101 protein-coding genes, 4 tRNA genes and 1 riboswitch (2 of these 106 running past the window's edge) are annotated in these 115,343 nt (G+C 72.1%); of the genes, 62 read left to right on the forward strand and 43 right to left on the reverse strand.

The annotated features are described in order from the left end of the window. Positions 1-454, forward strand: partial view of a spermidine/putrescine ABC transporter substrate-binding protein gene (locus DEU32_RS01310; RefSeq protein ID WP_114849001.1) — the 3' portion only. The gene continues 197 nt to the left of window position 1, outside the view; only the last 454 of its 651 coding nucleotides appear in the window; the start codon falls outside the window, past its left edge; it ends in the stop codon at positions 452-454. 25 nt (positions 455-479) lie between these two features. Here DEU32_RS01310 and DEU32_RS01315 read toward each other — a convergent pair whose 3' ends face one another. Together DEU32_RS01315 and DEU32_RS01320 are read right to left on the reverse strand one after the other, a co-directional pair. Then, a complete protein-coding gene (locus DEU32_RS01315) occupies positions 480-1,457 on the reverse strand; it encodes a LacI family DNA-binding transcriptional regulator (protein WP_229666744.1) in 978 nt (325 codons plus the stop codon). Positions 1,458-1,519: 62 nt separating this feature from the next. Then, positions 1,520-1,939, reverse strand: coding sequence for a DUF3054 domain-containing protein (locus DEU32_RS01320; RefSeq protein ID WP_114849003.1), 420 nt, complete (start codon positions 1,937-1,939; stop codon positions 1,520-1,522). Between the two features lie 238 nt (positions 1,940-2,177). Between DEU32_RS01320 and DEU32_RS01325 the strand changes: the two genes are divergently transcribed. From DEU32_RS01325 to DEU32_RS01370, 10 genes are all read left to right on the forward strand, one after another. After that, positions 2,178-3,353, forward strand: coding sequence for an extracellular solute-binding protein (locus DEU32_RS01325; protein ID WP_229666742.1), 1,176 nt, complete (start codon positions 2,178-2,180; stop codon positions 3,351-3,353). Continuing rightward, positions 3,350-4,399 carry an ABC transporter permease gene (locus DEU32_RS01330; protein ID WP_229666740.1) on the forward strand — a complete coding sequence of 350 codons (1,050 nt, stop codon included), beginning with the start codon at positions 3,350-3,352 and terminating at the stop codon, positions 4,397-4,399. The genes DEU32_RS01325 and DEU32_RS01330 overlap by 4 nt, the downstream gene beginning before the upstream one ends. Further along, on the forward strand, positions 4,396-5,226 hold the full coding sequence (locus DEU32_RS01335) for an ABC transporter permease (RefSeq protein ID WP_114849005.1): 831 nt from the start codon (positions 4,396-4,398) through the stop codon (positions 5,224-5,226). Before DEU32_RS01330 ends, DEU32_RS01335 begins: the two co-directional genes overlap by 4 nt. After that, entirely contained in the window at positions 5,223-6,338 is a 1,116-nt protein-coding gene (locus tag DEU32_RS01340; RefSeq protein ID WP_114849006.1) for an ABC transporter ATP-binding protein, read from the forward strand. Before DEU32_RS01335 ends, DEU32_RS01340 begins: the two co-directional genes overlap by 4 nt. Continuing rightward, the gene (locus tag DEU32_RS01345) at positions 6,335-8,005 is read left to right on the forward strand and encodes an inositol monophosphatase family protein (RefSeq protein ID WP_114849007.1); all 1,671 of its coding nucleotides are present in this window, start codon (positions 6,335-6,337) and stop codon (positions 8,003-8,005) included. The genes DEU32_RS01340 and DEU32_RS01345 overlap by 4 nt, the downstream gene beginning before the upstream one ends. Positions 8,006-8,125: 120 nt before the next feature. Continuing rightward, positions 8,126-8,881, forward strand: coding sequence for a hypothetical protein (locus DEU32_RS01350; RefSeq protein ID WP_229666738.1), 756 nt, complete (start codon positions 8,126-8,128; stop codon positions 8,879-8,881). Between the two features lie 51 nt (positions 8,882-8,932). Beyond that, positions 8,933-10,000, forward strand: a complete 1,068-nt coding sequence (locus tag DEU32_RS01355; RefSeq protein ID WP_114849008.1) for an ATP-binding cassette domain-containing protein — start codon at positions 8,933-8,935, stop codon at positions 9,998-10,000. Further along, positions 9,997-10,845 carry an ABC transporter permease gene (locus tag DEU32_RS01360; RefSeq protein WP_208738894.1) on the forward strand — a complete coding sequence of 283 codons (849 nt, stop codon included), beginning with the start codon at positions 9,997-9,999 and terminating at the stop codon, positions 10,843-10,845. Before DEU32_RS01355 ends, DEU32_RS01360 begins: the two co-directional genes overlap by 4 nt. A gap of 45 nt (positions 10,846-10,890) precedes the next feature. Continuing rightward, positions 10,891-12,876 carry an amino acid transporter gene (locus DEU32_RS01365; protein WP_114849009.1) on the forward strand — a complete coding sequence of 662 codons (1,986 nt, stop codon included), beginning with the start codon at positions 10,891-10,893 and terminating at the stop codon, positions 12,874-12,876. Beyond that, positions 12,873-13,871 (forward strand): DMT family transporter, encoded by a 999-nt coding sequence (locus DEU32_RS01370; RefSeq protein ID WP_114849010.1) that lies wholly within the window; start codon positions 12,873-12,875, stop codon positions 13,869-13,871. The genes DEU32_RS01365 and DEU32_RS01370 overlap by 4 nt, the downstream gene beginning before the upstream one ends. Here the strand turns inward: DEU32_RS01370 and DEU32_RS01375 are convergent. Then, the gene (locus DEU32_RS01375; protein WP_114849011.1) at positions 13,858-15,540 is read right to left on the reverse strand and encodes a long-chain-fatty-acid--CoA ligase; all 1,683 of its coding nucleotides are present in this window, start codon (positions 15,538-15,540) and stop codon (positions 13,858-13,860) included. The two genes, DEU32_RS01370 and DEU32_RS01375, sit on opposite strands and share 14 nt — an antisense overlap. A 72-nt stretch (positions 15,541-15,612) precedes the next feature. Here DEU32_RS01375 and DEU32_RS01380 point away from each other — a divergent pair, with 72 nt between their 5' ends. Next, on the forward strand, positions 15,613-16,536 hold the full coding sequence (locus DEU32_RS01380) for an oxygenase MpaB family protein (RefSeq protein ID WP_058743199.1): 924 nt from the start codon (positions 15,613-15,615) through the stop codon (positions 16,534-16,536). Positions 16,537-16,592: 56 nt separating this feature from the next. Here DEU32_RS01380 and DEU32_RS01385 read toward each other — a convergent pair whose 3' ends face one another. From DEU32_RS01385 to DEU32_RS01400, 4 genes are all read right to left on the reverse strand, one after another. After that, complete coding sequence (locus tag DEU32_RS01385; protein WP_114849012.1) at positions 16,593-17,576, reverse strand: aldo/keto reductase; 984 nt, start codon at positions 17,574-17,576, stop codon at positions 16,593-16,595. 182 nt (positions 17,577-17,758) lie between these two features. Further along, the gene (locus DEU32_RS01390; protein WP_114849013.1) at positions 17,759-18,325 is read right to left on the reverse strand and encodes a TIGR03086 family metal-binding protein; all 567 of its coding nucleotides are present in this window, start codon (positions 18,323-18,325) and stop codon (positions 17,759-17,761) included. 419 nt (positions 18,326-18,744) lie between these two features. Then, positions 18,745-19,305, reverse strand: a complete 561-nt coding sequence (locus tag DEU32_RS01395; RefSeq protein ID WP_058743086.1) for a YceI family protein — start codon at positions 19,303-19,305, stop codon at positions 18,745-18,747. 119 nt (positions 19,306-19,424) lie between these two features. Continuing rightward, positions 19,425-20,369 (reverse strand): hypothetical protein, encoded by a 945-nt coding sequence (locus DEU32_RS01400; RefSeq protein WP_147281384.1) that lies wholly within the window; start codon positions 20,367-20,369, stop codon positions 19,425-19,427. A gap of 480 nt (positions 20,370-20,849) precedes the next feature. Here DEU32_RS01400 and DEU32_RS01405 point away from each other — a divergent pair, with 480 nt between their 5' ends. The 8 genes from DEU32_RS01405 (at position 20,850) to DEU32_RS01440 (ending at position 30,093) form a co-directional block, all read left to right on the forward strand. Next, positions 20,850-21,854 carry an aldo/keto reductase family protein gene (locus DEU32_RS01405; RefSeq protein WP_114849015.1) on the forward strand — a complete coding sequence of 335 codons (1,005 nt, stop codon included), beginning with the start codon at positions 20,850-20,852 and terminating at the stop codon, positions 21,852-21,854. A 352-nt stretch (positions 21,855-22,206) separates the two neighbouring features. Then, positions 22,207-22,683, forward strand: a complete 477-nt coding sequence (locus DEU32_RS01410; RefSeq protein ID WP_257222131.1) for a GtrA family protein — start codon at positions 22,207-22,209, stop codon at positions 22,681-22,683. Beyond that, positions 22,680-24,170, forward strand: a complete 1,491-nt coding sequence (locus tag DEU32_RS01415; RefSeq protein WP_208738895.1) for a glycosyltransferase — start codon at positions 22,680-22,682, stop codon at positions 24,168-24,170. Before DEU32_RS01410 ends, DEU32_RS01415 begins: the two co-directional genes overlap by 4 nt. Further along, positions 24,167-26,155, forward strand: a complete 1,989-nt coding sequence (locus DEU32_RS01420) for a glycosyltransferase family 39 protein (RefSeq protein ID WP_114849017.1) — start codon at positions 24,167-24,169, stop codon at positions 26,153-26,155. Before DEU32_RS01415 ends, DEU32_RS01420 begins: the two co-directional genes overlap by 4 nt. A gap of 188 nt (positions 26,156-26,343) precedes the next feature. Next, complete coding sequence (locus tag DEU32_RS01425) at positions 26,344-27,267, forward strand: DUF4397 domain-containing protein (RefSeq protein WP_114849018.1); 924 nt, start codon at positions 26,344-26,346, stop codon at positions 27,265-27,267. A 93-nt stretch (positions 27,268-27,360) separates the two neighbouring features. Then, complete coding sequence (locus DEU32_RS01430) at positions 27,361-28,512, forward strand: glycosyl hydrolase family 8 (RefSeq protein WP_114849019.1); 1,152 nt, start codon at positions 27,361-27,363, stop codon at positions 28,510-28,512. After that, complete coding sequence (locus DEU32_RS01435) at positions 28,509-29,252, forward strand: class F sortase (RefSeq protein WP_141860665.1); 744 nt, start codon at positions 28,509-28,511, stop codon at positions 29,250-29,252. The genes DEU32_RS01430 and DEU32_RS01435 overlap by 4 nt, the downstream gene beginning before the upstream one ends. A gap of 46 nt (positions 29,253-29,298) precedes the next feature. Continuing rightward, entirely contained in the window at positions 29,299-30,093 is a 795-nt protein-coding gene (locus DEU32_RS01440; RefSeq protein ID WP_114849020.1) for a polyprenol monophosphomannose synthase, read from the forward strand. Between the two features lie 145 nt (positions 30,094-30,238). On the opposite strand, the gene treZ is transcribed toward DEU32_RS01440, so the two are convergent. From treZ to glgX, 3 genes are read right to left on the reverse strand one after another with little or no spacing between them, the layout of a single operon-like run. Next, the gene (gene treZ, locus DEU32_RS01445) at positions 30,239-31,993 is read right to left on the reverse strand and encodes a malto-oligosyltrehalose trehalohydrolase (protein ID WP_114849021.1); all 1,755 of its coding nucleotides are present in this window, start codon (positions 31,991-31,993) and stop codon (positions 30,239-30,241) included. Continuing rightward, positions 31,990-34,437, reverse strand: coding sequence for a malto-oligosyltrehalose synthase (gene treY, locus DEU32_RS01450; RefSeq protein ID WP_114849022.1), 2,448 nt, complete (start codon positions 34,435-34,437; stop codon positions 31,990-31,992). Before treY ends, treZ begins: the two co-directional genes overlap by 4 nt. Then, on the reverse strand, positions 34,434-36,734 hold the full coding sequence (gene glgX / locus DEU32_RS01455; RefSeq protein WP_258554745.1) for a glycogen debranching protein GlgX: 2,301 nt from the start codon (positions 36,732-36,734) through the stop codon (positions 34,434-34,436). Before glgX ends, treY begins: the two co-directional genes overlap by 4 nt. Positions 36,735-36,863: 129 nt before the next feature. On the opposite strand from glgX, the gene DEU32_RS01460 reads away from it, so the two are divergent. The 4 genes from DEU32_RS01460 to DEU32_RS01475 all read left to right on the forward strand — a co-directional run bounded on the left by DEU32_RS01460 (position 36,864) and on the right by DEU32_RS01475 (position 40,991). Next, on the forward strand, positions 36,864-37,187 hold the full coding sequence (locus DEU32_RS01460) for a hypothetical protein (protein ID WP_058769316.1): 324 nt from the start codon (positions 36,864-36,866) through the stop codon (positions 37,185-37,187). An 80-nt stretch (positions 37,188-37,267) separates the two neighbouring features. After that, positions 37,268-37,379, forward strand: a riboswitch (TPP riboswitch). Continuing rightward, positions 37,374-38,015 (forward strand): ECF transporter S component, encoded by a 642-nt coding sequence (locus tag DEU32_RS01465; protein WP_114849190.1) that lies wholly within the window; start codon positions 37,374-37,376, stop codon positions 38,013-38,015. Its footprint overlaps the riboswitch before it by 6 nt. 5 nt (positions 38,016-38,020) lie before the next feature. Next, positions 38,021-40,438 (forward strand): ATP-binding cassette domain-containing protein, encoded by a 2,418-nt coding sequence (locus DEU32_RS17010; RefSeq protein WP_258554747.1) that lies wholly within the window; start codon positions 38,021-38,023, stop codon positions 40,436-40,438. Beyond that, entirely contained in the window at positions 40,431-40,991 is a 561-nt protein-coding gene (locus DEU32_RS01475) for an ATP-binding protein (protein ID WP_229666733.1), read from the forward strand. The genes DEU32_RS17010 and DEU32_RS01475 overlap by 8 nt, the downstream gene beginning before the upstream one ends. 45 nt (positions 40,992-41,036) lie before the next feature. Here DEU32_RS01475 and DEU32_RS01480 read toward each other — a convergent pair whose 3' ends face one another. From DEU32_RS01480 to DEU32_RS01505, 6 genes are all read right to left on the reverse strand, one after another. Continuing rightward, complete coding sequence (locus DEU32_RS01480; RefSeq protein WP_114849023.1) at positions 41,037-41,381, reverse strand: metallopeptidase family protein; 345 nt, start codon at positions 41,379-41,381, stop codon at positions 41,037-41,039. A 45-nt stretch (positions 41,382-41,426) separates the two neighbouring features. Then, positions 41,427-43,601 carry an acyltransferase family protein gene (locus DEU32_RS01485; RefSeq protein WP_114849024.1) on the reverse strand — a complete coding sequence of 725 codons (2,175 nt, stop codon included), beginning with the start codon at positions 43,599-43,601 and terminating at the stop codon, positions 41,427-41,429. 139 nt (positions 43,602-43,740) lie between these two features. Next, positions 43,741-43,816 (reverse strand) — tRNA-His (locus DEU32_RS01490). 67 nt (positions 43,817-43,883) lie between these two features. Next, the gene (gene orn / locus DEU32_RS01495) at positions 43,884-44,522 is read right to left on the reverse strand and encodes an oligoribonuclease (protein ID WP_114849025.1); all 639 of its coding nucleotides are present in this window, start codon (positions 44,520-44,522) and stop codon (positions 43,884-43,886) included. 643 nt (positions 44,523-45,165) lie between these two features. Beyond that, positions 45,166-46,404, reverse strand: coding sequence for an MFS transporter (locus DEU32_RS01500; protein WP_114849026.1), 1,239 nt, complete (start codon positions 46,402-46,404; stop codon positions 45,166-45,168). Beyond that, positions 46,401-46,925 (reverse strand): MarR family winged helix-turn-helix transcriptional regulator, encoded by a 525-nt coding sequence (locus DEU32_RS01505; protein ID WP_167510024.1) that lies wholly within the window; start codon positions 46,923-46,925, stop codon positions 46,401-46,403. The genes DEU32_RS01500 and DEU32_RS01505 overlap by 4 nt, the downstream gene beginning before the upstream one ends. 61 nt (positions 46,926-46,986) lie before the next feature. Between DEU32_RS01505 and DEU32_RS01510 the strand changes: the two genes are divergently transcribed. Further along, positions 46,987-47,277 (forward strand): oligoribonuclease, encoded by a 291-nt coding sequence (locus DEU32_RS01510; protein WP_114849028.1) that lies wholly within the window; start codon positions 46,987-46,989, stop codon positions 47,275-47,277. An 85-nt stretch (positions 47,278-47,362) separates the two neighbouring features. Then, on the forward strand, positions 47,363-47,623 hold the full coding sequence (locus DEU32_RS01515) for a thioredoxin family protein (RefSeq protein WP_114849192.1): 261 nt from the start codon (positions 47,363-47,365) through the stop codon (positions 47,621-47,623). Between the two features lie 79 nt (positions 47,624-47,702). Here the strand turns inward: DEU32_RS01515 and DEU32_RS01520 are convergent, their stop codons facing one another. The 3 genes from DEU32_RS01520 to DEU32_RS01530 all read right to left on the reverse strand — a co-directional run bounded on the left by DEU32_RS01520 (position 47,703) and on the right by DEU32_RS01530 (position 51,061). Continuing rightward, on the reverse strand, positions 47,703-49,136 hold the full coding sequence (locus tag DEU32_RS01520) for a DUF6716 putative glycosyltransferase (protein WP_114849029.1): 1,434 nt from the start codon (positions 49,134-49,136) through the stop codon (positions 47,703-47,705). A 174-nt stretch (positions 49,137-49,310) separates the two neighbouring features. Further along, positions 49,311-50,183 carry an N-acetylneuraminate synthase family protein gene (locus DEU32_RS01525; protein WP_114849030.1) on the reverse strand — a complete coding sequence of 291 codons (873 nt, stop codon included), beginning with the start codon at positions 50,181-50,183 and terminating at the stop codon, positions 49,311-49,313. Further along, the gene (locus DEU32_RS01530; RefSeq protein WP_114849031.1) at positions 50,180-51,061 is read right to left on the reverse strand and encodes a cytidylyltransferase domain-containing protein; all 882 of its coding nucleotides are present in this window, start codon (positions 51,059-51,061) and stop codon (positions 50,180-50,182) included. The genes DEU32_RS01525 and DEU32_RS01530 overlap by 4 nt, the downstream gene beginning before the upstream one ends. 541 nt (positions 51,062-51,602) lie before the next feature. On the opposite strand from DEU32_RS01530, the gene DEU32_RS01540 reads away from it, so the two are divergent. Together DEU32_RS01540 and DEU32_RS01545 are read left to right on the forward strand one after the other, a co-directional pair. Continuing rightward, on the forward strand, positions 51,603-52,163 hold the full coding sequence (locus DEU32_RS01540; protein ID WP_114849032.1) for an AAA family ATPase: 561 nt from the start codon (positions 51,603-51,605) through the stop codon (positions 52,161-52,163). A gap of 14 nt (positions 52,164-52,177) precedes the next feature. Beyond that, positions 52,178-52,250 (forward strand) — tRNA-Arg (locus DEU32_RS01545). A 63-nt stretch (positions 52,251-52,313) separates the two neighbouring features. Here the strand turns inward: DEU32_RS01545 and DEU32_RS01550 are convergent. Next, positions 52,314-53,522, reverse strand: coding sequence for a hypothetical protein (locus DEU32_RS01550; RefSeq protein ID WP_114849033.1), 1,209 nt, complete (start codon positions 53,520-53,522; stop codon positions 52,314-52,316). A gap of 65 nt (positions 53,523-53,587) precedes the next feature. Beyond that, positions 53,588-53,854 carry a hypothetical protein gene (locus DEU32_RS01555; protein ID WP_058742563.1) on the reverse strand — a complete coding sequence of 89 codons (267 nt, stop codon included), beginning with the start codon at positions 53,852-53,854 and terminating at the stop codon, positions 53,588-53,590. 171 nt (positions 53,855-54,025) lie between these two features. Here DEU32_RS01555 and msrA point away from each other — a divergent pair, with 171 nt between their 5' ends. From msrA to DEU32_RS01580, 5 genes are all read left to right on the forward strand, one after another. Further along, entirely contained in the window at positions 54,026-54,553 is a 528-nt protein-coding gene (gene msrA / locus DEU32_RS01560; protein ID WP_114849034.1) for a peptide-methionine (S)-S-oxide reductase MsrA, read from the forward strand. 37 nt (positions 54,554-54,590) lie between these two features. Next, entirely contained in the window at positions 54,591-54,797 is a 207-nt protein-coding gene (locus DEU32_RS01565) for a methyltransferase (protein ID WP_114849035.1), read from the forward strand. Between the two features lie 153 nt (positions 54,798-54,950). After that, positions 54,951-55,601, forward strand: a complete 651-nt coding sequence (locus DEU32_RS01570; protein WP_114849036.1) for a single-stranded DNA-binding protein — start codon at positions 54,951-54,953, stop codon at positions 55,599-55,601. A 63-nt stretch (positions 55,602-55,664) separates the two neighbouring features. Further along, a complete protein-coding gene (gene ettA / locus DEU32_RS01575; RefSeq protein WP_058742559.1) occupies positions 55,665-57,350 on the forward strand; it encodes an energy-dependent translational throttle protein EttA in 1,686 nt (561 codons plus the stop codon). A gap of 30 nt (positions 57,351-57,380) precedes the next feature. Beyond that, on the forward strand, positions 57,381-57,836 hold the full coding sequence (locus DEU32_RS01580; RefSeq protein ID WP_114849037.1) for a thioesterase family protein: 456 nt from the start codon (positions 57,381-57,383) through the stop codon (positions 57,834-57,836). Positions 57,837-58,109: 273 nt separating this feature from the next. Here DEU32_RS01580 and DEU32_RS01585 read toward each other — a convergent pair whose 3' ends face one another. After that, positions 58,110-58,967, reverse strand: a complete 858-nt coding sequence (locus DEU32_RS01585) for an acyl-CoA thioesterase II (protein WP_114849038.1) — start codon at positions 58,965-58,967, stop codon at positions 58,110-58,112. A gap of 43 nt (positions 58,968-59,010) precedes the next feature. Here DEU32_RS01585 and DEU32_RS01590 point away from each other — a divergent pair, with 43 nt between their 5' ends. Further along, positions 59,011-59,712: a hypothetical protein gene (locus DEU32_RS01590; protein WP_114849039.1), complete on the forward strand. Its 702-nt coding sequence runs from the start codon at positions 59,011-59,013 to the stop codon at positions 59,710-59,712. Between the two features lie 131 nt (positions 59,713-59,843). Next, positions 59,844-60,686, forward strand: a complete 843-nt coding sequence (locus DEU32_RS01595; protein WP_114849040.1) for an NAD-dependent epimerase/dehydratase family protein — start codon at positions 59,844-59,846, stop codon at positions 60,684-60,686. A 109-nt stretch (positions 60,687-60,795) separates the two neighbouring features. Here the strand turns inward: DEU32_RS01595 and DEU32_RS01600 are convergent, their stop codons facing one another. The 3 genes from DEU32_RS01600 to pepN form a co-directional block, all read right to left on the reverse strand. After that, positions 60,796-61,200 (reverse strand): globin, encoded by a 405-nt coding sequence (locus DEU32_RS01600; RefSeq protein ID WP_058740442.1) that lies wholly within the window; start codon positions 61,198-61,200, stop codon positions 60,796-60,798. Positions 61,201-61,259: 59 nt separating this feature from the next. After that, positions 61,260-62,342 carry a mechanosensitive ion channel family protein gene (locus DEU32_RS01605; protein WP_114849041.1) on the reverse strand — a complete coding sequence of 361 codons (1,083 nt, stop codon included), beginning with the start codon at positions 62,340-62,342 and terminating at the stop codon, positions 61,260-61,262. An 84-nt stretch (positions 62,343-62,426) separates the two neighbouring features. Further along, positions 62,427-65,006: an aminopeptidase N gene (pepN, locus tag DEU32_RS01610; RefSeq protein WP_114849042.1), complete on the reverse strand. Its 2,580-nt coding sequence runs from the start codon at positions 65,004-65,006 to the stop codon at positions 62,427-62,429. Between the two features lie 136 nt (positions 65,007-65,142). Here pepN and DEU32_RS01615 point away from each other — a divergent pair, with 136 nt between their 5' ends. After that, positions 65,143-65,772, forward strand: a complete 630-nt coding sequence (locus DEU32_RS01615; protein WP_114849043.1) for a DsbA family protein — start codon at positions 65,143-65,145, stop codon at positions 65,770-65,772. A 174-nt stretch (positions 65,773-65,946) separates the two neighbouring features. On the opposite strand, the gene DEU32_RS01620 is transcribed toward DEU32_RS01615, so the two are convergent. After that, complete coding sequence (locus DEU32_RS01620; RefSeq protein WP_114849044.1) at positions 65,947-66,474, reverse strand: GNAT family N-acetyltransferase; 528 nt, start codon at positions 66,472-66,474, stop codon at positions 65,947-65,949. Here DEU32_RS01620 and DEU32_RS01625 point away from each other — a divergent pair. From DEU32_RS01625 to DEU32_RS01635, 3 genes are read left to right on the forward strand one after another with little or no spacing between them, the layout of a single operon-like run. After that, the gene (locus DEU32_RS01625; protein ID WP_114849045.1) at positions 66,473-67,126 is read left to right on the forward strand and encodes a helix-turn-helix domain-containing protein; all 654 of its coding nucleotides are present in this window, start codon (positions 66,473-66,475) and stop codon (positions 67,124-67,126) included. The genes DEU32_RS01620 and DEU32_RS01625 overlap by 2 nt on opposite strands. Positions 67,127-67,158: 32 nt before the next feature. After that, entirely contained in the window at positions 67,159-67,647 is a 489-nt protein-coding gene (locus tag DEU32_RS01630; protein WP_058740432.1) for a ribose-5-phosphate isomerase, read from the forward strand. A gap of 18 nt (positions 67,648-67,665) precedes the next feature. Continuing rightward, positions 67,666-68,595: an Fpg/Nei family DNA glycosylase gene (locus DEU32_RS01635; protein WP_114849046.1), complete on the forward strand. Its 930-nt coding sequence runs from the start codon at positions 67,666-67,668 to the stop codon at positions 68,593-68,595. A gap of 4 nt (positions 68,596-68,599) precedes the next feature. On the opposite strand, the gene DEU32_RS01640 is transcribed toward DEU32_RS01635, so the two are convergent. Then, complete coding sequence (locus DEU32_RS01640; RefSeq protein ID WP_114849047.1) at positions 68,600-70,081, reverse strand: amidohydrolase; 1,482 nt, start codon at positions 70,079-70,081, stop codon at positions 68,600-68,602. Then, on the reverse strand, positions 70,078-70,731 hold the full coding sequence (locus tag DEU32_RS01645) for an FMN-binding negative transcriptional regulator (protein ID WP_114849048.1): 654 nt from the start codon (positions 70,729-70,731) through the stop codon (positions 70,078-70,080). Before DEU32_RS01645 ends, DEU32_RS01640 begins: the two co-directional genes overlap by 4 nt. 33 nt (positions 70,732-70,764) lie before the next feature. Between DEU32_RS01645 and DEU32_RS01650 the strand changes: the two genes are divergently transcribed. The 4 genes from DEU32_RS01650 (at position 70,765) to DEU32_RS01665 (ending at position 75,344) form a co-directional block, all read left to right on the forward strand. Beyond that, the gene (locus DEU32_RS01650) at positions 70,765-72,171 is read left to right on the forward strand and encodes a serine hydrolase (protein ID WP_114849049.1); all 1,407 of its coding nucleotides are present in this window, start codon (positions 70,765-70,767) and stop codon (positions 72,169-72,171) included. Positions 72,172-72,267: 96 nt separating this feature from the next. Then, a complete protein-coding gene (locus DEU32_RS01655; protein ID WP_114849050.1) occupies positions 72,268-73,791 on the forward strand; it encodes a sensor histidine kinase in 1,524 nt (507 codons plus the stop codon). 39 nt (positions 73,792-73,830) lie between these two features. After that, positions 73,831-74,493 (forward strand): response regulator transcription factor, encoded by a 663-nt coding sequence (locus tag DEU32_RS01660; protein ID WP_058740426.1) that lies wholly within the window; start codon positions 73,831-73,833, stop codon positions 74,491-74,493. Continuing rightward, positions 74,490-75,344: a DMT family transporter gene (locus tag DEU32_RS01665; RefSeq protein WP_114849051.1), complete on the forward strand. Its 855-nt coding sequence runs from the start codon at positions 74,490-74,492 to the stop codon at positions 75,342-75,344. The genes DEU32_RS01660 and DEU32_RS01665 overlap by 4 nt, the downstream gene beginning before the upstream one ends. 92 nt (positions 75,345-75,436) lie before the next feature. Here the strand turns inward: DEU32_RS01665 and DEU32_RS17015 are convergent, their stop codons facing one another. From DEU32_RS17015 to DEU32_RS01675, 3 genes are all read right to left on the reverse strand, one after another. Beyond that, on the reverse strand, positions 75,437-75,589 hold the full coding sequence (locus DEU32_RS17015) for a hypothetical protein (protein ID WP_174778623.1): 153 nt from the start codon (positions 75,587-75,589) through the stop codon (positions 75,437-75,439). A gap of 100 nt (positions 75,590-75,689) precedes the next feature. Further along, the gene (locus DEU32_RS01670) at positions 75,690-76,013 is read right to left on the reverse strand and encodes a hypothetical protein (RefSeq protein ID WP_058740424.1); all 324 of its coding nucleotides are present in this window, start codon (positions 76,011-76,013) and stop codon (positions 75,690-75,692) included. A gap of 165 nt (positions 76,014-76,178) precedes the next feature. After that, positions 76,179-77,210, reverse strand: coding sequence for a LacI family DNA-binding transcriptional regulator (locus tag DEU32_RS01675; protein ID WP_114849052.1), 1,032 nt, complete (start codon positions 77,208-77,210; stop codon positions 76,179-76,181). 102 nt (positions 77,211-77,312) lie between these two features. Between DEU32_RS01675 and DEU32_RS01680 the strand changes: the two genes are divergently transcribed. From DEU32_RS01680 to DEU32_RS01720, 9 genes are all read left to right on the forward strand, one after another. Beyond that, positions 77,313-78,608, forward strand: a complete 1,296-nt coding sequence (locus tag DEU32_RS01680) for a sugar ABC transporter substrate-binding protein (RefSeq protein ID WP_114849193.1) — start codon at positions 77,313-77,315, stop codon at positions 78,606-78,608. After that, positions 78,608-79,486, forward strand: coding sequence for a carbohydrate ABC transporter permease (locus DEU32_RS01685; RefSeq protein ID WP_058740421.1), 879 nt, complete (start codon positions 78,608-78,610; stop codon positions 79,484-79,486). The genes DEU32_RS01680 and DEU32_RS01685 overlap by 1 nt, the downstream gene beginning before the upstream one ends. Next, complete coding sequence (locus DEU32_RS01690) at positions 79,483-80,442, forward strand: carbohydrate ABC transporter permease (RefSeq protein ID WP_114849053.1); 960 nt, start codon at positions 79,483-79,485, stop codon at positions 80,440-80,442. The genes DEU32_RS01685 and DEU32_RS01690 overlap by 4 nt, the downstream gene beginning before the upstream one ends. Next, the gene (locus DEU32_RS01695) at positions 80,442-81,773 is read left to right on the forward strand and encodes a glycosyl hydrolase (protein ID WP_114849054.1); all 1,332 of its coding nucleotides are present in this window, start codon (positions 80,442-80,444) and stop codon (positions 81,771-81,773) included. The genes DEU32_RS01690 and DEU32_RS01695 overlap by 1 nt, the downstream gene beginning before the upstream one ends. 39 nt (positions 81,774-81,812) lie before the next feature. Beyond that, complete coding sequence (locus DEU32_RS01700; protein WP_114849055.1) at positions 81,813-84,812, forward strand: glycoside hydrolase family 38 C-terminal domain-containing protein; 3,000 nt, start codon at positions 81,813-81,815, stop codon at positions 84,810-84,812. 74 nt (positions 84,813-84,886) lie between these two features. Beyond that, complete coding sequence (locus DEU32_RS01705) at positions 84,887-85,846, forward strand: endo-beta-N-acetylglucosaminidase H (protein WP_114849056.1); 960 nt, start codon at positions 84,887-84,889, stop codon at positions 85,844-85,846. A 192-nt stretch (positions 85,847-86,038) separates the two neighbouring features. Beyond that, positions 86,039-87,235 carry a hypothetical protein gene (locus DEU32_RS01710; RefSeq protein ID WP_114849057.1) on the forward strand — a complete coding sequence of 399 codons (1,197 nt, stop codon included), beginning with the start codon at positions 86,039-86,041 and terminating at the stop codon, positions 87,233-87,235. Next, on the forward strand, positions 87,232-88,950 hold the full coding sequence (locus DEU32_RS01715) for a glycosyltransferase (protein ID WP_220152759.1): 1,719 nt from the start codon (positions 87,232-87,234) through the stop codon (positions 88,948-88,950). Before DEU32_RS01710 ends, DEU32_RS01715 begins: the two co-directional genes overlap by 4 nt. A 16-nt stretch (positions 88,951-88,966) precedes the next feature. Further along, positions 88,967-89,257: a DUF1905 domain-containing protein gene (locus tag DEU32_RS01720; protein WP_114849059.1), complete on the forward strand. Its 291-nt coding sequence runs from the start codon at positions 88,967-88,969 to the stop codon at positions 89,255-89,257. 74 nt (positions 89,258-89,331) lie between these two features. On the opposite strand, the gene DEU32_RS01725 is transcribed toward DEU32_RS01720, so the two are convergent. Continuing rightward, positions 89,332-89,402: transfer RNA gene (locus DEU32_RS01725), tRNA-Gly, on the reverse strand. Between the two features lie 56 nt (positions 89,403-89,458). Between DEU32_RS01725 and DEU32_RS01730 the strand changes: the two genes are divergently transcribed. The 5 genes from DEU32_RS01730 to DEU32_RS01750 all read left to right on the forward strand — a co-directional run bounded on the left by DEU32_RS01730 (position 89,459) and on the right by DEU32_RS01750 (position 92,729). Further along, positions 89,459-89,782 (forward strand): hypothetical protein, encoded by a 324-nt coding sequence (locus DEU32_RS01730; protein ID WP_114849060.1) that lies wholly within the window; start codon positions 89,459-89,461, stop codon positions 89,780-89,782. A gap of 54 nt (positions 89,783-89,836) precedes the next feature. After that, positions 89,837-89,913, forward strand: a tRNA-Pro gene (locus DEU32_RS01735). A 36-nt stretch (positions 89,914-89,949) separates the two neighbouring features. Beyond that, positions 89,950-91,257, forward strand: a complete 1,308-nt coding sequence (gene tig / locus DEU32_RS01740; protein WP_058742931.1) for a trigger factor — start codon at positions 89,950-89,952, stop codon at positions 91,255-91,257. Positions 91,258-91,416: 159 nt separating this feature from the next. Further along, positions 91,417-92,043, forward strand: coding sequence for an ATP-dependent Clp protease proteolytic subunit (locus tag DEU32_RS01745; RefSeq protein WP_058742932.1), 627 nt, complete (start codon positions 91,417-91,419; stop codon positions 92,041-92,043). 26 nt (positions 92,044-92,069) lie between these two features. Beyond that, on the forward strand, positions 92,070-92,729 hold the full coding sequence (locus DEU32_RS01750) for an ATP-dependent Clp protease proteolytic subunit (protein ID WP_058728413.1): 660 nt from the start codon (positions 92,070-92,072) through the stop codon (positions 92,727-92,729). 76 nt (positions 92,730-92,805) lie between these two features. Here DEU32_RS01750 and DEU32_RS01755 read toward each other — a convergent pair whose 3' ends face one another. Together DEU32_RS01755 and DEU32_RS01760 are read right to left on the reverse strand one after the other, a co-directional pair. Then, a complete protein-coding gene (locus tag DEU32_RS01755; RefSeq protein WP_181819159.1) occupies positions 92,806-93,420 on the reverse strand; it encodes a copper resistance CopC family protein in 615 nt (204 codons plus the stop codon). Between the two features lie 56 nt (positions 93,421-93,476). Continuing rightward, complete coding sequence (locus DEU32_RS01760) at positions 93,477-94,193, reverse strand: YcnI family protein (RefSeq protein WP_058742934.1); 717 nt, start codon at positions 94,191-94,193, stop codon at positions 93,477-93,479. 180 nt (positions 94,194-94,373) lie between these two features. Between DEU32_RS01760 and clpX the strand changes: the two genes are divergently transcribed. Beyond that, entirely contained in the window at positions 94,374-95,654 is a 1,281-nt protein-coding gene (gene clpX / locus DEU32_RS01765; protein WP_058742935.1) for an ATP-dependent Clp protease ATP-binding subunit ClpX, read from the forward strand. 230 nt (positions 95,655-95,884) lie between these two features. Here clpX and DEU32_RS01770 read toward each other — a convergent pair whose 3' ends face one another. The 4 genes from DEU32_RS01770 to valS form a co-directional block, all read right to left on the reverse strand. After that, positions 95,885-97,912 carry a M3 family metallopeptidase gene (locus DEU32_RS01770; RefSeq protein ID WP_114849062.1) on the reverse strand — a complete coding sequence of 676 codons (2,028 nt, stop codon included), beginning with the start codon at positions 97,910-97,912 and terminating at the stop codon, positions 95,885-95,887. 72 nt (positions 97,913-97,984) lie between these two features. Next, entirely contained in the window at positions 97,985-98,563 is a 579-nt protein-coding gene (locus DEU32_RS01775) for a TetR/AcrR family transcriptional regulator (RefSeq protein WP_254631544.1), read from the reverse strand. Positions 98,564-98,738: 175 nt separating this feature from the next. Continuing rightward, a complete protein-coding gene (locus DEU32_RS01780) occupies positions 98,739-98,990 on the reverse strand; it encodes a hypothetical protein (RefSeq protein WP_114849195.1) in 252 nt (83 codons plus the stop codon). A 97-nt stretch (positions 98,991-99,087) separates the two neighbouring features. Beyond that, positions 99,088-101,679 (reverse strand): valine--tRNA ligase, encoded by a 2,592-nt coding sequence (gene valS, locus DEU32_RS01785; protein ID WP_258554749.1) that lies wholly within the window; start codon positions 101,677-101,679, stop codon positions 99,088-99,090. 310 nt (positions 101,680-101,989) lie between these two features. On the opposite strand from valS, the gene proP reads away from it, so the two are divergent. Further along, the gene (proP, locus tag DEU32_RS01790) at positions 101,990-103,567 is read left to right on the forward strand and encodes a glycine betaine/L-proline transporter ProP (protein WP_258554750.1); all 1,578 of its coding nucleotides are present in this window, start codon (positions 101,990-101,992) and stop codon (positions 103,565-103,567) included. 186 nt (positions 103,568-103,753) lie between these two features. On the opposite strand, the gene DEU32_RS01795 is transcribed toward proP, so the two are convergent. Genes DEU32_RS01795 through DEU32_RS01810 form a run of 4 tightly spaced genes read right to left on the reverse strand, consistent with a single transcriptional unit; the run spans position 103,754 to position 108,976 of the window. Continuing rightward, positions 103,754-105,358: an ABC transporter ATP-binding protein gene (locus DEU32_RS01795; RefSeq protein ID WP_258554751.1), complete on the reverse strand. Its 1,605-nt coding sequence runs from the start codon at positions 105,356-105,358 to the stop codon at positions 103,754-103,756. Between the two features lie 11 nt (positions 105,359-105,369). Then, positions 105,370-106,260 carry an ABC transporter permease gene (locus tag DEU32_RS01800; RefSeq protein WP_181819160.1) on the reverse strand — a complete coding sequence of 297 codons (891 nt, stop codon included), beginning with the start codon at positions 106,258-106,260 and terminating at the stop codon, positions 105,370-105,372. After that, positions 106,257-107,285 carry an ABC transporter permease gene (locus tag DEU32_RS01805; RefSeq protein WP_258554752.1) on the reverse strand — a complete coding sequence of 343 codons (1,029 nt, stop codon included), beginning with the start codon at positions 107,283-107,285 and terminating at the stop codon, positions 106,257-106,259. The genes DEU32_RS01800 and DEU32_RS01805 overlap by 4 nt, the downstream gene beginning before the upstream one ends. 23 nt (positions 107,286-107,308) lie before the next feature. Further along, positions 107,309-108,976, reverse strand: coding sequence for an ABC transporter substrate-binding protein (locus DEU32_RS01810; protein WP_114849063.1), 1,668 nt, complete (start codon positions 108,974-108,976; stop codon positions 107,309-107,311). 31 nt (positions 108,977-109,007) lie between these two features. On the opposite strand from DEU32_RS01810, the gene DEU32_RS01815 reads away from it, so the two are divergent. Continuing rightward, on the forward strand, positions 109,008-109,607 hold the full coding sequence (locus tag DEU32_RS01815) for a TetR/AcrR family transcriptional regulator (RefSeq protein ID WP_058742996.1): 600 nt from the start codon (positions 109,008-109,010) through the stop codon (positions 109,605-109,607). A 52-nt stretch (positions 109,608-109,659) separates the two neighbouring features. Here the strand turns inward: DEU32_RS01815 and DEU32_RS01820 are convergent, their stop codons facing one another. Beyond that, the gene (locus DEU32_RS01820) at positions 109,660-110,694 is read right to left on the reverse strand and encodes a cation diffusion facilitator family transporter (protein WP_114849064.1); all 1,035 of its coding nucleotides are present in this window, start codon (positions 110,692-110,694) and stop codon (positions 109,660-109,662) included. Between the two features lie 239 nt (positions 110,695-110,933). Here DEU32_RS01820 and ileS point away from each other — a divergent pair, with 239 nt between their 5' ends. Both ileS and DEU32_RS01830 read left to right on the forward strand, forming a co-directional pair. Then, a complete protein-coding gene (ileS, locus tag DEU32_RS01825; RefSeq protein ID WP_114849065.1) occupies positions 110,934-114,188 on the forward strand; it encodes an isoleucine--tRNA ligase in 3,255 nt (1,084 codons plus the stop codon). Next, a protein-coding gene (locus tag DEU32_RS01830) for a folylpolyglutamate synthase/dihydrofolate synthase family protein (protein WP_114849066.1) crosses the window boundary here: on the forward strand, positions 114,185-115,343 show its 5' portion. It continues 323 nt past the right edge of the window; the window shows 1,159 of its 1,482 coding nt (coding positions 1-1,159); its start codon is at positions 114,185-114,187; its stop codon lies beyond the right edge, outside the window. Before ileS ends, DEU32_RS01830 begins: the two co-directional genes overlap by 4 nt.

Below are 115,343 nucleotides of genomic sequence, written 5' to 3' on the forward strand. Positions count from 1 at the left end.
GATCATCGAGGACGCCGTGGACGACTACACCGCGAAGAACCTCCCGCTGCTGCAGCGCGAGCTCGAACGGGCCGCGGCACGGAAGCGGCACGCGGGGTACCAGCCGACCGAGGGACTGTCGCCCGAGTTCCAGGGACTGGACGTCGATCCGGAGCCCTCGGCGGGGGAGCCGTTCCTGTTCACCCTCGGCGAGCTGACCGGCACGGGCGCGGCGGAGCAGGCCCCGCGCGAACCCCTGTCCGAGGAGGCGAAGGCCGCGCTCCGGCACGAGATCGCGCTGTCCGACGAGTGCGCCCGCGCGACCGGGACGGCGGTGTGCCTGGCGCTCGTGGAGCACCGGCCGCGGATCGCCGAGGCCGTCGAGCGCCTGGTGGAACCGCAGATCGCGGCGCTCGTGTCGGACATGTTCCGCGGGTTCGACGGCCCGGAGGCCACTCGCGACGGCCTGTTCTGAGCAGGGAGCACCAGCGCGGCGATCGTCAGGACACCGCGCGGAGCGTCCGACCCGGGATGACGGTGCCGCGGAGCGATCGGTGCTCGACCGGACGGGACGGGTCGTCGATGCGGCCGACGACGAGGTCGATGGCCTCGCGGCCGATCCGCTCGATGGGCTGCTCGAGGGTCGTGAAGCCGATCCAGTCGTTCGCCAGCGGGAAGACCCCGTCGAAGCCGGTCACCGAGAGGTCCTCCGGCACACGGATCCCGCGGCGGGACAGGGCGTCGCAGAGCTCGAGCATCAGTCGGTCGGTCGGGCACATCACGGCCGTTGCCCCGGACTCGCGCACGGCGTCCTGGACGTCCGCAGCGAGGTCGGACACCGGTCGGACGAAGCTCGCGTCGAGGTCGACCGCGCGCACCCCGTGCTCCCGGAGCCGCTCGACCATCGCGCGGGTGCGGGCGTGCTGGGTCAGGGCGTCGCCGACCGGGACGGTGAGCACGACCGCGGTCCGGTGACCCGCGGCGACGACGGCGTCCGCGATCGTCGCGCCGCCGTGCGTCTCGTCGCAGTACACGCTCGACAGGGCCGGGTGCAGCTCGGGTCGACCGGCGACGACGGTCGCGATGCGGGGCGCGAACTCGGCGATCTCCGCCGCGGGCATGAGGCCGCTGCAGACCACGAGTCCGTCGACGCGCATCGACACCAGGGCGGCGAGCGCCGACTTCTCGTCCTGCACGCGTCCGACCCCGGTGGTGGTCACGACGCGGTAGCCGAGCTCGGAGGCCCGCCGCTCCATCACGGCGTGCAGCGCGGTGTAGACCATCGACGAGGCGTCACGGACGAGCATCCCGATGGTGTGCGTGCGGCCACTGACGAGCCCCCGCGCCATGGCGTTCGCGACGTACCCGAGCTCGGCCGCGGCGCGTTCGACGCGCTCGCGGGTCTCGTCGGAGAACCGACCGGTTCCGGACAGGACCCGGGACACCGCGGACTTCGAGACGCCCGCGCGGGCCGCCACGTCGAGGATCGTCGGCTGCGCGCCGCGCCCCCGGGGTCGCCGGTCGCCGTCGGCCTCGCCGCTCACCTGCCCGCCGCGGGGTGCCGGGTCCGGCGCGAGCGACGCGCGCCGGTGACCGCGGCCACGACGGCGCGCCATCCGACCACGAACACGGCGAGGACGATCGTCGCCACGATCACGAACGACAGCGGCAGGGGGTCGCCGGAGACGTCCCCCTGACCGGTCAGCACGCGGAGCAGCAGCCCGACGACGACCGTGGCCACCCAGACGACCACGCCCGTGGGCCACACCCGCATCGGCGCACGCCAGGCCCGGACGACGAGGAAGCCGACGAGCCACCCGGCGAGGAACGGGTACGCGGTCGTCCAGACGCCGGCGGCCGAGGTGGTCTCGCCGTGTGACGAACGCCCGATGGTCGCGAACGCGACGACCAGGACGACGTCGACGACCGCAGCGGTCCAGGTACGGGTGCGTGCGTGCATGCCGTCATCATCGCAGGCTGCGCAGCGGACCGGAGCCTGAACGTCCCGGTACGTCGAGTTCACCCGGTGGCGACGTCTCCGGCACCCGTCGTTCACCCGGGGTCGCCACACTCGACCACCGTGCGGGAACGTTCCCGCACCGCGCGTCACCGCACCGCACCGCACCCCAGACCCACCCGCGTCCCACGCGCCCCACCCCACCGCACCTCCCGACCCCACGAACCAGGAGACCCCCGACGTGAAGACACGAGCCGTGCACCCCCGGTCCCTCGCCGGCATCGCGATCGCCGCCACCGCAGCCGTCGCCCTGTCCGGCTGCGTCCAGAGCGCGAACGCCTCGAGCGCGGGCGACGACGCGAGCAACGGCACCACGAACCTCACCGTGTTCATCAGCGGCGACACCAACGTCCAGGCGCTCTGGGACGGGTCGCTCATCCCCGCGTTCGAGAAGGCCCACCCGAACGTCCACGTCTCGACGAGCATCGACCTGCACGGGCAGCACGACGCCCAGACCCAGGCCAACCTGACCACCGCGGTCAAGGCGGACAAGACCGTCGCGTACGACCTGGTCGACGCCGGCTGGGTCTCCACCGTCGGCAAGGCCGGGCTGCTGTCCACGGTCAGCGCCAGCGCGATCCCGAACCTGAAGAACGTCCCCGAGGCGACGAAGCGCCAGGGTGGCGACGCCGCGATCCCGTACCGGGCGTCGAGCGTCCTGCTCGCCTACGACACGAAGAAGGTCACCGACCCGCCGAAGACGCTCGACGACCTGCTGGCGTGGATCAAGCAGCACCCGGGCGAGTTCGCGTACAACTCCCCGGCGTCGGGCGGCTCGGGCGGCGCGTTCGTCATGACGGTGCTCGCGAAGTACCTGTCGGGGTCGGAGCAGGCGTCGATGCAGACCTCGTACGACAAGTCGCTCGAGTCGAAGTGGGACGAGGGATTCCAGACCCTCAAGGACCTGGGCCCGTCGATGTACCAGAAGGGCGTGTACCCGAACGGCAACGACCAGGTCCTGCAGCTCCTCGGCTCCGGGCAGATCGCCATGGCCCCGGTCTGGAGCGACCAGTTCATCACCGCGCAGAAGGCCGGCACGATCGGCAAGGACGTCGCCTTCACGCAGATCTCCGACCCGTCGTTCACCGGGAGCGCGAGCTTCCTCGGCATCCCGAAGACCGAGCCGGAGGCGAAGAAGCAGGCCGCGGAGGAACTCGCCGACTTCGTCCTGTCGTCGAAGGGGCAGCAGCTCGTCGCGAGCGCCGTCTCCGGCTACCCGGTGGTCCCGCTCGACTCGCTCCCGAAGTCGGTCGCCCAGCAGTTCGCCGACGCCGACCCGTCGACCCTCCGCCTCGGCTTCCAGAGCCAGTTCGCCGCCGACATGAACGCGGCGTGGGACGCGAAGGTCCCGCAGTGACGCAGGTGACCGACCGGGAGGCCCGTGGCGACTCCGCCACGGGCCTCCCGCCCGCCCCGTCGCCGGCTCCGTCGCCGGCACTGACCGGCCGCACCGGTCCGTCTCGGCCCTCGCGCCCGCAGCCCGGTCCGTCGCCGGAGGAGCGCCGCCGTCGGCGCCGCGCCGCCGGGACCGGGCTCGCGCTCGTCGCCGCCCCGGTGCTCGTCGTCGTGCTCTTCGTCGGCGTCCCCGTGGTGAACGCCGGACTGTTCTCGCTCGGCTCCACCGGCGGCCTCAACCAGGCGCTCGCCGACATCGGGCAGGACACCGTGCACGGGTTCTCGTTCGCGGTGTACGGCGCGCTGCTCGGCGACCCCGTCTTCCGCCGCGACCTGGTGGCGACGCTCGGCGTGACCGCGCTGTCGACCGGCCTGACGGTCGCGCTCGCGGTCGTCGTCGCGGTCGTGCTCCGGCTCCGCGGCGGTGTGGTCGGGTCGACCCTCAGCGTCCTGGCGGTCGTGCCGATCTTCGTGCCGGTCGTCATCGCGAGCTGGTCGGTGCTGACCTTCACGGACGGCCAGGGGTTCGTCAGGAGCCTCGGCGCGCAGGTCGGCCTCGACCTGCCCGTGTGGGGGTACACGCTGGTGGCGGTCGTCTTCGGCAGCGTCTGGACGAGCCTGCCGTTCGCGGTGCTCATGATCGCGGGTGCGCTGCAGGGCGTGCCCGACGCGCTCGTGGACGCGGCCCGGGACGCCGGCGCGGGGACGTGGCGGGTGGTCTGGCGGGTGCTCCTGCCGATGGCCGCGACCCCGCTCGTGATCGCGACGACCTTCACCGTGATCGGGGTCCTCGGGTCGTTCACGGTGCCGTACTTCACCGGCCCGAACGCCCCGTCGATGCTCGGCGTCGACATCGCGAAGTACTTCCAGGCCTACAACCGCCCGCAGCAGTCCACCGCGATGGCGTTCGTCGTGTTCGCCTTCGCCGCCGCGGCGAGCGTCTTCTACATCCGCTCCACCGTGCGGGCGAACGCACGGGAGCTCGCGACGAAGGGAACGGCACGATGACGCAGCACGGCGGGACGATCCGGCGCGCCACGGGGACCGCGCTCGTGTGGGCCACCGCGGCCGTGCTGGCGGTGTTCATCGCCGGCCCGCTCCTGTGGCTCGCGGCCCGCGCGTTCGCGACGAGCTGGACGTACCCGAACCTGCTGCCGGACGGGTGGACGCTGCACTGGTGGACCACCGTGTTCGACGACCCTGGGCTCGGCGTCGCGGTGCAGAACTCGCTCGTGCTCGCCCCGCTCACGGTGGCCATCGCGGCCGTGGTGTGCCTGCCGGCGGCGTGGGCGATCAGCCGGATCGACTTCCCGGGGCGTCGGGTGGTGCTCGTCGGGCTGTTCGCGACGAACGCGTTCCCGAAGATGGGCCTGTTCGTGACGATGTCCGCGATGTTCACCGCGCTCGACCTGATGAACACCGTCGCGGGGATCCTCATCGTGCACGTCCTCGGCTGCGTGGTGTTCATGACCTGGCTGCCCGCCGCCGCGTTCTCCGCCGTCCCGCGCTCCCTCGAGGAGGCCGCGCGTGACGCCGGCGCCGGTCGCTGGCGCACGTTCCTGACGGTCACGCTGCCGATCGCGTGGCCGGGGATCCTGGTCGCCGTCGTGATGTCGTTCCTCGCCTCGTTCGACGAGGCCCAGGGCACGTACCTCGTCGGCGCCCCGACCTACATGACCATGCCGACCGAGATGTACTCGCTCGTCCTGAACTCCCCGCGACAGGTCTCGGCGGTGTTCGCGATCGCGCTGAGCATCCCCTCCGTCCTGCTCATGACCCTGGCGCGGAAGCACATCATGGGCGGCCGTCTGGCGGACGGCTTCCAGATCCGATGACCGACACGACCACCCAGAAGGGCGACCAGATGACGGACGCACCCTTGCTCTCGGACCGCGCCACGCGCCTCCCGGCCGGTTCTCCCGACCCAGCGGAGGACCGCAGCGCGTCCACCGGACTGTCGGTACACGGTCTGCGGAAGACCCTCGGCGGGCGCGACGTCGTCGCCGGCATCGACCTCGACGTCGCACCGGGCGAGCTCGTCTCGCTGCTCGGGCCCTCCGGATGCGGCAAGACGACCACGCTCCGGATGGTGGCGGGGTTCCTGACGGCCGACGCCGGCGTGGTGACCATGGGCGACCGGGACGTGACGACCCTCGGGCCGGAGCGCCGGCCGAGCGCGATGGTGTTCCAGAACTACGCGCTCTGGCCGCACATGACGGTCACGCAGAACGTGGCGTTCCCGCTCCGCACCCGTCGCGTGCCGAAGGCACAGACGGCGGAGCGGGTGCGCGCCGCGCTCGAGCTCGTGGGGCTGACACACCACGCGACCTCGAAGCCGACCGCGATCTCGGGTGGCGAGCAGCAGCGCGTCGCGCTCGCGCGCGCGGTCGTGCAGGAGCCGGACGTGCTGCTCCTCGACGAGCCGCTGTCGAACCTCGACGCGAAGCTCCGCGTCGGCGTCCGTGACGAGATCCGGCGCATCCAGCAGCGCCTCGGCATCACGACCGTGATCGTCACGCACGACCAGGACGAGGCGCTGAGCATCTCGGACCGGATCGCGGTCATGCACGACGGGCGGATCGAGCAGATCGCGACGCCCGCGGCGCTCTACGCCCGGCCGGCCACGCTGTTCGTCGCCGGCTTCATCGGGTCCGCGAGCACGGTGGCGGGTCGGTTCCTGACCGGGACGCCCGCGACCGTCGGCGCGGACGACACGGTGCTCGTCCGACCGGAGCAGGTGACGCTCTGCGAGGACTCGCCGCTCCGCGCGACCGTCGCCCGTGTCCTGGTGCGCGGGCACTTCGCCGAGGTCGTGCTCGCCGCGGACGACGCCGAGCTCCGGGCGTACGTGACGGGGCCGCCACCCGCGGTCGGGAGCGAGACCGGCGTGCGGTTGGGCGAGGTCCTGGTCTACCGTGACGGCCTGCTCGCCGAGGTGGTCCGGTGACCGCCGCGCAGCGTGCGGCCGACGTGGTCGGGTCGGTCCCGTCTGCCGCGTCGGACGTCGTGGTCGGGTCCGCCGGGTCCGTAGCGGTGGCACCCCCTGGCACGGCCGGGAGGCACGGTGCCCGTCCGCCACGCCTCGTCGCCCACCGCGGTGCGCCGCGGGTCCGGCGCGAGAACACGCTGCCGGCGGTCGCCGTCGCGGCGGCGCTCGGCGCGGAGACGATCGAGGTCGACGTCCGACGCACGGCGGACGGCGTCGCGGTCCTGCTGCACGACGAGACCCTCGGCCGGATGTGGGGCGACGCCCGTCGGGTCGCGGACGTCGACTGGTGCGACGTCGCCCGGCTCGGCAACGGGATCGACCGCATCCCGCGGCTCGATGCCGTGCTCGAACGGCTGGACGGCGAGTCCACCACGCTGCTCGTCGACCTGACCGACCCGGAGGACGCCGTCGTCGCCGCCCGCACGGTCGCCGGGCACGGTGGGGCGGTCCCCGTCGCCTGGTGCGGCTCGGTGCCGGCGATGGTCGCGGTGCGCTCGGTGCTCCCGGACGCCGACGTCTGGTTGGTGTGGGAGTCGCTGCTGCCGCCCACGCCCGAGGACCTCGACGAGCTCGCACCCTCCACGCTGAACCTGGAGCTCGCGTTCCTGACGCCCGACACCGTCACCACGGCGCACGCCCTCGGCCTGCAGGTCTCGGTGTGGACCGTCGACGAGGCCGAGCCGGCCGCCTGGGCCGCCGCGCAGGGCGTCGACTCGATCACCACGAACGACGTCGGCCTGGTCCGGGCGGCGATCGAGGCCGCCGCGCGCCGCGGGCCGGACGCCGGGGACCGCGAGCCGACCGAGACCGAGGTCGCCTCGCGGGCGCAGGCGCTCGCGCACCGGTTGGCGCACGAGGTGATCGCGTTCACGCGCGAGCACCCCGTCGGCGAGGTCACGACGAAGGCGCACGCCGCGGACCTCGTGACCGACGTCGACCGGATGGTCGAGCAGTTCGTCCGCTCCCGGGTCCGCAGCGCGTTCCCGACGCACGGCTTCACGGGCGAGGAGTACGGCGCGTCCCCCGGCGACCGCCACCGCTGGTACCTGGACCCCGTCGACGGCACGACGAACCTGGTCAACGGCGTGCCGTGGACCGCGATGTCGCTGTGCCTGGTCCGGGGCGGACGCCCGCTCGTCGGGGTCGTCGCGGATCCGTGGCGCGGCGAGGTCCTCGAGGCCCGACGGGGGCGCGGCGCGGTGCTCCGGGAGCGCCCGCTCAGGCTCGACGACGTCCCGCGCTCGCTCGCCGGGGCCGTCGTGGGCACCGAACTCGACGGTCACCGGCCGTGGCCGGGCTTCGAGGCGTTCCTGCACGCCCTCGCCGACCGGTCCTGCACGTTGCGGGTCCAGGGCTCCGGCACGATGACGATCGCCCAGGTCGCCGCGGGTCGGGGCGTCGGGGGCTGCGTCGGTGCGTTCTCGCCGGTCGACCACGGCGCCGCGGTGCTGCTCGTGCACGAGGCCGGTGGCGTCGTGCTCACCCGCGGTGGCCCCGTCGACGGGTTCCCGCCGGAGGGGGAGCCGTTCCTCGTCGCCCACCCGGGCGCCGCGGACGAGCTGTACGCGGTGTGGACGGCGGCGCTCGCCGCGGGGTCGGCGGCGGGTCGGGCCCCGTCGAGCTGACCCGGCTCGGGCTCTCGGCCGACTCTGTGCGTGCGTACAGTCAGCGGTCGTCGCCGCTCCCTAGGGTGGCAGTCCACGGCACGTCCCGACCGGGCCGTCCTGCACCGAAGGAGCATCGCCATGGGATTCCTCGACCGTCTGCTCGGCCGTCCCGACCGGGACCGCCGGACGCCGGACCAGTGGGGGCAGCCGCAGACCGGACAGCCGCAGTGGGGGCAGCAGCAGTGGGGCCAGCCGCAGCCGTCCGTGCAGCAGCAGGGGTACCGGTACGGGCAACAGTCGTACCAGGTCCCGCCGCAGCAGCCGGACGCCAGGGGAGCGGGCGGGACCGCCGAGGACGAGCGGGCCGTCGAACGGTACCGCTACCTGCTCCGCACGGCACCGCCGGAGCGCATCGAGGAGGTCCACGCCGAGGCGTTCGCCACCCTGTCGCCCGAGCAGCGCCGGATGGTCTACGACGAGTTCACCCGGTCGGCGCCCGCCGGCGAGGCCCCGCGCGGGGACGACCCCCGTTCCCTGGCCCAGGCGGCGACGCGGTCCGAGATCCGGCAGCCCGGGTTCATGGAGCGGTCGCTCGGCGGGATGGGCGGCGGTGCCGGCGCGATGGGCCAGCGCGGCGGTCCCTCGTTCGGGCGGATGATCGGTGCCTCGATCCTCGGCACGGTCGCCGGCTACGTCATCGGTTCGGCGATCATGAGCGCCTTCCTGCCGGACGCGGGATCGTTCGACGGCGGTACCGATGCTGCGGGTGACGGCGGTCCGGAGGACACTGGTGCCGAGAACGCGTCGTACGACGACGGTGGCGGCTCCGACTTCGGGGGCGGCGGCGGCTTCGACGACTTCGGTGGCGACATGGGCGGCGGATTCGACGTCTGACGCCGAGGCCACCGACCCTCCGACACCGAGCATGTCCGACGAAGGAGCGGCATGGCCATCATCGAGGCCTCCGGGCTGACCAAGACGTACCGCTCGAAGTCCGGCCCGGTGCACGCCCTGGCCGGGCTCGACCTGTCCGTGCCCGAGGGGACCGTGACGGCGCTCCTCGGCCCGAACGGCGCGGGCAAGACCACGACCGTCAAGGTGCTGACCACCCTGGTCACGCCCGACTCCGGCACCGCGACGATCGACGGCGTCGACGTCGTGGCCGACCCGCAGGCCACCCGGCGCTCGATCGGGGTGTCCGGGCAGTACGCGGCGGTCGACGAGAACCTGACCGGGTTCGAGAACCTCGAGATGATCGGGCGGCTGTACCACCTCGGTCGCCGGACGGCGCGGCAGCGGGCGCGTGAGCTCATCGACGTGTTCGAGCTCTCCGAGGCCGGGGACCGCCCCGTCAAGGGCTTCTCCGGCGGCATGCGACGGCGCATCGACCTCGCGGGTGCGCTCGTGATGAACCCGCGCGTGCTGTTCCTGGACGAGCCGACCACCGGTCTCGACCCGCGCAGCCGCCTGGCGCTCTGGGGCATCATCGAGGGCCTCGTGTCGGACGGCGCGACCGTGCTGCTCACCACGCAGTACCTGGAAGAAGCAGACCAGCTCGCCGACGACATCGCCGTGATCGACGACGGCACCGTGATCGCCGAGGGCACCGCCGACGAGCTCAAGGCCCAGGTCGGCGGACACCGCGTGGTCGTCACGCTCGTCGACCCGGCCGACGCGGACGCGGTCCACACCGTGCTGCAGCGGTTCGGCGTCGGTGCGGTCGAGACCTCCGGCGACCGGCGGACGTCGGGCATCGCGGTGGACGCCGGTCCGGCGGCCCTCCAGCGGGTGCTGGCCGACCTCGGCACCGCCGGGATCGAACTGCACGACGCGGGCATGCGGCGCCCGACCCTCGACGACGTGTTCCTCCGGCTCACCGGGCACGCCGCGACGGCGGACGAGGCGGCGGCGACCGGCGGGGCGGGGCCGGGACGATCCTCCCGGCGGGGTCGCGATGACCACGGCACGACGTCGGCCGACACGGCGGACCAAGCCGCGGAGCGTGTCCGGTGACCGCCATCGGCACGGCGACCGGACGCCAGCTGCCCGTCGTCGTCACGTCGCCCGTCGCGGTCTGGTTCGAGGACGGCTGGACCGTCACGAAGCGGAACCTCGTGAAGATCAAGCGGTCCCCGGACATGCTCGTGTTCGCGGTCCTGCAGCCGATCATGTTCGTGCTGCTCTTCAGCCAGGTCTACGGCGGCGCGATCCAGGTGCGGGGGACGGACTACACGCAGTTCCTGATGGCGGGGATCTTCGCCCAGACCGTCGTGTTCGGGGCGACGTTCTCCGGGTCCGCGATGGCGCAGGACCTGAAGGAGGGGCTGATCGACCGCTTCCGGACCCTGCCGATGTCGGCCTCGGCCGTGCTCGTCGGACGCACGAACTCGGACCTCGTGCTCAACGGGATCTCGATGGTGATCATGATGGCCACCGGGCTCGCCGTCGGGTGGCGGGTGCAGTCCGCGCCGCACGAGTTCCTGGCCGGGGTCGGGCTGCTGCTGCTCTTCAGCTACGCGTTCAGCTGGGTGATGGCCCTGCTCGGGATGAGCGTGAAGACGCCGGAGGTCATCAACAACGCCTCGTTCATGATCCTGTTCCCGCTGACGTTCATCTCGAACGCCTTCGTGCCGAGCGAGACGATGCCGCTCGTCCTGCGCGTGTTCGCGGAGTGGAACCCGGTGTCGTCCCTCGTGCAGGCCGCGCGTGGACTGTTCGGCAACGTCGGGACGGCGCCGGTGCCGGACGTCTGGACGATGCAGCACCCGGTGCTCACCGTGCTCGTCGGCATCGCCGTGATGCTCGCGGTCTTCGTGCCGTGGGCGGTGAACAAGTACACCCGGATCAGCGCGAAGTAGACCCGTGCTCCCGCGGACCACCGGGACCGCTTACCATCGTCTCTCGTGACAGCGACCGATGCCGAGCGCGCCGCCCAGCGCGACGCCACCGAGCAGGCCCCCGACCGGAGCACCAGGCTCCGTCGCTGGATGCTGCACGGGGCCGACCAGGGGGCCTCGCACCAGGGACCGCACCAGGTCGAGGTCGAGAAGACCCACCCGTGGTGGCGGGTCATGTGCCTGACCGGCGTCGACTACTTCTCGACGCTCGGCTACCAGCCGGCCATCGCGGCCCTCGCCGCCGGGCTGCTGTCCCCGATCGCCACGATCGTGCTCGTCCTCGTGACCCTGTTCGGTGCGCTCCCGGTGTACCGCCGGGTCGCGCAGGACAGCTTCAAGGGTGCCGGCTCGATCATGATGCTCGAGAAGCTCCTGCCCTGGTGGGCTGGGAAGCTCTTCGTGCTCGTGCTGCTCGGCTTCGCGGTGACGGACTTCATGATCACCATGACGCTGTCGGCCGCCGACGCCACGGCGCACATCGCCGAGAACCCCTTCACGCCGCACTGGTTCACCGACATCCCGGTGCCCCTGACGCTCGCGCTCCTCCTGCTGCTCGGCGTCGTGTTCCTCCGCGGCTTCAAGGAGGCGATCGGCATCGCCGTCGGGCTCGTCGCCGTGTACCTGACGCTCAACGCCGTCGTCGTCGGGGTCGCGCTCTGGCACGTGTTCGAGCGTCCCGTCGTGGTCGACGACTGGTGGACCGGCCTCACCACGCAGCACAGCAACCCCCTCGTGATGATCGGCATCGCGCTCGTGGTGTTCCCGAAGCTCGCACTCGGCCTGTCCGGCTTCGAGACCGGCGTCGCGGTCATGCCGCAGGTCCGCGGCGACGCCACCGACGGCACGAGCGCACGCCCCGAGGGCCGCATCCGGGGGACCCGTCGCCTGCTCACCACCGCGGCGATCATCATGAGCTCGTTCCTCATCACGTCGTCGATCGCGACGACGTTCCTCATCCCGCAGCGCGAGTTCCAGCCCGGCGGGCAGGCGAACGGCCGGGCCCTGGCGTTCCTGGCGCACGAGTACCTCGGCAACGTCTTCGGCTCGGTGTACGACTTCTCGACGGTCGCGATCCTGTGGTTCGCGGGTGCGAGCGCGATGGCGGGCCTGCTCAACCTGGTGCCCCGGTTCCTGCCCCGCTACGGGATGGCGCCGCAGTGGGCCCGTGCGACGCGTCCGCTCGTGATCATCTTCACGCTCATCGCCTTCGCCATCACGATCCTGTTCGAGGCCAACGTCGACGCCCAGGGCGGCGCGTACGCGACCGGTGTCCTCGTGCTCATCACGAGCGCCGCCTTCGCGGTGACGCTGTCCGCGCGCCGGAAGCAGCAGCGGAAGCGCGTGGTGGCCTTCGGGGTCATCACCGTCGTGTTCGTCTACACGACCGTCGCGAACATCATCGAACGGCCGGACGGCGTCCGGATCGCCGCGGTGTTCATCGTCGCGATCGTGGTCGTCTCGCTGGTCTCCCGTGTCCGCCGCTCGTTCGAGCTGCGGGCGTCCTCGATCGAGCTCGACGCCGTCGCCCGGCAGTTCATCGAGGCCGACGCCGACCAGTTCAGCGCCGTGTGCATCATCGCGAACGAGCCGGGTGCCGGCACCGCTGCCGCCTACCAGGCGAAGGGGCGCGAGGAACGACGCGACTCCGGCATCCCCGCCCGCGTGCCGACGATGTTCCTCGAGGTGCTCCCCGCCGACTCGTCGGACTTCGAGGAGGACCTGCTCGTCGAGGGCCACGTCGTGCACGGGCACCGCGTGCTCAAGGTTCGCTCGGGCAACGTGCCGAACACGATCGCGTCGACGCTGCTCGCGATCCGGGACATCGCCGGGGTCGTACCGGGCATCTACTTCGAGTGGAACGAGGGCAACCCGATCCGGAACGCGATCCGGTTCGTCTTCACCGGCGTCGGCGACGTCGCCCCGGTCACGCGAGAGGTGCTCCGAGAAGCCGAACCGGACGTGAACCGGCGGCCGACCGTCCACGTGTCGTGACCGACGGGGCGGTCGTGCACCGCGCCTCCCGGCCGCTCGGCGGGTCCGTGGCGGTGCTCGTCGCCGCCACGGTGTGGGGCACGACCGGCACCGCGACGCACTTCGCCCCCGGGGTCCCGGCGTTCGTGTTCGGGGCCGTCACGTTCGGACTCGGCGGGCTCCTGCTCGCCGCGACGACCGGTCGCCCGGCGGTCCGTGCCCTGGGTCGGGCGGGGACCCGCGGCTGGGCGCTGCTCGGCGCCGCGTCGCTCGTCGTCTACGCGGTGGCCTTCTACGCCGCGCTCGCCGACGCGGGGGTCGCGCTCGGCACCACGGTCGCGATCGGGTCCTCGCCGGTCTTCGCCGGTCTGGTCGAGTGGGTCGCCGACCGTCGGCGGGCGAGCGGCCGCTGGGTCGTGGCGACCCTGGTGAGCGTCGCCGGCATGGTGCTCGTGACGCTCGCGCGCTCCGAGGCCGCCGGCTCCGGGGCGCTGCCGGTGGGGCTCGGGAGTGCGCTGCTCGCCGGGCTGACCTACGCGACGTACTCGTGGGCGGTCGCGCGCGGGATGCACGCGGCCACGCGGACCGTGCCCGTGCCGGTCCCTGCGCCGGAGCCGGCGCGCGGACCGGGCGTCGGTGACGCGCGCGGCGTCCTGGGCGCGGTGTTCGGGCTCGCGGCGCTGCCGCTGGTCGTCCTCGCCCTGGTCGCCGGTCGGGACGCGCTCGTGCTCGGGGTGAACTGGCCGGTGTTCCTCTACCTGGCGCTCGTGCCGACGGTGCTCGGGCACTCCCTGTACGCCGTCGGACTCCGGAGCGTCAGTGCCTCGGCCGCGACGCTGCTGTCCCTGTTCGAGCCGGTCGTCGCCGCGGTGCTCGCCGTGCTCGTCGTCGGGGAACACCTCGGCGGAGCCGGCTGGATGGGCGTCGCCCTCGTGATCGGCGGCCTGGCGCTGCTCGCGCTGCCGGGTGGACGCCCGGCAGCGCGGGAGCGATCGGTCCGGGTCAGTTCCCGGTGATCTGGTCGCGCACCTTGCGCCGGAGCACCTTGCCGATCATCGAGCGCGGCAGGTCCTCGACCACGACGATCCGTCGCGGCACCTTGTAGGCCGCGAGCTGGTCGCGGGACCACGCGCGGAGCGCCTCGGCGTCGAACGTCCTCGGGTCCTTCGGCACGACGGCCGCGACGACCTGCTCGTTGCCGCCCTGCGTGATGCCGACGACCGCGACCTCGCGCACGCTCGGGTGCTTGAGCAGTGCGTCCTCGACCTCGGACGGGGACACGTTGAACCCACCGGTGATGATGAGTTCCTTGAGCCGGTCGACGATGCTGACGAAGCCGTCGGCGTCGATCGACACCACGTCACCGGTGCGGAACCAGCCGTCCGGGGTGAAGACCTCGTCGGTCGCCTCGGCCTTGCCCCAGTACCCGCGGAACACCTGCGGGCCCTTCACCTGGAGCTCGCCGGCCTCGCCCGTGCCGAGCACCTTCGTCGGGTCGTCCGGGTCGACCACACGCGCCTCGGTCGACGAGAGCGGGAGGCCGATCGCGCCGAGTCGCCGCTCCGGGGAGACCGGGTTCGCCATCAGCACGGGCGAGCACTCGGACAGGCCGTAGCCCTCGACGAGGTACCCGCCGGTGCGGGCCTCCCACGGCTCGACGACGTCCTGCGACAGCGGCATCGCGCCGGAGATGCCGATCTCGATGCCCTGCAGCGACACCTTCGCCGAGTCGGCGGCGTGCTGCAGGCGGGTGTAGATCGGCGGCACGGCGGGCAGGAACGTCGGCGGGTGCTTCTTCATCGCCTTGAGGACGAGGGCCGGGTCGAACGCCGGGAAGAGCACCAGGCGCGAGGCCATGCTCATCGCGAAGGTCAGGCAGAGCGTCAGGCCGTAGGCGTGGAACATCGGCAGCACCGCGTACACGGTGTTGTCGCCGCGGCGGATCTGCGGCACCCACGCGCGTGACTGCGCGGCGTTCGCGAGCAGGTTCCGGTGACTGAGCACCGCGCCCTTCGGCACCCCGGTGGTGCCGGACGTGTACTGGATGAGCGCGACGTCGCTCGTCGCCGGACGCGGGTGCCGCTTCGACAGCTTCCGCGTCGACACCAGGTCGTCCCACTTCGTCGTGCCGCGCACGCTCGTGGTCAGCTTCGCGCGGGACTCCCGCGCCTTCGCGACCGGCAGCGCCAGGGCGAGGCGCGTCGTGCGGGGCATCGCACGGGTCAGGTCGACCGAGACGATCGCGTCCACCGCGACGTCTGCGGGGAAGTCCTGCAGCGTGGCGACCGACTTGTCCCACGCGATCGCGACCTTCGCGCCGTGGTCCTCGAACTGGTGCCGGAGCTCGCGGGCCGTGTAGAGCGGGTTGTGCTCGACGACGATCGCACCGAGCCGGAGCACCGCGTAGAAGGCCACCACGTGCTGCGGGCAGTTCGGCAGCACGATGGCCACCCGGTCGCCGGCCGTCAGGCCGAGCTTCCGCAGTCCGTTCGCGGCGCGCAGGATCTGCTCCTGCAGGTCCGCGTAGGTGGTGGTCCGGCCGAAGAACTCGAGCGCCACCTTCCCCGGGAACCGTGCCGCGGACTGCTCCACGATGTCGGCGAGGGAGCCCGTGGGCTCCTCGATGTCGTGCGGGACCCCCGGGGCGTACGAGGCAAGCCAGGGACGAGGCGTGTCGATGCTCACCCGGCCAACCTACCGGCGGGGTGCTGCCGACGGTCAGTGCTGACTGTCAGGGGCGCGACGGACGATGGGTGCATGCCTTCCGTGTCCGACGCGTTCCGCACCCGCCTCAACGACACCTTCACCAACGGCGCCACCGAACGACCCGAGTGGATCGACGCCCTCGAGCAGGGCTCCGACGCCGGGTTCTTCGGGCCGGGCTCCGCCACCTGGGCGGTGCACGGCGGCAACCACACCGTGCTCGCGGGCGTCCGCGCGCTCCTCGTGCAGGCGCTGCACCCCGGTGCGCTCGCCGGCGTCGCCGACCACTCCCGCTACCGCGAGGACCCGTTCGGACGGCTCGCCGGCACCATCCGCTGGATCTACACGGTCTCGCACGGCGACACCGAACAGGCCACGCACGCCAGCCAGTGGGTGCGGAAGCTGCACGAGCGGGTGGTCGGGGAGTACGTCGACGGGCACGGGGTCACCCGGCCGTACGCCGCGAACGACCCGGACCTGGCCCGCTGGGTGCACCTCGCGTTCACCGACGCGTTCCTCCGCAGCGCGCAGGTCTGGGGAGCGCCGATCCCAGGCGGGGCCGACGCCTACGTCCGCGAGTGGGCGATCGCCGGACGCCTGATGGGCGTCGACGACGCACCGGAGTCCGAGTCCGAGCTCCGCGCGCAGATGAACGGGTACCTCGACCGCGGCGAACTCAAGGCCGACGCCCGCACCCACGACGTGGTCCGGTTCATCAAGGACCCGCCGCTCGCGCGGCTGCTGCGTCCCGGTTACCGCGCGCTCTTCGACGGTGCGGTCCTGTCGCTCGACCCGCGGCACCGCTCGATGCTCGGCCTGCGGACGCCGGCCGTCGGCCCGGTGGCCCTGCCCGTCCGTCAGGTCGCGGGCGTGGTGCTCGACGGGATCGGCGCGGTGCTCGGCAACACCCCCGGATCGGAGCGCGCAGCGCTCGTCCGCATCGCCCGCCTGCAGGGCGCGTCCGACGCGACCGACTGACGGACAGGAGGCACGGTGCCAGCCGACACCGTGCCTCCTGTCCGCCCCGTGGTGCGTCAGAAACCGGACGGCACCCGCGGCGTGTAGGCGGACTCGAGTCGCGACACCTCGTCCGGGGTGAGCTCGATCGCGGTCGCGGCGACCGCGTCGTCGATGTGGTGCTCCTTGGTCGCGCCGATGATCGGTGCGCTGACCGCGGGCTTCCCGGCGACCCACGCGAGGGCGATCTGCGCCATGCTCGCGCCGCGCGCCTCGGCGACCTGCTGCACCGCGTCGACGATCGCGCGGTTCGCGGCCTCGTCCTGGCGGTAGAGCGTCTTGCCGAACTCGTCGGTGTCGGCGCGGCTGCCGGAGCCCTGCGCGTCCCAGGGGCGGGTGACGCGACCGCGGGCGAGCGGGCTCCACGGGATCACGCCGACACCCGTCGCCTGCGCGAACGGGTGCATCTCGCGCTCCTCCTCGCGCTCGAGCAGGTTGTACTGGTCCTGCATGCTGACGAACCTCGTCCAGCCGTGGCGCTCCGCGACGTGCTGCATCTGCGCGAACTGCCACGTCCACATGCTGCTCGCGCCGAGGTAGCGCGCCTTCCCGGCCTTGACGACGTCGTGCAGTGCCTCCATCGTCTCCTCGATCGGCGTGTGCGGGTCGAAGCGGTGGATCTGGTACAGGTCCACGTAGTCCGTGCCGAGGCGGGTGAGCGAGGCGTCGATCTCGTGCATGATCGCGGCGCGTGACAGCCCGGCGCCGTTCGGGCCGGGGCGCATGCGGTTGAAGACCTTGGTGAAGACCTGGACCTCCTCACGCGGGGCGATCTCCTTGAGGAGCGCGCCGGTGATCTCCTCGCTCGAGCCCGCGGAGTACACGTTGGCGGTGTCGAACGCGGTGATGCCGGCTTCGTACGCGCGGCGGACGAAGGGCCTGGCGTCGTCGATGTCGACGCTCCACGGGTGCGCGCCCTGGTCCGGCCGGCCGTACGACATCATGCCGAGGACGACCCCGCTGATCTCCAGGCCGGAGGCTCCGAGGCGCGTGGTCGGCACACGGGTGGTCGGGGTCGTGTCCGTGTCCGTGTCCGTGGCCGAGCGGGCGGTATGTGCTGCGTTCTGGTCGGGCTGGTCGCTCGTTCCGCCCGCTCGGCGCGAACGGGCGGAATCTGCTGCGTCCAGGTCGTCGTGGTCGTTCGTTTCGCCCGCTCGACTCGACCGGGCGGAGGCTGCATCGCTCATGCGTTCACCCTGGCATCGCGCCCTGTGACGGCGAGCAGGCGGACCTGCAGCGGAGCGTCGTCGTCGACGTCGACCGGGGCGGCGTAGAGGCCGGTCGCGGCGAGGTCCTCGATCTGCGGCTCGAAGTACTCCCACACTGCGCGGACGAGATCCTCGGGGAGCGTCTCGTTCGACCCGGTCGCCCGTGCCAGGTCCCAGGTGTGGATGGCGATGTCGCTGGTCTGTTCGGTGAGGTACTGCCGCGCGCTCACGACGTCGGTGCTCAGGTGCACGGGGACGTCAGCGGGCGAGTTCCGCCAGGCCTCGGTCGCGTCCGCCGCGTACTTCGCCCACTCGGCGGGCAGATCGGCGCCGATCGGCTCGAGGTCGGCCTCGGCCTGCGCGTAGTCGCACCCGGTCAGGAGCTTCGGGATCCACCGCTGCTCGTCGATCACGTGGGCGACGAGGTCCCGGGTGGTCCACTCGGAGTCGGGGGTGGGGGCGTCCCAGTCGGTGACGGCGTCGACGCGGCGGCCGAACTCGGCTGCTGCGAGGGCCTGCAGCGCGATCCAGTCGGTGGCCATGATGGTGCTCCTGTTCTTCGGGACGGGTCGTCGGTGGTCGGCGTCTGTCCGGTCCTGGTGGAACGGCCGGCGAGAGCGGGCGATTCCCGTCGTTCATCGGTCACGGTACGCCGGGGCGGGCGGCCGAGATGGGGTCTGGTGAACGGATGGGTTGGGGCGAACGGGCGGAATCGGCGGGGTTGGTGGTCGCTGCGGCGCACATCTCGCCCGCTCGCGCTCGGCTGCTCGTGTTCGCGCCCGACGACGCCGATGCCGACGGCCACGCCAGGCCAGGCAGGCACCAGTGGCCGGGAACGCCGAACGGCCCGGCTCCGTGGGGGAGGAGCCGGGCCGTTCGCCGGGTACTGCAGGTGTTCGGTGCCCTGGTCAGCCGCTGAGCGTCACGCGGACGAGCTGCAGCCGGACGGGGTCGAGGGTGCTCAGGCCGCCTGGAGGACGAACTGCACGTCGAGGTTGATGGTGACGTCGTTGCCGAGCGTGAAGCCACCGGCCTCGAGCGCAGCGTTCCAGTTCACGCCGAACTCGGTGCGGTCGATCTTGGTCGTCGCCTCGGCACCGAGCTTGACCTGGCCGTAGCCGTCGGTCGTGACGCCGCCGAACTCGGTCTTCAGGGTGACGTTCTTGGTCACGCCACGGAGCGAGAGCTCGCCGTCGATCAGCATGTCGTCGCCGTCCTCGCGGATGCCGGTCGACTTGAAGGTCATCTGCGGGTGCTCCTCGGCGAGGAAGAAGTCGCCGGTCGCGAGGTGCTGGTCGCGCTGCTGCTGCTTGGTGTTGACGCTGGCGACGTCGATCGAGGCCTCGAGCGTCGAGTCGAGGGGGTTCTCGGCCGTGACGAGCGTGGCGTCGAAGCGCTCGAACGAGCCCTTGACCTTGCTGATCGCGAGGTGGCGGACGGAGAAGGTGACCTCGGAGTGCGTGGGGTCGATCTTCCAGGTACCGGTCTGGTAGCCGGGGATGGCGGAGGCGGTGAGCGTCATGGTGACTCCTTCGAAGCGATGGTCTGCGGTTCCCGAACAGCACACACTTTTACATGCGCCTGCATCGAACCCGATGGTAGCCCATTCTGCACCCGTTTGGTTGAAGCGTCAACCAATGTTCACGAGACAGACGTGAGCCGATGCCACGGACGTGAGTCGTGCCTCCCGTCCGAACCCGTCCGCAGGAGGCGAGCCACCCGCCGGACGAACTCGTCGACCAGCGGGCCGACGTCGTCGGCGGTCGCTCGTACCAGCCACCAGTCGACGTCCTTCAGGCGTTCTCCGCGGGTGAGGTCCTTCCGGAAGGTGCGGGCGTCGGTGCGGTGCAGATCGCTCTCGTACTCGATGGCGACGCGTGCGTCCGGGTAGGCGAGGTCGACACACGCGACCCAGCGGCCGTGCTCGACGACGTCGTGGTTCCGGAGCGGTTCTGGGAGCCCTCGCCGGACGAGTGCGAGTCGGAGGCGGGTCTCGCCGGGGCTCCGCGACCCGACCCGGACGAGTTCGAGGGCTGCCCTCGCGCGCCGGGTGCCCCGCGCGCCGCGGTGTCTGCGCAGGGCTCGCCGGAGCTCGTCGACGGTGCACCAGTTCAGCCAGCCGACCAGTGCGTCGCCGACGACGACGAGCTCGTCAACCGTCAGGGCGGTGGCGAGCATCACGAAGGTGTCCTCGGGAGCGACGAGGGCGGCGGCGCCCGAGTACACCACTCGGATGCGCCCCTGCCTGGTGCGGTGGCCGATCGTCCCGCGAACCCGCAGTGCCTGGTCCGTCCCGATGGTCGTGACGTGCACGCGTCGGTCGCGTTCGAGCCGCACGGGCAGCGGGACGCCCAGCAAGTGGGCGGCGGTCGCGTGGCTGAACGCCTGATCGCGGCGCAGTCGTGGTGCGACGGCGCGTGCGAGCTCGTCGTGCGAGCGGGGTGCTGTCCAACTCCGCGTGCCGTGGAACGGTCGGACGAGGCGGCGGGAGCGCAGGACGGCTTGCGAGACGCCGCGGTGCAGGGCCTCACGGACGCGGAACGGTCGCGTCCGGAGGCTGTGGGGGAAGTGCACTGCGAAGTCCATGCCGGCAGCGTTGCCCAGCAGGCCGGGCCGTGGGCGGTCGGAGCGATCGACTGTGGATGGTCGAGCCGCGATGCGGGTTGTGGAGGAGCGGGAGCGAGGGGCTGGAGCGGGAGCGGGCGGGCGCGGCGCGGGAACGCGTGCGGCTCGCGGCACGCGAGCGGGCGGAACGGGCGGTGGACGGGAGGTGCGGGGCGCGTGTTCCGCCCGCTCGCGTCCGGCGGGCGGCGCGGACGGCGCGGGCGGCGCGAGCGACACGCGAGCGGGCGGAAACGACGTAGGACGGGAGCCGCGGGGCGCGTATTCCTCCCGCTCGCGTCCCAGGCGCCCCGCCCCGCGCCCCGCGCACCCCGCCCCGCGCGCCCCGCCCCGCGCACCCCGCCCCGCGCGCCCCGCCCCGCGCACCTCGCCCCGCCCCGCCCGCACCAACCAGGTACTCGCACGGCCACTCATCGCCGCCCGGGCCCCGGTAGCGTCAGGACCATGGAATTCAGGTACCTGGGCAACTCCGGACTCAAGATCTCCGAGATCACCTACGGCAACTGGCTGACGCACGGCTCGCAGGTCGAGAACGACGTCGCGACCCAGTGCGTCCGCGCCGCCCTCGAGGCCGGCATCACCACGTTCGACACCGCCGACACGTACGCCAACACCGCCGCCGAGACCGTGCTCGGCGAGGCGCTGAAGAGCGAGCGCCGCCAGTCGCTCGAGATCTTCACGAAGGTCTACTGGCCGACCGGGCCGAAGGGGCACAACGACGTCGGCCTCTCCCGCAAGCACATCATGGAGTCGATCGACGGCTCGCTCGAGCGCCTCCAGACCGACTACGTCGACCTCTACCAGGCACACCGCTACGACCACGAGACCCCGCTCGAGGAGACCATGCAGGCCTTCGCGGACGTCGTCCGCCAGGGCAAGGCGCTCTACATCGGCGTCAGCGAGTGGAACGCCGAGCAGATCCGCGCCGGCGCCGCACTGGCGAAGGAGCTCGGGTTCCAGCTCATCTCGAACCAGCCGCAGTACTCGATGCTGTGGCGCGTCATCGAGGGAGAGGTCGTGCCCGCCTCGAAGCAGCTCGGCCTCAGCCAGATCGTCTGGTCGCCGATCGCCCAGGGCGTGCTGACGGGCAAGTACAAGCCGGGCCAGCCGGCCCCCGAGGGCTCCCGCGCCACCGACGAGAAGGGCGGCGCGGACATGATCAAGCGGTTCATGCGGGACGAGGTCCTCGAGGCCGTACAGCGCCTGCAGCCGGTCGCCGACCAGGCCGGCCTGACGCTCGCCCAGCTCGCGATCGCGTGGACGCTGCAGAACCCGAACGTGGCCTCCGCGATCGTCGGTGCGTCCCGCCCGGAGCAGGTCACGGACAACGTCAAGGCAGCGGGCGTCACCCTCGACGCCGACGCGCTCGCCGCGATCGACGACGCGCTCGGCGACATCCCGGAACGCGACGCGAGCAAGACGGTCAGCCCGGAGCGGCGCCCCGCGTAACGCGCGACGGACCGACGGACGGGAGGCACGGTGCCGGCTGGCACCGTGCCTCCCGTCCGTCGTCCCGTCACCACACAGCGCTCGCGACCGTCCAGACGGACGGGGGATCTGACCCCTGATCAGCCGAAACGCTGACGGATGTTCACTGATGAACAGCAGGTGTCGCGGAACTGGCAGGGTCCTGGCAGACCGTGTACCCCACCCAAACCACCCCGTCGCGTGCCCCCGAAGAGGGGGCATGACCCGAACCGACACCCCCGTTCTGGTGCCACCCGGCATCGGGCCGGTGCCGACCCCCGTTGCAGTTCCCGCCGCACGCGCCGCCCACCCAGCGGCATCCGCCGGCCCTGCGGTGACCGTGGCTCGGCGGGCGCTCGCCTCCCGCCTGCGCGCCACGGCGACGCAGCTCGCCTCGTTCGGCGCCATCGGCGCCGTCTGCTTCGTGATCGACCTCGGCGTCTACAACCTGCTGCGCGCGACCGTCCTGACCGACGGTCCGATCGCCGCCAAGATCGTCTCCGCCGTCGTCGCCACCGCGGTCGCGTGGCTCGCGAACCGCTCCATCACGTTCCGCTCGCAGCGGCAGGTCGGCCGGAAGGAGACCCTCCGCGAGGGACTCCTCTTCGCCGTCACGAACGTCGTCGGCCTCGGCATCGCCGCAGCCTGCCTGTTCGTCTCGCACTACGTCCTCGGCTTCACCTCGACCCTCGCCGACAACGTCGCCGGCAACGGGGTGGGCCTCGTCCTCGGCACCGTCTTCCGGTTCGTCGCGTACAAGGCCCTCGTCTTCCGTTCCACCGACGCTCACGCGAAGGAGCACGCCGCATGACCATCACCGCCACGCTGCTGACGGCCGCCGGGCCGCTGCTGCAGCCGAACGAGGGGACCGGGCCCGCAGGGAACCTCCCGAACCGTGGGACCACGGACGTCCCGACGGGAGGCTCGGGGCAGGCCCCGCAGGTCGCCTGGTCGCTGGGTGAGTGGATCGGGTACTCCGTGCTCATCGCCGTCTCCGTGCTGCTCACGGTGATCGCACTCACCACTCTGTGGTGGATGCTCCACGCATGGCGGTCACGAGACGCCCTGAAGTCGACGAGCTTCAGCCAGACACCGTTGCCCGCGGCGCACCGCTTCACGCTCCTCGTGCCCGGGCGGCACGAGCAGGACGTGATGGGCCAGACGCTCGACATGCTCGCCACGCAGGACCACCCGGACTTCGAGATCATCGCGATCGTCGGCGAGGACGACCCGGAGACCGACGCGGTCGTCCGGGCCGCCGCGGCCCGCCACCCGTCCCTCATCAAGGTGGTCGTGGACGACACGGCGCCGAAGAACAAGCCGAAGGCGATGAACCTCGCCCTGCAGTACGCGACGGGCGACATCGTGGGCGTGTTCGACGCCGAGGACGAGGTCTACCCGCGCCTGTTGAGCCTCGTCGACTCGCGGTTCCAGGAGACCGGTGCCGACGTCGTACAGGGCGGTGTGCAGCTCATGAACTTCCGGTCGAGCTGGTGGGCGCTCCGCAACGTGCTCGAGTACTACTTCTGGTTCCGGTCCCGCCTGCACTTCCACGCCGGTTCGAAGTTCATCCCGCTCGGCGGCAACACCGTGTTCGTGACGAAGGAACGCCTCGACTGGTCGAACGGCTGGGACGCACACTGCCTTGCAGAGGACTGCGAGCTGGGTGTGCGGCTGTCCGCCGACGGCGCGAAGGTCGTCGTCGCCTACAGCCCTGAAGCCGTCACCCGCGAGGAGACCCCGCCCACGTTCGCGTCCCTGCTCAAGCAGCGGACCCGGTGGAACCAGGGGTTCCTCCAGGTGCTCGGGAAGGGGGAGTGGAGGAAGCTGCCCTCGTTCCGTCAGCGGTTCTTCGCGCGGTACATGCTGACGATGCCCTTCGTCCAGGCCGCGACCGGCCTGCTGATCCCGCTGAGCGCCCTGATGATCCTCTTCGTCAAGGTGCCCACCGCGATCGCGCTCATGACGTTCATCCCCGTGGCGCCGACGCTCATGCTGCTCGCCGTCGAGGTCGTCGGGCTGAACGAGTTCGGCCGGCTGTACCAGGAGAAGGTCCGGGCGCGTGACTACGTGTTCCTCGTGCTCGGGCTCGTGCCGTACCAGGTGTTCCTCGCCGCGGCTGCGGTCCGGGCGGTCGTCCGGCACGTCAAGGGCCAGAACGGCTGGGAGAAGACCGAGCACACCGGCCAGCACCGCACGGGAGCCGTGCAGCAGGAGGTCGTCGGGTTCGCGAACGCCGTGACCACCGACGCCGGGACCCGCGAACTCGCCGGTTCGACCGCAGGAGGTGGCCGATGAGCGCCAGCATCACCCACACCACCGGGATCCCGGTCCGGGGGGCTGCATCGTTCTCCGGCGTCCGCGGGTGGTTCCGGGTCCATGCAGCCAGCCTCGGCTGGCTCGTGCCGGTCCTCGCCGTCACCGTCGTCGTGCAGGCGTGGAACATGGCCGGCACGCCGCAGCGCATCGACGACGAGGGCACCTACACGGCGCAGGCCTGGGCGATCGGGCACCTCGGCGAGCTCACCCACTACACGTACTGGTACGACCACCCGCCGCTCGGGTGGATCCAGATCGCCGGGTACACCGCGTTGACGGGCGCCTTCGCCCGCTACCCGTTCGCCGTCGAGGCCGGCCGCGAGGCGATGGTCTTCTTCGCCGCCGTGTCGAGCCTCCTGCTCTTCGTCCTCGCTCGCCGACTCGGCGCTGGTCGGGCGACCGCGGCCGCGGCAGGGCTCGTGTTCGCGCTCTCCCCGCTGGCCCTGCAGTACCACCGCACGGTCTACATCGACAACGTGGCGACGCCGTGGCTCCTCGCCGCGTTCGTCCTCGTGCTCAGCCGGCGTCAGCAGCTCGCCGGGTTCGCCGGGGCGGCAGCCTGCCTGGGCGTGGCCGTGCTCTCGAAGGAGACCTACCTGCTCGCGCTGCCGTTCCTCGTCTGGATCGCCGTGCGTCGGGCCGACCGCAGCACACGCCGGTACACGCTGAGCGTGGCCGGCGCGGTCCTGGTCGTGATCGGTGGAGGGTACCTGTTGCTCGCCGCGGTCAAGGGCGAACTCCTGCCCGGCAGCGGCCGGGTGAGCCTCCTCCAGGGCATCACCTACCAGCTCGGATCCCGTGCCGCGTCCGGCTCCGTCTTCGACGCGGGGAGCCTGGCGAACCAGGCGGCGTCCCAGTGGTGGGCGCTCGACCCCGTGTTCATCGTGCTCGGCACGGTCGCGGCGGTCGTCGGGCTCTTCCTGCGTCGGGTCCGACCGATCGCGGCGATGCTGGTGTTCCTGCTCGCGATGATGTTCCGTCCGAACGGGTACCTGCCGGTGCCCTACGTCATCGTGCTCGTCCCGTTCGCGGCGCTGCTCGTGGCGTACACGGCCGAGCGGGCGGTCCTCGCCGTCGCGGGGCGGACACGCAGCCGCGCGGGGAGCCGGATCGGCGGCGTCGCACGACGCGGGCTGGGGGCTGCCTGGGTCGCCGTCACCGCGACCGCGCTCGCCGTGGCCGTCCCCCTCTGGGGCGTCCAGCTCCGCGGGTTCCTGGTCGCGGACCTGGACCGGCCGATGCAGCAGGCCGAGCAGTGGGTCGGCGACAACGTCCCGAAGTCGTCACGGCTGCTCGTGGACGACGCCATGTGGGTCGACCTGGTCCGTGACGGTTTCGCCCGCGACAACGTGATCTGGTACTACAAGCTCGACACCGACGCCGCCGTGCAGCGCCAGTCGCCGAACGGGTGGAAGGACTCGGACTACGTCGTCACGACCGACTCGATGCGCACCGGTGGCAACTCGTCGCGGGACGTCTCGCTCGCGGTCCAGAACTCGACGAGTGTCGCAAGCTTCGGCACCGGTGACCAGCGAGTGGACGTCCGTCGCATCCACGCAGCGGGGACGACCGCCGCGGACGAGGCCATCACCGCCGCCACGAACGGGCGGAAGACGATGGGCACCGAGCTGGCACAGAACCCGGCGCTCCGTGCCGACGCCGGCACGAGGTCCCAGTTCCGCGCCGGTCAGGTCGACTCCCGTGCGATGCTCGCCCTCGGGCAGGTCCTAGCCGACCAGGACGTCCGCGTCGACCGTTTCACGTCCCTGACCGGCGAGGAGGGGCAGCCGTTCCGACGGGTTGTCCTGCACACGAGCAGCGGCGAGACCGCCGTCCGGGTCGCAGACACCTTCGCGGCGATGAGCGAAGCGATCCGACCGGCGGACATCGAACGGGACGGCAGCCGGGTCGTCGTGACCTACGCCCCCGCCGACCCGACCACGACGCCGACCACGGCGTCCTGAGGCCGCTGGCTGCGTGCCCACCCACGTGACGAGCAACGGCCGCGAGCGGGCGGCAACGGCCGTACTGGGCACGAGGAGCGAGCAGGTTCCGCCCGCTCGCTCGCTGGCCCCGACCCGGAAGCCCGACCCGAAGTCCCGACCGGAGACACCGAACCCGATCCCGGAACCCGACCCCGAGGAGCACCACGATGCACACCACCGACACCACCGACACCACCGACACCACCGACACCACCGACACCACCGACACCACCGGAACCACGAACACCCGCGTCGCGGCGCGGCATGCCCTGTCGCGTCGCGCAGCCCGCCGCCCGCTCGTCGTCGGCGGCGTCGCTGCCGCCCTCGTCGCCGCTGCCGTCGGGCTCACCGTTCCGCAGACGGCGACCGCGGCGACGTCCGGCGACGAGGGCTGGCTGCGCGTCGGTCACCTGTCCCCGGACACCAAGGGGGTCGACGTCGAGCTCACCAGTCTGTCCGGCGGCAAGAAGGTCTTCGAGCTCGACGACGTGACCTACGGCCAGGTCAGCCCGTACCAGGAGCTCCCGGTCGGGACCTACGTGCTGTCCATGCGCGCTGCCGACGACCCGGACTCCACGCCGGTCATCTCGACCGACGTGCAGGTGCAGCAGGGCGACGCGAACACCGTCGTCGCCTACGGCAAGAACGACGACCTCAAGACGACCGCGTTCACCGACGACCTGCAGCAGCCGGGCGACGGCAAGGCGAAGCTGCGGCTCGTGCAGGCGGCGACCACCGCGAAGGAGGTCGACGTCAGCACCGCCGACGGCACCACCGTCGCGCAGGACGCCGCGTTCGGGACCGCGACCCGGTACGCGACCGTCGGCGCGGGGAAGTGGCGGCTCGACGTCTCCGGCGACGGGCAGCGTGGGACCGCTGACGTCGACCTCGCGGGCAACACCGTGTCGACGCTGTTCGTCCTCGACGACAGCAAGGGGGACCTCACCGTCGTCCCGGTGACCGACGCCGCAGCCACGGCGGCCACCCCGTCGGGCGGCGTCCAGACCGGCGGCGGTGGCTCCGCCGCAGGACGTCCCGTCACCGAGTTCACGCACGCGGTCGTCGCGGCGTTCCGCTCGCTCTTCCGCTGACGGGCAGGAGGCGCGGTGCACGTGAGCGGGTCCGCCCACGGGCGCCGCGCCTCCGCCACGACCGTCCCCGACCACCGGAGAGGTACAGCCGGCATGACCCGCAAGACCTGGATACCCATCGCCGCCGCGGCGACGCTCGTCGTCGCCGTCGGCGCCGCGCTCGTCGCCGTCCGCCCGTGGAGCGCGACGGCGCCGCAGGCCTCGATCACCTCGAACGCCACCTCGACGTCCGCTCCGGACGTCGACCGGAGCGCCGCGCAGTTGCGCTCCGACTTCATCGACCGCTACGTGCGCGACGGCCGGGTCGTCCGGACCGACCAGGGCGGCGACACCGTGAGCGAGGGGCAGGCCTACGGCCTGCTCGTCGCCTACGCGAGCGACGACCGGAAGACCTTCGGCGAGGTCTGGTCGTGGACGGAACGCCACCTGCTGACGGACGACCACCTGCTGGCGTGGCGGTGGACACCAGGAGCGGGCGTCGCGGATGACCAGTCCGCGAGCGACGCCGACCTCGACGCGGCCCGCGCCCTCGTGCTCGCGGGAGAGCGATGGGACGACGCGCGGTACACCGAGGCGGGGAAGACCCTCGCCGCGGCGATCCTCGACCACGAGACCGCCGAGACCGACCTCGGCACGATCCTGTTGCCAGGGCCGTGGGCCGACCGGGAGCCCTACCGCTACAACGCGTCGTACGCATCGCCGGCGGCGTTCCGCGTCCTGGAGCGTGCGACCGGTGACCGACGTTGGGCAGCGCTCGCGGACGGGTCCCGCGCCGCGACCGCCGCGGTCCTCCGGGCCAGCGCCCTTCCGAGCGACTGGTCTCAGGTGCACGCCGACGGTGCAGTCGACCCGATGCCGGCGTCCGGCGACCAGGGACCGGTCGTCTACGGGTGGGACGCGATGCGACTCCCGCTCCGTTGGGCCGAGGCCTGCTCCGCACCGGACCGGGCCCTCGCCGGGCAACTCGCGCCCACGCTGCGGCGCAGCACGACGCTCGCGGCGCAGCTCGACCTCGGCGGCACAGCCGTGACCACGGACACCAGTGCGCTCGCCTACGCCGCCCGGGCGGCCGCCGAGCAGGCGGACGGTTCGTCGTCGGCGGTGACCGCGGACCTGCGTCGGAGCGACCGGACGTCGGCGACGACCCGGACGTACTACGGCGACGCCTGGGCGGCGCTCGGCGCGACGATGCTCACGTCGGACGTCCTCGGCGGGTGCGCGGTCGGTCCCCGGAGCGACTCGTGAGCGGACGCCGGGCCGCTGCGCCGCGTCGCGAGCACCCGACCACCGTGGTGCGCGGGCGACGTCGAGCGAGCGGGCGTCGCGGGGTGGTCGTCGCCGGAGCGGTCGCGGCCGTGCTCGTCGTCGGCGGCATCGCCGGGGTGGCCGTCGCAGCGACCGGCGCCGGCGGCGCTGCGACCGGCCGTGCCGCGGGGACCAGCGCGTCGGCGTCGACCGATCCCGGCGCCGCGAGGAACGGGTCCGGCGGGAGCGACACGTCCGGGTTCCAGGACCCGGCCGCACCGGCGGCGCGGTCGAACGCGACGCCGGTCCGTGTGGAGATCCCGGCGATCGGCGTCTCCTCGGGGCTGGAGGACCTCGGCCGCGGTCCCGCCGGCGAGCTGGACCCGCCGAAGGACTGGGACAGTGCCGGCTGGTTCTCCGGTGGGATCGTCCCCGGGCAGGTCGGTCCCGCGGTCATCGCGGGCCACGTCGACAGCCCGACCAGCGCCGCCGTGTTCTACCGTCTCGACGAACTCGTGCCCGGTGACCAGGTGCAGGTCGGGATGTCCGACGGGACCACCCGTACGTTCACCGTCGAGCGGTCCGAGCGTGCGGCGAAGTCCGCCTTCCCGACGAGCGACGTCTACGGCAGTGCGCCGACGCCCCAACTCCGGCTGATCACGTGCGACGGCACCTTCGACACCGCGACCGGCCACTACACGGACAATCTGATCGTGTTCGCAGACCTGTCGTCAGGATAGGCCCGACGCGCTTCGGTATCGTCTGACCCGACCCGCAAGGAGCACCATGAGCAAGTCCCTGGTCATCATCCCGACCTACGACGAGGCGGAGAACGTCCGTCCGATCGTCGCGCGCACCCTCGCCGCGACCGACGACAGCGTGCACGTGCTGGTCGTCGACGACAACTCCCCGGACGGCACCGGCGACATCGCCGACGCGATCGCCCGTGAGACCGACCGGGTGCACGTGATGCACCGCACGGTCAAGGACGGCCTCGGCGGCGCGTACCTCGCGGGGTTCGCCTGGGGTCTGGAGCACGGGTACGACAAGCTCGTCGAGATGGACGCCGACGGCTCGCACCACCCGGAGTACCTCCCGTGGATGCTCGAGCTCGCCGACTCGAACGACCTGGTCCTCGGTTCCCGTTGGATCAAGGGCGGTGAGGTCGAGAACTGGCCCTGGTACCGCGAGCTGCTGTCCCGCGGCGGGAACCTGTACACCCGGATGGCGCTCGGCATCGCCGTGCGGGACGCGACGGGCGGCTTCCGGGTCTTCACCTCGTCGGCGTTCGAACGGATCGACCTGGCCGGTGTCGCCTCGAAGGGCTACTGCTTCCAGGTCGACCTGTGCTGGCGCGCCCTCGAGGCCGGCCTGCGCGTCGTCGAGACGCCCATCACCTTCACCGAGCGCGAGTTCGGCGTCTCGAAGATGAGCGGCAACATCGTGCGCGAGAGCCTGACCCTCGTCACGAAGTGGGGCATCGACCGCCGGCTCCGCGAGCTCCGCTCGCTCATGCGCGATCACCGGCGGCTGCCCTCGGTGCGCCGCAACGCGCACGCGGTCGGCGACCGCACCGCCTGACGCGGCGGGTCTGCCGGACCTGCAGGACGGACGGGAGGCGCGGTGCCGGCTGGCACCGCGCCTCCCGTCCGTCCGGTGGTCGCCTCGGCGACCCCCGTCGCCTTGGTGAGCGCCGTCGCCGTGGTGACCACCGTCGCCGTGGTGACTACCGGAGCACGACGACCCCGCGGCCGTCGAAGTGGACGCGGCCGTCCTCGACCGAGGCCGACCCGAACCGGTAGAGCTCCTCGCCCGAGCTGTCCGGGACCGGCACGTCCGCGGCATCGTCGGCGAAGTGCACGACGACGTGGACGGGCGCTGCGTCAGGTCCGAGCAGCCCGCGCGTGAGCACGAGCCACCGGTCGTCCGCGTCGAAGCGGACCGCGTTCGCCTCGTAGCGGTGGTCGACGAACGCCTGCTCGGTCCGACGCAGCGCGACGAGCACCCGGTAGGCGCGGAGGATCGCCGCACCCCGCTCCGAGGTGACGTCGGCCCATTCGAGCTTGGAGTTCGTGAACGTCGTCGGGTCCTGCGGGTCGGGCACCGTCGACTCGTCCCAGCCGTGCTGCGCGAACTCCTTGATGCGTCCCTCGGCCGTCACCTTGCCGAGTTCGGGCTCCGGGTGCGAGGTGAAGAACTGCCACGGCGTCGTCGCAGCGAACTCCTCGCCCATGAACAGCATGGGCGTGAACGGCCCGAGCAGGGTCAGCGCGGCCGCGATGACGAGCGACTCGTCGTCGAGGGTCGCGGCGAGCCGGTCACCTGCGGCCCGGTTGCCGATCTGGTCGTGGTTCTGGTTCGCGACGACGAGGGCGGTCGCGGGCGAGGTCCCGCGGTCGATCGGTCGACCGTGCCGCTTCCCGCGGAACGACGACCACGTACCGTCGTGGAAGAACCCGTGGTCCAGGACCTTCGCGAGCGCCGACAGCGGGGCGAAGTCGGCGTAGTAGCCGTTCGTCTCCCCGGTCACCGCCACGTGCACGGCGTGGTGGAAGTCGTCGGACCACTGACCGGTGAGGCCGTACCCGCCGGCTTCCTGCGGGCGGAACATGACCGGGTCGTTGAGGTCCGACTCCGCGATGAGCGACAGCGGGCGTCCGACGGACTGCGCGTACGCCTCGGTCTCGGAGGCCATCGCCTGCAGGACGTGGGGCCGGGTGGTGTCGCGGATGGCGTGCACCGCGTCGAGGCGGAGCCCGTCGACGTGGTGGTCGCGGAACCACATGCGCACGTTGTCGAGCACGTACCGGCGGACCTCGGGGTCCTCGACGTTGACCGAGTCACCCCACGTGTTGCCGAGCCCCTGGAGCAGGTACGGCCCGTACAGCGGCAGGTAGTTCCCGCTGGGCCCGAGGTGGTTGTACACGACGTCCTGGATGACGCCGAGGCCGAGCGCGTGCGCCGTGTCGACGAACCGGTCGTAGGCGTCGGGACCACCGTAGGGGTGGTGCACGGCGAACCAGCCGACACCGTCGTAGCCCCAGTTCCACTCGCCGTTCACCGCGTTGACGGGGAGCAGCTCGACGAACTCCACCCCGAGCTCGACGAGGTGGTCGAGCTTGGCGGCCGCGGCGTCGAGCGTGCCCTCGGGGGTGAAGGTGCCGACGTGCATCTCGTAGATCACGGCCCCACGGGCGGGCCGACCGGTCCACGACTCGTCGGTCCAGGCGAAGCGCTCGGGGTCCACGACCTCGGACGGGCCGTGCACGCCCTCGGGCTGGTACCGGCTGCGCGGATCGGGTCGGACGGAGTCGTCGTCGTCGATGCGGAAGCCGTAGCGCGCGCCGACGACGGGGACGACGTCGTCGGTCGCCCACCAGTCGTCGTCGCCGCGGGTCATGGCGTACTCGGTGCCGTCGACGACCAGGCGCACGCGCTCGGGGTTCGGCGCCCAGACGGCGTAGCGGGCGGGAACGGTCATGCGTGACCCTCCAGGATCTCGATCTCGGCCTGCTGGTCGGAGACCGCAGCGGTGTTGTTCGTGCTCGTGCCGGACGTCACCGGTGCGGCGTCGTGCTCGGATCCGGTGGGGTCGGCGTCCGCGACGTCCGCCGGGACGAGCAGGGCGACGGGCAGGTCGGCGAGCAGCGCCGACAGGGCGATGCCGCGGGACGCCGGGAAGCGACGACCGGTCAGCAGGTCGACCCGGTCGGCCGGCACCGGGTGGACGAGCGTGTCGCCCCACCCGCCGACGCGCTCGAGCCCGACGGGCAGCCGCGTCGCGACCGTCACGGCACCGCCGCGGTCGAACGCGAGCACGTGGTCGGCGGCGATGCCGGTGGCCTCGAGCCCGAGGTACCGGGTGAAGAGCTCGGGGTGGTCGCGTCGGACCCGCAGGGCGCGGCTCGTCACGAGGACCTTCGCCGCACCGTCCAGGCCGACCGCGGGCAGCTGCTCCGGACCGGTGCCCTCGGGGCCGTCGAGCGTCGCGAGGACGTGCCGCAGCTCCGTGTAGTCGACCGGGCGGCGGTTGTCCGGGTCGACGAGCGAGCGGTCCCACGCCTCGGTGCCCTGGTAGACGTCCGGGACGCCCGGCATCGTCAGCTGGACCAGCTTCTGCGCGAGCCCGTTCGACCAGCCGGCCGCGTCGATCGTGCGGTCGAGCTCGTCGAGCACCGCGACCACGCGCGGGTCGTCGAACGCGGCGTCCACGAGGGCGTGCATCTGCTGTTCGAAGGCCTCGTCCGGTTCGGTCCAGGTCGTGCTGTCACCGGCTTCGCGCGAGGCCTTCTCGGCGTACGCGTGCAGGCGCTCGCGGCTGGCCGGGCGGGCACCCACGATCGCCTGCCAGAGCAGGTCCGCGAACACCGCGTCGTCGAGCGGCGCGAGGGCGTTCAGCTGCTCGAGGGCGCTCGACCACTCCGACCCGAGCTCGGCGAGCACCGCGATGCGGGCGCGGGTGTCCTCGCTCCGCTTGGTGTCGTGCGTGGTCAGCGTGGTCATCGTGTGCGGCCAGCTGCCCTGACGCTCGCGCTGCGCCTGGTGGAAGTCGTCGACCGACACCGCGAACACGCTCGGGTCGCCGCCGACCTCGCTCAGGGAGCTCAGGCGCGACGTCCGGTAGAACGCGGTGTCCTCGACGCCCTTCGCCATCACCATGCCCGAGGTCTGCTGCAGGCGGAGCGCCGCGGCGTGCCCGGGGTCGACGAGCGCCGGCGCGATCCGGTCGATCACGTCGTCCAGGTCCGGCCGCGTCTCAGCCGCGCGCTCCAGGGCGTCGATCAGGTGGTGGACGCCCTCGGGCAGGTAGGTGCGGTAGACGTCGAACGATGCGACGATCTCGGCCACCGCGTCGACCACGCGCTCCTGCGGCAGGTCACCGGCCGTCGACGCGAGGAGCCGGGCGAGTCGCGCGACCTCGCTGCCGAGGATCCCGTCGGCGATGCCCCGGCGGGTGTCGTGGGTCAGCTGCTGCCAGTCGGTCGGTTCGGCACCGGACGCGGCGGTCAGCGCCTCTTCGCCCGCGGGGTCGACGAAGACGCGGTCGACGACGCCGAGCGCGTCGTAGCCGGTGGTGCCGTCGACGGGCCACGAGGACGGGAGCTGCTCGCCCGGCTCGAGGATCTTCTCGACCAGCGTGTAGGCCCCGCCGGTCAGGTCCGCGAGGTCCTGCAGGTACCCGTCCGGGTCGTACAGACCGTCCGGGTGGTCGATCCGCAGGCCGTCGACGAGCCCGTCGCGGAACCATCCGCCGATCGTGTCGTGCGACGCCGCGAACACCTCGGGCTCCTCGACGCGGATCGCCGCGAGGGTGTTCACGGCGAAGAACCGGCGGTAGTTCAGCTCGTGGTCCGCGCGCTTCCAGTGCACGAACGCGTAGTGCTGGCGGGCGTGGACGGTCTCGACGTCGTCGCCGTCCTGCACGGTTCCGGGAGCGGTCGGGTAGGCGGTCTCGCCGACGTACAGCCGACCGTCCCGCAGCTCGACGGCGTCGAGCAGGCGGTCGTCGAGCACCGGGACGCGGACCTTGCCGTCGCCGGCTTCCCAGTCGACGTCGAACGCCCACGCGACCGGGCTGACCTGGCCCTGTTCGAGCAGCGACCACCACCACGGGTTCGCCTCGGGCGTCGCGACGCCGACGTGGTTCGGGACGACGTCGACGAGCACGCCGAGTCCGGCGGCGTGGGCGGCCTCGGCGAGCCCGCGCAGCGCTGCGTCGCCGCCGCGCTCGGTGTCGACGTGGGAGTGGTCGACGACGTCGTAGCCGTGCTGCGAACCGGGCTCTGCCTGGAGCACGGGGGAGAGGTACACCCAGTCGGCGCCGAGGTCGCGGATGTGCTCGACCACGTCCTGCGCCCGGGTGAGGTCGAAGTCGGGGGTGACCTGCAGTCGGTAGGTGGACGTGGGGACGCGTCTGGCGGTCACCTGGTGGCTCCTGTGCTGTCGGGTTCGGGAGTGGCGCTGTCGTCGGCCGGCTCGGAGCTCGCCGGCTCGGAGCTCGACGGGTCCGTGCCCGCCGGGTCCGTCGCCGAGGTGGCGGGCGAGGCCGCGGGGTTGGTCGGCGTGGACGGCTTCGCGTCCGTGGCGGCGTCGACCGGGGCCGTCGTCACCTCGTGGTCGGGCTCGGCGCGGAGCACGATCATCGACCGTGCGGGAACGTCGAGCGGCGTCCCGGCGTCGAGGACCTCGTCGCGGGCACCCGGGTCGGCGGTGTCGATCCGCACGGTCCAGCCCGGCGAGTACTCCTCCGGGGGCAGGGTGAACGTCACCACGTCGTCGTGTGCGTTGTAGTACGTCAGGAACGCCACGTCGGTGACGCGCTCGCCCCAGCGGTCACGCCCGCGGATGCCCTCGCCGTTCAGGTACATCCCGACGCTCTTCCCGAAGCCGGAGTCCCAGTCCTCGGGGTCCATGGCGTCACCGGAGGGCGTCAGCCACACGACGTCGGGGAGCGGTTCGCCCTCGCCCCGGCGGACCGGACGGCCGTTGAAGTACCGCGTGCGGCGGAACGTCGGGTGGTCGTGGCGGAGCTTCACGACGTCGGCGGTGAACTGGATGAGCTCGTCGTCGGCGTGCTCCCAGTCGATCCAGCTGATCGGCGAGTCCTGGGCGTAGACGTTGTTGTTGCCGCCCTGGGTCCGCCCGAGCTCGTCACCGTGCGTGATCATCGGCACGCCCTGGCTGAGGAGCAGCGTCGCGAGGAAGTTCCGGCGTCGCTGCAGCCGGAGTGCGTTCACCGCGGGGTCGTCGGTCGGCCCCTCGGCGCCGGAGTTCCACGAGCGGTTGTGGCTCTCGCCGTCGTTGTTGTCCTCGCCGTTGGCCTCGTTGTGCTTCTCGTTGTAGGCGACGAGGTCGTACAGCGTGAAGCCGTCGTGCGCGGTGATGAAGTTGATGCTCGCCTTGGGGGTGCGGCCGTCGTGCTCGTACAGGTCGGCCGACCCGGAGATACGGGACGCGAACTCGCCGAGCGTCGACGGCTCGCCGCGCCAGAAGTCGCGCACGGTGTCGCGGTACTTGCCGTTCCACTCCGACCACTGCGGCGGGAAGTTGCCGACCTGGTAGCCGCCGGGACCGACGTCCCACGGTTCCGCGATGAGCTTGACCTGCGACACGATCGGGTCCTGCTGGACCAGTTCGAAGAAGGCTGCCAGGCGGTCGACCTCGTAGAACTCCCGCGCCAGGGCCGCCGCGAGGTCGAAGCGGAACCCGTCCACGTGCATCTCGGTCACCCAGTACCGCAGCGAGTCCATGATCAGCTGCAGCGAGTGCGGGTGACCCACGTTGAGCGAGTTGCCGGTGCCCGTGGTGTCCATGTAGTACCGCTTGTCGTCGTCGACCAGGCGGTAGTACGCGGCGTTGTCGATGCCGCGGAAGGACAGCGTGGGACCGAGGTGGTTGCCCTCGGCGGTGTGGTTGTAGACGACGTCGAGCACGACCTCGATCCCCGCACGGTGCAGCTCGCGCACCATCGCCTTGAACTCCTGCACCTGCTGCCCGCGGTCGCCGGACGACGAGTAGTGCGAGTGCGGCGCGAAGAACCCGATGGTGTTGTAGCCCCAGTAGTTCGACAGCCCCTTCTCCTGCAGGGTCGAGTCGTTCACGAACTGGTGCACCGGCATGAGCTCGAGGGTCGTGACGCCCAGTCGCTTGAGGTGCTCGATGACCGCCGGGTGCGCGACGCCGGCGTAGGTGCCGCGCTGATCCTCCGGGACGTCGGGGTGTGTCTCGGTGAGGCCCTTGACGTGCGCCTCGTAGATGACGGTCTCGCCGTACGGGATGCCCGGCGAGCGGTCGCCCTGCCAGTCGAAGAAGGGGTTGATGACGACCCCCTTCATCATGTGGGGCGCCGAGTCCTGGTCGTCGGTCGAGTCGGGGTCGCCGAAGGTGTACGAGAACAGCGCCTGGTCCCAGTCGATGTCGCCGCTGGTCGCCTTGGCGTAGGGGTCGAGGAGCAGCTTGTTCGGGTTGCCGCGCAGTCCGTGCGCCGGGTCGTACGGGGCGTGCACGCGGAAGCCGTACTCCTGCCCCGGTGCCACGTTCGGCAGGTACGCGTGCCAGACGTGCGCGTCGACCTCGACCAGGTCGACGCACTCCTCGTTCCCCGCGTCGTCGAAGAGGCACAGTTCCACGCGGTCGGCGACCTCGCTGAACAGGGCGAAGTTCGTGCCGCTGCCGTCGTAGGTCGCCCCGAGGGGGTACGGACTGCCGGGCCAGGTGTGCAAACGGTCCTCCAGGTGTGGGTGCCGCCAACGTATCGGCGCGGCCCCTCCGCGTCCGCAGACAAGCCCCAGCAGTGGACGAGGGTGACTCCGCGCGTCGCTGTGGAGGAGTGGCCGAGTAGCCTCGCGCGCATGGCCAACATCGTGAGTCAGATCGCAGACAAGGTGCGCCCGATCGGCGTCTCCACCAACTACGGCGAGCCGGTCGAGGTCGGCGACCAGACCCTCATCCCGGTGTCGCTGGGCTGGTTCGGCTTCGGCGGCGGCGGGGACGGCGACGACAACGGCGGCGGGGGTGGCGGCGGCGTGTCGATCCCCGTCGGCGCCTACGTGCGCCGTCCCGGACAGGACCTGCAGTTCGAGCCGAACCTCATCTCGCTGCTCGCGGTCAGCATCCCGACCATCTGGGTGACCGGCAAGGCGCTCGCCAAGGTGGTCCGCGCACTCAAGAAGTGACCACAGGACGGACGGGAGGATCGTGGCGACGCCGCCACGATCCTCCCGTCCGTCATCTGGTCGCCACCCGTCTAGACTGCTGCCACACACACGGGAGTCCGGGACCACCGGGCTGAGAGGGAGCGAACGGCGCTCCGACCGTCGAACCTGATCCGGGTCATGCCGGCGCAGGGAGGAGTCAGCACCATGCCTGCAACCATGCAGTCCACCGTCCCGTCCACCACCCTCCGGCGGTCGCTCCGCTGGCGCGTGGTCGACGTCGTCGTCGCCAGCGTCCTCGCGGTCGCGATCGGCGTCGTCTTCAAGCTCTGGGAGTTCGGCTACGAGCCGCTCAGCGCGGGAGCCGCCCTCGTCCTGCCGGGATCGCAGTCGCTGTTCGGCGGCGTCTGGCTGCTCGCCGGGCCGATCGTCGCGATCGTCGTGCGGAAGCCCGGAGCCGCCCTGTACGCCGAGATGGTCGCCGCCTCGGTCGAGGCGCTGCTCGGCACGCAGTGGGGGTGGCTGACGCTCGAGGCCGGTCTCGTGCAGGGCCTGGGCGCCGAGCTCGTCCTCGCGCTGTTCCTGTACCGCGTGTACCGGCTGCCGGTCGTCGTCCTCGCGGGCGCGGCCGCCGGTCTCGCGCTCGGCATCAACGACACCGTCCTGTGGTACCCGGGGCTCGACGCCGGCTTCAAGGCCGTCTACGTCGTGTGCGCCGTGGTCTCCGGTGCCGTCATCGCGGGTGCCGGGTCCTGGGCGATCGTCCGGGCGCTCGCCGCGACCGGTGTCCTGTCGCAGTTCGCGGTCGGCCGGGAGCACGCCAAGCGCACGACCCGCAGCGCAGCGTGACGGCCGTGTCCGCCGGTCGTGCGGACGCAGCGCCCGCGACCGAGGTCCCGGCGAGCACCGGACCGGCCGGCATCGTCTTCCGTGACTGGGGGTGGCGCTACGCCGCCCGCGACGAGTGGGCGGTCCGCGGGGTCCACCTCGAGGTGCGCCCGGGAGAGCGGGTCGCGGTCGTCGGACCGTCCGGCGCCGGCAAGTCGACGGTGCTGCGGGCCGTCGCGGCGGTGCTGCCCGACGAGCCGGACCCGGCCGACGACACCGCCGCGGCCGTCCAGGGCACGGTGCTCGTCGACGGTGCCGCACCGGGGACGGTCCGTGGACGGGTCGGGCTCGTCATGCAGGACCCCGAGGCGCACACCGTGATGTCGCGTGTCGGGGACGACGTCGCGTTCGGGTGCGAGAACACCGGCGTGCCGCGTGACGAGACCTGGCGGCGCGTACGGTCGGCCCTCGACGTGGTCGGCCTCGACCTGCCGCTCGACCGGTCGACGACCGCGCTGTCCGGCGGGCAGCGGCAGCGACTCGCGCTCGCGGGCGTGCTCGCGATGCGGCCGGGCGCGCTCGTGCTCGACGAGCCGTGCGCGAACCTCGACCCGGACGGCGTGCGCCAGGTGCACGACGCCGTGCGTGCGGTCCTCGACGAGACCGGTGCGACGCTGCTCGTCGTCGAGCACCGGATCGGCACCTGGCTCGACCTGGTCGACCGGCTCGTGCTGCTCGCTCCCGCCGGCGGGGTCGTCGCGGACGGCACGCCGGCCGAGGTCCTCGCCGCGCACGGTCCGGCGCTCGCGGCGGCGGGCGTGTGGGTGCCCGGGTCGGAGCCCGCTCGGGGCTCGGCTCGGCAGGCGATCCTCGCGGAGGACCGCGCGCACGCTCGGGCGCTGCTCGACGCTCGGGGACTCGCGACGGCGCGCGGTCGGGGTCACCGGGTCGGCAGCGGCATCGACCTGACGGTCCGGCGCGGGCGTGTGCTGGCGGTGACCGGGCCGAACGGCGTCGGGAAGTCGACGCTCGGCCTGACGCTCGCCGGGCTCCTCGCCCCCGACGACGGCGTCCTCGAGGCCACCCCCGCCCTGCGGCACGGCCTGGCCGGGGCGGCGCCGTCGTCCTGGTCCAGCCGGGAGCTCGCCGGCCGGATCGGGACGGTGTTCCAGGACCCCGAGCACCAGTTCGTCGCGGCCACCGTACGGCAGGAGCTCGCCGCCGGACCTCGGGCGCTCGGTCGTGCGGACGTCGAGGACCAGGTGGAGCGGGTGCTCGACGACCTCGGCTTGGCACACCTGGCCGACGCGAACCCCTTCACGCTGTCCGGTGGTGAGCAGCGACGGCTCGCGATCGGCACGGTGCTCGCGGCGGAGCCCGACGTGCTCGTGCTCGACGAGCCGACCTCCGGACAGGACCGTGCCACGTGGCAGGCCGTCGTGGACCGGCTCGGCGCGCTCGCGGACGCGGGGACGGCTGTCGTCGCCGTGACGCACGACCGTGACCTGGTGCGGGCGCTCGAAGCGGACGAGGTGGTGCTCGGCCCGGAGGGCGTGCGACCGGCCGGCCCGGGCGGTCTGCGGCCGACCGGCCCGGGGACGGCGGACGGTGTCGTCGCCGACGTGGCGGGGGATGCCCGGCCGGTCGTCCCGGGGACCGCAGCCGACGCGCGGGGGCGATCCGTGCCTCCCGTCCGGCCCCGCGGGATCCGCGGGGTGCAGCCCGTCGCGTCCCTGCTCGGGGTGCTCGCGCTCGGGCTGCTGCTCGTCCTGAGCCTGGACGTCGTGTCCGCAGCCGTCGCGCTCCTGCTCGAGGTCCTGCTGCTGCCGCTGCTCCGCATCCCCTGGCGCACGCTCCTGCTGCGGACCGCACCCCTGACTGCAGCGGTCCCGCTGACGGCCGTGAGCATCGCGCTGTACGGCCGGCCGTCCGGACGCGAGTGGTTCGACCTCGGCTTCGTGCGAGTCACCGACGGGTCGCTCGAGCTCGCCCTGGCGACCGCTCTCCGGGTGCTCGGCGTCGGACTGCCGGCGATCGCGCTGTTCGTGCGGGTCGACCCGACCGACCTCGCGGACGGGCTGGCGCAGCTCCTGCGGCTGCCCGCTCGGTTCGTGCTCGGGGCACTGGCGGCGGTGCGGATGACGACCCTGCTCGGCGGGGACTGGCGGCAGCTGCGCAGTGCCCGGCGTGCCCGCGGGTTGGCCGACACCGGGCGGCTGCGTCGGGGTGCGTCGATGGCGTTCGCGCTGCTCGTGGTCGCGCTCCGGCGGGCGACGACGCTCGCGGTGGCGATGGAGTCGCGTGGGTTCGGGGCACCGGGTCGGCGGACGTGGGCACGACCGGCGCGCTTCGGCGGCCCCGAGTGGGCGATGGTCGCGGTGCTCGTCGGGATCGGTGCGGTGTCGGTCGCGGTGGCCGTGGGCGCGGGGACGTGGCGTGTCTGACGGGGTCGCGGACGCCCTGGCGGCTGCGGCGGCCGCTGCAGCTGCAGTTGCGGGTGCTGCTCCGGGTCTCCGTGCGGCTTCCGGGCGGGGGCGGCTCGTCGTGCTGGTCGACGGGCGCTCGGGGACCGGCAAGACGACGCTCGGCGACGCCCTCGGGGACCGGCTCGGCGCCCGGGTCGTGCACCTCGACGACGTCTACCCGGGGTGGGACGGGCTCCGTGCGGCGGCTGACGCGGTGGTGACGGACGTCCTCGGCGCCCGTTCCGGCTACCGGCGGTGGGACTGGACGACGTCGACCACGGCGGGGTGGGAGTCGATCGACCCGGACGTGCCGCTCGTCGTCGAGGGGTGCGGTGCGCTGTCCCGGGCTTCGGCGCCGCTCGCGTCCTTCCGCGTCTGGCTCGAGGCGGACGACACCGTCCGGCGCGACCGGGCGATCGGCCGTGACGGCGAGGTCTTCGCCCGGGAGTGGGACCGGTGGGCAGCGCAGGAGTCGTCCTTCATCGCGGCGGAGGACCCGGCGGCGCTGGCGGACGTGGTGGTGCGGACGTAGGGGTGCCGGGTGGACCCGGGGTCGCGCCGTGTGGACTCGTGGTCGCTACGCCCACCCGAGTTCGTGCAGCCGCTCGTCGTCGATCCCGTAGAAGTGCCCGATCTCGTGCACCAGCGTCGTGTGGACCTCGTCCCGGAGTTCCTCGACGGTGTCGCACTCCAGCAGGTGCTGCTTCCGGAACACCACGATCCGGTCCGGGAGCTCGCCGAAGCCGTACTGGCCACGCTCGGTCGCGGCGACCCCGTCGTAGACGCCGAACAGGTCGGAACCGTCCTCGGGCTCGTCCTCGACGACGAAGACGACGTTGTCGAGTCCGGCAACCATCTCGTCGGGCAGCCGGTCGAGCTCGTCGGTCACGAGCTCCTCGAACGCGTCGGCGGACATCTCCATCACGGGCACGATCGTGGCACAGCGGACTGTCCGACGGCTGGAGCGTCACGACCCGTCGTCGGTCGACCTCCCCAGCTCGATCCCGGCAGCCGACAGGGCTCGGCCCATCGCCGAGGCGGCGGTCGCCGCCGCTTCCGGGGTGACGTGCAGGGCATCGACCCGCACGAGCTGGTCGTCGATCACCGCGGGACAGCGACTGCTCGCGCACCAGACGGGCGTGGTGTCGACGAGCCTGACGCCGTCCAGGCGGGCGACCAGGCGCCGCTGCTGCGCACTGGGCCGCGTCTCGCACATGGCCGGTCGTCCGCCCGGAACAGCGCAGGACCGGATGTCGGGTCCGACCGGGTTCGGGAGCAGGAAAGCGATGGCCGCGTCGGTCCGCGTCTCGTCGAGCAGATCGCGGAGCCCGTCGACCAGGGGCGTGGACTCATCCCGGGAACCCTCGGCGTTCATCACGAGCACGAGGTCCGGCTGCAGCTCCTCGATCGTCGTCACCACCTGCTGCTTGTGACGCTCGCAACCGTCCCCGTCGGTGTCGAAGTGGATCTCGGCGGCGGTGAAGGGACACCCGAAGCGCGCGAGGTCCAGGATGCGCCACGCAGATCCCTCGCCCTCGACGAGCTGGCGGAGAGCCGGCATCGTGAAGGCAGCGGTGGAGTCACCGACCAGGACCGCGAGTCGGCCGTCAGGCGCGCCGAACGTGCACGACGTCCTGTCCCGCCCTCCTGTCTGTTGCGAGCAGCGGAGCACGTCGGCCCAACGCGGGGACGACACCTGTCGGGTGAGGTAGTCGTCCGCCGAGACGTCGTCGATCGACGGGATCGTCGACGGCCAGCTGCGGAGACCGAGTCCGGCGCGGATGGCTGCTGCGCGTCGCTGGTCCAGCGCGGGACCGGCCGTGCCGTCCGGGTTGAGGTCGGTGTCGTCCCGGTCCGGGTCGGCGACGGCGCCGGTCCGGTCCGGATCAGCGGCCGGATCTCGTTCCGCCGTCGCCGCGACCTCGCCGTCCGCCACCGAGGAGTCGACCCGGGACTGGTCTGCTCCGACCGCCTTGACACAGAGCAGGATCGCGATCGTCGAGAGTGCGACCATCCCCGCCAACAGGGCCCGGAACCGGTCCTGTCCGAGTCGCCCCCGGGCGCGGTGTCGGAGGGGGCGTCGCGATCTCGACGGCGTGTCGCGCTCTGGTGCTGACCTGGCCGTCGCCCACGACCGGACCGGGCGTTCGACGCCCCAGGTCGTCGCGATGGACAGGGCGAGGGGGACGAGCAGGGACAAGGGGAGGAGGACGTGGGGCGGGGCACCCGGGAGGACGGCAGGCAGGAGGACGATGACCGGCCAGTGCCAGAGGTAGAGCGGGTAGCTGATCGAGGCCAGACCCTGCGCCGGCGCCGAGACCAGCCTCGGCGACTCGCGGTTCTGCCCGCCGCTCAGGATGATCCCGGCGGCTGCCAGCACGGCAGGGATCGCGATCGGCATCGGAGCACCGAGACGCTCGTCACCAGCGAGCAGGACCGCCAGGAGCACCGTTCCGCTGCATGCTCGGACCACTCGGCGCAGTCGGTGGTGGTGCCCGAGGGGATCGGGCACGAAGGCCAGCAGTGATCCGCTCGCGAGTTCCCAGACGCGGGACTGGGTCGCGAAGTACCCGCCGACCGGCTCGGCCATGCCCGCACACAGTGCTGACGCGACCGCGAGGACGAGAACGAGCGCGACGGCCGCGCGCCGTGACCACCCCAGGACGAGGACCATCAGGAGCGGCCACGCCAGGTAGAACTGCTCCTCGACCGCGAGCGACCAGAAGTGCTGCAGCGGAGACGGTGGGGCATCCCGCGCGAAGTAGTTCGTCCCGTCCGCCGCGAAGTGCCAGTTCGCTGCGCCGATCGCAGCGAAGACAGCGTCACGAGCGACGCTCGCTGCGCGGCCGCTCGGGAGGACAGCGACGGCGATCACGACGGTGACGGCGATGGTGATCGCCGCGGCGGGCAAGAGGCGGAGGGCTCGGCGTCGAGCGAACCCGAGGAGATCGATCCGTCCGGTGCCGCTGTGTTCGCGGAGCAGGTTCGTCGTGATGACGAAGCCCGACACCACGAAGAAGACGTCGACGCCGAGGTAGCCCCCGACGGGCCGACCGAGCAGATGGTCGAGCACCACAGCGAGGATCGCGACGGCCCGGAGGCCTTCGATGTCCGATCGTCGTGTCGTTGGTGCGGTGGTCACGCGGCCAACGCTAGGAACGACTCTGCGCCTGGAGCGAGTTCTTCACATGTCGTACTTCGCGGGCCCGGTTGTCCACAGGCTGACCGCGTCGTCGCGACAACGGAGAAGCCCCGGTCCGAAGGACCGGGGCTTCTCTCGATGGGGTGAGTAACGGGTCTCGAACCCGCGACCTCCTAGACCACAACCAGGCGCTCTACCAACTGAGCTATACCCACCATGCTGTCCCCGGACCAGCCGGAGCAACCCCTCAATAGTAGTACATGCCGCGGCCTGCGTGGACCACTACTCGGCCGCGGGCTGGGCGAGCCGCGGAGCCCACTGCTCGACCACCGCGGCGGCGACGGCACGCACGTCCTCGGTCGTCGGGCCGGGCTCGGGGATGAAGCCCGCGCGTCGGTAGTACTCGAGTTCGCGGATGGACTCGAGGATGTCGGCGAGGGCGCGGTGCCCGCCGTGCTTCTCCGGCGCGTTGAAGTAGACGCGCGGGAACCAGCGGCGGCAGAGCTCCTTGATGCTGGAGACGTCGACGCTGCGGTAGTGCAGGTGACCGTCCACGCGCGGCATGTACTTGGCGAGGAAGGCGCGGTCGGTGCCGATCGTGTTGCCGGCCAGGGGAGCGGAGCCCTCGGCGGGGACGTGCTGGAGGATGTACTCGAGCACCTGGTACTCGGCGTCGGCCAGGCTCACGCCGTGCGGGATCTCGTCGATGAGCCCCGAGGTCGTGTGCATGTTCGTGACGAACTCGTTCATGTTGTCGAGTGCGGACTGGTCCGGCTTGATGACGATGTCGAACCCGGGGTGCACGGGGACGAGGTCGAAGTCGGTGATGACGACGGCCACCTCGACGAGCTCGTCGACCTGGAGGTCCAGGCCGGTCATCTCGCAGTCGATCCAGACGAGGCGGTCGTTCGCAGTTGCCATGCGGACGATCCTATTCCGCGGGTGTGACGCTGCTGTCCGTGCTCCCGCGCCTGTGGATGCCAGCCCGGGCCGGGTGCGCGTCGGACCGGCCGCGCCCAGCGGCGATGCGCAGCGTCGCGGACGGCCCGTGCCTCCAGTCCGGACCGGCCGAGCTGTCCGAACTGTCCGACTCGGGCGACCAGCTGACGCTCCGTCCGCGAGCGGGAGGAATCGGCGCGTCGCCCTCTGGACTTGCTGCACCTTCCGCCCGCTCGCGTTCCCGCACTGCCGCCCGGTGCCGCACGCCGCCCGTACCGAACGCGATCGGTCTCGCGAGCGGGCGGGATCCGCGTCTCATCCGCCCGGACCGCCGCACACACCGCCCGCTCGCGGCTGGGCGCGGTTCCAGCGCATCCACGCACCGCGGCCCACGGACCACGGACGCGGCCCGCGAGCGGGCGGAAACCGACCCGCCCGGCGCGAGACCGCCGCGCACTCCGCCCGCTCGCCCCCGAGACCCGCCCCGCCCCCGAGACCCGCTCGCCCCCGAGACCCGCCCCCGACCCGCGCGCGGGCGCGGGCGCGCCAGCCGGCCCCTGCACATGCACGGACGGCCCGGAGCGCCGCAGCACCCCGAGCCGTCCGGTCAGCCCCGTGCCAGGCGTCAGACCATCTCGCCCGCCGAGATCGCCTCGGCCTCGACCCGCTCCGGCTCGGCTCCGTCGTCGACCCTGCGCAGGACCTTCGTCGTCGCGACGACCACCACGAACGCGATCGCCACCGAGACCCCGGCGAACACGTACGCCGCCGAGGGGGCGATCGCGTCGGCGAGCAGCGTCGCGACCGGCGGGGCGATCGCGCCACCGATGAAGCGCACCGCGGAGTACGCGCTCGAGGCGACGGAGCGGGGGAGGTCCGTCGCCTCCATGACGCACTCGGTGAGCACGGTGTTCAGGACACCGAGCACGAGTCCGCCGACGATCACGCAGACGATCAGGCCCGGCTGCGACCGCACGACGACGGCTGCGGCGAACAGGTCGAGCGCGAGCAGGGGCAGCGCGATCTTCAGGACCGTCGTGCGACGGAGCCGGGCGGTGAGCATCGGAGCGACCCACACCGAGGTGACCGCGAGCCCGACGCCCCAGCCGAAGAACGTGAAGCCGATGCCGAGTGCGCCGAAGCCGAGCGGGAACGGCGTGTAGGCGAGCAGGACGAAGAAGCCGATGTTGTAGAAGAGCGCGGTGGCCGCCAGGGCCGCGAGTGCCGGTCGGCGCAGGGCACGGAACGGGGCGGAGAGCCGGGTGGGCGTGGGCTTCTCGAGCCCGGAGCTCTTGAGGAGCGCGACGACGGCGATGAACGCGACGGCCATGAGCGTCGTGACGCCGAAGAACGGGCCGCGCCAGCTCACCGAGCCGAGCAGGCCACCGACGAGCGGGCCGACGGCGATGCCGAGGCCGAGCGCCGCCTCGTACAGGATGATCGCCGACGCGGTGCCGCCCGAGGCCGCGCCCACGATGGTCGCGAGTGCGGTGGAGATGAAGAGCGCGTTCCCGAGCCCCCAGCCGGCGCGGAACCCGATGATGTTCCAGACGCTGCCCGACGTGGCGGCGAGCACCGAGAACACCACGATGAGGGCGAGCCCGATGAGCAGGGTGTTCTTCGCCCCGATGCGGCTCGACACCCAGCTGGTGAAGAACATCGCGACACCGGTGACGGCGAGGTAGCTCGTGAAGAGCAGCTCGGTCTGTGCCGCGGTCGCATGCAGCGAGGTCGCGATGGCGGGGAGGATCGGGTCGACGAGGCCGATGCCCATGAAGGCGACGACGCAGGCGAAGGCGATCGCCCAGACCGCGGAGGACTGCTTGAGGATGCTGCCCGAGGCAGCGGGGGCGTGGGCGTTCACGCGTGGATCTCCGATCTGGTGGACGACGGGCTGGTGGGGGACGGGCTGGTGGTCGACGACGGGCTGGCGCCCGGTCCACCAGGGGGAGGAGCGGCGAGTGGCACGGCGACCCGCGACGCGATGACGGCGGCCGCGTCGTGCAGCACGTCCCACTCGTCGTCGTCCAGGTCGGCGAACACGGGCCCGACGGTCTCGGTGATGGTGGCCCGCCAGGTCACGAGGCGGTCGTGGCCGGCCGGCGTGATCGCGATGAGCTGCCCGCGGGAGTCGTCCGGGTCGACGGTGCGGGTGACGAGCCCGTCCGCGAGCATCCCCGCGACGAGCCGGGTCATGGTCGGCTGTGCGACGCGGGACAGTGCCGCGAGCTCACCGAGCCGCAGGGGCTGGTCGGTCTCGAGGATGCCGAGCGTGCGCCACACGGCCGCTGAGGTCGGGTTCCCCGTCGCCTGCGCGGCTGCGCGGATCAGGCGGTTCACCGAGACGAGGAGCGTCTCGATCGTCTGCGCCCTGGTTGATTCCATAGCAAAACTATATAGCCGACCTATGCATCCGTCAACAGGTCGGCCCTGGTACAAGGGACGCATGAGCGACATCACCATCCACGAGGGCGACGAGTACACCGCGATCTTCCACGGTGGCCCCTTCGACGGGACGACCGACACCCGCACCGCGACGAGCGACGCGGTGGACGACCAGGTCACGGTGTACGCCGACGTCGAGGGCCTGCAGACGGCCTTCACCTACAAGGCCACCAAGACCCGTCAGGTGCTCGACCAGACCTCGGTCGAGTACGCCTACGACGCCGATGACTCCGACCCGGTCGACGACCTGCAGGACCGCGGGGACCGCAGCGGCGAGTTCGACCGCGAGTAGCCACACCGCCCGGGTCGACCCGGCGAGCGCCGCGTGCCCCGATCCGATCGGGAGTGCACGCGGCGCTCGCTGCGTTGTGCCCTCCGTGCGACTCGACCTGTGGACCTCCGCCTTCTGCGCGCCATGCGCTGCGGCCCGCCGCGTCGCCGGTGAGGCGGCGGCCCTCGTCCCCGGACTGGCCGTGCGCGAACGCGACGTGGCCGCCGACCCCGACGGCGCCGAGGCCGTCGGCATCCGCTCGACGCCCACGATCATCGTCCGACGCGAGGACGGCACCGAGGTCTTCCGCTCGCCCGGCGTCCCGTCCCGCGACCAGCTGCTGGTGGCGGTGGCGAAGGCGCTCTGACGTCCGCCCCGCCGGTCACGGAAGCCTGCTGACGAACGGCCTGGAGGCACGGTGCGGCTCCGCCCCGCCGCCCACCCGGTCAGGTGGTTCGGTTCGCACCCCCAGTGCCGGCTCCCACGGCGTCCCGCTGGGAACGGGGTGGCAGCACGAGTGCCGCGTCGCTCGCGCCGGGTCGCAGCACCACCCGCCGCAGTCGACGGAGCACGCGCTTCACGGTCCGCACCGGCGTGCCGAGGACGAGCGCGACGACGCCGATCGCCGTCCGGTCGGCCGACCCGAGGGCGTTCTTCCGCTCCCACGCCCGACGCAGCGCACCGCCGCCGCTCCGCCGAGCGGCCGGTCGTACCTCCAGGGCGCCCGCGTCCCGGAGCGCCATGAGCTCCTCGGCGCGGTCGGCCCAGTCGTCCTCCGCGGGCGGGTGGAAGTGGTTGTCGTGCAGCCACTCGGGTCGGACGGTCCCGAAGCGTCCCTCGACGAGGTCGACGGCGTCGCCCTCGAGCCCGCTGTCCACGAACACCTCGTTGATGAGCGCGCGCGAGACCCCGAAGTCCGTCAGCGTCAACGCCGGGACGCCGCGGGCCACGGCCTCGAGGACCGCCGTCGAACTGATCGTCACGAGCGCCACCGCCCGGTCGAGGTGCTGCGCCATCGGACCGCTCTCGACCACGAGGTTCGCGGGCCGGTCGGCGGGCAGCAGTTCCGGGTAGGGCCACTGCTCCCGGTGCGTCTGGTGCTCCCCGGCCGCCGCACGGACCTTGACGACGACTCGCCACTCCGGGTGGCGTCGGGCGGTCTCGACGAGCCAGCCCACGACGCGCCGGCGGTCCTCGAGGTCCGCGGGCACGCTCGGCTGCGCCGCGAACACGACCGCGTCCCTGCCCCGCTCGTCGCCCCGTCCGCCCGCCCGCTCGTCCCCGTGCCCGCCCTGCCCCCGCGAGCGGGCGAAGGGCAACGTCGCGAGGGCGAACGCGGGTTCGATCCCGCCCGCTGACGCGAGGGCACGGTAGGCGCGGACCTCGCGATGGCTGTGCAGCACGAACACGTCGGCCCGCGCGCGGAAGAATACGCCCTTCCACTTCGCCGGGTACGAGATGCCGGGCAGCCCCGTCAGGAGCACCGGCCGCCGCGGGACCCGACGGACGACCTCGTCGACCAGGAGCTCCGCCACCGGGCCGATGCACGCCACCAGGACCGCGTCCGGCGGGTCCGCCCGCAGCCGGTCGACGAGGGCGTCGACCCCGAGGGGCGCCGGCGGTGCCGCTGCGAGGTGCCCGAGTCGGCCGTCCAGACCCCGGAACGCGGACCGGAGCTGCGCAGGGCTCGCCGACCTCGGGGTGTCGACGACGAGCAGCTCCAGCTGCCAGTGCGCGGGAGCGTCGGCGAGCATGTGGGCGCCCCACTTCGCGAACGAGTCGGTGTCGACCAGGCCGACCACGCGTCGGACGCGGGGTCGGGTGGCGGACGGGAGGCGCGCCTCCAGTCCGTCGGTCGGCTCGCGACGTCCGTCGCTCACGCGCGCGCCCCGCTCACCGGTCCCGCTGGCTCACGCGCCGACGCGGCGGAGCTTGGCCATCGGTGCCTGCTCGCCCGCCGGCGGAATCGGCTCTGCATCCGCTCACGCGCCGACGCGGCGGAGCTTGGCCATGGGCGCCTGCTCGCCCGCCGGCGGAATCGGCACTGCATCCGCTCACGCGCCGACGCGGCGGAGCTTGGCCATGGGCGCCTGCTCGCCCGGGAAGATCCTCTTGATCCCGTCGCCGAGTGCGGTCTCGATGATCCGGACGTCGCGGGCGAGCGTCTGCAGGCCGTGCGGCTCGAGCGAGGCGGCGTGGTCGGAGCCCCACATCGTGCGGTCGAGCGTGATGTGGCGCTCGACGACCGTGGCGCCGAGCGCGACCGCGGCGAGGGAGATCTGCAGCCCCGGTTCGTGCCCGGAGTACCCGACCGGCACCCCGGCGTAGCGACCGGCGAGGGTGTCGATCATGCGGAGGTTGGCCTCCTCGGCGGGGAGCGGGTAGGTCGACGTCGCGTGCATGAGGACCAGTCGCTCGGTGCCGAGGGCCTCGACGGCGCGGTCGATCTGCTCGAGCGTCGACATCCCGGTCGACAGGATGACCGGCTTACCCGTCGCCGCCACGGCCGCGAGGAGCCCGAGGTCCGTCACCGAGGCCGAGGCGATCTTGTACGCCACGACGTTCAGGTCCTCGAGGAAGGCGACGCTCGGCTCGTCCCACGGCGACGCGAACCAGTCGAGGCCGCGGAGGGTCGCGTGGTCACCGATCTCGATGTACTGCTCGCGGTCGAACTCGACGCGGTGGCGGTACTCCAGGTAGGTCATCTCACCCCACGGGGTGCTGCGCGGCATCTGCTTCATGTGCTCGGGCGTCGAGATCGCCGGGGTGCGCTTCTGGAACTTGACGGCCTGCAGCCCGGCGTCCGCTGCGACGTCGATGAGCCGCTTCGCGATGTCGACGTCGCCGTTGTGGTTCAGGCCGATCTCGCCGATCAGGTACGCGGGGTGGCCGGCGCCGATGGTGGACGTGCCGATGGAGACGGTCATGGGGTTCCGTTCTGTTGGTGCGGGTGCGGGTGCGGGTTCGGGATCCGGTCGGTCGTGGCTGCGAGGGGCCAGCGGGCGGTTCCGGACGCGGCTGCAGGCCTCGTCGTCTGGCGATCTGCGTGCGGGTTCGCCGGGTGTCCGGCCGCTCGGTCGAGGGTGTGAGCGAGCGAGGACGCCAGGGCCAGGTCGGCCGGGTCGTCGACGTCGATCGCGCCCCGGGGATCCACGACCGCGAGCTCGACCCGACCGAAGAAGCGGTGTCGGTGCTCCCGGAGGCCCCTCGTGCGCAGGACGTAGAAGGCGCCGGTCTCGCGGTACTCGGGTTCCCGGTCCTGGCGGCGCGGTCGGATGGCGGCGTCGTGGTTGACCGCGACCGCCCGGCCCTGGGCGTCCGTGCGCCAGAGGAACGCGTGTGAGGGAGCTGCGGCGAACACCACGTCCGCGTGGTCGTCGAGCACGCGGCGGACCGCGGCGTCCAGGTCGACCGGGTCGATGAACGGCGAGGTGGCCTGCAGGAAGACGAGGACCTCTGGGTCGCGGGGCTGGTCGTGCTGGTCCTGCTGGTCTGCGTTGCTCAACGTCGCGAGGGGGTCGAGGGCGTCGAGGGCGTGGAGCAGCGCCGACTCCGAGGTCGCCTCGTCGCCGGAGAGCTCGTCCGGGCGACGGATGACCCGGGCACCGGCGGCGGTGGCCTCGGCGGCGATGGCGTCCCCGTCCGTCGACACCACCACGGTTTCGATGGTCTCCGTGCGGAGCGCTGCCTCGACGGCACGGCGGACGAGCGACCTCCCCCCGACGGGCCGCAGGTTCTTCCCCGGGATGCCCTTCGAACCGGCGCGGGCGGGCACGACGGCCACGACGGTTCCGCTGGAGCGCATGCACCGGACGGTACGGCGGCGCGGTGTCCCTGAGACGAACGACAGGGAGACGGCCGGGGAACCCTCCGCGTCGCGGGCGCGGGCGCGGGCGCGGGCGGCAGCGCGAGCGGGCGGTATGTGTCCGAGGGGTCGTGCGCACCGAGCGGGTTCCGCCCGTTCGGCACGCGGGGGGGGGGGGGGGGGGGGGGGGGGGGGGGCGGGGGGGGGGGGGGGGGGCGGGGGGGGGGGGGGGGGGGGGGGGGGGGGGGGCGCGGGGTCGGGAGAGCGCGAGCGGGCGATGTGTGCCCGGGCGGTCACGTTGGCCGAGCGGGTTCCGCCCGTTCGGCACGCGGGGTGGCGGGCGGCAGCGCGAGCGGGCGGAACCCGCGGCCGTCCGGGCATTGCGGCCGCAGATTCCGCCCGCTCGGTCCTGGGCGGGCGCGGGGAGTGCGCGGGACGGCGAGCGGGCAGCGTGGGGGGAGCGCGAGCGGGCGGAACGTGCACGGTCGACCGCGCAGGGCGAGCCGCTTCCGCCCACTCGCCGCGGGGCTAGGGTCGGGGGATGCTCGGTGCCGACGACGTCCTCGTCCCGGAGCCCCGCCGTGTCCTGGTCGCCGGGACGACAGGCGTCGGCAAGACCACGACCGCCGGACGCATCGGACGCGCGCTCGGCATGCGGCACACCGAGATCGACTCGATCTACCACGGGCCGGACTGGACGCCGCGGGAGTCCTTCCTCGCGGAGGTCGAGGCGTACACCAGCGAGCCGACCTGGGTGACCGAGTGGCAGTACACACTCGCCCGGGACATGCTCGCCGCCCGCGCGGACACCCTCGTCTGGATCGACCTCCCCGTCCCGGTCGCCCTCTGGCGGCTCGTGCGACGGACCCTCCGACGACGTCTCCGGCGCACACCCCTGTGGAACGGGAACATCGAGCCGCCGCTGTGGACGTTCTTCACCGACCCGGGCCACATCGTCCGGTGGGGGATCCGCGTGCGTCACGAGAGTCGGAAGCGGGTGCCCGCACTCGTCCACACCGCCCCGCACCTGCGAATAGTGCACCTCCGGACGCAGCGCGAGGTCGACCGGTTCGTGCAGCACCTCGCGGAGCGCCGAGGCTAGAATCGACGCCGTCCGCCTCCGTAGCTCAGTGGATAGAGCAGGTGGTTTCTACCCACCGTGCCGCGGGTTCGATTCCTGCCGGGGGCACCGACGACGAGAGGCCGCCATCCGTCGGGATGGCGGCCTCTCGCTGCAGACCGGTGGTGGGGTTCAGTCCTCGTCGTCAGCGGCGCGGCGTCGGAGCTCACTCGCGCTGATCGGCTGCGTGTAGGGCGACTCGTCCGTCTCGTCCGAGTCCTTCGGCTCGGCCGGAGCATCGGCGACGCGCGTCGGGATCGAGGTGGTGTTCGTCGTGGACGCCCCGTAGCCCGATGCGGTCGCGCGGTTCACGTGCGCGTCGGCTGCGGTGGGGGAGGCGATGCGCAGAGCCGAGGCTGGTCGGACATCGTCGGAGCGGTCCACGGACCGATCCACGGTGCGGTCGTCGGCACGATCGTCGACCGCGTCGTCGTCCGAACGGTCGACCGAGGCCGCCGGTCGCTGCGGCACGTCGTTGCGCGATGCGACGGGCGAACCGAGTGCAGGGCGGATCGGAGCACCGTCGAGCGGGGTGGTCTCACCCTCGCCGTAGGCGCGCGTGGTGGTCGCGCCCTCGCTGCCGGAGCGCGCGGACCACGGCGCGGAGGTCGCTGCCGGTGTCGCTGCCGAAGCGGGTGCCGGAGCCTGAGCGGCGGAGGAGGCGACGGGCGCGGCGGGGGAGGGCGTGCCTCCAGGCTGCTGGGATGCCGGTCGCAGACCGGTCGTCGTCGGGGTCGGACGCTCGGGGGTCGGCGCCGGTGCGGACGGCCGGTCCTGCTCGCGGCGGTCCTGCTGGTCCGCGCTCCAGTCCTGCTGGCGGGCGATCAGTTCGGCGTCGGGATCCGGCGAGTCGAACTTCCACCGCTCGAGGTCGGCCTTGAAGAGCTTCTTGGCACGGTTCGGACGGGCCTGCCACTCGAGCATCCGGTCGCGGAACTCGGCGAGGGACTGGTCGGCCTGGAAGCTGAACGTCGACGAGTTCTTCTTGATGTCGGCGATCTCGTGCTGCGCCCAGTTCGCCGCGAGGGGCGCACCGCTCACGGGGAGCAGCCGCAGTCGGATGTCGGCGTCCTCGGCGAGGTGGTCGGCGTACGACCGCTCGTCGTGCCCGAGGGAACCCCACGTCGCCGCCTTGCGCGCCGCGGAGACGACACCAGCGACGGCCGCGTTCCGGCTCTCGCGCTCCTGCATCGCGACGACGCGCTTCGTCGCACCGCGGCCGATCAGCGCGGCGATGATGCCGGCCACGACGATGGCCACGAAGGGGATGATCGCGCCGGACAGCACACGCCACCCGTTGTCGGACGACGTCCAGTCGGTCAGCTCGTTCCACCAGTCCATGGGCGAACCCTACGCACGGAATTGCCCGGGCACGGGGAGGTGGCGCGGCGTTCCGTCGCTTCCGCTCAACCCCACCGGAGGCAGTCCACGGCATCGTCGGCGGACCACACGTTCGGCAGCTCGACGAAGCGTCGTTCGGTCGCGACGTAGCGGCGTGCGCGGTACGCCGTCCCGCCGGCGACGTCCACCCGGTCGACGTATCCGACGACCTCGCCGTTGGCGCGGGTGACGCGGCTCAGGTCGTCGCGGACGTCGAGCACCCGGAGGTCGCCGCGGCTGCGCGCGACGGGCGCGGTGCGGATGCGGAACGCGGGTTCGGTGGTGCGCTGCACGTGGTGCCTCCTGGTGGTCGGTCGCGGTGTGTGCGGGGAACGCTACGGACCGCCACCGACAGCCGCGCCGCGCCCGGGCCGCCCTGGGGAACACCACGGCCCCGGTGCGGGTTGTGGAGGAGGCAACCCGGATCGCGGCTCCCTCGGAGCCCAGGAAGGTAGGTTCCCCCCATGACGACGTTCGTGCTCGCAGGTGGATGTTTCTGGTGTCTCGACGCCGTGTACCGCACGCTCCAGGGCGTGCAGGACGTGGTCTCGGGCTACGTCGGCGGCGCGACGGAGAACCCGTCGTACGAGGCCGTGTGCACCGGCGCCACCGGCCACGCCGAGGCGGTCGCGGTGACGTTCGACGAGTCGGTCATCCCAGCCGACGTCATCCTCGACGTCTTCTTCACGCTCCACGACCCGCGCCAGCTGAACCGGCAGGGCGCTGACGTCGGCACCCAGTACCGCTCGGCCATGTTCCCGGCGGACGACGAGCAGCGCGCGCTGTTCGAGCAGGCGATCCAGCGTGCATCGGACATCTGGGACGGTGGCATCGTCACGACGCTCGAGCCGCTGGGTACCTTCTACCGTGCGGAGGAGTACCACCAGGACTTCTTCGCGAAGAACCCCGGGCAGGGCTACTGCATGGCGGTCGCACTGCCCAAGGTGAACAAGGTCCGCAAGGCCTACAGTCAGTACATCCTGGCGTCCTGAGACACGGGCGTCGGGGCCACGAGGAGGTGGTCGAACGATGATGGACAACACCGGGACCTGGGTGGCGGTCGGACCGGCCGGCGCGGTGGGCAGCATCCACCGCGCCTCGGACGGGTTCCACGTCGAGCTCTACGGACGATCGGGATCCGGCGGGGGAACGTACCCGTCGCTGGCGTCCGCGAAGGGTGCGGTGCACGCGGCCCTCGGTCCGCTCGCGGACCGGCCGGAGTTCCGAGCGCACTGATCCAGTCGGGGCATCGGTCCGGCGCATGGTCGCGACGGGCCGGCCTGGAGGCACGGGGAGACTCGTCCTCCACAACCCACCTCTGCAGATGATCGGTCCACAGGGCGAGCCCCGGGGCGCTTCCGCGCCCCGGGGCTCGCGCACGATCGAGGCATGAACGACACCATCACCGTCTGCGGGATCATCGCCACCGAGCCCCGCCACCTCGTCACCGACACCGGCATCGCCATCACGAGCATGCGGCTCGCGTCCCCGTCCCGCCGGTGGGACCGCTCGACCTCCACGTGGACCAACGGCGCCACGAACTGGTACACGGTCACCGCGTTCCGCTCCCTCGCGGCGAACGTCCACAAGTCCCTGAAGAAGGGCGACCGCGTCGTCGTGACGGGCCGCGTCCGCATCCGGACGTGGGAACGCGACGGCCGGGGTGGCACCTCGGTCGAGATCGACGCCGAGGGACTCGGCCACGACCTCGCGTGGGGCATCAGCAACTGGATCCGCGTGCCGCGGCACGCGAACGAGCACAGTGCGGCTCCGGGGACGTCGCCGACGATCGACCCGCAGACCGGAGAGGTCCACGGCGCCGACGACGGTGCCGGGACCGACGGGGCGCTCGCCGACGGCGGGCCCGTCCAGCGGGACGACCTGCCGGAGCCCGCCGAGGCAGCGCGGCACACGGAGGTCGCGCTCGAGGGGCAGTTCGCGCCGCCGGCGGTGCTGCCCGCTGACCTGGGCACCGGAGCCGACACGGCCGACAGCGCGGACCCCGACGACGTCGACGCAGCGGGGCGGGCAGCGGCGTGACCTGCGGCAGCGCCGACATCCGGGGGCGCCGACGCGGCGGGGTGTCAGTAGACTGGGCGCGATATGGCTGAGTACATCTACCAGATGGTCCGCGCCCGCAAGTCGGTCGGCGACAAGCTGATCCTCGACGACGTCACGATGTCGTTCCTCCCCGGCGCCAAGATCGGCGTCGTGGGGCCGAACGGTGCGGGCAAGTCGACGATCCTCAAGATCATGGCGGGTCTCGACCAGCCGTCCAACGGCGAGGCGAAGCTGACCCCGGGCTTCACCGTCGGCATCCTCATGCAGGAGCCCGAGCTCGACGAGTCGAAGACCGTCCTCGAGAACGTACAAGAGGGCGTGGGCGAGATCCACGGCAAGATCACGCGCTTTAACGAGATCTCCGCGCTGATGGCCGAGCCGGACGCCGACTTCGACGCGCTCCTCGCCGAGATGGGCACCCTGCAGGAGGAGATCGACGCCGCCGACGCGTGGGACCTCGACTCCCAGCTCGAGCAGGCCATGGCCGCGCTCCAGTGCCCCCCGGGTGACGAGCTCGTCACGCACCTGTCCGGCGGTGAGAAGCGCCGCGTCGCGCTCTGCAAGCTCCTGCTGCAGAAGCCCGACCTGCTCCTCCTCGACGAGCCCACCAACCACCTCGACGCCGAGTCCGTGCTCTGGCTCGAGCAGCACCTGCAGCAGTACCACGGTGCCGTCCTGGCCGTGACCCACGACCGGTACTTCCTCGACCACGTCGCGCAGTGGATCGCCGAGGTCGACCGCGGACGCCTGTACCCGTACGAGGGCAACTACTCGACCTACCTCGAGAAGAAGCGCGCTCGTCTCGAGGTCCAGGGCAAGAAGGACGCCAAGCTCGCGAAGCGTCTGTCCTCGGAGCTCGACTGGGTCCGCAGCAACCAGAAGGGCCGCCAGGCGAAGTCCAAGGCCCGCCTCGCCCGCTACGAGGAGATGGTGTCCGAGGCCGAGCGCACGCGGAAGCTCGACTTCGAGGAGATCGTCATCCCCGTTGGCCCGCGTCTGGGTTCGCAGGTCATCGACGCCGAGAAGCTGCACAAGCAGTTCGGTGAGCGCGTCATCATCGACGACCTGTCGTTCACGCTGCCCCGCAACGGCATCGTCGGCGTGATCGGCCCGAACGGCGTCGGCAAGACCACGCTGTTCAAGACGATCGTCGGTCTCGAGCCGCTCGACGCCGGCACGCTGAAGATCGGCGAGACGGTCGACATCTCGTACGTCGACCAGAGCCGCGGTGGCATCGACCCGAACAAGAACCTGTGGGAGGTCGTGTCCGACGGACTCGACTACATCCAGGTGGGCAAGACCGAGATCCCGTCCCGCGCCTACGTGTCGCAGTTCGGCTTCAAGGGGCCGGACCAGCAGAAGAAGGCCGGCGTGCTGTCGGGTGGTGAGCGCAACCGTCTGAACCTCGCGCTCACGCTCAAGCAGGGCGGCAACCTCCTGCTCCTCGACGAGCCGACCAACGACCTCGACGTCGAGACCCTCGGCAGCCTCGAGAACGCCCTGCTCGAGTACCCGGGCTGCGCCGTCGTGATCACCCACGACCGCTGGTTCCTCGACCGGATCGCGACCCACATCCTCGCGTGGGAGGGCCTGAACGAGGACGGCACGCCGAACTGGTACTGGTTCGAGGGCAACTTCGAGGCCTACGAGGAGAACAAGGTCGAGCGCCTCGGTGCCGACGCCGCGAAGCCGGGCCGCGCGACCTACCGCAAGCTCACGCGCGACTGACCCGTGGCGAGACTGCACGCTCCGATCCGCATGCGGTGGAGCGACATCGACGCGTACGGTCACGTCAACAACTCCGCGATGCTGCGCCTCCTGGAAGAGGCGCGCATCGTGGGGTTCTGGGGGCACGACCCCGCGGACGCGAACGGCGATGGTGACCTGCCCGACCCGATCATCGACGGACGCCCGGGATCGGGCACGATGACGGTGATCGCGGCGCAGCGACTCGAGTACCTCGCGTCGATCCCGTACCTGCGCCGACCGCTGGACGTGCAGATGTGGATCGGGCGGATCGGCGGCGCGAGCATCGACGTGTCGTACGAGGTCTGGTCGCCCGTCGGCGTCGAGCCCGCCGTCCTGTACACCCGTGCCACCACGGCGCTGGTGATGGTCGACGCCGCGACGAACCGGCCGCGACGCCTGACCGCCGTCGAGCGTGCCGCGTGTGAGCAGTTCGCCGAGCCGCCGGTCGAGTTCTCCCGGCCCTGACCCGGCCGACCCCGGCTGGGCCGAGCCCGGCCCTGACCCGGCCGACCCCGGCTGGGCCGAGCCGGGCCCTGACCCGGCCGACCCCGGCTGGGCCGAGCCCGGCCCTGACCCGGCCGACCCCGGCTGGGCCGAGCCCGGCCCAGATGCGGACCTGCGCCTCCGCACAACCGGGAGCACAGCGCACCATGACGATCTGCGGCGCGGTGCGCTTCCGGTTGTGCGAGCGCACACTGCACCGCGGAACGGCACGGCACGCAGCTCGAAGCGCACCCCTCACCGCGGGACGCGCATCATCCCCTCCTGCGCCACCGATGCCAGCAACCGCCCGTCCCGCGCGAACATCCGGCCGAACGCCAGTCCCCGCCCGCCCTGCGCACTCGGGGACTCCTGCACGTACAGCACCCAGTCATCGGCGCGACCGTCCCGGTGCCACCACATCGCGTGGTCCAGGCTCGCGCTCTTCACCCCCGGCGTTCCCCAGGCCACCCCGTGCCGCCGCATGATCGGCTCCAGGATCGACATGTCGCTCGCGTACCCCAAGACCGCACGGTGCAGGGCAGGATCGGCCGGCAGCGCTCCTTCCACGCGGAACCACACCGCCTGGTGCGGCACCTGCTCGCCCTGCACGTCGACGAAGACCGGGCCCTCGACGTGCCGCAGGTCGATGGAGCGCTCGGCCCAGGCCTGTGCGACGGGGTGGTCGATCGCGGACAGGATCGACGCCGCGGACGGCAGCGACTCCGGCTCGGGGACGTCGACGGGGAACGGGTCCTGGTGTTCGACGCCCTCGTCGGGGCGTTGGAACGAGGCGATCATCGAGAAGATCGGCACGCCCCGCTGGTACGCCTGCACGCGTCGGGTCGCGAAGGACCGGCCGTCGTGGATGCGCTCCACCCCGAAGGTGATCGGGACGTCGATGTCGCCAGGGCGCAGGAAGTAGCCGTGCATCGAGTGGATGTCACGGCCCTCGATCGTGGCCTGCGCGGCGACGATGCACTGCGCCAGGACCTGCCCGCCGAAGACCCGCCCGCCGGGGGACCAGTGGCTCGCCCCGGTCAGGATCGTCTCGCCCGTGCTCGCGCCGGTGTCCTGGAGGCGCAGGGTGCTGAGGAAGTCGGGTTCGCCGTTCACACCCGCAGTCTACGAACCGGCCCCCGGTAGGATCGGACCCGACATGGGCACCTCGTTCACGCTTCCCGACGCCGCCTCGCTCGGCGACCTCCGCACCTACCTCGGACGCGCTGCCCGCATCGAGGACGGGTCCGTCCGGCTCGTCGCCGACTCGGGCGTCCTCGCGGTGTACACGGCGATCCTCTACCCGCTCGGCCTGCTCGACGAGCTGCCGACGGTGCTCGGCCTCCGCACGTTCTCGCTCACCGAGCCCGCGACGATCGACGCCGTGGTGCCGCTCGCGTCCCTGCAGGAACGTCTCCGCTTGCTCGCCGAGCACCACGACGCCGAACGCGCCGACGGAGCCGACCCGACCCGGGCGACCCCGATCGAGGTCGAGCTCCCGCACGAGGTGCACACCGTCACCTGGGCGGCGATCAGCCCCCCTCGCGGTGGGTGGGTGCCCCTGCCGGACGTCTCGCCGGAACTCCTCCGCCGTGCCGCTCGCGACGGCATCGCCGAGGTCGCGGACGCCGTCCCGGCGAGTGCGGGCGAGGCGATCGTGCGCCGCATCCGGTCCGAGGTGTGGGGCCGTCCGGTGCCCGGGATCGAGCACCTGCCGGCCGGCGCGGGTTTCGCGGGGGAGAGCCTCGGGTTCCTCGGGCACGACCCCGTCCGGCTGTTCGAGACCGGACCGTGGAGCCGGCTCACGACGTCGCGCGGGCACGTCCTCGTGAAGCGCCGCGCCTGGTCCCTCAGCATCTGACCCCGAACCGAAGCCGCCCAGCGTTGATCGACGACGACCGACCGGCCGACGACGCCGCCGCGACCGCCTGCCTGAGCGGACCAGACCGCCACGTCCACCCCGCACCATGACACGCGTGGTTGGGTGACGGCATGCAGGTCTTCCTCACCGGTGCGTCCGGCTACATCGGCTCCTCCGTCCTCCGCGCCCTCGTCGCCCACGGGCACGAGGTCACGGCCCTCGTCCGCTCCGACCAGAAGGCGCAGGCCGTCCGGGACGCGGGCGGCCACGCGATCGTCGGCGACGTCACGGACACCGACGTCGTCCGCCGGCTCGCCCACGAGTCCGACGCGGTCGTGCACACGGCCTCGGCCGCGGACGTCGACCCGGACTTCACGGAGACCGTGGCCGAGGCCCTCGCGGGGACCCCGAAGCCGTTCGTGCACACGGGCGGGATCTTCACGTTCGGGAACTCGACGGACATCTCGGAGCAGTCGCCGGTGGACCCGCCGGCCCTCACCGCGTGGCGCGCCCCGATCGAGGCACGCGTGCGGGCGAGCGCCGCGCGGACGACGATCGTCGCGCCCGGCATCGTCTACGGCCGCGGCGCCGGCATCCCGGCGATGTTCGTCGGCGACGGCGAGCACGAGGTCCGCCTGGTCGGCGACGGCTCCCAGCGCTGGACGACGGTGCACATCGACGACCTCGGCGAGCTGTACGTGCTCGCGGTGCACGCCGCCGAGCAGGACGGCTACGTGGTGGCTGCGTCCGGCGACAACCCGACGCTGCGCGAGGTGGCCGAGGCGGGCGCGCACGGCTCACCGGTCGTCGCGGAGAGCGTCGACGCGTCGCGCGAGCGCCTGGGGGCCGACTTCGCGGACGCCCTGCTGCTGCACCAGGAGGCCTCGGGCGCGCACGCGCGCGCCGACCTCGGCTGGCACCCCACGCGGCCGACCCTGGTCGAGGACCTGGCCGACGGGTCCTACGTCCGGTAGTCCGCACCGCTCCGAGCGGGGGAGCAGACGGACGGGAGGATCGTGGCGGGCCCGCCACGATCCTCCCGTCCGTCTGCTGGTCGCGTCGCCGACGCGAGCCGGTCCGCGGTCAGTCGAACGTGTTCGTCATCGCGTGGGCGGCACGGTCGAGGTAGGCCCAGAGCTCGGCTTCGTCGAGGGGCGCGAGGTCGAGCGACTCCACCGCGTCGTGCATGTGGTGCAGCCAGCGCTCGCGGGCCTCGGGCGTGATGCGGAACGGGTTGTGCCGCATCCGCAGCCGCGGGTGCCCGCGCTCCTCGCTGTAGGTGCCGGGGCCGCCCCAGTACTGCTGCAGGAAGGCCGACAGGCGCCAGATCGCACCCTCGAGGTCGTCCGCTGGGTACATCGGCCAGATCACGTCGTCCTGCTGGACGCCCTCGTAGAACCGCCGGACCAGCCGGTCGAACGTCGGCGCGCCGCCGATCCGCTCGTAGAGCGAACCGGTCGCCGACGCCCCGTGCTCGCCGACGCGCAGCGTGATCGGTTGCGCCGGGACGCCACCGGGGCCCGAGCCGGGGCCGGGGATCGGATCGTTCACTGGTGGTCCTTCCCGGGATCCTGGTCGCGGTCCTGGTCGTCCGTGCGGATCGCCCGTCCGAACAGGTTGCCACGCTTGCCCCCTCGGGACTTCGTCGGTGCCGGCGTCGGCTGGGTCCGGACCGAGCGCAGACCGTTGATCGAGGTGGCGTTCTCCCAGCCCTCCGGCATGATCATCGCCATCGCCGGCAGGGTCACCCCGAGCTCGTCGACGGCGCGCTTCAGGCGGACCCGGAGCTCGCGACCGACGACGTCGAGCTCGGACGCGCGGGTCTTCACGACGAGGCGGAACACCATGCCCGCGTCGCTGATCGACTGCATGCCCCAGATCTCCGGCTTCTCGACGATCCGCTGGCGCCACCGGGGCTCCTGCGACATCGTGACGGCGGCACGGAGCAGCGCGTCCTGGACGGCGTCGATGTCCGTGTCGTACGGCACGGTGATGTCGACGAGCACGCGCGACCAGCCCTGCGAGAGGTTCCCGACCCGCAGGATCTGCCCGTTCGGGACGAACCACAGGATGCCGTTGACGTCGCGGATCTGCATGACGCGGAGCCCGACGTTCTCGACGACGCCGGTCGCGGGCCCGGTGTCGACGACGTCGCCGACGCCCGCCTGGTCCTCGAGGATCATGAAGACCCCGGACAGCAGGTCCTTGACGATGCTCTGGGCACCGACCGCCAGGCCCGCGGCGATGAGCGAGGCGCCGCCGACGATGCCGACCGCGGCGTTCGGCAGCACGAGCGGGATGATCACCGCGAGGGCGATGAGCACGACGACGACCGTCGCCAGGTTCTCGAGCACGCTGCCCAGCGTGCGGGTCCGCTGCACGACGCGGGCGGTCTGGACGGGGGAGGCGACGAGCGCCTGGGTGTCCTCCACGTTCTGGCGGCGCTTGGCCCCGGTGACGACCCGCTCGACCACGCCCTTGATCGTGTGGCGGAGGACGAGCCGGACGATGACCGCCGCGAGGAGCGTGATGACGATGACGATCGGCACGTGCCAGGTGTCGACGAACTGGGTGAAGGTGTTCGACATCCACTTGGGGACGTCGTCGGTCGAGGTCGCAGCCAGGTTCATGATCCGATCGATGCTAGAGGGCGGGGCCTCGGCGACCCCTGAGGATCACCGAGGCCCCGCCCGTGCGTGGTCGTCCGACGCAGGTCAGGCGTCGGCCGCCTGGACGCGCAGCGCGCGCTCGGTACCGGCGACGTTCTCCGACACGATGCGGCGGAGGGCCGGGGTCTCCGGGTGCGCCGCGAGCCAGGCGTGCGCGGCGTCACGGAGCTCGACGGACGCGAGCGGTGCCGGGTAGAGCCCCGTCACGATCGTGTCGGCCATGTGGTAGCTGCGCTCGGCCCAGATGCGGGTGAGGACGTCGAAGTACCCCGACACCAGTCCCTCGAGCACGACCGGGCTGTTCGTGTGCTGGAACCCGACCGTCGTCTGCCGCACGATGGCGTTCGGCAGCTCGTCCGAGTCGACCAGCGACGAGAACGCCGCGAGCTTGCCCTCGGCCGTCGGGATGGTCGCACGGGCGCGGGCCGCGGCCTGCTCGCCCGACGCGGTCTTGTCCGCGGCGAGCTCGGCGTCCACCTCGGCGTCGCCGGCGGCGCCCGCGAGCACCAGCCCCTCGAGGAGCTCCCAGCGCAGGTCGGTGTCGATCTCGAGCCCCGGGAGCGTGACCGAACCGTCACGAAGGCCCTGCAGCGTCACCACGTGCTCCGGCGTCGAGGCGATCTGCGCGAAGAACTTCACGAACTGGAACTGCGCATCCGACCCGGCGGCCGCGGCGCTGGCGAGCTGCCAGAGCGTGTCGCCGACGGTGCGGACGGTGGCCTCGACCTTGGCCGGCGCGACGTAGTTGCGGGCCGAGAGCAGGAGCTGCGACAGCGTGGTGCGGATGGTCGTCGACTCGGTCTCGGTCGCGATGTTGCCGAGCACGAGCCGGACGTAGTCGCTCGCGGGGGACTCGGCGTCGCGCGTCGCGTCCCACATCGCGCCCCAGACGATCGACCGGGCGAGGGGGTTCGCGATCGCGGCGAGGTGCTCGATCGCGGTGCGGCGGGACTGCTCGTCGAGGCGGATCTTGGCGTACGCCAGGTCGTCGTCGTTGAGCAGCACGAGGTCGCCGCGGTGCACGCCGACGAGCTCGGGGACCTCGGTCCGGGCGCCGTCCACGTCGATCTCGACGCGGTGGGTGCGCTCGAGCTTGCCGCCCGAGGACGCGGTGTCCGCGCCGAACGGGGCGGTCTCGTCGGCGACGAACCCGTAGACGCCGATCGCCAGGCGGTGCGGGCGGAGCGTCGGGTGGTCGGCCGGTGCCTCCTGCAGGACGGCGAAGGACGTGATCACGCCGGACTCGTCGACCTGGATCTCCGGACGGAGCGTGTTCACGCCGGCGGTCTCGAGCCACAGCTTCGACCACTCGGACAGGTCGCGGCCGCTGGTCGCCTCGAGCTCGACGAGCAGGTCGCGCAGCTCGGTGTTGCCGTGGTGGTGCTTCTTGAAGTACGCCGAGACGCCCGCGAAGAACGCGTCGATGCCGACCCACGCCACGAGCTGCTTGAGGACCGAGCCGCCCTTGGCGTACGTGATGCCGTCGAAGTTGACCTGGACGTCCTCGAGGTCGTTGATCGTCGCGACGATCGGGTGCGTCGAGGGGAGCTGGTCCTGGCGGTACGCCCAGGACTTCTCCATCGCCTGGAAGGTCGTCCACGCCTCGGTCCACTCGGTGGCCTCGGCCGTGGCGATGGTGGACGCCCACTCCGCGAACGACTCGTTCAGCCAGAGGTCGTTCCACCACTTCATCGTGACGAGGTCGCCGAACCACATGTGCGCGAGCTCGTGCAGGATCGTGACGACCCGGCGCTCCTTGATGGCGTCGGTGACCTTCGAGCGGAACACGTAGGTCTCGGTGAAGGTGACAGCACCGGCGTTCTCCATCGCGCCGGCGTTGAACTCGGGCACGAAGAGCTGGTCGTACTTCTCGAAGGGGTAGGCGACGTCGAACTTCTCCTCGAAGTACGCGAAGCCCTTCTTCGTGGTCTCGAACACGTACTCGGGGTCGAGGTACTCGGCCAGCGAGCGACGCGCGAAGACACCGAGCGGGATGGTCCGGCCGTCACGGCTGGTCAGCTCGTCGCGCACGACCTCGTACGGGCCGGCGACGAGCGCGGTGATGTAGCTCGAGATGCGGGCCGTCGGGGGGAACGCCCACGTTGCGACCTCGCCGTCGACGTGCGGCTCCGGGGTCGGGGCGTTCGAGACGACCTGCCAGCGCGCCGGGGCGGTCACGGTGAAGGAGAACTCGGCCTTGAGGTCGGGCTGCTCGAACACCGCGAACATGCGACGGGAGTCCGGCACCTCGAACTGGGAGTACAGGTACACCTCGTCGTCCACCGGGTCGACGAAGCGGTGGAGCCCCTCGCCGGTGTTCGTGTAGAGCGCGTCGGCGACGACGACCAGCTCGTTCTGCTCCTGCAGCCCGTCGAGCTGGATCCGCACGCCGTCGTTCACGGCGGCGACGTCGAGCGCGGTGCCGTTCAGCTCGACCGAGTGCACGGTCTTCGTGATGGCGTCGATGAACGTGGCGGCGCCGGGCGTCGCGGTGAACCGGACCCGCGTCGTGCTGCCGAACGTCTCGGCGCCGCGGGTCAGGTCGAGCTCGACGTCGTACGTCTGCACGTCGACGATCGCGGCACGTTCCTGGGCTTCGGTTCTGGTGAGGTTCTCTCCGGGCACGGACGCTCCAACTTCGCTGACGGCGCGGACGATCGATGTCCGCGGTGAGGGGGTCCCGGCACGGCGTCGTGCGCCGTCGGGACGATGGGATCAGCCTAGCGAGCGCGCGTACGCTCGCATCGTGACCGAGACGACTGTGGACAAGACCGAGACGACCCCCACCGCTGTGGAGTTCTGGTTCGACCCGAACTGCCCGTGGGCCTGGATGACGAGCCGCTGGGTCGGCGAGGTCGCCCGGCACCGCGACCTCGACGTGACCTGGAAGGTGATGAGCCTGTTCGTCCTCAACGAGGACCAGGACATCCCCGACGACTACCGGGAGCGGATCCACGAGGGGCAGCTCTACCCGCGCATCGTCACCGCCGCGAAGCTCCGGCACGGGCAGGAGATCGTCAAGCCGCTGTACGACGCGCTCGGCGAGCACGTCCACCACCGCCAGGAGTCGGTCCCCGAGCAGGTCGTCCCCGCGGTGCTCCGCGAGCTCGACCTCGAGGCGGACCTGCTCGAGTACGCCTGGACCGACGAGGTCGACCAGGCCGTCCGTGCGAGCCACCAGGAGGGCATCGACCGGGTCGGCCAGGACGTCGGCACCCCGGTGATCGCCGTCGAGGGCACCGCGTTCTTCGGTCCGGTGATCTCCCCGGCGCCGACGGGGCAGGAAGCCCTGGACCTGTGGGACGGCGTCGTCGCCGTCGCGAAGTACCCCGGCTTCTTCGAGCTCAAGCGCTCGCGCACCGTCGGCCCGATCTTCGACACGGTCGAGTAGCGCCCGCGACGCACGAGACGCGCCCGCGACTGCTCGCCGTCGCACCCCCGCCCGGACACCGCACCCCAGTACGACAGGGTGCGGTGTCCGCGCGGGGGTGCGATGCGCGACCGCGGACCGGACGGGAGGCGCGGTGCGGGCCCGCCACGCGCCTCCCGTCCTCCGGTGCGCCGCTCAGTCGAGCGGCAACCGCATCAGGGTCAGGTCGAGCCACCGGTCGAACTTCCGCCCGACCTCGGGCAGGACGCCCACGGTGGTGAACCCGAGCCGCTCGTGCAGGGCGATCGACCCGACGTTCGACGAGCAGATGCCCGCCATCAGCACGTGCACCCCCGCGGCGCGGGCGTGGTCGACGAGCGCGTCCATCAGGACCGTCGCGACGCCCCGCCCGCGGAACGCCGGCACCACGTAGACGCTGTGCTCGGCGGTGTGCCGGTACCCCTGGTGCGGCCGGAACGCGCTGTAGGTCGCGTAGCCGGCCACGACGCCGTCGACCTCGGCGACGAGCACCGGCAGCCCTGCGCCACGGCGGTCGGCGAGCCAGCCGTCGAACCACGGACGCGGGTGCGGCTCGTCCTGCCAGATCGCGGTCGAGTGCAGGACGGCGTCGACGTGCAGTGCGTGGACGACGTCGAGGTCCCGCGGCTCGCAGTCCCGCACCGTGACCGGAGCGGTGGAGCCCGTCGCATATGCTGTCGTCATGTCTCAGATCGTAGACGACGCCGCGGCGCTCGAGGAACCCGGCGACACGACGGGCGCCGAGCACCCGGACGACGCCGCGCAGCGTCGACTCGGTGACCGGCTGCAGCGCCTGCGGACCGAGCGGAAGTGGAGCCTCACCGAGCTCGCCGAGGAGTCCGGCGTCTCCCGCGCCATGATCAACCGCGTCGAACGCGGGGTCTCGAGCCCGACCGCGACGATCCTCGGACGGCTGTCCGGCGCGTTCGGGCTCACGGTCTCCCAGCTCCTCGACGAGTCCCTCGAGCACGACGTCCCGCGCACGGCCGACCCCGACGCCGCGCGGGGCGTGCAGCGCGGTGCGACCGCCGACTCGTGGACCGACCCGGAGACGGGGTACCGCCGGCGCCCGGTGTCGAGCGCCGCGTTCCCCGCCGACGTCACCGAGGTCCGCCTGCCGCCCGCACAGCAGGTGGCGTACCCGGCGAGCGCCTACGCCTTCCTCCGGCACTGCATCTGGGTCGTCGACGGCGTGCTCGAGGTCGTCGCGGGCGGCGAGGTCACCCGCCTCGGCGCAGGGGACCGGATCGAGCTCGGCGAGCCGGCGGACGTGGTCTACCGGAACCCCGGCGAGGACACCGTCCGGTACGTCGTCGTGGTGGTCCGGGCGGCGTAGGGCGGTCGTCCCGCGGGAATAGGATCGGTCACATGCGCATCCACCTCGGAACGGACCACGCCGGCCTCGAGTTCACCAAGACCCTCGCCCAGCACCTGACGGAGGCCGGGCACGAGGTCGTCGACCACGGACCGACCGAGTACGACGCGCTCGACGACTACCCCTCGTTCTGCATCAACGCCGCGCACGCCGTCGTGCGGGACCAGCGTGCGGGCGTCCAGGCCCTCGGTGTCGTGTTCGGCGGCTCGGGGAACGGCGAGCAGATCGCCGCGAACAAGGTCGAGGGCGTCCGGGCCGCGCTCGTGTGGAACGAGTCCACCGCGCTGCTCGCCCGCCAGCACAACGACGCCAACGTCATCTCGATCGGCGCCCGCCAGCACACCGAGGACGAGGCCATGCGCTTCGTCGACCTGTTCGTCGCGGAGCCCTTCTCCGGCGAGGAGCGCCACGCCCGCCGCATCGCCCAGCTGGCGGAGTACGAGACGACGGGGCACATCGCCGGTCGGCAGATCGACGAGTAGCCCGGGTAGACAGGACCGATGCCAGAGGGTCACTCCGTCCACCGCATCGCGAACCAGTTCTCCCGGCACTTCGTCGGAAAGCGCTGCGAGGTGTCGAGTCCGCAGGGCCGCTTCGCCGCCGGGGCCGCCCAGCTCGACGGCAAGAAGATGGTGGCTGCGCGGGCCGTCGCGAAGCAGATGTTCCTGGAGTTCGAGGACGACCTGTTCCTCCGCGTGCACCTGGGCCTGTACGGCGCGTGGGACTTCGCGGGCCTGATCTCCTCCGCCGAGGCGCTGTCCGAGGACGGCGACGGCGAGGAGTCGCTCGCGTCGATCGGCGCCCCGCGGCTCGCCCGGTACCGGATGGCCGAGCAGGAGAAGGCCGAGGACCCGATCGAGTCGTTCCCGCCGGACCCGGTGGGCCAGGTGCGGGTGCGGATCCTCACCGAGGACACCGTCGCCGACCTCCGTGGCCCGACCGCCTGCGTCGTCGAGGACCCCGCCGGCGTGCAGAAGGCGCTCGACAAGCTCGGTCCCGACCCGATCAACGACGACGGCCCGGAGGCCGAGCGGACCTTCGTCGAGAACGTCCGGAAGCGGAACGTCGCGATCGGGCAGCTCCTGATGGACCAGTCGGTCGTCGCGGGCATCGGCAACATCTACCGCGCCGAGCTGCTGTTCCGGCAGCGCATCGACCCGTACAAGCCGGGGAAGAAGATCACCGTCAAGCAGGCGAAGGCGCTGTGGCAGGACTGGTCGAAGCTCCTGCACGCGGGCGTCCGGGACGGCCTCATGCTCACGATGGACGACCTGTCCGAGGCCGATCACAAGAAGGCCGTCCGGTCGCGGAAGGACCGCCACTGGGTGTACCACCGCGAGGGCGAGCCCTGTCGGGTGTGCGGGACCGAGATCCGGATGGCGGACATGGCCGGCCGCAAGCTCTACTGGTGCCCGAAGGACCAGAAGTAGCGCGTCACGCCGAGCGGTGCGTGAACCGCCCCGCGATCGCGGTCGCCAGCACCGGCATCGACCGGAGCAGGTCCGACGGTTCGGTCGTCGCCACCGCGAGCGGGTCGGCGGGCAGCAGCACCAGGTCCGCGACGTCGCCGACCGCGACCGAGACCCGGCCGTCCGTCGACCCCCGCCACGCGGCGAGCGCCGACATCCGCTGCTCCGGGTGCCACGGCTCCCGACCACCGCGGTCGCGTCCGACGGCGGCCGCCATCCCGACCCACGGGTCGAGCGGCGCGACGGGCGCGTCCGAGCCGAGCCGCAGCGTCGCCCCGGCCCGCTCGAGCGCCGCGAACGGGAACGCCCGGTCGGTGACCCCCGCCCAGTGCCGGTCCGCGATGTCCCGGTCGTCCATCGCGTGCTCCGGCTGCACGGACGCGACCACGCCGAGTCGCGCGAACCGCTCGAGGTCGGTCCCGTCGAGGAGCTGCGCGTGCTCGATCGACCCGCGCGTGCCGACCGCCTCGAACACGTCGAGCGCGAGGGTGTTCGCCCGGTCGCCGATCGCGTGCACGGCGGGGACGAGCCCGGCGTCGACCGCGCGGCGGACCATGGCCACGAGGTCGTCGAACGCGTGGGCCAGCACCCCCTCGCCGTCGGCGGTCGCGGCCGTGCGCGTGCCGAGCGACCCGTCGGTGATGACCTTGAACGGCCCCATGGTGAGCAGGCCGCGGGTGCCCGGGACGACGTCCCCGGTTCGCAGGCCCCTCGCGACCACGTCGTCGAGCTCGTCCGGGTACACCCCGGACGCGACGCGCAGGCCGTCCGTCCCGGCGTGCACCCGCCGGGTCCAGCGGTCGAGTCCGAACCGCATCTCCAGGTCGACGATGCGCGTCACGCCGCGGGCCGCGGCCGCCTCGACGGCGTCCGTGACGTAGCCGTCGAGGACCGCGTCGGGGACGCGGGAGAGCGCGGCCGTCACGTCGAACGCGTCCTGCTCGCGCAGCACCCCGTCGTCGCCCGCCATGAGCGGGCGGCCCACCTCGGCGGAGAACCGCTCGAGGGCGAGCGCGTTGCACCAGACGGCGTGCAGGTCGCCGCTGATGACGACGGCCGGGAGGCGCGGTGCGGCCCGGTCGATCAGCTCGCGTCGCGCAGGGCGGGGCCAGAGGCCGTCCCGGTAGCCGTGCCCGACGAGCACCCCGTCGACGGGACCGGTGCGCAGGACCTCGGCGAGCAGGTCGGCGGTCGCCTCCGCGGAGGCGCAGCCGGACACGTCGACGCGTCGCCGGACGAGGGCCCACTGGTCGAAGTGCACGTGGTGGTCGACGAGGCCCGGACCGAGCCAGGCGCCGCCGGTGTGGACGACGTCGGTGTCGGGGCCGGCCGCGTCGAGCGTGCCGGCCGGCGCGACCGCGGTGACCCGCCCGTCGACGATCCGGACGTCGGCGGGGGCGCCCGAGGTGCCCACCCGTCGGACGGTGCGGAGCAGGAGGTCGGTCACTGTGCCTCCAGTCCGTCCGCGCGCTCCGCGCGCACCCGGTCCATCTCGTCGGCGAGCGCCGGCGACGCGTACGGGCCGTCCCCGCGGAGTTCCTCGACGATCCGGGCGACCACGTCCGGCGCCTTGTTCTGCGAGAGCTTGGCGCGGGCATCGAAGCGGGTGACCCGGATCCGGACGCCGACCGTGCCCTGCGCGATCCGTCGGGCGGTGTCCGGGTCGACGTCGAGCGAGACCGGCTCGGGCATCACCCGTTCGAAGTGGTCGACGAGCTCGCCGAGCACGCGGAAGTTCTCGTCGTCGGACAGGATCTCCGGCGTGCCCCACAGGTGCGCGGTCACGTGGTTCCAGGTCGGGACGAACTGCTCCGGCGGGTACCAACCGGGGGAGACGTAGCCGTGCGGGCCCTGGAACACGACGAGGACCTCGTGCTGGCCGAGCTCGTGCGCGACCTCGTCCGGACGGCCGACGTGCGTCACGAGCACGATCGCGTCCGGGTCGTCGTCGGGCCCCGGCGTCTCGAGCAGCACGGGGTAGTGCGAGGCGACCGTGCCCGCCGCGGTGTGCGACACGATCGTCGCCCACGGGTGCTCGGCGACCACGCGCTTGACCTCGTCGACGTCGGTCATCAGGAACCGGGGTGTGTGCCGCATCCGACGAGCGTGGCACATGCCAGGCTGGTCGGCATGGAGAAGCGCGCCGCGTACGAGTCCGTCCTGCCCTACGTCCGCGAGTGGATCGGGTACAAGGTGTGGCAGCTCCGGCTCCCCGGGGTGCAGGTCGCCGTCGGGTTCGAGGGCGAGGAGCTGTTCGCCGGGGCGTGGGGGTACGCCGACGTCGAGGCCGGTCGTCGCCTGACCACGACGGACCGGTTCCGCATCGCGTCGCACTCGAAGACGTTCACCGCGACCGCCCTGCTGCAGCTCGCCGACGCGGGCGCGCTCCGGCTCGACGACACCGTCGGCTCGTTCGTGCCGGCCCTGGTCGACGCGGGCTCGCCGATCGCCGGCGCGACGGTGCGCGAGCTCATGGAGATGGGCGGCGGAGTCGTCCGGGACGGTGCCGACGGCGACCACTGGGCACTCGCGCACCCGTTCCCGGACGCCGAGCAGCTCGTCGCGCTCGTCGTCGAGGGCGGCGCCAAGGTGCCGGTCGGCTCGGCGTTCAACTACTCGAACCTGGGCTACGGCCTGCTCGGGCTCGTGGTCGAGGCCGTCACCGGGACCTCGTACGCCGAGCACGTCCGGGCGGCGATCACCGAGCCGCTCGGCCTCGCCCACACCGGTCCGGAGTTCGACCCCGCCCACGAGGACGCGTTCGTCGTCGGCTACACCGGCCTGCACACCGCCCGTACCCGCACGCGCGTCCCGCACGTGACGACCGGGGCGCTCGCCGCGGCCACCGGGTTCCACGGCACCGCGTCCGACCTGGTCCGGTACTTCTCCGCCCACGTCCCCGGCCGGGGCGACCTGCTCTCCGACCACGCGAAGCGGCTCGCGCAGCGGAAGGCGTGGAGCGCGCTCGACACCGATCCGGCCGCCCGCGGCTACGGTGCCGGCTTCATCGTCGACCGGATCAACGGGCGCGAGGTCCGCGGCCACTCCGGCGGCTTCCCCGGCCAGATCACCCAGTCGGTGTTCGACCCGGCCTCGTCGCTCGTCGTGTCCGTGCTGACGAGCAGCGCGACCGGGCCCGCCGGGATGCTCACGAACGGGATCGTGCACCTGCTCGACGCCGCCGCGGACGAGCACGCCGCGGGGCCGGCACTGCCCGACGACGTCGACACCTCCCGCTACGTCGGGCGCTTCACGACGTTCGAGGGCATCACCGACTTCGCCCGCGTCGGTGACCGGCTGCTCGCGATCGACCCGACGCAGCCCGTGCCGACCGAGTCCCCGGTCCGCCTCGACGTCGTCGACGCCGACACGCTGCGCATGGCTGCGGGTAACCGCTTCGGGTCGATCGACGAGCTCGTGACGTTCACGCGCGACGAGTCGGGTGCGGTCGTGTCGGTGCGCGGCGACAGCGGAATGACCCACCGCCCGTGGTCCGTCCCCGAGGAGACCCCCGAGGTCGCCGCCGCGCTCGTCTGAGACCCGCGGCCGGACCGGGGAGGGGGGGACAACCCCACCACGGGTCCGGGAGACGGCAGGATGGGACGGGAACCCGCGGTCCGCGAGGCTCGAGTCATGACCGACACCGCCCGCCTCGACCAGGCCGACACCGTCCCGCTCGACGACACGACAGCGCGCGACACCACCCCGCTCGACACGACACCGCTCGACGACACCGCACCGCAGGGAGCGACCAAGCCCATGCCCGGACAGCCACAGACAGCGCCCGCGGGGTGGTCGGCGACGCCGGCGGTGGGGCAGCCGGGCGGCGGTGGCGGCTCGGGGATGTCCGCCGGCGCGTTCTACCGGGACGCGTGGCGACGCCTTCCTCGGGACTTCGGCTACATGGCGCTCACGGCGGTGCTGCTCTGCACGCTCTACGCGGCCTTCCCGGCGGCGATCCTGGGCGGCGGCTTCCGGGACCTGTTCAACCCGTTCGTGCTCCTGATGTTCTTCGTCGCGCTGTTCGTCGCCCGCTGGGTCGGCCAGTTCGAGAAGCTCCGCATCGGTTGGGCCGACCCACGGCCGATCCGTCCGGTCGACTGGACCCCGCGCTGGCAGCAGAACTGGTGGACCCGGACCGGCTCCGCGGTCGCCAACCCGCACTACTGGCTGTACCTGCTGCACGCGGTCGTCGTGTACCCGCTCGCGGCGCTCTGCACGGTCGGCGCCGGGGCGCTCTTGATCGTCGGGTTCACGTGGCCGATCGCGGTCGGTGGCATCGCGCTCCTCAACCGGGTCGCCGCTGACTACTACAGCGGGCTCGGCGGCGCTCCGGTGCTCCTCCTCGGCCTGCTCGGACTCGTGTCGATGGCGGCGTCCGTGGTGCTGTTCCCGCTCTGGGCGCGCGGCTCGGTCCTCGCGCACTACTGGATCGACCTCGGCCTGCTCGGCGGGTTCCGCGCCGAGCAGCTCGAGCAGCGCGTCGCCGGGCTGCAGGCCTCCCGCGCCGGAGCGGTCACGGCCGAGGGGCAGGCGCTCCGCCAGATCGAGCGCGACCTGCACGACGGCCCGCAGCAGCGCCTCGTCCGGCTCCGCATGGACCTCGCGGCCGCCGAGCGTGCGATGGACCGCGACCCGGAGCAGGCCAAGCGGCTGATCGGCGAGGCCGGCGAGCACGCAAAGGACGCCCTCGACGAGCTGCGCGCCCTGTCCCGCGGCTTCGCGCCGCCGATCCTGCTCGACCGCGGGCTCGTCGCCGCGCTCGAGGCCCTGGTCGCCCGCACGCCGATCCCGGTCGGGCTCGACGTCCGCCTGCCCGAGGGACTCGAACTCGCCACGGAGATCCAGCGCAACGTGTACTTCACGGTGAGCGAGCTCCTGACGAACACGACGAAGCACGCGGGCGCCTCGACCGCCGGCGTGTACCTCGGGCTGATCGTCGACGCGTCCGGCCTCTGGTACCTCACGGTCAGCGTCACCGACGACGGCCGCGGGGGAGCCCGACCGCAGGAGGGCCACGGGCTCGAGGGGTTGGTCGGCCGCATGCGCGCCCTGGACGGCGAACTCATCGTGAACAGCCCCGACGGCGGGCCGACCGAGGCCACCGCACGGATCCCGCTCGGCGCGCTGAACGGCGTCCCGACCGTCCGCCGGTGACCGCAGGGGAGCGGCGACGCTCCCACTAGGCTGGTCGGCATGAGCGACGGCCCGGGTGCAGCACGCATCCGGGCCGTCGTCGTCGACGACGCCGTGCTCCTGCGCGAGGGACTGGCCCGCGTCCTCGACGAGGCGGGCATCGAGGTCGTCGGGCAGTACGCCGACGCCGACTCCTTCCTCGCCACGCTGCCGGATGCCGCCCCCGACGTCGTCGTGATGGACGTCCGGATGCCCCCGACCTTCACCGACGAGGGCGTCCGCGCCGCCGTCGTCACCCGACGGGTCGCCCCGCAGACCGGGGTCCTGCTGCTGTCGCAGTACGTCGAGGCCACGTACGCCGAGGACGTCCTCGCCGCCGGCGCCACCGGCATCGGGTACCTGCTCAAGGACCGCGTCACCCGGCTCGAGGAGATCGACGACGCCGTGCGCCGCATCGCCGCCGGCGGCACCGTGCTCGACCCCGAGGTCGTGACGCAGCTCATGAGCCGTCGACGCAACCCGCTCGAGGCGCTGACCCCGCGGGAGCGCGACGTCCTCGGGCTGATGGCCGAGGGACGCACGAACGCCGCCATCGCCCGAGCGCTCGTCATCGGCACCGGCGCGGTCGAGAAGCACGTGACGAGCATCTTCGGCAAGCTCGCGCTCGAGGACACCGGCGAGGACCACCGCCGCGTCCTCGCCGTCCTCGCCTACCTCGGATGACGACGCGGGTCCCCGCGCCGCTCCTGGCGCTCGCGGCGATGGTGTCCGTGCAGCTCGGGGCCGCGATCGCCAAGACGCGCTTCGACGAGGTCGGCTCGGTCGGCGCCGCGACCCTGCGCCTGGTGATCGGCGCCCTCGTGCTCGCGCTCGTCGTCCGCCCGCGCGTGCGGCACTGGACCCGCGCGCAGTGGACGGCCGCGGTCCTGCTCGGCCTGGCGCTCGGCGGCATGAACGTCTTCATCTACGTGGCGTTCGCGACCATCCCGATCGGTGTCGCGGTGACGATCGAGTTCCTCGGGCCACTCGTCCTGTCGCTCGCGCACACCCGTCGCTGGCGGGACGTGTCGTGGGCCGTGCTCGCGCTCGCCGGCGTCGTGCTGCTCGGCGTCGGACCGACGGCCGTGACCGCGGTTGCCGGCGTCGCCGCAGCCGTCGCGGCGGCGGTGTGCTGGGCCGGCTACATCGTGATGAACCAGCGCGTCGGGGCGGCGATCCCCGGCATCGACGGCCTGGCGGTGTCGATGGTCGTCGCGATGCTCGTCTCCCTCCCGTTCGGACTGCACTCCGCCGCGGCCGGTGTGGTCGACGACCCGACGCTGCTGCTCGTCTTCGCGGGCGTCGCCCTGCTGTCGAGCGTGCTGCCCTACGCGCTCGAGATGGCGGCGCTCCGCCGGATGGTGACCCGCGTGTTCGGCGTGCTGCAGAGCCTCGGTCCCGCGATCGCCGCGCTCGCGGGACTCCTGGTCCTGCGCGAGGCGCTCTCGGTGCAGGAGGTCGTGGCGCTGGCCTGCGTGACCGCGGCGAGCATCGGGGTGACCCTGTCGGGACGTCGCCGCCGAGCCGTTCCCTGACGGCGGCGAGCCGACCGGCGGAGCCGTGACGCGCCTCCAGGCCGTTCCCGACCACTGGACGCGCCACGACCCGCCTCCGGGTCGGCCGCCGACTACTCGGCGCTGAGGAAGTCCGCGTAGGTGGGTTCCGACTGCTCGACCGCCAGGAGCGCCGGGTCGTTGATCCGGCGTTCGACGTAGGCGGCGATGACCTCCGGCGGAGTGAGCACGTGGGCGACCCAGGACGGCACGTCGCGTTGGTTCACGGTGGGCCTCCTTCCTGTCGTTCGTCCGTCGAACCACTTGATCGGTGAGTAGTTCGGCGAGGCGGGGTTCCCGGAACGATCCTCGGATCGGGTCCGGATGTCAATGCGGTGCGTTCCCTGGATGCCGTTCGGCGCGGTCCGTCCGCAGCGCGCGGTGCTTGACCGCTGAGCGCCAGACCCAGGCGTCGGCCTGCTGCCCGAACTGCGCCCACTCGACGTGCACGGCGTCCCGCGTCCAGCTCGACGCGAAGCCCTTGACCCGGATGTGGAAGGTCGGGAACTGGATCCACGCCCAGACCGGGACGGGCGTCACCGCGTGGCAGACGTCGGGCCCGCGCGCTTCCTCGGACAGCGAGTAGGCGCGCGGACGCTCGACCTCCGGGTGTTCCGGGGGCTGCCACCGGTTCTCGCGACGCCGTCCCACGACGGTATTCGAACGTGTGTTCGAACGTGCGTCAAGTCCGCCGCGCGGTCGCTGCGCACCTCGACTCGGCCGCGGGCGTGTCGGGGTGCGCCACGCGGACGCTGCGCGCCCGGACCGGGCCGTGGGCGTGTCGGGGCGCGCAGCGCAGCCACCGGGTCACCGGCGTCAGGTGGCCGCGCGGCCCGTCGACTCGCGCACGCTCAGGGTCAGCGACGGTCCGGGCCGGGACGGCAGGGGAGCCGGGGCGTCGATCTGCTCGCGCAGCAGCACCGCGGCGCGCTGCCCGAGCTCGACGGTGTCGCGCGTCAGCGAGGTGATCGCGGGACGGACGAGCCGGATCATCGCGGAGTCGTCGAACGACACGATCGACACGGCCCCCGGCACCGCGACGCCCATCTCGCTCGCGACACCGAGACCCGCGACGGCGAGCACGTCGTTGTCGTACACGATCGCCGTCGGTCGCACCGCGCGGGACAGCAGTGCACGGGTGGCCCGGGCGCCCTCGTCCGCGGAGTAGTCGGTGGGGATCGACACGGTGTCCTCGAGCCCGGCGTCCGCCGCGAAGGCCCGGAGTCGCTCGACCCGCATGGCCGTGTGCTCGAACTCCGGCCGACCGGAGACGTGCGCGATCCGCCGGTGCCCGAGCGCGTGCAGGTACCGCAGCACGGTGTCCGTCGCGTCCGAGTCGTCGATCCACACGCTCGGGGCGGCGCCGTCCGGCGAGGGGTGCGAGCCGACGACCACCGTGGGCATGCCGAGCTCCGCGAGCAGGGTCAGACGCTCGTCGTCGCGACGCGGGTCGATCACGACGACGCCGTCCACCCGGTGCCCGCGCCACCAGTCGCGGTAGGTCGTGAGCTCCTCGGCCGCGTCCCGGGCGACGAGCAGGGTCATGCCGACGTGGGTCCCGGCGAGCCCGAGCTGGATCCCCGAGATGAGGTCGCCGAAGAACGACTCGGTGCCGAGCGTCCGTGCCGGGCGGTTCAGCACGAAGCCGATCGACCCGGCGCGGGCGCCACCGAGGGCGCGGGCGGCGGTGTGCGGTTGCCAGTCGAGTTCGCGGGCGATCTCCTGCACGCGGCGGCGGGTCTCGGCGGACACCCCCGGCCGGTCGTTGAGCGCGAACGACACCGCGCTGATGGACACCCCGGCGCGTGCGGCGATGTCGGCGATGGTCGTGCGACGTCTGCTGGCCACGGGGTTGACTATAGCGCTTTAGTCATGAACAGTGGCAGCCACACGCCGGTTCGGCACCACCAACTGAACCGCTTGAGCACGATGACGAAGGAGTCGGTTGCGATGAGGACCACCACACGGGTGACGAGGGGCCGCGCGGCAGCGCTGCTCGCGACGGCGGCGGCGACCGCCCTCGTCCTGACGGGCTGCTCGAGCGGCAGCAGCGGCGCGAGCGGCGGCGGGAGCGGGGCGATCGACGGGACGATCACCCTGCAGACGTGGGCGCTCACGCCGACGTACACGGACTACCTGCAGGGCGTCATCTCGGCGTTCGAGAAGGAGCACCCGAAGGCGACCGTGAAGCTCCAGGACCAGCCGGGCGACGGCTACGCCGACAAGGTGCTCAGCCAGGCGTCGTCGAACAGCCTGCCCGACGTGGTCAACCTGCCGCCGGACATCGCGCTGCCGCTCGCGAAGCGGGGCTTCCTGCAGGACGTGTCGAAGGACGACAGCAAGCTCGGCAGCACGTACGTCGCCGGCGCACTGGACTCGTACCGGTACAAGGGGCTCGATGGCACGTACGGCTACCCCTGGTACCTCAACACGGACGTCGACTACTGGAACAAGACGATGTTCGACAAGTGCGGCCTCGACGCGGACAACCCGCCGAAGACCACCGACGAGCTGTTCACGCAGGCCAGGACGATGCACAGCAACTGCCCGGACGACTACCTGATGAGCCGGAAGCCCGGACTCGGTGACCTCACGCTCGCCGGGGTCAAGGTGCTGAACTCGGACGGCACGAAGTTCACCTTCGCCGACTCGTCGAAGGCCGTCGACCTGATCGACCGCTACAAGGAGGCGTACCAGGACGGCTACATGCCCTCGACCGTCCTGAACAGCGACTACCTCGGCAACTCGACGCTGTTCACGCAGCAGAAGGTCGCGTGGACGACCGGCGGCGCGACGGCGCTCTCGGACATGATCAAGAACAACCCGTCGCTCAAGGGCAACGTCGTGGTCAGCCCGGCGCTCGACACCCCGCCGCTGTACGTGCAGGGCCTGTCGGTGTCGAGCAAGTCGAAGCACCTCGCCACGGCCGAGGCGTTCGCGCAGTTCATGACGAACGCGAAGAACCAGGAGGCGTTCGCCCACCAGGTGAACATCTTCCCGTCGACCACGTCGTCGCAGTCCGACCCGTACTTCTCGAAGGACGACGGCACCGTGAACGGCACGGCACGCGTCCTCGCGAACGAGGCCCTGAAGCAGGCGAAGGTGCTCAACCCGGTCGAGGCGAACTCCGCGATGACGGACTTCCTCGACCAGCAGATCGCCCTCGCCATGAAGGGGCAGGTCGCGCCGGGGCAGGCCCTGCAGACCGCGCAGGACAAGATGAACTCGCTCCTGGCCAACGGCTGATGCGCGCCAACCGCTGGTTCACGCCCTGGCTGCTCGTCCTGCCGGCCCTCGTCTGGCTCCTCGCGTTCAGCCTGTGGCCGTCGATCAACACCGTCCGGTTGTCGTTCACGAACGCCAGCCCGCTGGGGGGCGTGAGCCAGTGGGTGGGCTTCCGGAACTTCGAGACCCTGCTCGCCGACCCACAGGTGTGGGAGGCGCTGCTCAACAGCGTCGTCTACATGGCGGTCTGCCTGCCGCTCCTGACGATCGGCCCGCTGCTCATCGCGGTGCTCGTGCAGCAGAAGCTCCCCGGCATCGCGTTCTTCCGGACCGCGTTCTACACGCCGGTGATCGCGAGCGCGGTCGTGGTCGGGCTCATCTGGACCTGGATCCTCGACGACCGCGGTGTCGTCAACGAGATGGCGCAGGCGCTCGGCGTCGTGCAGGGCGCGATCCCGTTCCTGACCGACCGGTGGCTGCTGCTGTTCAGCGCGATCAGCCTGACCGTCTGGAAGGGCCTCGGGTACTACATGATCATCTTCCTGGCGGCACTCGGGAACGTCGGCAAGGACCTGCACGAGGCCGCCGCGCTCGACGGCGCCGGGGCGGTGCGCCGGTTCTGGTCGGTCACGGTCCCGGGGGTCCGGGGCACCATGACGCTCGTCGGGATCCTGGTCTGCGTCAGTGCGCTCCGGGTGTTCAGCGAGCTCTACATCCTCACCAACGGCACCGGCGGTCCGGGCGGGCAGGACAACTCGCTCGTCATGCTCATCCAGCAGTACGCCCGCGGGTTCACCGGCAACCTCGGCTACGCGTCCGCCCTGAGCCTGCTGCTCTTCGTGGTCACGCTCCTGCCGATGCTCGCCCTCGCCCGCATGAACAGCAAGGCCGACAAGTGACGAACACGACCAGCACGACCGAACCGGCCCTCGGCGGCGCCGCGGGCGCAGCCGTACCCGCACCGGACCTGACCGGCGCGACGGACGGACGCCGGGCCCGGCCCCCGCGTCGCCGCCGCGCGGTCTGGGGCGTCATGTCCACCCGCGAGAAGGTCGTCCGCTACGTCCTGCTCGTCGTCGTGCTGTTCATCACGATCGGGCCGTTCCTCTGGCAGCTCTCGACGTCGCTCAAGGGCGCCGGCGAGGACATCTACACGGCGAACCCGTCGTTCATCCCGTCCGAGCCGACGATCGAGAACTACCTCAAGGTCGCGGCGGCGATCCCGGTCTGGCGGTACATCGGCAACTCGGTGCTCGTCGCCGCGATCGACGTCGTCGGGAACATCGTGTTCGCGACGCTCGCCGGCTTCGCCCTGGCCCGACTGCAGTGGCGGTTCCGGAAGCTCGTGCTCGGCCTGTTCCTCGCGACGCTCGTGCTCCCCGGCGAGGCCACGATCATCAGCCAGTTCGTCACCGTGAAGGACCTCGGCCTGGCCGACAACCTGGTCGGCGTCGCCCTGCCCGGGATGATCGCGGCGCTCAACGTCCTGCTCATGTTCAACGCGTTCCGGCAGATCCCCGAGGAGATCGACCAGGCGGCCGTCGTCGACGGCGCGAACGCGATGCAGCGCCTGCGGTACATCTCGCTGCCCGCCGTGCAGGGCACGATCGCCGTGATCGCGATCTTCTCGTTCATCGGGGCGTGGGACGACTTCCTGTGGCCGCTCATCGTCCTGCAGTCCCCGCAGAACCTCACGCTGACCGTGGGGCTGCAGTACCTGCAGGGCACGTTCGCCACCGACCAGCGGATGATCGCCGCCGGCACGATGATCGCCTTCATCCCGATCGCCGTGGTCTTCGCCGTCCTGCAGCGCTTCTTCTTCAAGGGAGTGGAAGAGGGCGGGGTGAAGGGCTGATGCGCTTCGGCGTCAACCACACGCCGTCGGTCGGGTGGTTCCACTCGTGGCTCGACTTCTCGCCGTCGGACACCGCCAGGGACCTCGAGCAGATCGCGTCGCTCGGTGCGGACCACGTGCGGATCTTCCCCCTGTGGCCGGTCGTGCAGCCGAACCGGACGATGATCCGGCAGCGGGCGCTCGCCGACGTCGCGACCGTCGTCGACATCGCCGGGTCGTTCGGGCTCGACGTGAACGTCGACGCCCTGCAGGGACACCTGTCGAGCTTCGACTTCGTGCCGGCCTGGCTCGACACCTGGCACCGCCGCAACCTGTTCACCGACCCGGACGTCGTCGCCTCGACCGCCGCCTACGTCGAGGCGCTCGCCCGGACCGTCGCTGACCGGCCGAACCTGCTCGGCATCACGATCGGCAACGAGGTGAACCAGTTCGCGCACGCACCGCACCCCGCGCCCTTCGGCGTGACCGCCGAGCAGGGGCACGCATGGGCGGCGACGATGGTCGCCGCCGCCCGGCGGGGCCTGGGGACGGACGGGGGACGCGGACTGGAGGCACGGCGCGGGTCCGCCCCGCTGGTCACCGTCGCGCAGTACGACGCGGCCTGGTACGACGACGCGCAGCCCTTCGGCCCGGAGCACGCGGCGGACCACGGTGACGCGACGGTCACGCACTCGTGGGTGTTCAACGGCGCGGCGCAGCTCCACGGCGCCCTCGGACCCGGTTCGGTGCGGCACGGCGAGTACCTGCTGCAGCTCGCCGCGGCCTGGAACCGGGACCCGCACCGGTCGAACTGGTTGCAGGAGGTCGGCGCCCCGACGAACGTCGTCCCGCCCGCCGACGCCGCGTCCTTCACCGAGCAGACCATCCGACACGTCCTCGGGGCGCAGGACGTGCTCGGCGTGACGTGGTGGTGCTCGCACGACGTCGCCCGGTCCCTCGCCGACTTCCCCGAGCTCGAGTACGACCTCGGGCTGTTCACGAACGACGGTCGGCGGAAGCCCGCGGGTGAGGCGTTCGCCGCCCTCGCTCGATCTGCGACCGGGTCGCCGGCCGCACCGCCCGCCACCGGGATCGTCCTCGACGACGTCGGGCCGGACGGTGCACCGCGCCCCGGCGTCCGCGCCGACTGTGCCCCAGGCGGCCGGTTCGCGGCCGCCTGGCTCGCACGCGCCGAGGCCGCGCCGGACGGCCGTGGCCCGCAGGTGCTGCTGCGCTCCCGGCTCCACGACGACGTCCTGCGCGCAGCGCGCGGCATCACGACGATCGAGCACGTGCCCGACGGCCTGGACGGCACCGTCCTCGCCGTCGCCCACCCCGCCACCGGCGCCTGACCGCCCGACCTCCCACACCGCTCCACCCGGAAGGACCCCATGCACGACGACATCCCCCTCACCACCGGACGCGCCCGACGGGTCCTCGACGAGCGCATCCTGCCGGCCGTGCACGCCACGTCGGTCCCGCTCGAGGTCGCCTGGCACGAGCTGCCGGGGGAGCCGGTCCCGCCCGCCGAGGGGCTCGCGCTCGACTGGACGCCGTACGAGGTCGGGACGCCGTGGGGCGCCGCGTGGGGGACGACCTGGTTCCGCCTGACCGGGACCGTGCCGGCGGCGTACGCCGGGCAGCGTGTCGAGGCGGTCGTCGACCTCGGCTTCGACAAGAACATGCCGGGCTTCCAGTGCGAGGGGCTCGTGTACCGCGCCGACGGGACCCCGGTGAAGTCGATCAACCCCCGGAACCAGTGGGTGCTCGTCACCGAGCGCGCCGAGGGCGGGGAGACGGTCGAGCTGTTCGTCGAGGCGGCGTCGAACCCCGTCCTGCTCGACTACCACCCCTTCCTGCCGACGCAGGAGGGCGACGTGCAGACCTCGTCGTCGAAGCGCCTCTACACGAGCCGCCGGATGGACCTCGCGGTGTTCGCGTCCGAGGTGCACGAGCTGTCGCTCGACCTCGAGGTGCTGCTCGAACTCCAGGCCCAGCTCCCCGACGGGCCGCGGCGGATGCGGATCCTGCAGGCGCTCGACGACGCCCTGGACCGCCTCGACCTGCAGCGCATCGCCGAGACCGCCGCGGACGCCCGGGCAGCCCTGGTCGACGTCCTCGCCGCCCCGGCCGAGGCGTCCGCGCACACCGTCTCGGCGATCGGCCACGCGCACATCGACTCCGCATGGCTCTGGCCGGTGCGCGAGACGATCCGCAAGGTCGCCAGGACCACGTCGACGATGACCGAGCTCATCGACCAGACCGACGACTTCCTGTACGGCATGTCCAGCGCGCAGCAGTACGCCTGGATCAAGGAGCACCGCCCCGAGGTGTACGCCCGGGTCCGGGACGCCGTGGCCGCCGGACGGTTCCTGCCCCTCGGCGGGATGTGGGTCGAGTCGGACACCGTGATGCCGACGGGCGAGAGCATCGTGCGGCAGTTCTCCCAGGGGCAGCGGTTCTTCGAGCGCGAGTTCGGGATCCGTCCGAAGGGCGTCTGGCTGCCGGACAGTTTCGGGTACTCGCCGGCCCTGCCGCAGCTCATGCGCCGTGCCGGGTTCGAGTGGTTCTTCACGCAGAAGATCTCGTGGAACCAGGTGAACAAGTTCCCGCACCACACGTTCCTCTGGGAGGGCATCGACGGCTCGCGCGTGTTCTCGCACTTCCCGTCGATGGACACGTACAACTCGCGGCTCTCCGGCGAGGAGATCGCGAAGGCCTCCCGGCAGTTCCGCGAGAACCGCCTGGCCTCCGGCTCGATCGCCCCCGTCGGGTGGGGCGACGGTGGCGGCGGCACCACGCGAGAGATGACCGGCACGGCCGCGCGGCTCGCCGACCTCGAGGGCAGCGCGAAGGTCCGGTGGGAGCACCCGGACGCGTTCTTCGACCGGGCGAAGTCCGAGCTCGTGGACCCGCCCGTGTGGGTGGGGGAGCTGTACCTCGAGCTGCACCGGGCGACCTTGACCAGCCAGCACCGGACGAAGCAGGGCAACCGCCGGTGCGAGCAGCTGCTGCTCGAGGCCGAGCTCTGGGCGACGACCGCGGCGGCCCGCACCGATTTCGCGTACCCGTACGACGAACTCGACGCCCTCTGGCAGCAGGTCCTGCTGCAGCAGTTCCACGACATCCTGCCCGGCACCTCGATCGCCTGGGTGCACCGCGAGGCGGTGGCGAAGTACGCCGAGACGGCCGCCGCGCTGACCGCGATCACCGAGTGCGCGCTGGCGGCGCTCGCCGGTCCGGGTGACGTACCGGTCGTCGTCAACCCGGCCCCGTTCCTCCAGGCCGGCGCACCCGCGCTGGGGGCGACCACCGCGGCCGACGTGCCGGCGGCGACCCCGGTGTCGTTGACCGAGCGGGAGGGCGGGTGGGTGCTCGCCAACGAACTGGTGCGGGTCGTCGTCGACGCGCGCGGACTCGTCACGAGCGCGGTCGACCTGTCGACCGGGCGCGACGCGATCGCGCCCGGCCGCGTCGCGAACCTGCTGCAGCTGCACCAGGACTTCCCGAACATGTGGGACGCGTGGGACGTCGACCGCTACTACCGCAACCGCGTCGAGGACCTGACCGACGTCACCGGGCTGCGCGCCGCAGTCGACGACACCGGTGCCGCCCGGGTGGTCGTCGAGCGGGCGTTCGGCGACTCGACCGTGACGCAGGAGATCGTCCTGGCGCCCGGCTCCCGGACGCTCGAGTTCGACCAGGTCACCGACTGGCACGAGACCGAGAAGTTCCTCAAGGTGGCGTTCCCGCTCGACGTCCGCGCCGAGCACACCGTCGCCGAGACGCAGTTCGGCGCGCAGAAGCGCGTGACGCACACGAACACGTCGTGGGAGGCCGCGAAGTTCGAGACCTCGATGCACCGCTACGTCCTCGTCGAGGAGCCCGGCTTCGGGGTGGCCCTGGTCAACGACTCGATCCACGGCTTCGACACCACCCGCGACGCCGTCGAGGGCCACGTCACCACGACCGTCCGGCTCTCGCTGCTGCGCGCACCGCGGTTCCCGGACCCGGAGACCGATCAGGGCGTGCAGACGCACCGCTACGGCCTCGTCGTCGGGACCGACCAGCTCGGGGCGACGGCGGCCGGCGTCGTGATGAACGCCGGCGCCCGCACGGTGACCGGCGGGCACGGCTTCGCGCCGCTCGTGCGGGTCTCCGGCGACGTCGTCCTGTCGAGCGTCAAGCTCGCCGACGACCGCTCGGGCGACCTGGTCGTCCGCGTGTACGAGCCCGCTGGGCGCCGGGGGACCGGCGGCATCGCCGTGGACGGACCCTTCGGCGACCCGACCGAGGTGACGCTGCTCGAGGAACCACTCGCGGCGATCGACCCGTCCGGGTTCGCCGTCGACGCCTACGAGGTGCGCACCGTCCGGTTCGCGCGCGCCTGACCACCGCTCGCAGTCCCACCAGCGGTCGCAGTCCCACCAGCGGTCGCAGTCCCACCAGTTCGAGGAGGAACGAGATGAAGCACTCAACGAAGCTCGGGATCGTCGCGGCGCTCGCCGCGGCGCTCGCCGTCCCGATGGTCCCGGCGGCCGCGTCCGCCGCACCGTCGCCCACCGGCCTGTCCCACGGTGTCGGGGCATCCCGCGGGGTCGGGCACGGCAAGCAGCCGCACGCCGCCCCGACGAAGGACGGGCCGACGAGCATCGCCTACGTCGAGGTCAACAACGACCAGCTCGCGAACGTCGGCCGTTACACACTCGCCGACGGCGCGAACGCGTTCGACGTGGCGATCATCTTCGCCGCGAACATCAACTGGGACGGGTCGAAGGCCGTCCTGTACGACAACGAGAACGTGCAGCGCACGCTCGACGACGCCGCGACCCAGATCCGGCCGCTGCAGGCGAAGGGCATCAAGGTCTCGCTGTCGATCCTCGGCAACCACCAGGGCGCCGGCATCGCGAACTTCCCGACGCAGGCCGCCGCGGAGGACTTCGCCGCCCAGGTGTCCGCGACCGTCGCGAAGTACGGGCTCGACGGCGTCGACCTCGACGACGAGTACTCCGACTACGGCACGAACGGCACCCCGCAGCCGAACCAGCAGTCCATCGGTTGGCTCATCAGCGCCCTGCGCGCCGACATGCCCGGCAAGCTCGTCTCGTTCTACGACATCGGCCCGGCGTCCGACGCGCTGTCCTCGTCGAGCCCGGCGATCGGGTCGCAGCTCGACTACGCCTGGAACCCCTACTACGGCACGTACTCGGCGCCGTCGATCCCCGGGCTCGGGAAGTCGCGGCTGTCGGCGGCAGCGGTCGACATCCAGAACACCCCGCAGTCGACGGCGGTGTCCCTGGCCCAGCGGACGAAGGCTGACGGCTACGGCGTCTTCATGACGTACAACCTGCCCGACGGCGACGTCTCGCCGTACGTGTCGTCGTTCACGCAGGTGCTCTACGGGCAGGCCGCGTCGTACCGCTGACCTCGCCTCCGCACGGCGGCCCGCGCCCCGCGCTCCCCGGCTCCGGCCTGGAGGCGCGGGGCGCGTCCGTCGCGCCGTGTCGGCATCACGGGGGACGAGTCTGTACCCCGTTCGTGGGCTGTCGTGTCCGCGGAGCGCGGGGTGGAATGGTCGGTGCAGGACACCCCTGCGTGCTTCACCCGAAGGAGCCGCATGACCGTCACGCTCGCCCGCGCTGTCCAGGCGCCCGCCGGGCTCGCGTCCGCCGGGCTCGCGTCCGCCGCGCTCGCGCCCGCCGCCGCGACCCTGCGGCCGCTGCCGCGGCAGGCGGTCCGTTGGTCGTTCCGCGCCGCGTTCGCGGCGCCGTACGTCGTCCTCGCGCTGGTGGCGGCCCGCGCCACGCCGACGCCGCTCCTCGGGCTGACGGGCAACCAGGTGACGCTCGACCGGGCGACCGCAGCACTCGACGGCGGGGTCGTGCAGGCGATCGGGCAGCTCTACCCCCTGCTGTCCGGGGTCCTGCTCCGGTTCATGCCGTTCGGAGTCCAGGGTGCGGCGGTGCTCGGGGCCGTCGCCGCCGGGGTCCTGCTCCAGGTGCTCGCCCAGGACATGCTCCGCCGGGGGCTGCGGATGCGCGAGGTCGTGGCCTTCACGGTCGCCCTCGGCGCGAACCCGCTGTACGCGTTCGTCGCGCTGAACGACCTGCAGGCGTTCCTCGGCATCGCGCTCTTCGCCGTCGCGGTCGTCGACATGGTCCGGTTCTTCGCGTGGGGCGACACGCAAGCGGGCTTCCGCGCCGGCCTCGCGCTCATGCTCTCCACGCTGCTCGACCCGATGGGGTTCGTCTACGTCGGCATCGCAGCGCTCGCCGCCCCCGTGCTCGACCTGGCGCGGCACGACCAGCGTGGCATCCGTCGGGCGAACGTGCTCGTCCTCGTGTTCCCCAGCGTCGCGGTCGCGCTCTCCACCGCCGTGCTCGACTGGATGGTGCTCCACGATCCCTTCGCTGCGATCCGCGGCACGATCGACGTCTCGCCGCAGCGGTTGGCCGGGCTGCACCACCTGTTCGCCACCGCTGACGGGCTGCTCCTGATCGCGATGGTCGTCGCCGGCGCGACCCTGGCCCTGCTCGTCGGTCGACCGGGTGCGATCGCCCTCGTCGTCGCGCTCTTCGTCGGGATCATCGGCGGCTACGCGATCGGTCTCGTCCCGATCGCTGCGGCGGGCAACGTGTTCGTGACGATGCTCAGTGTCGCGATCGCGATCCTGCCGCCGGTCCAGAGCCGGCTGACCGGCGCACTCGTCGTCGTGCTCGCGGTGCTGCAGGTGCCGCTCGCGTGGGCAGCTTCCTCCCAGCGCGAGGTGGTCGTGGAGTGGATGCACGCACTCGTGGCGGCGGTGTCCGGGTGACCGTCGCCGAGTCCGCTCCCGAGGTCCCGCACAGCGTCCCACCCGCACTCGTCCCCGTCCCACAGGGCCGGCACCGCGGCCACGAGGTCGATTGGCGCCCGCGACACCGCTGCTCCGTCCGACGCCACGTCGAGGAGGGCTGGGTCGCCTCGGCCCGCATCCGGGAGGGCGTGGTCGTCCTCACGAGCGGTCGGTCCGATCCGGACGTGCTGCGCGCAGCACTGGCCGAGGAGTTCGGGGAGCCGGTCGTGCTCCGCAGCGCCACCGAGGCCGCCGTGCGGCAGCGCATCGCGTACGAGCTCGAGGAGGAGGTCGCCGACCTCGCCGCCCACGGTCTCGCCCGGACGAACCCGGCCCTCTCCGCCCGCACCGTCCTGTCGCGCGGTCAACAGGTCGGCGGCGCGCTCGCGGTGCTCGTGTTCGCTGCGTGTCTCGTCGCGGTGCCGGGCACCACCGTCGCGATCGCGACCGCCGTCCTGTCGATCGGGTTCCTGGCCGGCATCGTGTTCAAGTTCTGGGTGTCGATGGTCGGAGCGCGCTTCGACCTCGTCGAGCAGGTCTCCGTCGACGACGTCGCCGCGCTCGACGACGACGCGCTGCCGACCTACACCGTCCTCGTGCCCGTCTTCCGCGAGGCGAACATCGTGCACGCCCTCGTCCGCAACCTCGAGGTCCTGGACTGGCCGAAGGACCGGCTCGAGGTCCTCGTGCTCGTCGAGGCCGAGGACCACGCCACGCGCGAGGCGGTCGTCGACGCCGATCCTCCGGAGTGGATGCGCATCGTCATCGTGCCGCCGGGCTCGCCGCAGACGAAGCCGCGCGCCTGCAACGTCGGGCTCGCCATCGCCCAGGGGGAGTACGTCGTCATCTACGACGCCGAGGACCGACCCGACCCGGACCAGCTCAAGAAGGTGTTCCTGACCTTCGACCGCGCCGGCGACGACACCGTGTGCGTGCAGGCTGCCCTGAGCTACTTCAACGCCGACGAGAACGCGCTCACCCGGATGTTCACGCTCGAGTACTCGTACTGGTTCGACTACATGCTCGCCGGGCTCGACGCCCGGGAGCTGCCGATCCCGCTCGGTGGCACGTCGAACCACTTCCGCACCGACCTGCTCCGCGAACTCGGCGGGTGGGACCCGTACAACGTCACCGAGGACGCCGACCTCGGCATCCGGGCCTCGGCCGTCGGGTACCGCGTCGCCGTGGTGAACTCCACGACGATGGAGGAGGCGAACACCTCGATCCCGAACTTCGTCCGGCAGCGCTCCCGCTGGATCAAGGGCTACATGCAGACCGCCCTCGTGCACGCCCGGCGTCCCCGTGCACTCGTCGGCGAGATCGGCCCACGCCGTGCCGCTGCGTTCGCCCTGCTCATCGCCGGCACACCGCTCACCTTCCTCGGCATGCTGCCCGGCGTCGTGGTGACGACCGCGACGCTCGTGCTGCCGGCGGGGTGGACGTCCCCGATGTTCCCCGCGCCCGTGCTCTGGCTGTGCGTGCTCGACTTCCTGCTCGGCAACGCGACGATGATCTACCTGACCATGATGGGGCCGTACAAGCGGGGACGCTTCGACCTGATGGGGTGGGCGCTCCTCAACCCGCTGTACTGGATCCTGCACTCCGTCGCCGCGTACAAGGGCCTTTGGCAACTCATCACCCGGCCGCACTACTGGGAGAAGACGGAGCACGGCCTGACGAAGACGACCGCTTGAGACCTACGATGCCCGCGTGGAGCTCACGTTCGAGGCAGAGGTGATCGAGTGGCGCGGTCCGGCGCCGTACGTGTACGCGGTGGTGCCCGACGACGTCGCCGACCTCGTCCACGAGCTCGCGTTCGAGCTGACCTACGGCTGGGGCGTCGTCCCGGCGGGCGTCGCGATCGGGCGGGTGCGGTGGACGACGTCGCTGTTCCCGAAGGACGGCGGGTACCTCGTGCCGCTGCGGAACGCGGAGCGGACCCGGGCGGGGGTCGGCCTCGGCGACACCGTGCACCTCACCCTGACGCTCGGCGCCCCCTGAGCAGCACCCCTGGCGCACCGCCCACCGGCCTCAGAACGAGCAACTGACGACCGCGCGGAGCGCTGATGACACGGAGGGGATGACGGGAATCGAACCCGCGTGGCCAGTTTGGAAGACTGGGGCTCTACCATTGAGCTACATCCCCGCGCTGCAGCACTGGTTGCGCAGCGCCACCATCGTAGCGGACGAACGACCCCCGACATGCCATCGAACGTGTTGCCGCAGCCCGACCCGGGCGACACCCGGCGGATCCGCCGCTCGCGGGTGGTGTCGTTCGTGCTGCTGGCCCTCGCCGCCGTGGTGTTCTCGCTCCGGCCGGAGGTCTTCGGCGACCCGCAGGCCCAGCCGTGGCACGCGCTCCTGCACGTGTGGCGGATCGTCGTCGGACTCCTGCTCGTCCTGGGCGCGGGAGCGGTGCAGGTGGCCGTCGGGGTCCGCTGGCGGCAGGGCCTCCGTCGGGCGGCCGACCCGGCTCCTCCACAGCGCGGCACGCCGCCCGGGAACCAGTCACCGGCGGACCGCTAGACTCGTCGCGGTCGTGCGTGCCCTCGGGCGTGCGCGGCCACCCTGGCCCAGTCACGGGGCGTAGCTCAGCTTGGTAGAGCGCCCGCTTTGGGAGCGGGAGGTCGCAGGTTCAAATCCTGTCGCCCCGACCAGGTCCACACGAACGTCAACCAACAGGAGTACATCCCTTGGCCACCAGCACCGTCGACAAGGTGAGCGACACCCGCGTCAAGCTCACCGTGAACGTGACGCCGGAAGATCTCAAGCCGAGCATCGACCACGCGTACAAGCACATCGCCGAGCAGATCAACATCCCCGGCTTCCGCAAGGGCAAGGTCCCGCCGGCGATCGTCGACCAGCGTGTCGGCCGCGGCGAGGTCCTGAACCACGCCGTCGGCGACGCGATCGACACCTTCTACCGCCAGGCGGTGGAGGAGCAGGAGCTGCGCATCCTCGGCCGCGCCGAGGCCGACGTCGCCGAGCTCCCCAACGTGAAGGACTTCACGGGCGACCTCGTCCTCACCTTCGAGGTGGACGTCCGCCCCGAGTTCGACCTGCCGAAGTACGACGAGTACGAGCTGACGGTCGACGCGGTCGAGGTCTCCGACGACGAGGTCGAGGAGGAGCTGCAGAACCTGCGCACCCGCTTCGGCACGCTCGTGACGGTCGATCGTCCGGCCAAGACCGGCGACTTCGCCCAGATCGACCTGACCGCCACCATCGGTGACGACGAGGTCGACTCGGCCACCGGCGTCTCCTACGAGATCGGCTCGGGCGACCTGCTCGAGGGCATCGACGAGGCGCTCGAGTCCCTGACCGCCGGCGAGTCGACGACCTTCGAGTCGACGCTGGTCGGTGGCGACCGCGAGGGCGAGACCGCCCAGATCGCCGTCACCGTCACCGCCGTCAAGGAGCGCGAGCTCCCCGAGGCCGACGACGAGTTCGCCCAGATCGCCAGCCAGTTCGACACCATCGACGAGCTCAAGGCGGACCTCAAGGAGCAGATCGCCAAGTCGAAGACCTTCGGCCAGGGTGCTGCTGCGCGCGACAAGCTCGTCGAGAAGCTCATCGAGGACGTCGACATCCCGATCTCGGAGCAGCTCATCGAGGACGAGGTGCACCGTCACCTCGAGCAGGAGAACCGCCTCGAGGACGAGGAGCACCGCAAGGAGGTCTCCGAGTCCAGCGAGAAGGCCTTCCGTTCGCAGATCCTGCTCGACGCGATCGCCGAGAAGGAGGAGATCCAGGTCTCCCAGGAGGAACTGACCCAGTACCTCATCCAGGCTGCGGCGCAGTACGGCATGGAGCCCGCCGAGTTCATCAAGGTGATCGACCAGAACGGTCAGATCCCGGGCATGGTCGGCGAGGTCGCCCGCTCGAAGGCGGTCGCGACCGTCCTGTCGAAGGTGACCGTCAAGGACTCCAACGGCGGCGACGTCGACCTCTCCGCCTTCACGGCGGGCGTCGCGCAGACCCCGTCGGAGGACGCGGAGTAGTCCGCGACCACCCTCCGCAACAGGAGGCGCGGTGCCAGCTGGCACCGCGCCTCCTGTCCGTTGGCGGGCCGGCCCGACCGCCCAGAGCGAACAGACGCGAACAGCCGCGTTGCACCCGATAAGTTCGACATCAAGCGACAACTGAACGGGAGCTTTTCCATGGCCGAAGCGACACTGAACCCCAGTGTTTTTGACCGCCTTCTGAGAGACCGGATCGTGTGGCTCGGCTCTGAGGTCCGCGACGAGAACTCGAACGAGATCGCAGCGAAGCTGCTGATGCTCGCCGCCGAGGACCCTGAGAAGGACATCTACCTCTACATCAACTCGCCCGGTGGCTCGATCACCGCGGGCATGGCGATCTACGACACGATGCAGTTCGTGCCGAACGACATCGTCACCGTGGGCATCGGCCTCGCCGCCTCGATGGGGCAGTTCCTGCTCTCCTCGGGCACCCCGGGCAAGCGCTACATCACCCCGAACGCGCGCGTGCTCCTGCACCAGCCGTCCGGTGGCTTCGGCGGCACCGCTGCCGACATCCAGACGCAGGCCAAGGTCATCCTCGACATGAAGCAGCGGATGGCGGAGCTCACGGCCGAGCAGACCGGCAAGTCGATCGAGCAGATCCTCAAGGACAACGACCGCGACAACTGGTTCACGGCGCAGGAAGCCCTGGAGTACGGCTTCGTCGACCACCTCCGTGCGTCCTCGAACGAGGTCGTCGGCGGCGGCGGAACCGTGGGCGACGGCGAGACGCCGACCGCGGCTGCCGAGCCCGAGTCCCACTGACCACCACCGAAGAGAAGGAAACGAGAATGCACCTCCCCATGCTCGGTGGCGCGCAGAACGTCCCGGCTCCGTCCGATCGCTACATCCTCCCCAGCTTCGAGGAGCGCACGGCCTACGGCTTCAAGCGCCAGGACCCGTACGCGAAGCTGTTCGAGGACCGCATCGTGTTCCTCGGCGTGCAGGTGGACGACGCGTCCGCCGACGACGTCATGGCCCAGCTGCTCGTGCTCGAGTCGATGGACCCGGACCGCGACATCGTGATGTACATCAACTCGCCCGGTGGCTCGTTCACCGCGATGACGGCGATCTACGACACGATGCAGTACATCCGTCCGCAGATCCAGACCGTGTGCCTGGGCCAGGCGGCCTCGGCCGCGTCGGTGCTCCTCGCTGCCGGTACCCCGGGCAAGCGTCTGGCGCTCCCGAACGCCCGCGTGCTGATCCACCAGCCGGCGACCCAGCAGGGTGGCGGTCAGGCGTCGGACATCGAGATCCAGGCGGCGGAGATCCTCCGCATGCGCACCTGGCTCGAGGAGACGCTGTCGAAGCACTCGAACCGCACGCCGGAGCAGGTCAACAACGACATCGAGCGCGACAAGATCATGTCCGCCGAAGAGGCACTCGAGTACGGCCTGATCGACCAGGTCCTCACGAGCCGCAAGAACCTGCCGGCGCTCGTCAAGTAGCACCAGCACGACGACGGCCCCGCACCCTCCGGTGCGGGGCCGTCGTCGTGTCGCGGGGCCGTCGTCGTGTTGCGGGTCAGTCCTCGTCGTCGTGCGTGTCGGCGGTCGGGGCCGGGCGGCGTCGCAGGAGCAGCAGGACCGCGACGACCAGGCCGACGAGCACGACCCCGCCGACGCCGATCCACAGCGCGTCGGTCGCCGTCGAGTCGCCCGCGCTGGTCGCGGTGCCGGACTCGTCCGCGCCGGACCCCGCGCTCGCCCGGTCGGTGGCGCAGACCGGCGGGTCGGTCGTGCCGGCCGCGCGGGAGAAGCCCGCGGGGGCGTCCCACGTGAAGTCGTACCGGTCGGACACGGTGTGGCCGTCCGCGGAGACGATCTGCCACTCGACCGCGTACTTCCCGGACTTCCCGAGGGCGGCCTTCGTGGTCATCGACGGCCCGTCCACCGTGACGCAGCCGTCCTCGTAGTACCGGCCGTCCGGCCCGACGACCCGGAACGCGAAGCCGGAGTCCGAGCCGCCGATCTCGAGCAGCCGGTCGTTCGTGGTGATGTCGAACCGGTCTGGGAGCGCGGTGAGCGTTCCACCGACCTGTGGCGTCGACGACACCAGGTAGTTGTGCGCGCTGGCGGGGGCGGCGAGCCCGAGGACCGCACCGCCCGCGATCGCGAGGGCCGCGGCGGACGCGGCCACGATCCTCCCGGCCGACCGCTGACCCGGGGCGGACCGACGGCCCGGCGTCGGACGGGTCACTTCGCGGCGTCCCGGCGGCGGGTGGCCGCGACCGCGACGACCAGGCCGACGGCGCCGACGACCAGGCCGCCGAGGCCGAGGAAGCGACCGACCAGGTCGGGCTGGGCGGCGGTGCTCGTCGACGCGGCGGCCGTGGTGGCGGGGGCGTCGTCGTCGTCACCGCTCGTGGCGGTCGCGGCGGTCAGGACGATCGACGGGGCGGGGTGCTCCGGCTCGGCCTTGCCGGTCTGCTGCACCTGGTCCCAGTCGGTCGTGCCCTGCTCGCAGGTCTGCACGACCGGGAAGGACACGCGGTCGCCGGGCTTGCCGTCGGGGAGCGAGAACGACAGCGAGAAGGTGTCGCGTTCGTCCGCGGGGAGCGGGGTCTTCGCGGTGTAGGTGACGCTCGTGACGCGGACGGCGCCGGCCTCGTCTTCGTCGCTGCTGCTCGACGCCCCGCTCGTGTACGGCTCGGTCGTCTTGGTGATCGTCCAGTTCGGGTTGACCGTCGGCGTGACCTCGATGACGGACTTCGGCACCTGGAACTCGAGCTTCGTGGTGGGGGAGCCGTCGCAGCCGTGCGGCACGGAGAAGGTCGCCGTGGTGTAGGAGTTCGCCGCGGTGGAGGTCGCGTCGGCCTCGACGTGGGCGCTGGCGGCGGCCGCCGTGCCGAGGACGATCGCGGCGGTCACGCCGAGGGTGGCGGTGCCGACGAGGGCGAGGCGCTTGGTCATGGGGTCCTTCCGGTTTCTACAACTTGTAGAGCAGCGGTGCAACGGTACCAGGAGACGACGCCGTGGGCGAACGCCGCGGGACAGGCCGGACGGCGTCGCGGTGGGTGTCGCCGGATGCGGTTAGGCTCGGTCACACCGGGCGGGTCACCCGCGCGGAGGTCAACCAGGGAGGGCACCGCCATGGCACGCATCGGAGAGAGCGCCGACCTGCTGAAGTGCTCCTTCTGCGGCAAGAGCCAGAAGCAGGTCCAGCAGCTCATCGCCGGGCCGGGCGTCTACATCTGTGACGAGTGCGTCGAGCTCTGCAACGAGATCATCGAGGAGCGTCTGGCCGAGGCGGGCGAGGACACCACGAGCGGGGACTTCGAGCTCCCGAAGCCGCGCGAGATCTTCGACTTCCTGCAGGAGTACGTCATCGGGCAGGACCCCGCGAAGCGCGCGCTGGCCGTGGCCGTCTACAACCACTACAAGCGCATCCGGGCGCAGGGGCAGATCACCGCGGCGGAAGACCGCGACGACGTCGAGATCGCGAAGTCGAACATCCTGCTCATCGGCCCGACCGGGTGCGGCAAGACCTACCTCGCGCAGACCCTGGCGAAGCGCCTCAACGTGCCGTTCGCCGTCGCCGACGCCACCGCGCTGACCGAGGCCGGCTACGTGGGCGAGGACGTCGAGAACATCCTGCTCAAGCTCATCCAGGCCGCGGACTACGACGTCAAGCGCGCCGAGACCGGGATCATCTACATCGACGAGGTCGACAAGATCGCGCGCAAGGCCGAGAACCCCTCGATCACGCGCGACGTCTCGGGCGAGGGCGTCCAGCAGGCCCTGCTCAAGATCCTCGAGGGCACCACGGCCTCGGTCCCGCCGCAGGGCGGTCGGAAGCACCCGCACCAGGAGTTCATCCAGATCGACACGACGAACGTCCTGTTCATCGTGGCGGGGGCGTTCGCCGGGCTCGAGGACATCGTGTCGTCCCGGGTCGGCAAGCGGGGGATCGGCTTCGGCGCCCCGCTGCACAGCCCGCTCGACCAGCAGGACCTGTTCGCCGACGTCCTGCCGGAGGACCTGCACAAGTTCGGGCTCATCCCCGAGTTCATCGGGCGTCTGCCCGTCGTGACCACGGTGTCGCAGCTCGACCAGTCGGCGCTCATGCAGATCCTGACCGAGCCGAAGAACGCCCTCGTGAAGCAGTACCAGCGGATGTTCCAGATCGATGGGGTCGAGCTCGAGTTCGACCGCGGGGCGCTCGAGGCGATCGCCGACCTCGCCGTCCTGCGGCAGACCGGTGCCCGCGGGCTCCGCGCCATCCTCGAGGAGGTGCTCGGGCCGGTCATGTTCGACGTGCCCTCGGACGACGACGTCGCCCGGGTCGTCATCACCCGCGAGTCCGTGCTCGAGAACGCTGCGCCGACGATCGTGCCGCGGCCGCGGGCCAAGCGCGTCGAGAAGTCCGCGTAGGTCGCGTCGCACGACGGCCCGGTCCCCTCGGGGACCGGGCCGTCGTCGTGTGCGGGGGCGGGTGGGGTGTGCGGGGTCGGCGTGGGGTCGGGGTCGTCGTCGCGTCGAACCACACTCCCGACATCGAACCAGGGTCGGCGGCTGGTTCGATGTCGGGTTCGTGGTTCGACGGCGCCGCGCGGCGCCGCCCCGCCCGCCCCGCGGCGCCGCTACTCCAGCCCGCGGCGGCGCTACTCCAGCCCGCGGCGGCGCAGCAGCGGCCCGACCTCGGCGTCGCGACCCCGGAACGCGCGGTAGGCCTCGAGCGGGTCCTGCGCCCCGCCGACGCCGAGCACCATCGTCGCGAAGCGCTCCCCGGCTGTCCGGGAGAGCCCGCCGTGCTCGCGGAACCACTCCACGGTGTCGGCGTCGAGCACCTCGGACCAGATGTAGCCGTAGTACCCGGCGTCGTACCCGCCCGAGAACGTGTGCGCGAAGTACGTCGACGAGTACCGCGGCGGGACGGCGGCGACGTCGATCCCGGCGGCCGCGAGGGCGTCCCGCTCGAAGTCCTCGACGGACGTGACCGCGGCGGCCTCCTCAGCCGACAGCCGGTGCCACGCCTGGTCGAGCAGTGCCGCGGCGAGGTACTCGGTCGTGCCGAAGCCCTCGTTGAAGCCGGCCGAATCGCTCAGGCCGAGGACGAGTTCCGGCGGCAGCGGCTCCCCGGTCTCGTGGTGCTTGGCGTAGTTCGCGAGCACGGACGGCCAGGTCACCCACATCTCGTTGACCTGCGAGGGGAACTCCACGAAGTCCCGCTCGACGTTCGTCCCCGAGAACCGCGGGTAGGTCGTCCGGGCGATCAGGCCGTGCAGCGCGTGCCCGAACTCGTGGAAGAGCGTCTCGACCTCGTCCTGGATCAGGAGCGTCGGGGACCCCGGTGCGGGCTTCGCCACGTTGAGGTTGTTCACGACGACCGGAAGCGTGCCGAGCAGGTGCGACTGCTCCACGACGGGGTTCATCCACGCGCCGCCGCGCTTGCCGTCCCGCGTGTAGAGGTCGAGCAGGTAGAGGCCGACCTCTGCGCCGTCCTCGGAGCGCACCTCGAAGACGCGGACCTCGTCGTTGTACCCGTGCAGGTCGGGGCGCTCGGTGAAGGTCAGGCCGTACAGGGCACCGGCGGCGTGGAACACCCCGTCGTGCAGGACCCGGTCGGCCTCCAGGTAGGGGCGGAGCGCGGAGCTGTCGGCGGCGAACTGCTCGCCGCGCAGGACCTCGGTGGCGTACGCCCAGTCCCACGCCTCGACCTCGAAGCCGACGGTGCGGGAGCGGACGGCGCGCTCGTCCTCGGCGTTGGCCGCCGCGGCGGGCACGAGCGAGGACAGCAGCCCCTCGACGGCCTCGGGCGTCCGTGCGGTCTCGTCCGCCGTGACGACCGCCGCGTGGTTCGGGAACCCGAGCAGCTCGGCACGCTCGGCGCGGAGCCGGACGATGCGGAGCAGCACGTCGCGGTTGTCGTGCTCGTTGCCGCGGCGGCCGCGCGAGAGCGACGCGCGCATGATCCGCTCGCGGAGCCCGCGGTCGGTCAGCGACGCGAGCCACGGGTGGCCCGTGTAGAGCGGCAGCGTCACGAGCCAGCCGTCCAGCCCACGGTCGGACGCGGCGCCCGCGGCGGCCGACTTCGCGCCGTCGTCGAGCCCGTCGAGCTCGCGCTCCTCGGTGACGTGCACCGCGAGGTCGTTCGTGTCCTCGAGCAGGTTGCGCTCGAAGGTCGTCGTCAGGGTGGACAGCTCCTGGTTGATCGCCGTCAGTCGTTCCTTGCCGGCGTCGTCCAGCCCCGCGCCGGCGAGGGTCATCTCCGTGTGCACCCGCTCGACCAGGCGACGGTCCTCGTCGGTCAGGTCCGAGCGGTCGCCGAGTGCGGACCGCACCGCGTCGACCCGCGCGTACAGGCGGGAGTCGAGCGTGATCGCGTCCCGGTGCGCGGCGAGGAGCGGGGCGACCTCGGCCTCGAGGTCGTGCAGCTCCGGCGTCGAGTCGGCGGATGACAGCGTGAAGAACACGTGGCTGACGCGGGTCAGCAGCTGGCCGGAGCGCTCGAGTGCCACCAGGGTGTTCTCGAACGTCGGCGGCGCCGGGTCGGTGGCGATCGCCTCGACCTCGGCGCGCTGCTCGGCGATGCCGGTGTCGAACGCCGGACGGAAGTGCTCGAGCCGGACGTCGTCGAACGGCGGGAGGGCGTAGGGGAGGGTGCTCGGTGCGTCGAACGGGTTGGCCATGGCCCCACCCTACGGACCGCCCACCCGACGGGCAGCCTGGAGGATCGTGGCGCGCCCGCCACGCGCGGACCGTCAGCGTGTCGCTACGTCGACCAGCACGGCGGCCGCGCTGCGCGCGTGCACGGCCGGCGTCGTCTCGCCCGAGATCGCCGCGGTCGTCTGCGCTCCCTCGGCGAGGAGCGCGAGCTGGGCGGCGAGGGACTCTGCCGCGTCCCGGTCCGCCACGACCGTCGCCGCCAGGTCCGCGATGTACCGCTGGAAGGACGCCTTGTGGGCGCGTGCGATCTCGGCCACTGCGGGGGAGGTCGCCCCGAGTTCGCCGAACGCGTTGATGAAGCCGCAGCCCCGGAAGGTCGCGTCGCCGAACCAGTCCTCGAGGAAGTCGTAGACGGCGAGGAGCTTGTCGCGCGGGGTGGTCCCGGCGTCGACGGCACCGCGGACGCCCCGCTCCCAGAGGTCGTGTCGGCTGCTGAGCACCGCGGCGACGAGCTGGTCCTTGCCGGGGAAGGCCGCGTAGAGCTTCTTCAGCGAGACCCCGGCCCCGGTGCGGATCTCGTCCATCCCGACCGACTGGATGCCGCGCGCGTAGAACAGCTCGTCGGCAACGTCGACGATGCGGTCCCGGGTGCCCGGGTCGACGGTGGTGGGCATGACCATCCCCATCCCTGTTCCAGCGCTCCCGGCCCTGCGTCGGGAACGACGGTTCTCACTCTACGCCGCGGCGTCCGACCCTCGGTGGAGCAAGAACGGTCGGGTGCGGGGACGGCACCCGACGACTTCTGCTCCATCGATGTCGATGTCGATGCCGATGCCGATCGTGCGGCGGCTAGTCCTCTTCCGGGGCGTCGTCCGGGTCGGTCACCTGCGCGTGGCCGGCGGGGTCGAGCCGGATCGACGTGCCGTCGTCGAGCTCGACGACCGGCTTGCCCTCGAGGAACGTGAGCGTCCACCGCCACGACGACGCGTCGACGGACGCGGCGGCGAGCTCGTCCTCGACCCCGCGCACGGCGACGACCATCGCCTCGGGGAGTCGCTCGGGTGGCTGCCCACCCACGTTCCAGCGTGTGCCCAACTGCATCCGTGCCTCCAGTCCGGTGTGGACCGGCCGCATCGGCACGACGCGACCGGAGCGGGGCCGGCCGCGTCGACGACGTGACCGGCCCGGGGAGCCGACGCTACGCCTGCTGCTCGGCGAGCTCGATCTCGGTGACGGCGAGCTCGTCGCCGTCGGTGAACGACAGGTTCTCGATGCGGCCGACGGCCGCCAGGTCGACCGCCGCGCGCTCGATGAGTGCCCGCTGCTCGGCCGGCGCCGCGACGACGGCGCGCGTCACGGGCGTCTTCTGGGACGCCTTGGCGGCGGTCTTCGCCCCCCGGATCCCGATGAGCGCCTGCCCGACCGCACCCAGCAGCCCCGTCGGCTCGGCCTGGGTGGGCAGCTCGGCCCGCGTCGGCCAGGAGGATCGGTGCACGCTGGTCTCGTGGGTCCAGGCCCACACCTCTTCCGTCGCGAACGGCAGGAACGGTGCGAGCAGCCGGAGCAGCGCGTCGATCGCGGCGCGGAGCGCCAGGACGGCGCTCGCCTGCGTCTCGTGCGTCGCGTCGGACGCCGTGCCGTAGGCACGCTCCTTCACGAGCTCGAGGTAGTCGTCGCAGAAGGTCCAGAAGAAGCGCTCGGTGACCTCGAGGGCACGGGCGTGGTCGAAGCCGTCGAAGGCCGCGGTGGCCTGGTCGACGACCGCGCCGAGCTCGGCGAGCATGTCGACGTCGAGCGCCTCGGTGACGCTCGTGGCACCCTCGGGCAGGGGGAAGCCGTAGACGAACTTCGCCGCGTTGAGCACCTTGATCGCCAGACGACGGCCGACCTTGATCTGCTTCGGGTTCTGCGGGTCGAACGCCGCGTCCGTGCCGAGCTTCGACGAGGCCGCCCAGTACCGGACCGCGTCCGCGCCGTGCTGCTCGAGGATCGACAGCGGCGTGACGACGTTGCCCTTCGACTTCGACATCTTCTTGCGGTCCGGGTCGACGATGAAGCCCGAGATGCTGGCGTGCTTCCACGGAGCGACGTCGGCCTCGAGCTGGCTGCGCAGCACGGTCGTGAACAGCCACGTGCGGATGATGTCCTGCGCCTGGGGGCGGACGTCGTACGGGAACACCAGGTCGTACAGCGCCGGGTCGGTCTCCCACTTGCCGGCGAGCTGCGGGGTCAGCGACGAGGTCGCCCAGGTGTCCATGACGTCGAGCTCGCCCTGGAACCCACCGGCGACGCCGCGCTGCGACTCGTCGTAGCCGGGAGCCGGCTCGGACGCGGGGTCCACCGGCAGCTGCGCCTCGGTCGGCACGATCGGCTGGTCGTAGACCGGGTTGCCGTCCGCGTCGAGCGGGTACCAGACCGGCAGCGGCACGCCGAAGAAGCGCTGGCGCGAGATGAGCCAGTCACCGGACAGGCCGCCGACCCAGTTGTCGTAGCGGACCCGCATGAAGTCCGGGTGGAACGCGATCTCCTCGCCGCGCTGGCGGAGCGTGGTCTTGAGCTGCTCGTCGCGCGCGCCGTTCACGATGTACCACTGGCGGGTGGAGACGATCTCGAGCGGCTTGTCGCCCTTCTCGAAGAACTTCACCGGGTGGTTGATGGTCTTGACGTCGCCGACCAGCTCACCGGACTCGGTGAGGGCGTCGACGAGGACCTTCTTGGCGGAGAACACCGTCTTGCCGGCCATCTCGGCGTAGAGCTCCTTGCCGCGGGCGCTCTCGATCCAGGTGGGCTCGTCGGAGCGGACGCGACCGTCGAAGCCGATGATCGCGCGGTTCGGCAGCTGCAGCTCGCGCCACCACACGACGTCGGTGGTGTCGCCGAAGGTGCAGACCATCGCGATGCCGGCGCCCTTGTCCTGCTGCGCGAGGTGGTGTGCGAGCACCGGGACCTCGACGTCGAACAGGGGGGAGCGGACGGTCTTGCCGAACAGGTCCTGGAAGCGCTCGTCGTCCGGGTGTGCGACGAGGGCGACGCACGCGGGGAGCAGCTCCGGGCGGGTGGTCTGGATCACGACGTCCTCGCCGCCGTCGGTGCGGTGGAAGGCCAGGCCGTGGTATGCGCCGGGCATCTCCTTGTCCTCGAGCTCGGCCTGCGCGACCGCGGTGCGGAAGGTGACGTCCCAGAGCGTCGGGGCGTCGGCCTGGTAGGCTTCGCCGCGCTCGAGGTTGCGGAGGAAGGCGCGCTGGGCACTCGCACGCGACGTGTCGTCGATCGTCCGGTACGACTGCGTCCAGTCGACCGACAGGCCCAGGGTGCGGAACAGGTGCTCGAACTGCTGCTCGTCCTGGACGGTCAGCCGCTCGCACAGCTCGATGAAGTTGCGGCGCGAGATCGGCAGCTGGTCGGCGGCCTTCGACGACTTGTTGTCGCCGCCCTCGAACGGCGGGACGAACGCGGGGTCGTAGGGGAGCTGCGGGTCGCAGCGGACGCCGTAGTAGTTCTGCACCCGACGCTCGGTCGGCAGTCCGTTGTCGTCCCAGCCCATCGGGTAGAAGACGTGCTTGCCGCGCATCCGCTCGTACCGGGCCTTGAGGTCGGTGTGCGTGTACGAGAACACGTGGCCGATGTGCAGCGAACCGGAGGCGGTCGGCGGCGGTGTGTCGATCGAGTACACCGCGTCCTTGGTCGCGCTGTCGCGGTCGAACCGGTAGGTGCCGTCCTGCTCCCAGACCGGACCCCAGACCTGCTCGAGTCCGTCGACGGTGGGCTTCTCGGGCATGGGCTTCGACATGGCGGGGCCTCTCGATCGATGTGTGCGGCACCGAGTCCGTGGTGAGGTGCCTGAGTGTCCGCGCGCACTGCGCGGCGAGTCGATGGTATCGCCAGCACGTGCGGCGGCGCACCCGTGGCGGTCGGCACCGGCCGTGGCACCTGCGGCGGTCGGTCCCGACTGCGTGTACCACAGGAGGAGCCGGGACACGCTGGAGAGCGCCTGGTAGTCTGTCGGAGTTTGTCCGGCGAACGTGGGTTCCGTCGGGACCGCACCGTTGCTCTCCGCCGGACGCCCGAAGGCAAGACTCAGCACTACCGGAGGAACGAACTTGGCACCGCACGAAGCACGGAACCAGCAGGGCGACCGCCCGCTGCGCACGAAGGCCGCCGCGAAGCGCGCGCGACGCAAGCTGACCGAGGACGACGTCACCGTCGTCGAGGAGTCACTGCTCAAGCGCGCGGTCGCCGCCGCCGCACTCGGCAACGCGATGGAGTGGTTCGACTTCGGCATCTTCGCGTACCTCACGGTCACGATCTCGAAGGTCTTCCTGCCCGAGGGCGACCCCACCTCGAACCTCGTCGCGACGTTCGGCTTCTTCGCCGCGGCGTTCATCGTCCGCCCGATCGGTGGCGCGGTGTTCGGCCCGATCGGTGACAAGATCGGCCGGCAGAAGGTCCTCGCGCTGACGATGATCCTGATGGCCGCCGGCACGCTCATGATCGGCCTCATCCCGTCGTACTCGACGATCGGCTTCTGGGCCCCGGTCCTGCTGCTCGTCGCGCGCTTCGTGCAGGGCTTCTCGACCGGTGGTGAGTACGGCGGCGCCGCGACCTTCATCGCCGAGTACTCGCCGGACAAGCGCCGCGGGTTCATGGGCTCGTGGCTGGAGTTCGGCACGCTGGCCGGCTACGTCCTCGGTGCGTCGATCGTCACCGTCCTGCAGTACGCCATGCCCGAGGACGCGCTCCTCAGCTGGGGGTGGCGCATCCCGTTCATCGTCGCCGGCCCGCTCGGCCTGATCGGGCTCTACCTGCGCCTGAAGCTCGAGGAGACCCCCGCCTTCCAGAAGCAGCAGGAGCAGGCAGCCGAGCGCGAGTCGCAGAAGACGCCGTTCCTCAAGCTGTTCGCCGAGAACTGGCGCTCGCTCATCGTCTGCATCGGCCTCGTGCTCGTCTTCAACGTGACCGACTACATGCTGCTGTCGTACATGCCGACGTACCTCGAGACGAACCTCGGCCAGAACGCGACGTTCGGCCTGATCCTGATCGTCATCGTCATGATCCTGATGATGGTCGTCATCACGTTCGGCGGTCGGCTGTCCGACAGGTTCGGTCGTCGTCCGGTCCTCGCCGCGGGCTGCATCGGCTTCCTCGTGCTGTCGTGGCCGGCGCTCAAGCTCGTCCAGACCGGCACCGGTGTCGGCGTCTTCACGGGGCTGCTGCTCCTCGGCCTGGTCCTGGTGACCTTCACCTCGACCATGCCGTCGACGCTCCCCGCGCTGTTCCCGACGATCATCCGCTACGGCGCCCTGGCGATCGCGTTCAACGTGTCCGTCTCGCTGTTCGGCGGCACCACCCCGCTCGCGACGCAGGCGCTCATCGCCGGTGCGAAGGACGCGGGCCTGTCGTGGGCCGAGGACATCCCGGCCTTCTACCTGATGGCCGCGGCCGTGATCGGCCTCGTCGCGGTGTACTTCACCAAGGAGACCGCCGCGACCCCGCTGATGGGCTCGGGCCCGACGGTCGCGCACGAGGACGAGATCGCCGACGTCATCAAGGACTACAACGACCCGACGTCGGAGCTCGCGCAGTCCGACTGGGCGAAGGACTTCTCGACGAGCGAGATCCCGATCATCTCGGGTGACGCCCCGAAGCCGGGGCAGGACAAGGAGACGACGGGCGCGTAGGCGCCACGTCCACCGGCCTGGAGGCGCGGTGCGGGTCCGTCCCGCACCGCGCCTCCTGCGTGTGGTCGCGTCGAGCGCGCGCCCTGGATCCGAGTCTCGGGCAGGGCGACGAGTCCCGGGCCGGGAGGCCCGGGACTCGTCGCCGAGCACGAGACTCGGCGCTGACCAGAGCGGTCCGGTGCGCGCTCAGGACGGGCCGGCGGCCAGCCGCGCGGCCGCGGCCAGCAGGCGCGCGGTCTCCGGGTGCTCCGGCGCGGCCCACACCCGCGCGGCCGGACCGTGCTCGACGACCCGGCCGCCGTGCACGACGAGCACCTCGTCCGCCGTCCGCCGGACGGCCCGCAGGTCGTGCGACACGAGGACCATCGCGACCCCGGTCTCGTCCCGGAGCCGCTCGAGGAGCGTCAGCACCGCGTCCTGCACGGTCGCGTCGAGGGCGGTGACGGGCTCGTCGAGCACCACCACCTCGGGCGACGTCGCCAGCGCCCGGGCGATCGCGAGCCGCTGCCGCTGCCCGCCGGAGAGCGTCCACGGCGACCGTGGCCGCAGCGCCGGGTCGAGTCCGACCTGCCGCAGCGCCTCGTCGACACGTCCGCCCAGTGCCCCGCGCACGCGGCGCTCGCGGCCGTCGGACAGCGCGTCCGCGAGCACCCGCTCCACCGTCCACCGCTCGTCGAAGGTGGCACCGGGGTCCTGCACGACGGCGGCCACGCGGTGCCGGCGTGCCCGACGGTCGCGCTCCGGCAGCGGCACCCACGGCGCGCCGTCGAGCGTGACCGTGCCCGCGTCCGGTTCCTCGAGGCCGAGCAGCATCCGCGCGACCGTGGTCTTGCCGGACCCGGAGGCCCCGATCACGCCGAGGACGCGCCCCGGCCGCACGGACAACGAGACGTCCTGCACCGCGGGAACGCCCGCGAAGGACCGGGAGAGGCCGCGCCCCGCGAGGATCGCCGGGCCGCCCGTCGCCGAGGGTCCGTCACCAGCATCGTCGCCGGCGTCGTCGCGGGACCGGTCGGCCCGGGCCGACCGCACCAGTGCCTGCGTCACAGGGTGCTCCGGTGCGGCGAACACCGCCGAGGTCGGACCCTGCTCGACCACCGTGCCGTCGTCCACGACGACGACCCGGTCCGCCCACCCCGCGACGAGCCCGAGGTCGTGCGTGATGACGAGCAGCCCGGCCCCGCGGCGCTGCGCGGCACGCAGCTGCTCCATCACGGTGACGGCGACGGCCGCGTCGAGGGCCGTCGTCGGCTCGTCCGCGACCACGAGGTCCGGAGCGCCGACCGTGGCCGCGGCGATCAGGGCACGCTGCCGCATCCCGCCCGAGAGCGTGCCCGCGAGCCGGCCGTCGTGCGCCAGGTCCGGGTCGAGGTCGACCGCCGCGAGCGCCGTCCGGACGGCATCGATCCGCTCGGCGGCCGTCATCCGGGTGTGCAGCCGCAGGGCGTCGCCGACCTCGCGGCCGACCGGGCGGAGCGGGTCGAGGGCGCCCAGGGCCTCTTGCCCGACGTAGCCGACCGTGGCACCGCGGAGTCGCCGCCACTGCCGCTCCGACAACCCCCGGACGTCTTGTCCGGCCAGCCTGAGTACCTCGGCGTCCACCGAGGTCCCGGCCGCCGAGAGCCCGAGCACCGCCCGCGCGGTGACGGTCTTGCCCGAACCGGAGGCCCCGACGAGCGCGACGCACTCCCCGCGCGCCACCGTGAACGCGACGTCGTGCACGAGCACCGCGTCACCCGCCCGGACGGTCAGGCCGCGCACGTCGAGCACGCTCGCGCCGAGCTCGTCCACGCCGGGCCCGCTCACCGCGGCGCCCCGCTCCGTCGGACGGCACGGCCGAGCACGGTCACAGCGGTCGCGAGCACGACGATCGCCAGCCCGGGGAAGGTGCTCGTCCACGGTGCCGTGAGCAGGTAGGTGCGACCGTCGGCGAGCATCGCGCCCCACTCCGGGGCCGGCGGCGGGGTCCCGACACCGAGGTAGCTCAGGGCCGACGCCCACACGACGGCCTGCCCGACGCCGAGGGTCGCCACCGCGACCACGGGCCACAGCGCCGCGGGCAGGACGTGCCGCACCAGCACGACGCAGGGGGAGCGGCCCTGCAGCACGGCCGTCTCGACGACCTGCGAGCGTCGGGCCGTGCGGACGAGTCCGCGGACGATCCGTGCGTAGCCCGGCGCGGTCGCCGCCCCGACCGCGAGGGTCGCGGGCACCGGACCCGGTCCGGTCACCGCTATGACCACGAGGGCGACGAGCAGCAGGGGCAGCGCGAACGCCACCTCGGTGATCCGCCCGACGACCGCGTCGACGAGCCGGCCACCGAGCCCGGCGACCGTGCCGAGGACGACGCCGGCGACCCCGCCGACGAGGGTCGCCAGCACACCGACCAGGAGCGACGCCCTGGTACCCGCGACCACACGGCCGAGCACGTCGCGACCGGACTCGTCGGTGCCGAAGGGGTGCGCCCACGACGGCGCCTGCAGCGCGTCGGTCGGGTGCACGGCGAGCGGGTCCCCGCCGCCGAGCAGCGCGGGGAACGCCGCCGCGAGGACCGCGAGCACGACGACCGCCGCGGCGACGGTGCCGACCGGCCCGAGCGTCCCCCCACGGGACCGCTCGGATCGGCGGGCAGGGTCGCCGGGGCGCTCCACGGCACCACCGGCCGGGAGGCGCGGGTCGACGATGCCGCTCACCGCGCCACCGCCCCGTGGCGCGTCCCGACCCGTCGCCGGGCACCGCTGCGCGCTGCGCCGTCGCCGCCGCGGGGGTCGACGACCCGCTCGACGAGGTCGGCCACCGCGAGCACGACCACGTACGCCACGGCGGACACCATCGCGATGCCGACGACGAGGGGCATGTCGCGCTGCGTCACCGCCGCGACCAGGGCGCGGCCGATCCCGGGCAGCGCGAAGACCGACTCGACGACGACCGCGCCGGACACGAGCGAGCCGAAGGCCCACGCGGACAGCGCGATTCCGGGGAGTGCGGCGTGCCGGAGCAGGTGGCGCCCGAACAGCCCGAGGCGGGACTCGCCGCGACCCCGCGCGGCGAGCGCGAACGCCGACCGCTGGGCGTCCACCACGCCGTCCCGGACCGTCTCGGCCAGGTAGCCGGCGACCGGCACCGCCACCGTCAGGACCGGGAGCACCCAGCCCGCCACGCTGCCGTCGGACACGGCGGGGACCCAGCCGAGGCCGCTCGCGAACACCACGATGAGCACGCTGCCGAGCCAGAAGTGCGGCACGACGCTCGCCGTGACCGTGATCGCCCCGGTCAGCGCCGCGGCCACCCGGCCCCGCTGCGTCGACCACCACGCGGCGACGACCGCGAGAACCCACGCGACGACCAGCCCCGTCACCGCGAGCGTCAGCGTCACGGGGAGCTGCTGCCCGAGGAGCGTCGCCACGGGCGTCCGGAACGCGTACGAGTCGCCGAGGTCGCCCGTCGCGAGCCGGCCGAGGAACACCGCGTACTGCACGAGCACGGGTCGGTCGAGCCCGTACTCGCTGCGGACCTGCGCGACCGCCTCGGCGGAGGCCTGCGACCCGGGCCCGCCGAGGATCGCGAGCGCCGGGTCACCCGGGATGAGCCGGATCGCGACGAACACGATCGTGGCGACCGCCCAGAGCACGCCGATCCCGCCGGCGACGCGACGGATTCCCCACAGTGCCCAGCCGGACCAGCCGACGGGCAGGCCGCCGCGCGCACGACGCACCACGGGCCTCCCGTCCGGTGACCGCGTCAGCGGTCGATCCAGGCCGTGCCGAACCACGGCGTCGAGACGGCCGTCGTGCGGATGCCGTGGACCGACGAGCGGTACAGGAAGTGGTTCTGCTGGTCGTACAGGGGGAGCACCGTGCCGCTCGCCAGGATCAGCCGCTGCGCCTGCTCGTAGAGCTTCCCGCGCTCGGCGGTGTCGGCGGTCTGCGCGGCCTGCTGCAGGAGCCGGTCGACCTGCGGGTCGTCGAGCTGGGCGAGGTTGGCGAAGTAGCCGGACGGTGCCGGTTCGATGCTCGCGCTGTCGTACAGGATGCGCAGGACGTCCGCGCCGACCTTCGTGTACGGGGCGCTGACGACGTCGTACTCGTTCTTCGCCAGGGCGGCGTACCAGCTCGACAGGTCGAGCTCCTGCAGGCGGACGTCGAACCCGACGGCCTTCTCCGACGCCTGGACCTGCTGGAACAGGCTGCGCTCGGCGGGCACCGACTGGTTCGTCGACACCGGGAAGGTGACGGTCAGGCGCTGCCCGTCCTTCTCTCGCACGCCGTCGCTGCCGACCTTCCAGCCGGCCTCGTCGAGCAGCTGCTTCGCCTTCGTGGGGGAGTACCGGAACAGGCTCGGGTCGGAGTACGCGAACGGTTCGACGCTCGACAGCACCGAGTACGAGCGCTTCGCGGTCCCGAGGAACAGGCTCTGCAGCCCGGGGTCGATCTCCGCACCGGCGATGAAGGCCTTGCGGACCGCCTCGTCGCGGAAGACGCCGTGGCCGGAGTTGAGCTCGAGACGGTTCGAGGCGCCGGGCCGCGGGGCGTCGAGGTCGCGGATCGCGCCCTTCGCCGAGGCGGCCTTCAGTTGGTCGGGCTGCGCGTTGTCGATGACGTCCACCTGACCGGACTGCAGCGCCGCGTACCGCGAGGTCGAGTCGGGCAGGAAGCGCCAGGTGATGCCGTCGAGCCGCGGCTTCGTGCTGCCCCAGTAGTCGTCGTTCTTCGCGAGCGTGACCCGGTCCCCGTGCTTCCAGTCCGTGATCGTGAAGGGGCCGGTGCCGACGGGGGACTCGCAGTTCTCGGCCTGCGGGCGCTGCAGGGCCTTCGGGGACTCCATGCCCACCCACGGCTGCGAGAAGGACTCGAGCAGGGCGCTGTCCGGGCGGCTCAGGGTGAGCGTGACGGTGTGGTCGTCCGTCGCGGTGGCCTTCGTGATCGACTGCAGCGCGAGGTAGCCCGTGCTCGACGCCGTCGCCGGGTCCTGCACGTGCTCGATGTTCGCGACGACCGCCGCCGCGTCGAACGCCGTGCCGTCCGAGAACCGCACGTCGTCCCGGAGCCGGAAGGTCAGGGTCTTCCCGTCGTCGCTCGTCGTCCAGGACTCCGCGAGGGCGGGGACCGGCTTGCCGTCGTCGAGCGCGGTGAGCTCCTCGATGTACTGCGTCGACAGCAGCGCCTGCGGGTAGTTCCCGCCGACGTGCGGGTCGAGGCAGGTCGGCTCGGCGTCCCCGGACGCGTAGGTCAGGGTGCCGCCGGACACCGGCGTGCTGCTCGACGTCGCGGCGCCGCCGCCCGTGCATGCGGTCAGCGCCAGCAGGACCGCTGCGGCCCCGGCAACGGCGGTCGTGGTGCTCCGGAGGACGGTGCCACGGGAGCTGGCTCGGCGCGCGCGGGCTGTTTTCTGTACTCGGTCCAAGATCATGGCGGATCGAGTCTAGCGGTTTACTGTGCGCATGGACGAGACGACCAGGCGCGGTGGCCGCCCCCGACGGTCGAGCGCCGAGGTGCTCGCCGACGCCGCCGCGGAGCTGTTCCTGGAGCAGGGTTACGCGCGGACGACGGTCGACCACATCGCCGCCCGGGCCGGGGTCAGCCGTGCGACGTTCTTCAACTACTTCGCCGCGAAGTCCGACGTGCTCTGGCTCGAGCTCGACGCCGCGGTGGCCGACGTCCCGCGGTTCCTCGCCGCGTCGACCGAGGCGAGCCCGGTCCGCGCCGTCGAGGAGGCCCTGCTCGCGGCCGCCCGGGCGCACGACCCGGAGCGCGTGCCGTGGGCGATCGCGCAGGCCGAGGTGATGGACATCGGGTCCGAGCTCGTCGCCAGCGTGGCGGCGCGGGTGATGGCGCAGCACGGGGCGGTCGCGGCGTTCGTCGGGTCGCGGACCGGGGAGCACCCGATGTCGCTGTGGCCGCAGACGGTGTCCGGGGCGATGCTCGGTGCGGCCGCGGCGGCGTTCGGGGTGTGGGTCGCCGACGGCGTCGGGCGCCGGGCGCTCGTCGAGTACGTCGGGGCGGCCCTGACACCGGTCGCGGTGGGGCTCGACGCGCACTGAGGTGCGCGCGGCGTCCGGGCTCGGAGCGTCAGCGCGTCAGCGGGTCAGCGCGTCACTCGGTGCGCAACGTGCCCGCGCCCCCTGCCGCTACGTCCTCCGCTGTGCCGTCCCGCACCGTCGACGGCACCTGCCCGTCCCCGCGCGACCGGAGCGACGCGTCACCCGGGATGCTCAGCGTGAGCACCGCCTCCTCGATGTACTGACTCGTCTCGAGCGAGGCCTCCACGCGGCGCAGCCGGACCGCGACGTGCTCCTCGTCCTCGTTGCCCTCGAGGTCGACGGCCGCGACGAGGAACACCCGGGACGGTCCGACGAACTCGAGGTGCAGGTACGTGACGCGCTCGACCTCGTCGCGGCGGAGCATCTCGGTGAGCACGGCGTCCTCCAGCTCCGGCGAGGTGGCCTCGCCGAGCAGGAACCGGCGGTTGCGTTCGATGAGCACGATCGCGACGACCCCGAGCAGCACGCCGACCGCGATGGAGCCGATCGCGTCGAAGACCGCCAGGCCCGTGACCTGGTGCAGGAACACGCCCAGGAAGGCGATGACGAGGCCGATCAGGGCGGCGGCGTCCTCGGCGAAGACGGCGCGGAGCGTGGGGTTCGAGGACTGCAGGACGTGCCGCAGGACGGGGACGCGGCGCTTGGTCGCGGCGCCGTGGGCCTGCCGGAACGCCTGCACGAAGCTCGTGCCCTCGAGGACGAACGCGACCGCGAGCACGAGGTAGTTGAGCAGCAGGTCCTCGGCGGGACCGCTCTCGCCGAGCTGCGTGATGCCGTGCCAGATCGACACGACGGCGCCGGCGGTGAACAGCCCGAACGCGGCGAACATCGACCAGATGTAGGTCTCACGGCCGTAGCCGAGCGGGTGGCGGGTGTCCCGCGGCTTCGCCCCGCGCCGCTCGGCGACGAGCAGGAACACCTCGTTGCCCGTGTCCGCCCACGAGTGCGCGGCCTCGGCGGTCATCGACGCGGAGCCGGACAGCAGGGAGGCGATGGTCTTGGCGATCGCGACGAGCAGGTTCGCGGCGAACGCGATGACGACGGTGAGCAGGGACTCGGGACGGTCCTGCTTCTCAGACGAGGGCATCGCTCCAGCATGCTCCGGTCTTGTAGACTCGGCCCCACAGGCGTCGAACCGGCCATCACCGGGGAGCCTCCGGCAGAACGCGGCAGCACCACCGCCGTCAGTAGAACCGGGCGGACCGGACCGCACCCATCCGGCGAACGAGCGGTCGGTCGCAGCGCGAGCAGCGGCCGGCAAGCGAGGTGGTACCGCGGAGCGAGCTCCGTCCTCGTGGAGACGAACCGAACCCACAGGAGCAGCTCGTGGCCTACCCCCTCAACGTCCCCGCAGACGGCGTCGACCCGTCGCCGAGCTTCCCCGCCGTCGAGCAGGGGATCCTCGCGTTCTGGAAGGGCGACGACACCTTCCAGGCCTCGATCGACCAGCGCGACGGGTGCACCGAGTGGACGTTCTACGACGGCCCGCCCTTCGCCAACGGCCTGCCGCACTACGGCCACCTGCTGACCGGGTACGCCAAGGACGTCTTCCCGCGCTACCAGACCATGCGCGGCAAGCAGGTCCACCGCCGCTTCGGCTGGGACACGCACGGCCTGCCCGCCGAGCTCGAGGCGATGCGCCAGCTCGGCATCACCGAGAAGCACGAGATCGACGCGATGGGCGTCGACGTCTTCAACGCCGCCGCCAAGAAGTCCGTGCTGCAGTACACCGACGAGTGGCAGCAGTACGTCACCCGCCAGGCGCGCTGGGTCGACTTCGAGGACGACTACAAGACCCTCGACGTGACCTTCATGGAGAGCGTCCTGTGGGCGTGGAAGCAGCTCTGGGACAAGGGCCTCGCGTACGAGGGCTTCCGCGTCCTGCCGTACTGCTGGAACGACCAGACGCCGCTGTCCAACCACGAGCTCCGCATGGACGACGACGTCTACCAGATGCGCCAGGACCAGTCGGTCACCGTCGCGTTCCCGCTGCGCGGGACCCGCGCGACGGAGCTCGGACTCGACGGAGTCCGCGCCCTCGCCTGGACGACGACCCCCTGGACGCTGCCGACGAACGCGGCGCTCGCGGTCGGACCCGAGATCGCCTACGCGGTCGTGCCGGCAGGGCCTGGAGGCGCGGCTGACGGCGATCCCGCCGGTTCAGCCCGGTACCTGCTCGCGTCCGACACCGTGGCCGCGCACGCGAAGGACCTCGGCTACGAGAGCGCCGAGGACGCGCTCGCCGCCGTGCTGCGCACGGTCGTCGGCGCGGAGCTCGACGGCGTCGAGTACGAGCGGCTGTTCGACTTCCTGGCCGACCAGGAGGGCTACGAGCACGCCTGGCGCATCCTGGTCGCCGAGTACGTCGAGACGGGCGAGGGCACGGGCATCGTGCACCAGGCCCCCGCGTACGGCGCCGACGACCAGGAGGTCTGCGCGGCCGCGGGCATCCCCGTCGTGCTCTCCCTCGACGAGGGCGGCCTGTTCACCGCGCAGTTCGGCGAGGTCGCCGGCATGCTCTGGTCCGACGCGAACAAGCCGCTGACGAAGGCCGTGCGCGAGATGGGGCGCCTGCTCCGCCAGGCGTCGTACGAGCACAGCTACCCGCACTGCTGGCGCTGCCGGAAGCCGCTCATCTACAAGGCGGTCTCGTCGTGGTTCGTCCGGGTCACGGCGTTCCGTGATCGCATGGGCGAGCTGAACCAGGACATCAACTGGGTGCCGGACAACGTCAAGGACGGCCAGTTCGGCAAGTGGGTCGGGAACGCGATCGACTGGTCGGTCTCCCGCAACCGCTACTTCGGCACGCCGATCCCGGTGTGGGTGTCCGACGACCCGGCGTACCCGCGGCAGGACGTCTACGGCTCGCTCGAGGAGCTCGAGCGCGACTTCGGCCGGCTGCCGACGAACGCCGACGGCGAGGTCGACCTGCACCGTCCGTTCATCGACGAGCTCACCCGGCCGAACCCCGACGACCCGACCGGGCGGTCGACCATGCGCCGCATCACCGACGTCTTCGACGTGTGGTTCGACTCCGGCTCGATGCCGTACGCCCAGGTGCACTACCCGTTCGAGAACCGCGAGTGGTTCGACGCGCACAGCCCCGCGGACTTCATCGTCGAGTACATCGGGCAGACCCGCGGCTGGTTCTACGTCATGCACGCGCTGTCCACCGCGCTGTTCGACCGCCCGGCCTTCCGCAACGTCATCAGCCACGGCATCGTGCTCGGCTCGGACGGGCAGAAGATGTCGAAGTCGCTCCGGAACTACCCGGACGTGTCAGAGGTCTTCGACCGCGACGGCGCCGACGCGATGCGCTGGTTCCTCATGTCGTCGTCGGTCATCCGCGGCGGCAACCTCGTCGTGACCGAGGAGGGCATCCGCCAGGGCGTCCGCGAGTTCCTGCTGCCCCTCTGGTCGACGTACTACTTCTTCACGCTGTACGCGAACGCGTCGGGGGAGACGGGGTACCAGGCCTCGCGCAGCACGGCGAGCACCGACGTGCTCGACCGGTACCTGCTCGCGAAGACCCGCGTGCTCGTCGAGGACGTCACGACGCACCTCGACGCGCTCGACACCCCGCTCGCTGCCCAGGCCGTCCGGGACTTCGCCGACGTGCTGACGAACTGGTACGTCCGGCGCTCGCGCGACAAGTTCTGGCTCGGGGCGGACTCGTCGCCCGAGGCCCGCGCCGCGTTCGACACGCTGTACACCGTGCTCGAGACGCTGACCCGCGTCGCCGCACCGCTCGCGCCGCTCGTGACGGAGGAGATCTGGAAGGGCCTGACCGGCGGACGCAGCGTCCACCTGACGGACTTCCCGGCTGCCGGCGAGTTCCCCGCGGACGACGCCCTCGTCGCCGCCATGGACCGCGTCCGCGACGTCGCCTCGAAGGGCCTCGCGCTCCGCAAGGCCACCGGCAAGCGCGTCCGTCTGCCCCTCGCCACCCTGACCCTCGTCGTGCCGGACCCCGCCGCCGTCGAGCCGTTCGCGGACATCCTCCGCGACGAGCTCAACGTCAAGCGGGTCGTGCTCGAGGAGCAGGAGGAGTCCTCGCTCGGCCGGTACGGCATCGAGCGGAAGCTCACCGTGAACGCCCGCGCCGCCGGTCCGCGCATCGGCAAGCAGGTCCAGCAGGTGATCCCGGCCGCCAAGAAGGGCGACTGGGTGGCGACCGAGACCGGCGTCACCGTCGGCGGCGTCGACCTCGTCGAGGGCGAGTACACGCTCGACCTCACGGTCGCGGACGACTCCGTGGCGGTGGCGTTCCTCGACGGCGGCGGCTTCGTGGTGCTCGACACCGTGACGACCCCCGAGCTCGAGGCCGAGGGCCTGGCGCGCGACGTCGTCCGGGCCGTGCAGCAGGCCCGTCGCGACGCCGACCTCGACGTCAGCGACCGGATCTCCCTGACGCTCCGGGTCTCCACCGAGGCCGAGGCGGCGGTCCGCACGCACGAGCAGCTCATCGCGGCGGAGACCCTGTCGACGAGCGTGACCGTGACCCCGACGACGTTCGCGCCCGGTGCGGGCTCGGCCGTCGGCGACGCAGCGACGGTGTCCGTGGAGGTGGCACGCGCATGAGCGACGGCAACCAGTACGACGACGACCGGTACGACGACCACGACGGCGTCGACCACGACGGTGCCGACGGCGTGGAGATCCCGGTCGGACCGGCGGGCGACACGTCCCCGGCCGACGCCCTGCCCTACGGCGGGGACGACGACGAGGTCCGCCGTGTCGAGGCCGCGCTCCTGGCCCGGGTCGGCGAGCAGGCACCCGAACGGCGGCTGCACGCGACCCGCCGCGCCGTCGAGCTCCTCGGCGACCCGCACCTGGCGTACCCGGTGATCCACGTCACGGGCACGAACGGCAAGACCTCGACCGCGCGGATGGCCGAGAGCATCGTCCGCGCGCACGGGCTGCGCACCGGGCTCATGACGAGCCCGCACCTTGTGTCGATCCGCGAGCGCATCGTCGTCGACGGCGAACCGATCGCGGCGGCCCGCTTCGTCGAGAACTGGGACGACATCGTCCCGATCCTCGAGATGACCGATTCCGAGCTCACCGCGAAGGGCGAGCTCCCGCTGACCTTCTTCGAGGCGCTCACCGTCCTCGCCCTGGCGTGCTTCGCCGAGGCGCCGGTGGACGTCGCCGTGATCGAGGTCGGCATGGGCGGCGAGTGGGACTCCACCAACGTCGTGCAGAGCCAGGTCGCGGTGTTCGCCCCGATCGCGATCGACCACGCGAAGCAACTCGGCAACACCGTCGCCGAGATCGCCCGCACCAAGTCGGGCATCATCAAGCCGTCCTCCGCCGTCGTGTCGAGTGCACAGACCCCCGAGGCGCTCGCGGAGCTCGAGCGGGCGGCCGAACTGACCGAGTCGACGCTCGCGGTCGAGGGCACCGGGTTCTCCGTCGTGTCCGACACCCCGGCGGTCGGCGGGCAGCTCGTCACCGTGCAGGGCGTCGCCGGGCGCTACGACGACCTGTTCGTCCCGATGTTCGGCCAGCACCAGGCGCACAACGCGGCGCTCGCGATCGCCGCGGTCGAGCAGTTCCTCGGCCGCGGGTCGCAGGCGCTCGACGAGGACGTGCTGTCCGAGGGCCTGGCCGCCGCGACGAGCCCCGGCCGACTCCAGCCGATCGCGCAGGACCCCACGGTCGTCGTGGACGCCGCGCACAACCCGCACGGCGCCCGTGCACTGGCCGAGGCGCTGCCCGTGGCGTTCCCGTCCG

Origin of the sequence: Curtobacterium sp. AG1037 (assembly GCF_003349855.1) — a bacterium.
GTDB classification, from domain to species: domain Bacteria; phylum Actinomycetota; class Actinomycetes; order Actinomycetales; family Microbacteriaceae; genus Curtobacterium; species Curtobacterium citreum.

Bases quoted from the DNA above. Each gene is read 5' to 3' on its own strand.
- valS (WP_258554749.1), bottom strand. From the start codon at position 101,679: ATGTCGAAGCCCATGCCCGAGAAGCCCACCGTCGACGGACTCGAGCAG.
- clpX (WP_058742935.1), top strand. From the start codon at position 94,374: ATGGCACGCATCGGAGAGAGCGCCGACCTGCTGAAGTGCTCCTTCTGC.
- DEU32_RS01405 (WP_114849015.1), top strand. From the start codon at position 20,850: ATGGAATTCAGGTACCTGGGCAACTCCGGACTCAAGATCTCCGAGATC.
- DEU32_RS01340 (WP_114849006.1), top strand. From the start codon at position 5,223: ATGACCGACACGACCACCCAGAAGGGCGACCAGATGACGGACGCACCC.
- DEU32_RS01700 (WP_114849055.1), top strand. From the start codon at position 81,813: ATGCACGACGACATCCCCCTCACCACCGGACGCGCCCGACGGGTCCTC.
- DEU32_RS01320 (WP_114849003.1), bottom strand. From the start codon at position 1,939: ATGCACGCACGCACCCGTACCTGGACCGCTGCGGTCGTCGACGTCGTC.
- DEU32_RS01425 (WP_114849018.1), top strand. From the start codon at position 26,344: ATGCACACCACCGACACCACCGACACCACCGACACCACCGACACCACC.
- DEU32_RS01655 (WP_114849050.1), top strand. From the start codon at position 72,268: ATGACCGACACCGCCCGCCTCGACCAGGCCGACACCGTCCCGCTCGAC.
- DEU32_RS01775 (WP_254631544.1), bottom strand. From the start codon at position 98,563: ATGCCCACCACCGTCGACCCGGGCACCCGGGACCGCATCGTCGACGTT.
- DEU32_RS01430 (WP_114849019.1), top strand. From the start codon at position 27,361: ATGACCCGCAAGACCTGGATACCCATCGCCGCCGCGGCGACGCTCGTC.
- DEU32_RS01645 (WP_114849048.1), bottom strand. From the start codon at position 70,731: ATGCGGCACACACCCCGGTTCCTGATGACCGACGTCGACGAGGTCAAG.
- DEU32_RS01730 (WP_114849060.1), top strand. From the start codon at position 89,459: ATGCCATCGAACGTGTTGCCGCAGCCCGACCCGGGCGACACCCGGCGG.
- DEU32_RS01705 (WP_114849056.1), top strand. From the start codon at position 84,887: ATGAAGCACTCAACGAAGCTCGGGATCGTCGCGGCGCTCGCCGCGGCG.
- DEU32_RS01565 (WP_114849035.1), top strand. From the start codon at position 54,591: ATGATGGACAACACCGGGACCTGGGTGGCGGTCGGACCGGCCGGCGCG.
- DEU32_RS01685 (WP_058740421.1), top strand. From the start codon at position 78,608: ATGCGCGCCAACCGCTGGTTCACGCCCTGGCTGCTCGTCCTGCCGGCC.
- DEU32_RS01760 (WP_058742934.1), bottom strand. From the start codon at position 94,193: ATGACCAAGCGCCTCGCCCTCGTCGGCACCGCCACCCTCGGCGTGACC.
- DEU32_RS01350 (WP_229666738.1), top strand. From the start codon at position 8,126: ATGGGATTCCTCGACCGTCTGCTCGGCCGTCCCGACCGGGACCGCCGG.
- DEU32_RS01440 (WP_114849020.1), top strand. From the start codon at position 29,299: ATGAGCAAGTCCCTGGTCATCATCCCGACCTACGACGAGGCGGAGAAC.
- DEU32_RS01540 (WP_114849032.1), top strand. From the start codon at position 51,603: ATGCTCGGTGCCGACGACGTCCTCGTCCCGGAGCCCCGCCGTGTCCTG.
- DEU32_RS01480 (WP_114849023.1), bottom strand. From the start codon at position 41,381: ATGGAGATGTCCGCCGACGCGTTCGAGGAGCTCGTGACCGACGAGCTC.
- DEU32_RS01680 (WP_114849193.1), top strand. From the start codon at position 77,313: ATGAGGACCACCACACGGGTGACGAGGGGCCGCGCGGCAGCGCTGCTC.
- DEU32_RS01605 (WP_114849041.1), bottom strand. From the start codon at position 62,342: ATGAACCTGGCTGCGACCTCGACCGACGACGTCCCCAAGTGGATGTCG.
- DEU32_RS01570 (WP_114849036.1), top strand. From the start codon at position 54,951: ATGAACGACACCATCACCGTCTGCGGGATCATCGCCACCGAGCCCCGC.
- DEU32_RS01745 (WP_058742932.1), top strand. From the start codon at position 91,417: ATGGCCGAAGCGACACTGAACCCCAGTGTTTTTGACCGCCTTCTGAGA.
- DEU32_RS01580 (WP_114849037.1), top strand. From the start codon at position 57,381: ATGCGGTGGAGCGACATCGACGCGTACGGTCACGTCAACAACTCCGCG.
- DEU32_RS01380 (WP_058743199.1), top strand. From the start codon at position 15,613: ATGCCTTCCGTGTCCGACGCGTTCCGCACCCGCCTCAACGACACCTTC.
- DEU32_RS01665 (WP_114849051.1), top strand. From the start codon at position 74,490: ATGACGACGCGGGTCCCCGCGCCGCTCCTGGCGCTCGCGGCGATGGTG.
- DEU32_RS01635 (WP_114849046.1), top strand. From the start codon at position 67,666: ATGCCAGAGGGTCACTCCGTCCACCGCATCGCGAACCAGTTCTCCCGG.
- DEU32_RS01400 (WP_147281384.1), bottom strand. From the start codon at position 20,369: ATGGACTTCGCAGTGCACTTCCCCCACAGCCTCCGGACGCGACCGTTC.
- DEU32_RS01595 (WP_114849040.1), top strand. From the start codon at position 59,844: ATGCAGGTCTTCCTCACCGGTGCGTCCGGCTACATCGGCTCCTCCGTC.
- DEU32_RS01530 (WP_114849031.1), bottom strand. From the start codon at position 51,061: ATGCGCTCCAGCGGAACCGTCGTGGCCGTCGTGCCCGCCCGCGCCGGT.
- DEU32_RS01650 (WP_114849049.1), top strand. From the start codon at position 70,765: ATGGAGAAGCGCGCCGCGTACGAGTCCGTCCTGCCCTACGTCCGCGAG.
- DEU32_RS01505 (WP_167510024.1), bottom strand. From the start codon at position 46,925: ATGGAATCAACCAGGGCGCAGACGATCGAGACGCTCCTCGTCTCGGTG.
- DEU32_RS01465 (WP_114849190.1), top strand. From the start codon at position 37,374: ATGCCTGCAACCATGCAGTCCACCGTCCCGTCCACCACCCTCCGGCGG.
- DEU32_RS01355 (WP_114849008.1), top strand. From the start codon at position 8,933: ATGGCCATCATCGAGGCCTCCGGGCTGACCAAGACGTACCGCTCGAAG.
- orn (WP_114849025.1), bottom strand. From the start codon at position 44,522: ATGGCAACTGCGAACGACCGCCTCGTCTGGATCGACTGCGAGATGACC.
- DEU32_RS01695 (WP_114849054.1), top strand. From the start codon at position 80,442: ATGCGCTTCGGCGTCAACCACACGCCGTCGGTCGGGTGGTTCCACTCG.
- msrA (WP_114849034.1), top strand. From the start codon at position 54,026: ATGACGACGTTCGTGCTCGCAGGTGGATGTTTCTGGTGTCTCGACGCC.
- DEU32_RS01770 (WP_114849062.1), bottom strand. From the start codon at position 97,912: ATGGCCAACCCGTTCGACGCACCGAGCACCCTCCCCTACGCCCTCCCG.
- DEU32_RS01420 (WP_114849017.1), top strand. From the start codon at position 24,167: ATGAGCGCCAGCATCACCCACACCACCGGGATCCCGGTCCGGGGGGCT.
- DEU32_RS01510 (WP_114849028.1), top strand. From the start codon at position 46,987: ATGAGCGACATCACCATCCACGAGGGCGACGAGTACACCGCGATCTTC.
- DEU32_RS01415 (WP_208738895.1), top strand. From the start codon at position 22,680: ATGACCATCACCGCCACGCTGCTGACGGCCGCCGGGCCGCTGCTGCAG.
- DEU32_RS01820 (WP_114849064.1), bottom strand. From the start codon at position 110,694: ATGCCCTCGTCTGAGAAGCAGGACCGTCCCGAGTCCCTGCTCACCGTC.
- DEU32_RS01625 (WP_114849045.1), top strand. From the start codon at position 66,473: ATGTCTCAGATCGTAGACGACGCCGCGGCGCTCGAGGAACCCGGCGAC.
- DEU32_RS01390 (WP_114849013.1), bottom strand. From the start codon at position 18,325: ATGGCCACCGACTGGATCGCGCTGCAGGCCCTCGCAGCAGCCGAGTTC.
- treZ (WP_114849021.1), bottom strand. From the start codon at position 31,993: ATGACCGTTCCCGCCCGCTACGCCGTCTGGGCGCCGAACCCCGAGCGC.
- DEU32_RS01550 (WP_114849033.1), bottom strand. From the start codon at position 53,522: ATGGACTGGTGGAACGAGCTGACCGACTGGACGTCGTCCGACAACGGG.
- ettA (WP_058742559.1), top strand. From the start codon at position 55,665: ATGGCTGAGTACATCTACCAGATGGTCCGCGCCCGCAAGTCGGTCGGC.
- DEU32_RS01335 (WP_114849005.1), top strand. From the start codon at position 4,396: ATGACGCAGCACGGCGGGACGATCCGGCGCGCCACGGGGACCGCGCTC.
- DEU32_RS01810 (WP_114849063.1), bottom strand. From the start codon at position 108,976: ATGATCTTGGACCGAGTACAGAAAACAGCCCGCGCGCGCCGAGCCAGC.
- DEU32_RS01815 (WP_058742996.1), top strand. From the start codon at position 109,008: ATGGACGAGACGACCAGGCGCGGTGGCCGCCCCCGACGGTCGAGCGCC.
- DEU32_RS01780 (WP_114849195.1), bottom strand. From the start codon at position 98,990: ATGCAGTTGGGCACACGCTGGAACGTGGGTGGGCAGCCACCCGAGCGA.
- DEU32_RS01525 (WP_114849030.1), bottom strand. From the start codon at position 50,183: ATGACCGTCTCCATCGGCACGTCCACCATCGGCGCCGGCCACCCCGCG.
- DEU32_RS01395 (WP_058743086.1), bottom strand. From the start codon at position 19,305: ATGACGCTCACCGCCTCCGCCATCCCCGGCTACCAGACCGGTACCTGG.
- DEU32_RS01630 (WP_058740432.1), top strand. From the start codon at position 67,159: ATGCGCATCCACCTCGGAACGGACCACGCCGGCCTCGAGTTCACCAAG.
- DEU32_RS01620 (WP_114849044.1), bottom strand. From the start codon at position 66,474: ATGACGACAGCATATGCGACGGGCTCCACCGCTCCGGTCACGGTGCGG.
- DEU32_RS01460 (WP_058769316.1), top strand. From the start codon at position 36,864: ATGGCCAACATCGTGAGTCAGATCGCAGACAAGGTGCGCCCGATCGGC.
- DEU32_RS01710 (WP_114849057.1), top strand. From the start codon at position 86,039: ATGACCGTCACGCTCGCCCGCGCTGTCCAGGCGCCCGCCGGGCTCGCG.
- DEU32_RS01590 (WP_114849039.1), top strand. From the start codon at position 59,011: ATGGGCACCTCGTTCACGCTTCCCGACGCCGCCTCGCTCGGCGACCTC.
- DEU32_RS01660 (WP_058740426.1), top strand. From the start codon at position 73,831: ATGAGCGACGGCCCGGGTGCAGCACGCATCCGGGCCGTCGTCGTCGAC.
- DEU32_RS01750 (WP_058728413.1), top strand. From the start codon at position 92,070: ATGCACCTCCCCATGCTCGGTGGCGCGCAGAACGTCCCGGCTCCGTCC.